101 protein-coding genes and 5 pseudogenes (1 of these 106 running past the window's edge) are annotated in these 115,343 nt (G+C 59.0%); 48 read left to right on the top strand and 58 right to left on the bottom strand.

The features are described 5' to 3' along the window. From QWE_RS00535 to QWE_RS00515, 5 genes are all read left to right on the top strand, one after another. On the top strand, positions 1–566 hold the end of the coding sequence (locus QWE_RS00535) for a methyl-accepting chemotaxis protein (RefSeq protein WP_006724097.1). The gene continues 1,237 nt to the left of window position 1, outside the view; only the last 566 of its 1,803 coding nucleotides appear in the window; the start codon falls outside the window, past its left edge; its stop codon occupies positions 564–566. Between the two features lie 137 nt (positions 567–703). Next, positions 704–1,198, top strand: coding sequence for a chemotaxis protein CheW (locus tag QWE_RS00530; RefSeq protein WP_006724096.1), 495 nt, complete (start codon positions 704–706; stop codon positions 1,196–1,198). Then, positions 1,195–2,085, top strand: coding sequence for a CheR family methyltransferase (locus tag QWE_RS00525; protein ID WP_006724095.1), 891 nt, complete (start codon positions 1,195–1,197; stop codon positions 2,083–2,085). The genes QWE_RS00530 and QWE_RS00525 overlap by 4 nt, the downstream gene beginning before the upstream one ends. A gap of 7 nt (positions 2,086–2,092) precedes the next feature. Continuing rightward, positions 2,093–3,181 carry a protein-glutamate methylesterase/protein-glutamine glutaminase gene (locus QWE_RS00520; protein ID WP_006724094.1) on the top strand — a complete coding sequence of 363 codons (1,089 nt, stop codon included), beginning with the start codon at positions 2,093–2,095 and terminating at the stop codon, positions 3,179–3,181. A gap of 60 nt (positions 3,182–3,241) precedes the next feature. Beyond that, positions 3,242–5,002, top strand: a complete 1,761-nt coding sequence (locus QWE_RS00515; protein WP_006724093.1) for a hypothetical protein — start codon at positions 3,242–3,244, stop codon at positions 5,000–5,002. Positions 5,003–5,028: 26 nt separating this feature from the next. On the opposite strand, the gene QWE_RS00510 is transcribed toward QWE_RS00515, so the two are convergent. The 3 genes from QWE_RS00510 to QWE_RS00500 all read right to left on the bottom strand — a co-directional run bounded on the left by QWE_RS00510 (position 5,029) and on the right by QWE_RS00500 (position 8,370). Further along, positions 5,029–5,757, bottom strand: a complete 729-nt coding sequence (locus QWE_RS00510) for a ParA family protein (protein ID WP_006724092.1) — start codon at positions 5,755–5,757, stop codon at positions 5,029–5,031. 680 nt (positions 5,758–6,437) lie between these two features. Beyond that, a complete protein-coding gene (locus QWE_RS00505; RefSeq protein WP_006724091.1) occupies positions 6,438–7,280 on the bottom strand; it encodes a PfkB family carbohydrate kinase in 843 nt (280 codons plus the stop codon). Positions 7,281–7,356: 76 nt separating this feature from the next. Beyond that, entirely contained in the window at positions 7,357–8,370 is a 1,014-nt protein-coding gene (locus QWE_RS00500; protein WP_006724090.1) for an SIS domain-containing protein, read from the bottom strand. Between the two features lie 212 nt (positions 8,371–8,582). On the opposite strand from QWE_RS00500, the gene QWE_RS00495 reads away from it, so the two are divergent. Next, positions 8,583–9,314, top strand: a complete 732-nt coding sequence (locus tag QWE_RS00495; RefSeq protein ID WP_006724089.1) for a GntR family transcriptional regulator — start codon at positions 8,583–8,585, stop codon at positions 9,312–9,314. Positions 9,315–9,328: 14 nt separating this feature from the next. On the opposite strand, the gene QWE_RS00490 is transcribed toward QWE_RS00495, so the two are convergent. The 5 genes from QWE_RS00490 to QWE_RS00470 form a co-directional block, all read right to left on the bottom strand. Beyond that, the gene (locus QWE_RS00490; RefSeq protein ID WP_006724088.1) at positions 9,329–10,081 is read right to left on the bottom strand and encodes an amino acid ABC transporter ATP-binding protein; all 753 of its coding nucleotides are present in this window, start codon (positions 10,079–10,081) and stop codon (positions 9,329–9,331) included. 181 nt (positions 10,082–10,262) lie between these two features. Then, a complete protein-coding gene (locus QWE_RS00485) occupies positions 10,263–10,496 on the bottom strand; it encodes a hypothetical protein (protein ID WP_157790663.1) in 234 nt (77 codons plus the stop codon). A gap of 55 nt (positions 10,497–10,551) precedes the next feature. Further along, on the bottom strand, positions 10,552–11,523 hold the full coding sequence (locus QWE_RS00480) for an amino acid ABC transporter permease (protein ID WP_006724086.1): 972 nt from the start codon (positions 11,521–11,523) through the stop codon (positions 10,552–10,554). Between the two features lie 14 nt (positions 11,524–11,537). Further along, positions 11,538–12,818, bottom strand: a complete 1,281-nt coding sequence (locus QWE_RS00475; protein WP_006724085.1) for an NAD(P)/FAD-dependent oxidoreductase — start codon at positions 12,816–12,818, stop codon at positions 11,538–11,540. A 53-nt stretch (positions 12,819–12,871) separates the two neighbouring features. Beyond that, complete coding sequence (locus tag QWE_RS00470; protein ID WP_006724084.1) at positions 12,872–13,699, bottom strand: transporter substrate-binding domain-containing protein; 828 nt, start codon at positions 13,697–13,699, stop codon at positions 12,872–12,874. 412 nt (positions 13,700–14,111) lie between these two features. On the opposite strand from QWE_RS00470, the gene QWE_RS00465 reads away from it, so the two are divergent. Continuing rightward, positions 14,112–14,348, top strand: a complete 237-nt coding sequence (locus QWE_RS00465; RefSeq protein ID WP_006724083.1) for a DUF2934 domain-containing protein — start codon at positions 14,112–14,114, stop codon at positions 14,346–14,348. A 297-nt stretch (positions 14,349–14,645) separates the two neighbouring features. After that, positions 14,646–14,882 (top strand): hypothetical protein, encoded by a 237-nt coding sequence (locus tag QWE_RS00460; RefSeq protein ID WP_240532477.1) that lies wholly within the window; start codon positions 14,646–14,648, stop codon positions 14,880–14,882. A gap of 599 nt (positions 14,883–15,481) precedes the next feature. Here the strand turns inward: QWE_RS00460 and QWE_RS00455 are convergent. Both QWE_RS00455 and QWE_RS00450 read right to left on the bottom strand, forming a co-directional pair. Then, complete coding sequence (locus QWE_RS00455; RefSeq protein ID WP_006724082.1) at positions 15,482–16,675, bottom strand: GGDEF domain-containing protein; 1,194 nt, start codon at positions 16,673–16,675, stop codon at positions 15,482–15,484. 802 nt (positions 16,676–17,477) lie between these two features. Next, positions 17,478–17,666, bottom strand: a complete 189-nt coding sequence (locus tag QWE_RS00450) for a hypothetical protein (protein WP_006724081.1) — start codon at positions 17,664–17,666, stop codon at positions 17,478–17,480. A gap of 449 nt (positions 17,667–18,115) precedes the next feature. Here QWE_RS00450 and QWE_RS00445 point away from each other — a divergent pair, with 449 nt between their 5' ends. Next, on the top strand, positions 18,116–18,424 hold the full coding sequence (locus QWE_RS00445; RefSeq protein ID WP_006724080.1) for a DUF736 domain-containing protein: 309 nt from the start codon (positions 18,116–18,118) through the stop codon (positions 18,422–18,424). A gap of 399 nt (positions 18,425–18,823) precedes the next feature. Here the strand turns inward: QWE_RS00445 and QWE_RS00440 are convergent, their stop codons facing one another. The 4 genes from QWE_RS00440 to traC all read right to left on the bottom strand — a co-directional run bounded on the left by QWE_RS00440 (position 18,824) and on the right by traC (position 21,782). Further along, a complete protein-coding gene (locus QWE_RS00440) occupies positions 18,824–19,102 on the bottom strand; it encodes a WGR domain-containing protein (protein ID WP_052018025.1) in 279 nt (92 codons plus the stop codon). Positions 19,103–19,374: 272 nt separating this feature from the next. Further along, positions 19,375–21,279: a Ti-type conjugative transfer system protein TraG gene (gene traG / locus QWE_RS00435; protein WP_040299151.1), complete on the bottom strand. Its 1,905-nt coding sequence runs from the start codon at positions 21,277–21,279 to the stop codon at positions 19,375–19,377. After that, positions 21,266–21,481 carry a type IV conjugative transfer system coupling protein TraD gene (traD, locus tag QWE_RS00430; protein ID WP_006724077.1) on the bottom strand — a complete coding sequence of 72 codons (216 nt, stop codon included), beginning with the start codon at positions 21,479–21,481 and terminating at the stop codon, positions 21,266–21,268. Before traD ends, traG begins: the two co-directional genes overlap by 14 nt. A 4-nt stretch (positions 21,482–21,485) precedes the next feature. Continuing rightward, on the bottom strand, positions 21,486–21,782 hold the full coding sequence (traC, locus tag QWE_RS00425) for a conjugal transfer protein TraC (protein WP_006724076.1): 297 nt from the start codon (positions 21,780–21,782) through the stop codon (positions 21,486–21,488). A 249-nt stretch (positions 21,783–22,031) separates the two neighbouring features. On the opposite strand from traC, the gene traA reads away from it, so the two are divergent. The 3 genes from traA (at position 22,032) to QWE_RS00410 (ending at position 27,065) form a co-directional block, all read left to right on the top strand. Beyond that, positions 22,032–25,340 carry a Ti-type conjugative transfer relaxase TraA gene (gene traA / locus QWE_RS00420; RefSeq protein ID WP_006724075.1) on the top strand — a complete coding sequence of 1,103 codons (3,309 nt, stop codon included), beginning with the start codon at positions 22,032–22,034 and terminating at the stop codon, positions 25,338–25,340. Between the two features lie 80 nt (positions 25,341–25,420). Beyond that, complete coding sequence (gene traF / locus QWE_RS00415; RefSeq protein WP_240532476.1) at positions 25,421–25,903, top strand: conjugative transfer signal peptidase TraF; 483 nt, start codon at positions 25,421–25,423, stop codon at positions 25,901–25,903. Beyond that, a complete protein-coding gene (locus tag QWE_RS00410; protein ID WP_006724073.1) occupies positions 25,893–27,065 on the top strand; it encodes a conjugal transfer protein TraB in 1,173 nt (390 codons plus the stop codon). Before traF ends, QWE_RS00410 begins: the two co-directional genes overlap by 11 nt. Positions 27,066–27,119: 54 nt before the next feature. Here QWE_RS00410 and QWE_RS00405 read toward each other — a convergent pair whose 3' ends face one another. After that, a complete protein-coding gene (locus QWE_RS00405) occupies positions 27,120–27,824 on the bottom strand; it encodes a helix-turn-helix transcriptional regulator (RefSeq protein WP_006724072.1) in 705 nt (234 codons plus the stop codon). A gap of 316 nt (positions 27,825–28,140) precedes the next feature. Here QWE_RS00405 and QWE_RS00395 point away from each other — a divergent pair, with 316 nt between their 5' ends. The 9 genes from QWE_RS00395 to QWE_RS00355 all read left to right on the top strand — a co-directional run bounded on the left by QWE_RS00395 (position 28,141) and on the right by QWE_RS00355 (position 36,328). Continuing rightward, complete coding sequence (locus QWE_RS00395) at positions 28,141–29,187, top strand: ABC transporter substrate-binding protein (RefSeq protein WP_006724071.1); 1,047 nt, start codon at positions 28,141–28,143, stop codon at positions 29,185–29,187. Between the two features lie 4 nt (positions 29,188–29,191). Next, positions 29,192–30,094 carry an ABC transporter permease gene (locus QWE_RS00390; RefSeq protein WP_006724070.1) on the top strand — a complete coding sequence of 301 codons (903 nt, stop codon included), beginning with the start codon at positions 29,192–29,194 and terminating at the stop codon, positions 30,092–30,094. Continuing rightward, entirely contained in the window at positions 30,091–30,894 is an 804-nt protein-coding gene (locus tag QWE_RS00385) for an ABC transporter permease (protein WP_006724069.1), read from the top strand. Before QWE_RS00390 ends, QWE_RS00385 begins: the two co-directional genes overlap by 4 nt. Next, positions 30,891–31,976: an ABC transporter ATP-binding protein gene (locus tag QWE_RS00380; protein ID WP_006724068.1), complete on the top strand. Its 1,086-nt coding sequence runs from the start codon at positions 30,891–30,893 to the stop codon at positions 31,974–31,976. The genes QWE_RS00385 and QWE_RS00380 overlap by 4 nt, the downstream gene beginning before the upstream one ends. A 140-nt stretch (positions 31,977–32,116) precedes the next feature. Further along, a complete protein-coding gene (locus tag QWE_RS00375; RefSeq protein WP_006724067.1) occupies positions 32,117–32,983 on the top strand; it encodes a TauD/TfdA dioxygenase family protein in 867 nt (288 codons plus the stop codon). A gap of 74 nt (positions 32,984–33,057) precedes the next feature. Beyond that, complete coding sequence (locus QWE_RS00370) at positions 33,058–33,711, top strand: RraA family protein (protein WP_006724066.1); 654 nt, start codon at positions 33,058–33,060, stop codon at positions 33,709–33,711. Then, positions 33,708–34,568, top strand: coding sequence for a carbon-nitrogen hydrolase family protein (locus QWE_RS00365; RefSeq protein WP_006724065.1), 861 nt, complete (start codon positions 33,708–33,710; stop codon positions 34,566–34,568). The genes QWE_RS00370 and QWE_RS00365 overlap by 4 nt, the downstream gene beginning before the upstream one ends. Positions 34,569–34,803: 235 nt before the next feature. After that, positions 34,804–35,160 carry a VanZ family protein gene (locus tag QWE_RS00360; protein ID WP_006724064.1) on the top strand — a complete coding sequence of 119 codons (357 nt, stop codon included), beginning with the start codon at positions 34,804–34,806 and terminating at the stop codon, positions 35,158–35,160. A 271-nt stretch (positions 35,161–35,431) separates the two neighbouring features. Further along, positions 35,432–36,328: a DMT family transporter gene (locus QWE_RS00355; RefSeq protein ID WP_006724063.1), complete on the top strand. Its 897-nt coding sequence runs from the start codon at positions 35,432–35,434 to the stop codon at positions 36,326–36,328. Between the two features lie 435 nt (positions 36,329–36,763). On the opposite strand, the pseudogene QWE_RS25655 reads toward QWE_RS00355, so the two are convergent. Beyond that, a pseudogene (locus tag QWE_RS25655) lies at positions 36,764–37,192 on the bottom strand (PIN domain-containing protein). Between the two features lie 13 nt (positions 37,193–37,205). On the opposite strand from QWE_RS25655, the gene QWE_RS00350 reads away from it, so the two are divergent. Beyond that, the gene (locus QWE_RS00350) at positions 37,206–37,466 is read left to right on the top strand and encodes a type II toxin-antitoxin system prevent-host-death family antitoxin (protein ID WP_006724062.1); all 261 of its coding nucleotides are present in this window, start codon (positions 37,206–37,208) and stop codon (positions 37,464–37,466) included. Next, a complete protein-coding gene (locus QWE_RS00345) occupies positions 37,456–37,878 on the top strand; it encodes a hypothetical protein (protein ID WP_006724061.1) in 423 nt (140 codons plus the stop codon). Before QWE_RS00350 ends, QWE_RS00345 begins: the two co-directional genes overlap by 11 nt. Before the next feature lie 192 nt (positions 37,879–38,070). On the opposite strand, the gene melA (QWE_RS00340) is transcribed toward QWE_RS00345, so the two are convergent. The 6 genes from melA (QWE_RS00340) to melA (QWE_RS00315) all read right to left on the bottom strand — a co-directional run bounded on the left by melA (QWE_RS00340) (position 38,071) and on the right by melA (QWE_RS00315) (position 47,048). Beyond that, positions 38,071–39,447 carry an alpha-glucosidase/alpha-galactosidase gene (gene melA / locus QWE_RS00340; protein ID WP_006724060.1) on the bottom strand — a complete coding sequence of 459 codons (1,377 nt, stop codon included), beginning with the start codon at positions 39,445–39,447 and terminating at the stop codon, positions 38,071–38,073. Between the two features lie 22 nt (positions 39,448–39,469). Beyond that, positions 39,470–41,137, bottom strand: a complete 1,668-nt coding sequence (locus QWE_RS00335) for an ABC transporter ATP-binding protein (protein ID WP_006724059.1) — start codon at positions 41,135–41,137, stop codon at positions 39,470–39,472. 10 nt (positions 41,138–41,147) lie between these two features. Then, positions 41,148–42,281 (bottom strand): ABC transporter permease, encoded by a 1,134-nt coding sequence (locus tag QWE_RS00330; RefSeq protein ID WP_006724058.1) that lies wholly within the window; start codon positions 42,279–42,281, stop codon positions 41,148–41,150. A 1-nt stretch (position 42,282) separates the two neighbouring features. After that, entirely contained in the window at positions 42,283–43,290 is a 1,008-nt protein-coding gene (locus QWE_RS00325) for an ABC transporter permease (RefSeq protein WP_006724057.1), read from the bottom strand. Positions 43,291–43,392: 102 nt separating this feature from the next. Next, positions 43,393–45,477, bottom strand: a complete 2,085-nt coding sequence (locus QWE_RS00320; protein WP_006724056.1) for an ABC transporter substrate-binding protein — start codon at positions 45,475–45,477, stop codon at positions 43,393–43,395. Positions 45,478–45,581: 104 nt separating this feature from the next. Then, positions 45,582–47,048, bottom strand: a complete 1,467-nt coding sequence (gene melA / locus QWE_RS00315; RefSeq protein WP_006724054.1) for an alpha-glucosidase/alpha-galactosidase — start codon at positions 47,046–47,048, stop codon at positions 45,582–45,584. 200 nt (positions 47,049–47,248) lie between these two features. On the opposite strand from melA (QWE_RS00315), the gene QWE_RS00310 reads away from it, so the two are divergent. Then, positions 47,249–48,148, top strand: a complete 900-nt coding sequence (locus QWE_RS00310; protein WP_006724053.1) for an AraC family transcriptional regulator — start codon at positions 47,249–47,251, stop codon at positions 48,146–48,148. A 214-nt stretch (positions 48,149–48,362) separates the two neighbouring features. Here the strand turns inward: QWE_RS00310 and QWE_RS00305 are convergent, their stop codons facing one another. The 5 genes from QWE_RS00305 to QWE_RS00285 all read right to left on the bottom strand — a co-directional run bounded on the left by QWE_RS00305 (position 48,363) and on the right by QWE_RS00285 (position 53,463). Next, positions 48,363–49,412 (bottom strand): ABC transporter ATP-binding protein, encoded by a 1,050-nt coding sequence (locus QWE_RS00305; RefSeq protein ID WP_006724052.1) that lies wholly within the window; start codon positions 49,410–49,412, stop codon positions 48,363–48,365. Next, positions 49,412–50,458, bottom strand: a complete 1,047-nt coding sequence (locus tag QWE_RS00300) for an NAD(P)-dependent alcohol dehydrogenase (protein ID WP_006724051.1) — start codon at positions 50,456–50,458, stop codon at positions 49,412–49,414. Before QWE_RS00300 ends, QWE_RS00305 begins: the two co-directional genes overlap by 1 nt. Positions 50,459–50,465: 7 nt before the next feature. After that, positions 50,466–51,284 carry a carbohydrate ABC transporter permease gene (locus QWE_RS00295; RefSeq protein ID WP_006724050.1) on the bottom strand — a complete coding sequence of 273 codons (819 nt, stop codon included), beginning with the start codon at positions 51,282–51,284 and terminating at the stop codon, positions 50,466–50,468. Beyond that, positions 51,281–52,144 (bottom strand): carbohydrate ABC transporter permease, encoded by an 864-nt coding sequence (locus QWE_RS00290; protein WP_006724049.1) that lies wholly within the window; start codon positions 52,142–52,144, stop codon positions 51,281–51,283. Before QWE_RS00290 ends, QWE_RS00295 begins: the two co-directional genes overlap by 4 nt. A 68-nt stretch (positions 52,145–52,212) precedes the next feature. Beyond that, positions 52,213–53,463, bottom strand: a complete 1,251-nt coding sequence (locus tag QWE_RS00285; RefSeq protein WP_006724048.1) for an ABC transporter substrate-binding protein — start codon at positions 53,461–53,463, stop codon at positions 52,213–52,215. A gap of 135 nt (positions 53,464–53,598) precedes the next feature. Between QWE_RS00285 and QWE_RS00280 the strand changes: the two genes are divergently transcribed. The 3 genes from QWE_RS00280 (at position 53,599) to QWE_RS00270 (ending at position 57,253) form a co-directional block, all read left to right on the top strand. Beyond that, complete coding sequence (locus tag QWE_RS00280) at positions 53,599–54,513, top strand: AraC family transcriptional regulator (RefSeq protein ID WP_006724047.1); 915 nt, start codon at positions 53,599–53,601, stop codon at positions 54,511–54,513. Between the two features lie 276 nt (positions 54,514–54,789). Beyond that, a complete protein-coding gene (locus tag QWE_RS00275; protein ID WP_040299195.1) occupies positions 54,790–55,815 on the top strand; it encodes a hypothetical protein in 1,026 nt (341 codons plus the stop codon). Positions 55,816–55,864: 49 nt separating this feature from the next. Then, positions 55,865–57,253, top strand: coding sequence for an MmgE/PrpD family protein (locus QWE_RS00270; protein WP_006724045.1), 1,389 nt, complete (start codon positions 55,865–55,867; stop codon positions 57,251–57,253). A gap of 122 nt (positions 57,254–57,375) precedes the next feature. On the opposite strand, the gene QWE_RS00265 is transcribed toward QWE_RS00270, so the two are convergent. Then, a complete protein-coding gene (locus QWE_RS00265; RefSeq protein WP_006724044.1) occupies positions 57,376–58,752 on the bottom strand; it encodes an amidohydrolase family protein in 1,377 nt (458 codons plus the stop codon). A gap of 5 nt (positions 58,753–58,757) precedes the next feature. After that, complete coding sequence (locus tag QWE_RS00260; RefSeq protein WP_006724043.1) at positions 58,758–59,486, bottom strand: winged helix-turn-helix transcriptional regulator; 729 nt, start codon at positions 59,484–59,486, stop codon at positions 58,758–58,760. A 265-nt stretch (positions 59,487–59,751) separates the two neighbouring features. Here QWE_RS00260 and QWE_RS00255 point away from each other — a divergent pair, with 265 nt between their 5' ends. Together QWE_RS00255 and QWE_RS00250 are read left to right on the top strand one after the other, a co-directional pair. Further along, a complete protein-coding gene (locus tag QWE_RS00255) occupies positions 59,752–60,540 on the top strand; it encodes a winged helix-turn-helix domain-containing protein (RefSeq protein ID WP_083872791.1) in 789 nt (262 codons plus the stop codon). 282 nt (positions 60,541–60,822) lie between these two features. Then, positions 60,823–61,539 carry an autoinducer binding domain-containing protein gene (locus QWE_RS00250; protein WP_167539679.1) on the top strand — a complete coding sequence of 239 codons (717 nt, stop codon included), beginning with the start codon at positions 60,823–60,825 and terminating at the stop codon, positions 61,537–61,539. 83 nt (positions 61,540–61,622) lie between these two features. Here the strand turns inward: QWE_RS00250 and trbI are convergent, their stop codons facing one another. The 11 genes from trbI to QWE_RS00195 are packed head-to-tail and all read right to left on the bottom strand — an operon-like array spanning position 61,623 to position 71,758. After that, complete coding sequence (gene trbI, locus QWE_RS00245; protein ID WP_006724040.1) at positions 61,623–62,963, bottom strand: IncP-type conjugal transfer protein TrbI; 1,341 nt, start codon at positions 62,961–62,963, stop codon at positions 61,623–61,625. Continuing rightward, positions 62,960–63,448 carry a hypothetical protein gene (locus tag QWE_RS00240; RefSeq protein ID WP_040299141.1) on the bottom strand — a complete coding sequence of 163 codons (489 nt, stop codon included), beginning with the start codon at positions 63,446–63,448 and terminating at the stop codon, positions 62,960–62,962. Before QWE_RS00240 ends, trbI begins: the two co-directional genes overlap by 4 nt. Before the next feature lies 1 nt (position 63,449). Then, complete coding sequence (gene trbG / locus QWE_RS00235; RefSeq protein WP_006724038.1) at positions 63,450–64,274, bottom strand: P-type conjugative transfer protein TrbG; 825 nt, start codon at positions 64,272–64,274, stop codon at positions 63,450–63,452. Between the two features lie 46 nt (positions 64,275–64,320). After that, on the bottom strand, positions 64,321–64,986 hold the full coding sequence (gene trbF / locus QWE_RS00230) for a conjugal transfer protein TrbF (RefSeq protein ID WP_006724037.1): 666 nt from the start codon (positions 64,984–64,986) through the stop codon (positions 64,321–64,323). Further along, positions 64,983–66,161 (bottom strand): P-type conjugative transfer protein TrbL, encoded by a 1,179-nt coding sequence (gene trbL, locus QWE_RS00225; RefSeq protein ID WP_052018019.1) that lies wholly within the window; start codon positions 66,159–66,161, stop codon positions 64,983–64,985. The genes trbF and trbL overlap by 4 nt, the downstream gene beginning before the upstream one ends. Positions 66,162–66,178: 17 nt before the next feature. Further along, a complete protein-coding gene (gene trbJ, locus QWE_RS00220; RefSeq protein WP_006724035.1) occupies positions 66,179–66,934 on the bottom strand; it encodes a P-type conjugative transfer protein TrbJ in 756 nt (251 codons plus the stop codon). Positions 66,935–66,968: 34 nt separating this feature from the next. Further along, positions 66,969–69,464 (bottom strand): VirB4 family type IV secretion/conjugal transfer ATPase, encoded by a 2,496-nt coding sequence (locus QWE_RS00215; RefSeq protein WP_006724034.1) that lies wholly within the window; start codon positions 69,462–69,464, stop codon positions 66,969–66,971. Between the two features lie 10 nt (positions 69,465–69,474). Further along, positions 69,475–69,774: a conjugal transfer protein TrbD gene (locus QWE_RS00210; RefSeq protein ID WP_006724033.1), complete on the bottom strand. Its 300-nt coding sequence runs from the start codon at positions 69,772–69,774 to the stop codon at positions 69,475–69,477. After that, positions 69,774–70,172, bottom strand: a complete 399-nt coding sequence (locus tag QWE_RS00205; protein ID WP_006724032.1) for a TrbC/VirB2 family protein — start codon at positions 70,170–70,172, stop codon at positions 69,774–69,776. Before QWE_RS00205 ends, QWE_RS00210 begins: the two co-directional genes overlap by 1 nt. Before the next feature lie 16 nt (positions 70,173–70,188). Continuing rightward, positions 70,189–71,124, bottom strand: coding sequence for a P-type conjugative transfer ATPase TrbB (gene trbB, locus QWE_RS00200; protein WP_006724031.1), 936 nt, complete (start codon positions 71,122–71,124; stop codon positions 70,189–70,191). 7 nt (positions 71,125–71,131) lie between these two features. After that, positions 71,132–71,758, bottom strand: coding sequence for an acyl-homoserine-lactone synthase (locus QWE_RS00195; protein ID WP_006724030.1), 627 nt, complete (start codon positions 71,756–71,758; stop codon positions 71,132–71,134). A 404-nt stretch (positions 71,759–72,162) separates the two neighbouring features. Between QWE_RS00195 and repA the strand changes: the two genes are divergently transcribed. From repA to repC, 3 genes are all read left to right on the top strand, one after another. Next, positions 72,163–73,350 (top strand): plasmid partitioning protein RepA, encoded by a 1,188-nt coding sequence (gene repA / locus QWE_RS00190; protein ID WP_006724029.1) that lies wholly within the window; start codon positions 72,163–72,165, stop codon positions 73,348–73,350. Between the two features lie 74 nt (positions 73,351–73,424). Next, on the top strand, positions 73,425–74,402 hold the full coding sequence (gene repB, locus QWE_RS00185) for a plasmid partitioning protein RepB (protein ID WP_006724028.1): 978 nt from the start codon (positions 73,425–73,427) through the stop codon (positions 74,400–74,402). 166 nt (positions 74,403–74,568) lie between these two features. Continuing rightward, positions 74,569–75,783 (top strand): plasmid replication protein RepC, encoded by a 1,215-nt coding sequence (gene repC / locus QWE_RS00180; protein WP_006724027.1) that lies wholly within the window; start codon positions 74,569–74,571, stop codon positions 75,781–75,783. 854 nt (positions 75,784–76,637) lie between these two features. On the opposite strand, the gene QWE_RS00175 is transcribed toward repC, so the two are convergent. Further along, positions 76,638–77,570, bottom strand: a complete 933-nt coding sequence (locus QWE_RS00175) for an AraC family transcriptional regulator (RefSeq protein ID WP_240532474.1) — start codon at positions 77,568–77,570, stop codon at positions 76,638–76,640. A gap of 484 nt (positions 77,571–78,054) precedes the next feature. Here QWE_RS00175 and QWE_RS00170 point away from each other — a divergent pair, with 484 nt between their 5' ends. The 3 genes from QWE_RS00170 (at position 78,055) to QWE_RS00160 (ending at position 83,288) form a co-directional block, all read left to right on the top strand. Beyond that, a complete protein-coding gene (locus QWE_RS00170) occupies positions 78,055–81,750 on the top strand; it encodes an autotransporter outer membrane beta-barrel domain-containing protein (protein WP_006724025.1) in 3,696 nt (1,231 codons plus the stop codon). A 347-nt stretch (positions 81,751–82,097) separates the two neighbouring features. Then, entirely contained in the window at positions 82,098–82,634 is a 537-nt protein-coding gene (locus QWE_RS00165) for an invasion associated locus B family protein (RefSeq protein WP_006724024.1), read from the top strand. Between the two features lie 423 nt (positions 82,635–83,057). Next, positions 83,058–83,288 (top strand): hypothetical protein, encoded by a 231-nt coding sequence (locus tag QWE_RS00160; protein WP_006724023.1) that lies wholly within the window; start codon positions 83,058–83,060, stop codon positions 83,286–83,288. A 502-nt stretch (positions 83,289–83,790) separates the two neighbouring features. On the opposite strand, the pseudogene QWE_RS25650 reads toward QWE_RS00160, so the two are convergent. Continuing rightward, positions 83,791–84,058, bottom strand: a pseudogene (locus tag QWE_RS25650) (cold-shock protein). 224 nt (positions 84,059–84,282) lie between these two features. On the opposite strand from QWE_RS25650, the gene QWE_RS00150 reads away from it, so the two are divergent. Then, positions 84,283–86,184, top strand: a complete 1,902-nt coding sequence (locus QWE_RS00150) for a diguanylate cyclase (protein WP_006724021.1) — start codon at positions 84,283–84,285, stop codon at positions 86,182–86,184. A 54-nt stretch (positions 86,185–86,238) separates the two neighbouring features. On the opposite strand, the gene QWE_RS00145 is transcribed toward QWE_RS00150, so the two are convergent. From QWE_RS00145 to QWE_RS00130, 4 genes are all read right to left on the bottom strand, one after another. Next, complete coding sequence (locus QWE_RS00145) at positions 86,239–87,771, bottom strand: sensor histidine kinase (protein ID WP_006724020.1); 1,533 nt, start codon at positions 87,769–87,771, stop codon at positions 86,239–86,241. Between the two features lie 420 nt (positions 87,772–88,191). Continuing rightward, positions 88,192–89,337 carry a site-specific integrase gene (locus tag QWE_RS00140; protein WP_006724019.1) on the bottom strand — a complete coding sequence of 382 codons (1,146 nt, stop codon included), beginning with the start codon at positions 89,335–89,337 and terminating at the stop codon, positions 88,192–88,194. Beyond that, positions 89,334–89,738: a type II toxin-antitoxin system VapC family toxin gene (locus QWE_RS00135; RefSeq protein ID WP_006724018.1), complete on the bottom strand. Its 405-nt coding sequence runs from the start codon at positions 89,736–89,738 to the stop codon at positions 89,334–89,336. Before QWE_RS00135 ends, QWE_RS00140 begins: the two co-directional genes overlap by 4 nt. Beyond that, positions 89,735–89,992: a type II toxin-antitoxin system VapB family antitoxin gene (locus QWE_RS00130; RefSeq protein ID WP_006724017.1), complete on the bottom strand. Its 258-nt coding sequence runs from the start codon at positions 89,990–89,992 to the stop codon at positions 89,735–89,737. Before QWE_RS00130 ends, QWE_RS00135 begins: the two co-directional genes overlap by 4 nt. Positions 89,993–90,174: 182 nt before the next feature. On the opposite strand from QWE_RS00130, the gene QWE_RS00125 reads away from it, so the two are divergent. The 3 genes and pseudogenes from QWE_RS00125 to QWE_RS00115 all read left to right on the top strand — a co-directional run bounded on the left by QWE_RS00125 (position 90,175) and on the right by QWE_RS00115 (position 93,056). After that, complete coding sequence (locus tag QWE_RS00125) at positions 90,175–91,317, top strand: RHE_PE00001 family protein (protein WP_040299137.1); 1,143 nt, start codon at positions 90,175–90,177, stop codon at positions 91,315–91,317. Positions 91,318–91,463: 146 nt separating this feature from the next. Further along, a pseudogene (locus tag QWE_RS00120) lies at positions 91,464–91,820 on the top strand (DUF4172 domain-containing protein); the annotation flags it as partial. Between the two features lie 342 nt (positions 91,821–92,162). Beyond that, positions 92,163–93,056: a LysR substrate-binding domain-containing protein gene (locus QWE_RS00115; RefSeq protein WP_006724014.1), complete on the top strand. Its 894-nt coding sequence runs from the start codon at positions 92,163–92,165 to the stop codon at positions 93,054–93,056. A 49-nt stretch (positions 93,057–93,105) separates the two neighbouring features. On the opposite strand, the gene QWE_RS00110 is transcribed toward QWE_RS00115, so the two are convergent. The 4 genes from QWE_RS00110 to argH all read right to left on the bottom strand — a co-directional run bounded on the left by QWE_RS00110 (position 93,106) and on the right by argH (position 97,045). Then, positions 93,106–93,942 carry an ABC transporter substrate-binding protein gene (locus QWE_RS00110; protein ID WP_006724013.1) on the bottom strand — a complete coding sequence of 279 codons (837 nt, stop codon included), beginning with the start codon at positions 93,940–93,942 and terminating at the stop codon, positions 93,106–93,108. A 30-nt stretch (positions 93,943–93,972) separates the two neighbouring features. Next, on the bottom strand, positions 93,973–94,761 hold the full coding sequence (locus QWE_RS00105; RefSeq protein ID WP_006724012.1) for an amino acid ABC transporter ATP-binding protein: 789 nt from the start codon (positions 94,759–94,761) through the stop codon (positions 93,973–93,975). Further along, positions 94,758–95,564, bottom strand: a complete 807-nt coding sequence (locus tag QWE_RS00100; RefSeq protein WP_240532481.1) for an amino acid ABC transporter permease — start codon at positions 95,562–95,564, stop codon at positions 94,758–94,760. The genes QWE_RS00105 and QWE_RS00100 overlap by 4 nt, the downstream gene beginning before the upstream one ends. A gap of 65 nt (positions 95,565–95,629) precedes the next feature. Further along, positions 95,630–97,045 carry an argininosuccinate lyase gene (gene argH / locus QWE_RS00095; protein ID WP_006724010.1) on the bottom strand — a complete coding sequence of 472 codons (1,416 nt, stop codon included), beginning with the start codon at positions 97,043–97,045 and terminating at the stop codon, positions 95,630–95,632. An 801-nt stretch (positions 97,046–97,846) separates the two neighbouring features. Here argH and QWE_RS00090 point away from each other — a divergent pair. Then, complete coding sequence (locus tag QWE_RS00090; protein WP_006724009.1) at positions 97,847–100,093, top strand: methyl-accepting chemotaxis protein; 2,247 nt, start codon at positions 97,847–97,849, stop codon at positions 100,091–100,093. A gap of 1,352 nt (positions 100,094–101,445) precedes the next feature. On the opposite strand, the gene QWE_RS00080 is transcribed toward QWE_RS00090, so the two are convergent. The 3 genes from QWE_RS00080 to QWE_RS00070 form a co-directional block, all read right to left on the bottom strand. Continuing rightward, entirely contained in the window at positions 101,446–102,189 is a 744-nt protein-coding gene (locus tag QWE_RS00080; protein ID WP_006724007.1) for an ankyrin repeat domain-containing protein, read from the bottom strand. Positions 102,190–102,428: 239 nt separating this feature from the next. Then, positions 102,429–104,045: a hypothetical protein gene (locus QWE_RS00075; RefSeq protein WP_006724006.1), complete on the bottom strand. Its 1,617-nt coding sequence runs from the start codon at positions 104,043–104,045 to the stop codon at positions 102,429–102,431. Then, on the bottom strand, positions 104,042–104,410 hold the full coding sequence (locus QWE_RS00070; protein ID WP_006724005.1) for a hypothetical protein: 369 nt from the start codon (positions 104,408–104,410) through the stop codon (positions 104,042–104,044). Before QWE_RS00070 ends, QWE_RS00075 begins: the two co-directional genes overlap by 4 nt. A gap of 128 nt (positions 104,411–104,538) precedes the next feature. Between QWE_RS00070 and QWE_RS00065 the strand changes: the two genes are divergently transcribed. Further along, positions 104,539–105,006 carry a hypothetical protein gene (locus tag QWE_RS00065; protein ID WP_006724004.1) on the top strand — a complete coding sequence of 156 codons (468 nt, stop codon included), beginning with the start codon at positions 104,539–104,541 and terminating at the stop codon, positions 105,004–105,006. Between the two features lie 242 nt (positions 105,007–105,248). On the opposite strand, the gene QWE_RS00060 is transcribed toward QWE_RS00065, so the two are convergent. The 3 genes from QWE_RS00060 to QWE_RS00050 form a co-directional block, all read right to left on the bottom strand. Continuing rightward, on the bottom strand, positions 105,249–105,833 hold the full coding sequence (locus QWE_RS00060) for a hypothetical protein (RefSeq protein ID WP_006724003.1): 585 nt from the start codon (positions 105,831–105,833) through the stop codon (positions 105,249–105,251). A gap of 48 nt (positions 105,834–105,881) precedes the next feature. Beyond that, on the bottom strand, positions 105,882–107,015 hold the full coding sequence (locus QWE_RS00055; protein ID WP_006724002.1) for a hypothetical protein: 1,134 nt from the start codon (positions 107,013–107,015) through the stop codon (positions 105,882–105,884). A 247-nt stretch (positions 107,016–107,262) separates the two neighbouring features. Continuing rightward, positions 107,263–107,958 carry a hypothetical protein gene (locus QWE_RS00050; protein WP_006724001.1) on the bottom strand — a complete coding sequence of 232 codons (696 nt, stop codon included), beginning with the start codon at positions 107,956–107,958 and terminating at the stop codon, positions 107,263–107,265. A gap of 715 nt (positions 107,959–108,673) precedes the next feature. Here QWE_RS00050 and QWE_RS00040 point away from each other — a divergent pair. The 5 genes from QWE_RS00040 (at position 108,674) to QWE_RS25165 (ending at position 112,579) form a co-directional block, all read left to right on the top strand. Then, the gene (locus QWE_RS00040; RefSeq protein WP_006724000.1) at positions 108,674–109,225 is read left to right on the top strand and encodes an RNA polymerase sigma factor; all 552 of its coding nucleotides are present in this window, start codon (positions 108,674–108,676) and stop codon (positions 109,223–109,225) included. Continuing rightward, positions 109,222–109,980, top strand: coding sequence for a hypothetical protein (locus QWE_RS00035; protein WP_006723999.1), 759 nt, complete (start codon positions 109,222–109,224; stop codon positions 109,978–109,980). The genes QWE_RS00040 and QWE_RS00035 overlap by 4 nt, the downstream gene beginning before the upstream one ends. An 83-nt stretch (positions 109,981–110,063) precedes the next feature. After that, positions 110,064–110,537 carry a lysozyme inhibitor LprI family protein gene (locus tag QWE_RS00030; protein ID WP_006723998.1) on the top strand — a complete coding sequence of 158 codons (474 nt, stop codon included), beginning with the start codon at positions 110,064–110,066 and terminating at the stop codon, positions 110,535–110,537. A 183-nt stretch (positions 110,538–110,720) separates the two neighbouring features. After that, positions 110,721–111,713 (top strand): WD40 repeat domain-containing protein, encoded by a 993-nt coding sequence (locus QWE_RS00025; RefSeq protein WP_006723997.1) that lies wholly within the window; start codon positions 110,721–110,723, stop codon positions 111,711–111,713. Beyond that, the gene (locus tag QWE_RS25165) at positions 111,710–112,579 is read left to right on the top strand and encodes a WD40 repeat domain-containing protein (protein WP_040299129.1); all 870 of its coding nucleotides are present in this window, start codon (positions 111,710–111,712) and stop codon (positions 112,577–112,579) included. The genes QWE_RS00025 and QWE_RS25165 overlap by 4 nt, the downstream gene beginning before the upstream one ends. 629 nt (positions 112,580–113,208) lie before the next feature. On the opposite strand, the gene QWE_RS25425 is transcribed toward QWE_RS25165, so the two are convergent. Beyond that, positions 113,209–113,382 (bottom strand): hypothetical protein, encoded by a 174-nt coding sequence (locus tag QWE_RS25425; RefSeq protein ID WP_167539678.1) that lies wholly within the window; start codon positions 113,380–113,382, stop codon positions 113,209–113,211. Positions 113,383–113,423: 41 nt separating this feature from the next. Here QWE_RS25425 and QWE_RS00015 point away from each other — a divergent pair, with 41 nt between their 5' ends. Continuing rightward, positions 113,424–113,627, top strand: coding sequence for a CrpP-related protein (locus QWE_RS00015; protein WP_006723995.1), 204 nt, complete (start codon positions 113,424–113,426; stop codon positions 113,625–113,627). Positions 113,628–114,003: 376 nt separating this feature from the next. After that, positions 114,004–115,005, top strand: a pseudogene (locus QWE_RS00010) (IS256 family transposase); the annotation flags it as partial. Between the two features lie 90 nt (positions 115,006–115,095). Here QWE_RS00010 and QWE_RS00005 read toward each other — a convergent pair. Further along, positions 115,096–115,343, bottom strand: a pseudogene (locus QWE_RS00005) (IS110 family RNA-guided transposase); the annotation flags it as partial.

The following is a 115,343-nucleotide window of genomic DNA, read 5'->3' as shown; positions in this document are numbered from 1 at the left end:
GTGCCGGCGAACATGGCCGTGGATTTGCAGTCGTCGCTTCCGAAGTGCGCAAGCTTGCCGAGCGCAGCCAGGCGGCAGCCGCCGAAATCTCCGGCCTGTCCGGTGAGACCGTCCAGGTTGCGACCCAGGCCGGCGAGATGCTGACGCGCCTCGTGCCGGATATCCGCAAGACGGCCGAACTCGTGTCTGAAATCTCGGCTGCCTGCCGTGAGCAGGACATCGGCTCGAGCCAGATCAACGAAGCGATCCAGCAGCTCGACAAGGTGACCCAGCAGAATGCCGGTGCATCTGAAGAAATGTCGGCGACCTCGGAGGAACTGGCCGCCCAGGCCGAGGAGCTGCAGGCCTCCATCGCCTTCTTCAAGGTCAATACCGGATCCCGGCAGCCGAGCGGAAACCCGGCTGCGCAGTTGAAGGCGGTTGCCGCGAAGATGGCAAGTGCTGCACCGGCAAAGCGCCCTGCCGTCCGGCCTGCTTCCGGCCCGTCGAAGGGGCAGGGCTTCGCGCTCGACATGAGCATGGGTGGGCCCGACAGCGACGATGATGCCTTTCGCCAGACGGCCTGATCAGGTCGCCTGACAGAACTCGAGTGACAGGCCCCCAACCCGGCGAAAGGGCCTGTCTTCCTTCCCCTGATTTCGGGTGCGACGCCCCGTCGCTTCGAAAGACCCGTCGGCGGTGCCGACTACCAGGAGTGTGGCCGATGGCCAGTGCAGCAGCTGAATCGCAATACGTGACCTTTAGCCTCGAAAACGAGTGCTTCGCCGTTCCCGTCGATGTCGTCCGGGAAATTCTCGACCACGAGGAACCCTTCCGGATCCCGCACGGTCCCGACTATCTCCTGGGTCTGCGCGATGTGCGCGGTCAGGGCGTGCCCGTCATTGATCTTCGACTGCGACTCGGCATGTCGCAGACCCTGAAGACACCCCACACCCGAATTCTTGTCATCGATGTGCCAATCGACGGCCGGTCCCTGTCGCTCGGCCTGGTCGCCGATCGGGTCTTCGAGGTTACCTCCTTCCGCAGCGATGCGATCGAGCCCGCCCCTGACATCGGCATCCGCTGGCAGTCCGATTATATTGCGGGCGTTGTCAGACGCGCCTCAGATTTCGTCGTGCTCGTCAATCTGACCAAGCTGTTCAGCGGGTCAGATGCACGCGCGCTGGGTACCGTCACTACTTCAATGGAACATGCATGAACGCCCTTGCTTTCAAGAGAACCGCTGGCACGCGCCCAGAACCCCGATCGGCTTTGTCCGCCGCGGGTGATGGCTTGACCGACCGGAATTTCGACCTCTTGTCGCGCTACATCTATGATTACAGCGGCATCAAGATGCCGTTTGCAAAGAAGACGATGCTGGAGGGACGGCTACGTCGTCGCCTTCGTTTTGTCGGGCTCGAGGGGCTCAACGACTATTGCGACTATCTGTTCAACCATGGCGGCCTCGACACCGAGGCGATCCACCTCATCGATGCGGTCACCACCAACAAGACCGACTTCTTTCGCGAGCCGACGCATTTTGAGCATCTGACCAACAAGGCATTGCCCGATCTCGCCGCCAAGGGCCATCGGCGGCTGCGCGTCTGGAGTTCGGCCTGCTCGATCGGTGCTGAGCCCTACACGCTTGCCATGGTGATGGAAGACTATCTCGAGATGAAGGGCGGCCCGGACTTTTCGATCCTCGCAACCGATCTCTCCACCGACGTGCTGCAGGTCGCCAAGCGCGGCATCTTCTCGAACGCCATGATCGAGCCGGTCGATCCGGAACGCCGCAAGCGCTATGTGATGGAGCCGCGCGAGCCCGCACGAGGCGAGGTGCGCATTCATCCGAAATTACGCTCCAAGGTGGGTTTTGCGCGGCTCAACCTGATGGACCGGTCCTACAGTGTCGGCGACCCGATGCATGTCATCTTCTGCCGCAACGTCCTGATTTATTTCGACAAGAAGACGCAGGAGCAGGTGCTGTCTCGCCTGTGCGACCGTCTCCTTCCGGGCGGCTATCTCTATGTCGGTCACTCCGAAACCATCACCGGCTTCGGGCTGCCCGTGCAGCAGGTCGCCAATACGGTCTTCCAGAAGGTCTGATGCCCAGATGCCCAAGAAAATCCGCGTTCTGATCGTCGACGATTCGGCCAGCGTCCGCCAGGCGCTGGCACAGGTCCTGGAGGCCGATGGCGACATCGAGGTCATGGGCGTGGCGTCCGATCCCTTTGTCGCGGCTCGTCGCATCCAGGAAGAGGTTCCCGACGTGGTAACGCTGGATGTCGAAATGCCGAAGATGGACGGCATTACCTTTCTCAGGAAGCTCATGGCCCAGCGCCCGATTCCGGTCGTCATGTGCTCGTCCTTGACCGAAGAGGGGTCGCAGACCCTCATGCAGGCGCTGGAGGCGGGTGCCGTCGACATCATCCTCAAGCCGAAGATCGGTGCCGCAGACCATCTGGCTGAAGCAGGTGCAATGATCCGGCAGACCGTCAGGGGGGCAGCGCAAGCCCGCGTGAAATCCGATCGCCGTCGCGCGCCACTGGCCGGTGCGACAGAGGCAAAACTGACCGCTGACGCAGTTCTGCCGCCGCCGACCGGGCGACCCATGGCAAAGACCACGGAAATGGTCATCTGCATCGGCGCCTCGACCGGGGGGACGGAGGCGCTGCGCGAACTGCTGGTCGCCCTTCCAGCCAACGCCCCGGGTATCATCATCGTCCAGCACATGCCGGAGAAGTTCACCTCCGCCTTTGCGTCCCGGCTCAACACATTATGCCAGGTGGAAGTCAAAGAAGCGGCCCATGGAGATCCGGTCCTGCGCGGTCACGTGCTGATCGCGCCTGGTGGCCAGCATATGCTGCTCGAACGGCAGGGCGCACGCTATCTGGTGGCCATCAAAGACGGCCCTCTCGTTTCCCGCCATCGCCCGTCGGTGGATGTCCTGTTCCGCTCGGCCGCCCGTGCGGCAGGGTCCAATGCGATGGGTGTGATCATGACCGGTATGGGGGATGACGGTGCGCGTGGCATGGATGAAATGCACAAGGCAGGGGCGTTCACGGTCGCACAGGACGAGGCGACATCGGTCGTATTCGGCATGCCGAAGGAAGCGATTGCCCGGGGAGGGGTCGACAGGGTCGTGCCGCTCGAGCAGATCGCCCGGGAAATCCTCTCCGCCGATCGCCGCCACCTGGGGTGATCGCAAATCCGGCGGGCAGGGGCCCGCAAACGAATTTCAGATAGGGAACGAGGGTTGAAGATGAACATGGTGAGATCGCGACCGGCTGAGCAGCGACCATCAACGGCGGTCGGCATCGGCGACCGGCTGAATGAAGCGCTGGTTCAGATCGAGCAGCGCTTCCTCGACGGCGGCACCATGCTGGTTGCGGTGCTCGAGGTGTTCAACAACCTCTTGGCGTCACTGGGCAGCATTTCTGACGCCCTGAGAGAAGACGAGGCGGCCGAGGCGACGGCTGAACTGGTGCGCACTGCAAATTTGATCGCAGCTTTACCCGCACAACAGCAGGAACTGATCAGGCGCCTGGTCCTCATCGACGATCATGGCCGAGCTTTGGCCGGCGAGGTGATGGAGATGGAGGACACGCTGCGCTACCTGAGAACCTTCGCCGTCACGGCGAAGATCACTGGCGCGGGGATCGTTGACTTCGCGAGCTTCGCGGAAGAAATCGTCGAGCGTATCCAGTTCGCCAGCCATGAAGTGAATTCCTTCGGTGAGCGGATTCACGCGTTGCAAGACGTGATAAGTCATGCGAGATCCGGCACTCGTTTGCAGGGCCAGGATGACCACTCCATCCCGCAGATCGTTGACGAACTCGGGCGCAATGCAGACGCGATCCGGACACAACGCGGCGCACTTGCGGATCTCGCCAGTCAGGTGACTGGCCTTGCGATGAAGGTGCAAAGCAGGCTTGCCAGCACTTTGTCGTCGTTGCAGATCGGCGACGTGACGCGCCAGCGGATTGAACACTGCCAGGCTGCCTTCGCAATTGCTGATGCGCATCTTTCGCAGTCGGACACAAAAGACCTGACGCCTGCTGATCGTCAGCTCGTCCATGCTTCGATCATGCGTCTGGTGCACGCGCAACTGATCGCCATGTCGGAGGATTTCAAGGGTGAATGCGCCACGATCGTTCGCAATATCAGCGCCTTTTCCAATGACGTCACTGCTCTGACGGATTTGCAGAACTCGATGATGCCGCCGAGCGACAACACGGCCGGGCTCTCGGCCTTGGGTCTGGTGCGCGAGAACCTCGGAGCGGCCCGCAGCATTGTCGCAGAGCTCGAACAATCGGCAGGTGAGGCCAGACGCCTGAGCTCTGCGGTTGGCGAGATGGTGAGACATCTCGTCGAAAGCGTGCGGACCATTCAGATCGTGCGCACCGACATACAATACATGGCACTGAATACAAATTTGCGCTGCAGCAAGCTGGGGGAGGAAAGCCGGGCCATCAATGTCGTCACCAATGAGTTGCGGGTCTTCTCGGCACGGCTGGACGATGTCACCGATCATACACTCGCGCATCTGAAGCTGCTGGACGAGGCCGCTGCTGGACTAAGCGGCGCTGAGGCGAGGCAGGGTGGCGATAACCCACCCGATCTCGTGGCGCGGATCGAGATCGCCCTGTCTCATGTCACGCAGGCAGGAGCGACACTGGACGAAAATCTCGACGATCTGCATCACCGCGGCCAGGAGATTGCCATCAGGGTGGCCAAGGCGACCGCCGGGCTCGATTTCCACGAGGACCTGACCGCCATCCTCAACGACTGCATCGCTCTCGCCGCCGAGGCGACGCCGGCCGATCCAAATTACGACGCGCTGGATGGCGTCTTGCAGGCGATTTCCGGTGAAATCTTCGCGACCTATACGATGAAATCGGAGCGTGACGTTCACTGCAGCGTGCTCGGTGTGGACGTAGCAACGGTCAGGGTGGAAGCTGGGTCGCCGCCCCTCGGCGAGCCGCAGTCGGATGACGCACTGTTCGATGACGCTCTGTTCTAGGGGCGTCATCCCTGGCGACGTTGATCTCAGGCGACGAGCCGGGCAGCCTGATCGTGTCCAGGCGCTGGCGTCATCCCGATCATCCGGTAGCGGATGAGACGCTCGAGCACCTCGTTTCCAAGCATCTGGGCATTTTCCTGAGCGCGGCCGAGGTTGCTGACGTTTCGTTCATCCATTGTGTAAAGCGTTTCGCCGCAGGAGAAGACATCGCGAAATGCCGCTCGTTCAACGATCGGTGTCGACAGAAGATGAACCTTCTTTTCCGACAGGAGCGCTTTCACACCTTGCAGGGCACGTGTGGTGATGATGGGGTTGATGCGGGTGAGCACGACGGAATGGGGAATGCGGATCCCGGCCTTGTCTTCGAGATAATACAAGAGATCGATGACGTTCGCCGCACCCTGTGCATCCATGGCTGATCCCTGCGCGGGAATGAGCACGTAGTCCGAATGGCCCATCGCCTGGGCGATCAGGGGGCTGCGAGCACCCGGCAGGTCAAGAAGCACGATGTCGACAGTAGGCTGCCAGCGCTTGATTTCCCGTTCGAGATTGGCGGCCGAGACGTAAGGCACGACCTGCAGCCGTTCCGGGCAGTTTTTGCCAAGTTGTTGGTGCCAGCATGAAATCCAGCGCTGGGGGTCCGCATCGAGCACAGCAACTCGTAGCCCCAACCGCGCCAATTCCGTGGCGACAAGCAGCACCGCCGTCGTCTTGCCGGCGCCGCCCTTCGTATTGGCGAATGTTAACACAGGCATTTGACGTCCGTCCTTGGCTTCGGCTGGCTTCGTTGAAGTCATGCAATGAAATCGACTGACAACAGAATGGAGGCGACATGCCTAACCGTCCGTAAATCCGGCACAAGAAAACAACCGAGTTTGCGCGATCCTCGATGATTTCGTTGGAAAGACGGACCTCTATAAAGCATCTGAACAAAACTCGATTTTGCGATGCGTCTCGCCCAGGGGAAAACCCGTCGAAAGCAGCCAGGCCCAAAGCGCCGCTGGCGGATGTCCCATGCTTCCTATCGGGGCGAAGCGAGTGGCCGAGACCAGCCGCGTTCCGACCGTCATCAATAGCGGGCCGAAACCAAACTGGGGGTTCCAACATCGCAGCGCCGTCACTTGCAAAGGCTGAGCGAATCGCAGACCAGAAAGGCAGTAGGTGGGTTAACTGCTGCAACGCTGACTGTACGTCGGGAGATTATGAACGCTGCTTCAGGTCTGTCTCTGCATCCACGCGGATCGACTTCTACGTCAGAGCGATGGTTGCGCTGAAAGTGACCGCCGATTTCTGGCTGCCACTTCAACTTGGTTTTCAAGGCAGGTTGAAACTGGCGTCAAATGGATCGTCACGATCGATGGTCCAGGCGGCTGTGCCTAAGATTCCCGCAGTTCCTCTGACCGTCGGAGAAACAGCGCGACCGAGCTAGGGCGTCTCACCGGAGAGGCAGCCCTTTGCCAGCGTCTATCAAGTTCGATGCGCTGATCTGGGGAAATCCGCCGATATGCCCACAGGTTACTGCGGCCTGTCTGCCGCCACGCTCCAGGCAACTGTCCCAATCCTCGCCTTGACGATAGGCTGCGATAAAACCCGCAATGAAACTGTCGCCAGCGCCCGTCGTATCGATCACCTTGATCGGAGCGGCAGCTGTCGTGGCCGATCGCTTCCCGTCACTGACGGAGGCTCCCTTGGCGCCGCGCGTGACGACGGCGAGACGCGCGCCTTCGTCGATCAGTCGTTGCAACATGATCTGCGCCGCGGCATCGTCTTCTCCAGCAGACGCAAATGCAATCGACAGCCCGGATACGCCGCGGTTTCGTTCCCCAGTATTGACAGAGATGTCCTGGGAGACACTCACGCCAGCGCTCAAGAGCTCTTCGCGAAGCGCTCCTCCGTCGTCCATCCAGCCGATATGGACGTGATCCATCTGCTTTAGCAGTATCAGGTCTTCGGGCCCTGGCCTGTAACCGGCGCAGGCGCCGAAATCCTCATGGGCAAAGAGCCGCTCGCCGGAGGGAAGGACATCGATTAGGGTGTAGGCCGTATGGCCTGGACGACACTCTACACCTTCTACCTCGACGCCATTCTCGGCCAGCTCGCGGATGGTTCGGCGGCCATCGTCATCGTCCCCGACAGCACCGAAATAGTGGGAAACATGTCCAAGGAGTGCAAGCTGGACCGCGACATTGACGGCATTGCCGCCGATCAACGACATGCCGGAGGGGCGGAACCGGTCGATGCAATTGTCGCCGACAGTGGCAAAGCTGAGCTTGATCATTCAATGTCGCCTCTGGTCAAGGTCGGTGCTTTTGAGCCGCGCATTGTCCAGGCGCGGCCCTGTTTGCGCAACTCTTTCAGTAGGCAACGCGCTTGTAATAGCGGCGTGTCGTCAAGGGATGATCGCGCAGGACCTCGAGATGCGCGCTGATGCGCTCAAGCAAGGTTGCAAGCAGGATCGGAGAGATGAGGGCGCGGACTTCCGGCGAAATGCCTTCCAGTTCGAATTCTGCCGTATCGAGCACGATCAGTCTGTCGGTGTATTGCGGCACGAAGGCCTCGACGCGGTTTGCAAGCGGCCGCAGTGCGTCTTCCCCCTTGAACAGGATGAGGCTGACATCCTTTTCGATGAGCTCCAGTGTTCCGTGGAAGAAGTCGGAGGCGTGGACCGGGCGGGTGCGGATCCACTGCATTTCCTCCAGGATACACATCCCGTAGTAGAAGGCTTCCGGCCAGACGTTTCCGGCACCGGTGATGATGTGATAGTCGGCCGAGGCGAGCTTGGTTGCAAATTCTGCCGCCTTCGGCTCGAAGCCACGCTTCACGCTAAGGAGCAGGTGCGGGAGCCGGTCGAGCTCCGCCGTGATCTCCGCGTGGTTCTCGAGCTCTCCCCAGTGGCGCATGATCGACAGGGCGATGAACAGCGATTGCAGGTAAAAGGATTCACAGGAGGTGTCGTCTTCAGCGAAGTTGACGAAGACATGATCACCGCCCCGGCCAAGCGGCGTATCGGCATGGCCAACCAGAGTTATGACTGTCGCGCCGATCTCCTTCATCTTTGCAAGCAGTGCCACGCTTTCCTTGGTTGTCCCCGAGAGCGATGGCATGACGATGATAGATTTGGCCGTCAGGTTCGCCGATCCCGTCAGGATCAGTTCGGCCGGCATGTCGATGAAGGTTGGGAATCGCGAGCGGCGCTGCAAGAGCTGCGCTGCCGGCTGCATCAGGATGGCCGCACCGCCTGTACCGAGGAAAAAGATGTTCTCGGCACCGGATTTTAGGCAAGTCGAAATCACGTCCTCAAGACGCGCCCGCAAAGCGACAGCACCTCCCTGGATCTTGAGGAAACGATTTTCGTCGAAATTGAGCATGTGGCGCTTCTCCAGAACATGACGGCGCAAAGCATTCGCCGGGCTAATGTTGTAAGACAACTGACATCTTTGGGCGATTGCGTCAAGCGAGGCGAGGGGAGGAAGGGCGTAGAAATTCCTCGGTGCGCTCGCGGCTGTGCGCAAATCTTCGCGTGCTTGACCTCCAGGACTTTGTCAGACAAGAACGGTCTGAGAGAAAATGCGAGGCGACCGTGGACGAACCGATCCGTGACTCCAGAACCCTGGCAATCCAGCTGAGGGACCGGATTGCAGAGCTCATCCGGGCGGACGGGCTCAAACCCGGTGACAAGCTGCCGACCGAAGCGCAGTTGACCAAACGCTTCCACATCTCGCGCCCGGCCCTGCGCGAAGCTTTGAAACTCCTCGAGCAAGACGACATCATCTACGTGGAGCATGGCCGCGGCCGGTTCATTTCTGCCATGTCGGCCGTGCAGGTGGATCGCCCGATTACCGTGTTCGAGAGCGTCACGGACATGGCGCGGCATTATGGTTACACGCCGATTAACAAGGTTCTGTCGATCAGCGAGGAGGATCCTTCTCCAGCCGTCTGCGAGAGGCTATGCCTTGACGCCAGTGCCCGCGTCATCCGCATTGAGAGGCTGCGCCTGCATGAGGATGAGCCGATCCTCTACTGCGTCGATTATGTGCCGCGCTCGATCGTACCGGCCAAGCTCTATGATATCGACTGGAGCGGTTCCCTGCTCAATCTGCTCGAGCAGTATCGTCACCGTCCCCGCATGTCGGCAGCCACCGTCTCTTCGGTCATGCTGCCGGACGATGTTGTCGAGCGTCACGACCTGCGTGATTTTGGTCCAGCCCTGCTGATTGCCGAGACCTGTTTTGATGCCGCCGGCCGGCCGGTGAATTATGCATTGGACTATCACCGGGGCAGCCACTTCACCTTCAGCCTCGTCAGGAAGTGAAAGATCGGTTCTCTTCAGTGCAGCAACTGGCTGAGGAACAGTTGAGCACGGTCGGTTTGCGGGCTTGCAAAGAACTGGGCCGGGGCAGCCTGTTCAACGACACGACCGCGATCCATGAAGATCACCCGATCCGCGACCTCTTTTGCAAATCCCATTTCATGGGTCACGCAGACCATGGTCATGCCTTCTTTTGCGAGCTCCACCATCGTGTCGAGCACCTCCTTGACCATTTCGGGGTCGAGTGCCGAGGTGGGCTCGTCGAACAGCATGATCCGCGGGGTCATGCATAGCGCCCGCGCAATGGCGACGCGCTGCTGCTGGCCGCCCGACAGCTGACCTGGATATTTGTCGGCCTGCTCAGGGATGCGCACGCGCCTGAGGAAGTGCATCGCGATCTCGCGAGCTTCGCTCTTTGCCATCTTCTTCACCCAGACCGGTGCGAGAATGCAGTTCTCCAGAATGGTCAGATGCGGAAACAGGTTGAATTGCTGGAACACCATTCCGACATCCCGGCGCACGCGGTCGGCCTTCTTCTCATCGCCGTCGAGCTCGATGCCCCCGACGATGATCCGGCCTTCCTGATGCACTTCCAGGCGGTTGACGCAGCGGATAAGCGTTGATTTCCCCGAGCCCGAGGGGCCACAGATCACCACGCGCTCGCCGCTCGAAATCTCAAGATTGATGTCATCGAGCGCATGAAATCCGCCATACCACTTGTGCACGCGTGTCAGGGCGATTTCCGGCATGGGCTCTGAAAATAGGGTCATGGATTGTCCTCGACTTATCGGTTAACCACCAGCCGGAGACGATGATGATCGCAGCTCCTGCCAGAGTGTGAATTTCAATCGGGGCCGCAAACAGCAGTGCGCCGTAGAGGCAGCCCCAGATGATCTGGCTGTACTGGAACGGGGGCCACGACCGAAGCTTCCCCGATTCTGAACGCGCGGATCAGAAGCCCGTGGCCGACGAGCAGCAAGATGCCAGCACCGCGCGCAGGACGGCAAGTCCAGGCTGGCGGGGCAAGAGCCTGGACAGGCCGCCGGTCGCAACGGCATGGGCGCATAGCAGGAGGAAGGCGGCGAACGTGACCCCCAATGTGACTTGCGGTGACGCCAGCCGCTCGGCACAGAGTTTGACCAGAGCGTCGGTGCCGGAAAAGACAGCGAATGCAACGAGGGTCAAGATGACGCCGCGCCTGTTGTTCAAGCCGGATGCGGTGCCTTGAAGAGGGACAATGTCAGCGGACATTGAAGCGCCCGAACCGTTCCTCGATCCTTGCCTGCAGGAATTCCAGCCCGATGGACAGGATCCAGTAAATCATCGAGGCGGTAATCAGCATCTCGATATGGCGGAACTCCGTCTGTCCCTGGGTTCTTGCAAGATACATGATCTCCCAGACGCCGACGACCGAGACAAGCGACGAATCCTTGAGCATGGCGATGAACTGGTTGCCGGTCGGCGGAATGATGACACGCATTGCCTGAGGCAGGATGACGAGCCCCATGGTCTGGCTCGGCGACAGGCCCAGTGCGGTGGCACCCTCGGTCTGGCCGCGCGAAATGCTCTCGATGCCGGCCCTGAATATCTCGGTCATGTAGGCGCCGTAGCACAGGGACAAGGCGAGAATCCCGGCCGGGATGGCGCCGATGACATAGCCCACCTGAGGCAGGCCCAGGTAGATGATGTAGATCTGCATGAGCAGGGGCAGGCCGCGAAAGAGCGATGTGTAAAACGTCGCCAGACCGTAGATCACACCGTTGCGCGAGAGCTTGGCAATGGCACCGGCCAAGGCAATGGCTGTGGCGATGGCGATTGAAATCGCCGAAATGAACAGTGTCGTCGTCACCCCTTGCGTGATCAGGAAGCCGATCTTCTTGGCGATGAAGGCGAAAGACAGGTCGAAGGAGTGGAAGAACACCATCAGCAGAGCAAAGAGCTCCACCCAGACCGCGATGATCTGATAGTTCCGTTTCAACAGGTGCAAAAGCTTCCAGTTGATGGCGATGATAATCGCGATGACGGCAGCAGAAAGCGCTCTTGCGCCGGATGGATTGTCGGCAAGAAAGCCCTCCGAGCCAGGGAACAGCCTGCCGATCCAGGCGGAGCTGACGCCCAGGCTGTAAAGGAGAACCGCGACCAGCGTGAGCATGACCATGCCGCCAATCAGGCGCGTGGCTGAAGGATATGTGAGGATGAGACGACCGATCATGTTTTGAAGTCCTTTCAGGCGGCCCGCTCACGCCACCAGTCTTCAGCCTGGAGCTTCCAGTAGGTGAGTTGGGCGACGGCAAGCCCGGCCATGCCTCCGGCCCAGGACAGGCCAAAGGGTGAGAACACGAGGTGACGATCGCTTTGGCCAAGGATCGCTTCTGCAACCACCTTGCCGCCGATCGCCGTGGTATTGAGGCCATGGCCGCCAAAGGCCGTGCAGTGCCACACGCCAGGCTGCATCTCGCCGATCTGAGGCATCAGGTGGCGGGCATAGGCCATCAGGCCGGACCAGGCGAGCTCCGTCTTGAGCGCGCGCAATTGCGGATAGGTGCTGGTCATCTCACGCCGAAGTTCCTGAACAAGACCGGAGGTCGAGGCGGCACGGGTCGTGATCCGCCCGCCCCAGAGCAGGCGTTTGCCGCCCGCGACGAGGCGGTAATAGTCGCCGGCCCGACGGTTGTCGCCAATGCCGTCGCGTGTCGTGATGGCAGACGCGATCAGATCCGGCGCCTCTTCGCTGACCATGACATAGGTGGCAATCGGCAAGACGGCGCGCCTCAGGCGCGGATTGACGCGACCGGTATAGCCCCCGGTCGCAAAGACGACCGTGGTGGCCGTGACCACGCCATTTTTGGTCCTCACCTGCTTTTTGTAGGGTGCAAGATCAGTGGCAGTTGCACTAGACCCTTCGAAGATCAGGCAGCCGAGCCGTTCGATCTCGTCGGCGATGCCTCTGAGATAGTTGAGAGGGTGGATGTGGAACGCTTGGCGGTCGCGAACACCATGGAAATAGCGGGGCGATTTCAGGCTCTGTCGCAAGCTCTCCGTATTGAGATAGTCAAGCTTCTGGCCGAATTTCTGCTCGGCATTCGAAGCATGGCTCTTTAGCCCGTCCGCATCGTCGTAGCGCATCACGCTGGTGATCCCCTGCACCGGATCGGCAGAGGAAATTCCAAGTCGGGCAATCGTGTCCCGAACGAAGTCGACACCTTCGATCGACATTCGATAGAGTTGATCGGCGGACTTTGCGTCGCTCATCCTTTCGATCTCTTCGATGCCTGTCGCATAGCCGGCGCTGACGAAGCCGCCATTGCGGCCGGACGCGCCAAATCCGATCGACCTTGCTTCGAGGACCACGACGTTCTGCCCGCCACGCGCCAGTTGAAGCGCCGTCGTCAGGCCAGCCAGGCCGCCGCCAATCACCAGTGTGTCACAGGCAATGCTGCCTGAAAGCGCGGGCCGCACCTTCTGGTCGGCAAGCGTGCGGGAATAATAGGTATCGGGATAATGCATGAGGCACCGGTAAGGTTGGGGCGCGGAGTTTTCGCCTCTCCGCGCCCGTCGGATCAATTGGCGCTGTAGTCCTTGCCGTACCACTTGGTCGTGAGCGCGCCCAAGGTGCCATCCTGCTTCATCTCGTCGATGATGCCGCCGACTTTTGCGGTCCAGTCCGGATCGACCTTCTCGGCAATCACGACAAGCGGTTCGCGAAACGCGTATTCGCCTTCAAGAATGCGCAGGGGATAACCATTCTTGATCGCATTGAGGGCGGTCTGTTCCGGGGCGATCACCGCGTCGAGACGCGTGCCGTCGCCAAGACGCAGGTCGTCGAACGGAAGCATGGAATCGGCGAATGTGCGCACCTCGCCCGGCTCCAGCTTGTATTCGACCGGCGGCAGGCCCGGCGCATCGATTTCGAGGCGACGGTTGATGAAGTCCTCGGATGTGGTTGCTGTCTCGACGCCGATCACCTTGCCCTTCAGGTCGTCGACCGAGCGTGCCGTGCTGTCCTTGTGCAGAACATAGACGTAAGGGCTGAAATAATAGATGCCGACGAAATCGATCACCTGTGCGCGCGCCTTGGTCGGCGTGACGGATCCGACGCCAAGATCATAGCGCCCCTGCCAACGGCCGCCGGTCAGCGTCGCCCAGTCCGGGGTCTCGAAGCGGACCTCGACACCCAGACGCTTGGCGATTTCGTTCGACACATCGATGTCAAATCCCACCATCTCATTGTTGTCGTCGAGATAGCTCTGGGGTGGCCAACCGCTGTTGGTCGCCACGACCATTGTCTTGTTCTCCATGACCCGATCAAGCGTTGCGCCAGCCTGCGCCGCCGTCGTGAATGCAAGGGCTGCTGCTCCCAGCAGCAGGCCGGCAACCAGTTTCCTCATGATATTCCTCCTTGAACATCGACAGACCTTGATCCCCATATATGTAAGATGTCTGACAAGCCCAGTTGATGTCATGTCTGCGATACTGTCAATGTTTCAGGGGCCTGAGGCCGCATGAAAAAAGCTGATCCAGCCATCTCCTTTCGTGATGGCTCAAGCTGGGCCCCGTTTGTCAGACAACATGGATTTGCGCAATCTGGCTTGCTGGCGAGTTGGGATGGTGCCGAGGTCACTCCATGAGTTCACCGCAACACAGCGGAGTGCCGAACCGCCACCATCCGGCTTCGCCTGGACGGAGCTACGATTGTTCGGGCTAGAGGCGTCCCCAAATGATCAGTGCTTCGATAGGTGCTGCCGTGGAACGAAGGAAGGTTTGGCAGGTTCTGCAAACACGAGACGGAGGACAGAGAAAATGGATCGTGAGCAACAGCAACGCGAACGCGCCTACCAGATCTGGGAGGAGGAGGGGCGTCCCTCCGACAAGCACGAAGATCACTGGGAGCGGGCAGGTCGCGCGACCCCTTCGTCGCCCGATGAAGCTGATGCAATAACAGAAGCGAACGAAGCGGCAAGTGCGCAGTTCGCTGGCGATGACGGGAAGGGCAAGGCAGCGTCCAGCGCGGCCTTGTTGAAGATGAATCCCGACTGACAGGAAAGTCACACATCGGGACGGACGAGGATGGTTGAACGGGGATTTCAGCGGGCAATACAGCCGCTCCACCGTTCCGTCGCACAGCCACCGAGAGCCCTGCATTTTCCCCATGCCCCATGCCGCTGCGCCGTCTGCGAGGCAGGCGAGGACCGAAACCTTCGACGCGAGCTGTTGTCAGACCCTGACACATCGACAAAGGAGAAGCACGCACGGTCACGATGGTAGGCAACGAAAGCAGCATCGAAGAACTGGTCAAGCATCTGCTCTATCTCGAGCATGATGCGATTGCGGCGCATGATTCCTGCATCAAGCGCCAAGACCGTCAGCGCCAAGATTTCTGAGTTCAGAGAGGATGATCTGCAGCACGTCAAGGTGCTCACCGAGAAGGCAGGCGAGCTCGGGATTGATGCGCCGACTGAAGGCGACATGAAAGAGATGCTGACGACGGGCAAGATTGCGCTCGCCAACAAGGCCCATGAGGATGAGCTTCGCCATCGCAAATGGACAGAAAGCACCGCAGACACGCTGTAAACTCGAACGCATGTTGGCCCTGACGGAAAGCTGACCAGCCTCATGTCGATCGGCCAAAGGCGCCCCGGTTGATGAGTGGCTCGCCCAACTAGGCTTGAATTCTTCAAGCGAACGTCCTGTCGCTCGCGGCGCTGGCGAAACCCGCCAATAAGCGCGTGCCGGACATGCCGATCGTGCTTGCTTTTCGCTATACAAACCTTTCGCCCGGCGTTGAAATGGACGCCGCACGGCGTTCCAAGCCCGACACTAAAGACCGACTGGGACAAATACCCGCGCGGATCCTCCCGCCCGGTGTCACGGGCGAACGACCCATGCCGTTTCGTGCTTCGGCCGAATCCGATCGAGTGCCATGGCGACAAACCAGGCTTTGGTGTGTGGACGGTCAGCGTTCGCCGCAACACCTGCCCGTCAGGGCCTTCGATCCTTCTTCGGTCAACTGACCATCGGCTCCGCCACCGTAGCAGCTCAGGTCGCCATGTCACCAGGACCGCGGCCCGTCGGTTGCTCGGCAAGCCCTGTGGCTCGCAAATGTGGCGGGCTCGATAGTCTCGTGATGCTGGCTTGCGACTGGTGACCTACAAAGGTGACGTTACCCACGATCATGACCTTATCACCGGCCTCTGCGCGCCTTGCATCGAAGCCTCGGGCGCATCGCCACTTGCCAGTTCGACCCTGTTTCGGCCGCGGGTCTTGGCCGAGTAGAGGGCCTGATCTGCCTGCCGGTAAGCCGCCGCCAGCCCGTGCAAGGACGAGACCGCCGCGACGCCAAAACTTGCCGTCACCGCAATTCCAGGCGGCAGTGCGCGCAGCGGCATGGTGCCAAACTGCAGGCGCTGGGCCAAGTGAACGGCCGCAACCGTATCGCTGTGTGGAAGAAAAATGGCGAACTCCTCGCCACCGAGGCGACCGACCGCGCAGTGGGGAGGGGTCGTCACACGCAGATGCTCTGCAAAGGCCTCGATGACCGCGTCGCCGACATCGTGGCCAAAGCTGTCATTGATGCGCTTGAAATGATCGAGATCACACAAGATGATAGAATGCACGGCCTTTGGGTCATCGCCGAACAACCTGTCGACGCGACGGTGAAACCCGCGCCTGTTCAAGAGCCCCGACAGGAGGTCGATCTCCGACTCTGTCTTGTGCACATGCATGATTTCCAGAACAAGCTTGGCAAGCAGGGTCAATCCCACGGCAACCATCAAGACTGCCGTCAGGCTCTGAGATATCAGCGCATAACTGGTCCGAATATAGTCAGTTGCAACGGCCCCGGAACCGAAGATGACGGCGAGCCCGGCCTTGGCGAAGAAATGAAGGCCTGTTGCCATCAGCAACAAGGCCAGAAAGCGGTCGATGGCTGTCTGCCGACGCGCCTGTATGACGATCATGGCGCCAGCCAAGATCACAATGGCAAAGGGCCCCTGATAGAGAAATGCCTGCAACGGTGTTCCCCGCGGCAAGTCATAAATCAGATAGGCATTCGCAAGCGCGGCTGCGACGAATACGGCGGTGAGGCGCAATTCAATTCGCCGATTGTACATCTCCGCGATCGCAAGGCTTATCATGACCATGCCAGACAGGACTGTCGCAAAGGCTCCCAATGCCCAGAGTTTGGGTGGTCCCGCATAGGCTATAAGCAGCTCGCAGATTGCCGACAGCGAGGCGATCCCAAAGCCGATCCCGAGCAAGATGGCCGCCTTGCGGGATTGGCTGCGCCCGGCAACGACCATGAAGACGGCGGCAAACGATATGGCAACCACGAAGTTGACTACCAGGAAAAATGCCGCTCCGTTCATCGTCGTCGCCGTTGTTGTGGTTTCGTCTGCGACTATCTCGCGTCTTGCCGATAGCGCGCAAGTGTGAAGGATGTCCTCGTATTTTTGGTGCGAATGCTGACCTGCATGGGCCCATTCTTTCGGATGCCGGCAGAAGCGAGAACCATGTGTGCTCGCCGCGGCGACGAATTCACGCTATGGAGCACAATCTTCGTCGTCTCATCGCGCTCAACGTCGCCGGCTTCTGCGGCATCTGCTGTGTACTGCGCCTTATCAAATGGATCGTGATCAGTATTGGCCCTCGTGCAAGACTTGATCATGTGGCCCCGAAACTTTGCCGCGTTCAGATTTAATGTTCCATAATGCATATTATGCGATTTTAGATAAGCAATTGATATAAAACAATAATTAGTATGGACCCTGGCGCCTGCTCGAGGCAGGATTCGGTTGCCGTCCATTCAAGGCGGCCTAAAAGATAAGCCTCACTTGAAGCGCTGGCTATGGAGTGTCACGGCCTTTGGGTCTTGGAAACCTGGATCCGTCGGAATAGCATTGGGCTTCCGATCATGCCGAAATGCAGCATGCGCATGGCTGCAGTGCACAATAAATGTTTTCCAAATGGTCAAAATTCGGGCATCATGCCTCCAGTTGATGCGCAAGACGGATTTCCTCCCAGTGCCGTTGCATCGACTGTTCCCCTCTGGAGGCTTTTGCCTTCACAATTCACGGGCCGCGGCTTTATGCCGGCGGCCCTTTTTTTGGGCCTGGCTGCGGCTTCTCATGCGGCGGAAATCTCGAGAATTCGATAGCTGCGACCCAGCATTCAGGCGTGATCGTCATCACCGTTGGCCGCCTCTTGACCGGCATTCCGCTGGTCCCTTTCCTGCAGAACCCGAAGACCAATTGCTATGTCAGTATCCAGTCTGCCCCAGATCGACGGCTTTTGTGAATCGGGTTTGGGCTTTCTCGTCGGTTTGCGCTCAACGATGAACGGTTTGCTTTGCTGGCGCATCTGTCCTCCATGCTGCGATTCGCATGAACAACGATACCGCACTGCACAAGCGGGGCAAGCAGGCCCCGCTTGACGGATCTCGTGACCCCCAGCTGATGATACAGTTCTGGCGTTTCAGATGGGCTGGTGTGTCGAGGCTTTCATTTGCAAGGCCGGCGCGTTGTTGATCCTTGTCATAGTCGTTACGCAGTCTCAGGCGCTCATTCGCGGGCTCGATGAGGCATGTCTGACCGGAGAGCGGCTGCGCCTTGATCGTCTCCCCGCAACGGCCGGGTCCAGATTTCTTACCCCGTCAGGCTCCGCCTGCCTCCTCACCCACCAACAAATCTGCACCTTGCCGCCCTCCACTTCATTGCGGCCCTATAGGGTGCGGTCCGATCATCACCAGTCTTCGTGACAGCCATCGAGGCCGCGATGGGCGCGGCCCGAACACGAAAAGGAATAGGACAATGGCAATCATCGGCAACTTCACTGCAAACGAAACCGGCTTCACTGGCTCCATTCGCACTCTTGCCCTCAACGTCAAGGCACGCATTGCCCGCGTCGAGAACCCCTCCGACAAGGGCCCGCAGTTCCGCGTCTATGCCGGCAGCGTGGAATTCGGTGCAGCCTGGCAGAAGACGTCCGAACAAGGCCGCGACTACCTCTCGGTCAAGCTCGACGATCCGAGCTTTCCGGCCCCGATCTACGCAACGCTTGCTGAGGTCGAGGGCGAAGATGGCCTTCGGTTGATCTGGTCCAGGCAGAACCGGGATTGATCCACGGCATGAGGCTCCGCCCATCGGCGGGGCCTCATTGCAAATCCTGCGACCGGAGTGGAGTGCGACGCCCGTTCAAACGCCTCTTGGCTCGGCCAGACACCACCGAGCTCCGGAGGGGCTGCGCCGAATGACCCGTCCCGTTTGAGAGGATTGGTTCCGGCGCTGGCAGTGCGGCGGCGACCAAGAAGTTGGAAGAGGTGGCTCGGCGTTCCGGACCCGGGCTTGGCAACCGGGCGTCTTCCCGATCAGCTGGCCGATTGGCCAGAACTTCAGAAGAGAGAAGATCACTCTTAGCACGCGGGAAGATCTGCACTGAGAATGAGCCGGTCGTCAAAGTCGCAGTCGACTGGCAAACACCACAGGCACCCCGATGCAGACAGCTCTTCCCTTATCAATTTAGACGAGTTCTCGTCGAGCCATGTCTTTTTGACGTGCAACGCTGGAATAACCGCGCCTCTTCTTCCGACGCAGGAGATCGAGAAAGAGGATCACCGCTTCTCGTTCTGTTGCGAAATGATGGCTTGTTGTTTGGCCGTTCGTTCCGATACGTCCCCAACGTCGCGTCAGGCACGCTTCGCCAAACAGATTTGGCTCGATGGACATGGCATAAAAGCGAGCCATGTTTTTCGTGCGGTCGATCTTCTCGACATAGAGGTGATAGGCTTGAATGATCATGCTGGCATGATCGCGATTGGCGCATTCCCCGTCCAACGAGAGTTTTGAATCGGTCGACCGCGACTGATTCATTTTCGTGATGTCAGATGGGCTTTGCGCAGTTCTGCCTTGGCATCAAAAAAGCGGTGGCCGAATGGGCAAGAGACGGCTCATCCGGACTGTCGTCGATCCCGGTCACGATCTCCTATTGCACTGAGAAGAACAGCCGTGGGGGCAAGCTGATGCAGCTGGATGGACAAATGCGTCGGTCGCTGCGTCGGAAGGTCATGGGGCTATATCCCTGCCCTGCCTATGCGGGCTTTCATGTCTGGCCGCCGAAACCAGATGGCGCGGCCGCATCTCAGCGGCGGATTGCCGGCGGTGAAGACAATCTGCTCGTCCGCGCGCATCAGGAGAACTTCCTGGGGCTGTATCAACGGTCTGGGCGCCAGCTGCCTCGATCGTGTCCGCGATGATCCCCGCGGTTGGACGCTGCGACTGACCTGATCGACCTCGACCGTGGTCATGCCGCAGCGGCGAGATATGTATTCGGCGGTATCGGGGTCGTTGATGGCGGCAAAGCTGACCCAGCTGGCGCTCTCGAACCATTTGCTGGACGCGTCGCGCCCCCCATAGGTTTCGCGCAGCTGGCCGATCGACTGATAGATCATCGTCAGTGTTATGCCGTATTTTCGTCCGGCGTCTCGCGCGGTCTCAAGGATGCGCATATAGCCAAGCCTTGCAATCTCATCGAGCAGGAAGAGGGCCCTGCCCTCTATTGCGCCATCGCGATTGTAGATTGCGTTCAAAAACGAGCCGATTACCACACGCGCCAAACCAGCATGGGTCTCAAGCGTCTTCAGGTCTATGTTGATGAAGATATCCGTGTTGCCCGATGCGACGTCGCCGGTGCGAAACGTCGAGCCGGAGACCAGTGCTGCATAGTTCGGATAGGAGAGCCAATGGGTTTCCTTGATGGCATTGGCATAGACGCCGGAAAAGGTTTCCGGCGTCATGTTGACGAAGGCGGCGACGTTCTCTCTCACGAAGTCCGATCCGGAATTGTCGAAAATTTCCTGCAGGCGCTTGCGCAATTGCGGCTCGGGTTCAGCCAGATTGCTGCGTACCTGGCGGAGCGTCTGCTGTTCTTGCGGCGTGTGGCCCGACAGGCAGACATCGGCTATCATGGCGGTGAGAAGCTGCAGGCCGGACGAGCGGAAAAAGTCATCGCGGACGCCGCTTTCGCGACCGCTATCGCTCATGATCCAGGACGCGACCGATGCAATGTCTTCCTCCTTCGTACCACCGTATTGGCCAACCCAGTCGAGTGCATTGAATCCAGTTGCGGGACTGCGCGGATCCAGAATTCTGACCCGTCGGCCCGCCTGCTCACGATGTTTCGACACCAGGGGCGCGACTTCACGTGATGGGTCGAGCACGATGAGCGGACCGCCCCACGTCAGGGCCGTCGGGATGGTCACGGATGTCGTCTTGAACCCGCCTGATCCGGCAAAGATGATGCCGTGGGAAGAGCCAAACGATCCGTCGAAGCACAGCAGCGGAGACGTGCCACCGGCGCCCCATGTCTCCTTGTTGTCGGCACGAAACGAGATGGCGGCCACGCTGTCACGATCAACGCGATACCGCTCGCCAATTACGATGCCGCCGGTGTCTGGCAAGAGCTTCTGAGCTTTGGAAAGCTCCATCCAGTCAGCCTCGCCGTGAAGGGCACGCTTACCGGAGACGCGCTTGGGCGAAGCATGCTTGAAGGCGGCGTTGCCGCGCAGCGCCACCCGCATGGCAAAGCACCCGGACATGAGTGCTGCAGTCACGCCGACCATCGTCGCCTGATCAAGATGCGACATCGCCGATTGTCCCGCTGGCAGCTGTGAGGAGAGCATTGAAAGACGCCCGCCTTCTCTCAGGCTTGCCATCAAGATCACCATGGCGTTTCCGATTGCCGCACCAGTTCCCAAGACGCGAATGTTTGAGACACCTGCCGCCGCAAACAACAATGCAAGGCCGGAGGTCGCCGCTGTAAGGTAAGGGGCCGCGATCCCAATGCGCTCCAGGATGCGCTGAGCCTTTTCCGTTGTCCCGAGCCCGGCAATCGAGGTCTCGATACCGGTCATCGAAAAGAACACAGCACACATGAGCGCCGCGGGCATAATGACAATAGCAATCCTATTGGCCGTCATGTCCGAACGCCTTTACGCCAATCGCGGTCAATCTTGCGCGCTCGCGCTCGTCGGCCTTCAATCGCTCGTTCAGCTCGATGAGCGCGCCGAGTAGAAGCGCACGTTTTTCGAGCCGCAGACCGGCTTTGACGATCAGGCCGCCGAGCTCGATCTTGTCGCGCGTATCTTTCTTCCGGGCCTCAGACGTTTCTCCTCTTTTCATTCGCTCAAGCCTCGTCAAGGCGGCCTGAAGCCGGGCCAGTCGCGATCGTCTCGGGCTGCCCCCTACCCGCTCCGCTCTCGTTGGTGCCTTTCCGTGCAGTGGCGCTCGGCTTGCCCGCGTGAAACCGTTTCGCCAGATCTTCAAATGCCGCCTGAAGCGCGGTTTCGTCGGTCTCAATGTCGCCGAGTCCTGCCCGAACTGCGATGCGGCCGATACGTTCGGCTTCGCGGGTCTCTGCTGTCTTCAGCTGTTCCTGGAGCTTCGCGATCTCCTGGCGGATTTTTGAAGATGGCTTTTTCATCTCGTCGTTTCCCTTTCTCGAACACTGATGTCGCGAGACAGAGATTCTCAGAGCGTCGTGCCGAACGCACTACTGTGAATCCTCCAATCGCCAGAGCTGGTGTTTTTGTGAATGATCCCGGCCGTTCGAAGGACGGCTTCAAGGGCGCAATTATACGTCGCTGTTGCGACGCACTGCTCTCGGCTTGCGGCGCGGCCGCCCGTCTCTCGCGAACAGTTGGTTCTTCCGGTCGCTGGAGTGCATTGAGCAATGGTCGTCCCGCATCTCTCCGTCAGCATCGTTGCCCGGGGCTCCGGTCGCAGTGCCGTCCTGTCAGCCGCGTATCGGCACTGCGCCAAAATGGACTATGAGCGCGAAGCCCGGACGATCGATTACACCCGCAAGCAGGGTTTGTTGCATGAGGAATTCAATATCCCGGCCGAGGCGCCGGAATGGCTTCGTCGCATGGTCGCCGATCGATCGGTCGCACAGGCGTCGGAAGCCTTCTGGAACCGCGTGGAAGACTTCGAGAAGCGCTCGGATGCACAGCTCGCCAAGGATGTAACAATCGCTCTTCCGATCGAACTATCGGCGGCGCAGAACATTGAGCTCGTCCGTGATTTTGTAGCCAAGCACATCACTGCCCGGGGCATGGTGGCTGACTGGGTCTTTCATGATGCGCCTGATAATCCCCACATCCATTTGATGACGACGCTCCGGCCTTTGACCGAGGAGGGATTCGGCTCGAAGAAGGTGCCGGTCACGGGACCTGACGGCAAGGTTCAGCGCAACGATTGCGGCAAGATCGTCTATGCGCTTTGGGCCGGGGGTATCGCGGATTTCAACGCATTCCGAGATGGCTGGTTCGCATGCCAGAACCGGCATCTGGCGCTTGCCGGACTCGACATCAGGGTCGATGGTCGCGCCTTCCAGAAGCAGGGGGTCGAGCTTGCGCCGACGATTCATCTCGGCGTTGGCGCGAAGGCAATCGAGCGCAAAGCGGGAATAGATGGAGAGGCAGCCGCATTGGAGCGTCTGCAGTGGCAGGAAGAGCGTCGTATTGAAAACGCGCGGCGGATCGAGCGCAATCCTGCCCTCGTGCTTGATCTGGTCACTCGAGAAAAGAGTGTCTTTGAAGAACGCGATATTGCCAGGATCCTCAATCGTTATATCGACGATGCCAGCCTCTTCCAGAACCTGATGGTGCGCATCCTCGAACACCCAAAAACCTTGCGGCTGGACCGGGAGCGGATCGATTTTGCAACGGGTGTACGATCGCCGACGAAATACACGACACGGACCTTGATCCGTCTGGAAGCGGAGATGGCCAACAAGGCGATCTGGCTTTCTCAACAGTCTTCGCATGGCGTGCGCAGGCCCCTGCTCGAGGCGACATTTGCGCGCCACGAACAGCTCTCGGATGAGCAGAAAGCTGCCATCGAAGATGTTGCTGGAGCCAAGCGCATTGCTGCCGTGATCGGTCGTGCAGGGGCTGGTAAGACAACGATGATGAAGGCCGCGCGTGAGGTGTGGGAAGCCGCCGGGTATCGGGTTGTCGGTGCGGCCCTCGCCGGCAAGGCGGCGGAGGGTTTGGAGAGGGAAGCGGGCATTTCCTCCCGCACTCTGTCCTCTTGGGAGCTGCAATGGAGCAAGGGCCGCGGCCAGCTCGACAACAAGACCATCCTTGTCTTGGACGAGGCCGGTATGGTGTCGTCGCGACAGATGGCACGGTTTGTGGACGTTGTCTTGAGGTCAGGTGCCAAGCTCGTCCTCGTCGGCGATCCTGAACAGCTTCAGCCCATCGAGGCGGGCGCCGCCTTTCGTTCTATTACTGATCGAATTGGGTACACAGAACTCGAAACCATCTATCGCCAGCGTCAGCCATGGATGCGCGAGGCTTCACTCGATCTCGCGCGCGGCAATATTGGCAAGGCCGTCGAAGCCTATGAGGCCCGCGGCAAGATGATCGGGGCCGAGTTGAAGGCTGATGCGATCACCGATCTCATTTCCGATTGGGACCGTGACTACGATCAAGCCAAGTCGACCTTGATCCTGGCGCATCTTCGTCGCGATGTCAGGATGCTGAACGAACTGGCGCGCAATAGGCTCGTCGAGCGCGGCGTCATCCAGGCTGGTTTTCAGTTCAAGACGGCCGATGGTGTCAGGCGCTTTGCAGCCGGTGAGCAGATCGTCCTTCTCAAAAATGAGGGGTCGCTTGGCGTCAAGAATGGCATGCTGGCAAAAGTGGTGGAAGCGGGTCCCGGGCGGCTTGTGGCAGAGATCGGCAAGGGTGAGCACCGCGCCCAAGTCTTGGTCGAACAGCGCTTCTATAACAATGTCGACCACGGCTATGCGACGACCATTCACAAAGCCCAGGGCGCGACAGTCGACCGGGTCAAGGTGCTGGCATCTCTCTCGCTTGATCGCCACCTGACCTATGTCGCCATGACACGTCACCGCGAGGATCTTGACGTCTATTACGGCCGTCGATCCTTCGCCAAGGCGGGCGGCTTGGTCGAAACTCTTTCGCGCAAGAATTCGAAGGAAACGACGCTCGATTATGCCGGCGGCAGCATCTACCGTCAGGCGCTGCGTTTCGCTGAAATTCGTGGGCTTCATATCGCCAAGGTCGCCAGGACCATCGCGCGTGATCGTCTGACATGGACGGTACGGCAGAAAGATAGGCTCGTCGCGCTCACCGGCCGGCTTGCGGTCATCGCAACGCGGCTTGGTTTTTCGCCCCCGATCGGCAAGACGGCTTACCCTGCAGCTGAGAAGGTGAGGCCGATGGTGGCCGGGATTTCCATTTTTCCAAAGTCGATCGATGAGGCTGTCGAGGAAAAGCTTGGCGCTGATCCGGCTCTCAAGAGGCAATGGGAAGAGGTCTCGATGCGCTTCACCTATGTCTATGCGCAACCCGAAGCGGCATTCAATGCGGTGAATGTCGATGCGATGCTAAACGACCGGGCAATGGCGGCAAAGACGATTTCAAGACTCGCAGCTGAACCTGAGGCGTTCGGCGCGCTCAAGGGCAAGACCGGGTTCTTCGCCAGCCGGGCCAGTAAATCGGACCGGGCTCGAGCGCTCAAGAACGTGACACCGCTGGCCGACAGCCTGAGGGACTATCTGCGTCAGCGTGGCGCCGCCGAAAGGAGACAGCAGGCCGAGGAACTGGCAGTTCGCAGACAGGTCGCAACTGAAATACCTGCCCTATCGGCCCGAGCGGCAAGCGTGCTGGAGCGCATCCGTGACGCCATCGACCAAAACGATCTGCCGGCGGCTCTCAAGCATGCGTCGGGCGATGGAAACGTAAAAGCCGAACTCGAGGCATTTGTCGAGGCAATCTCCAAGCGCTTCGGGGAGCGAACATTCCTGCCGATTTCCGCAAAAGACGCCAGCGGTGCGGTGTATCGGCGCATAACGTCGGACATGAACGCAGTGCAAAGGAGCGAGGTCGCGCAAGCCTGGAACAGCATGCGGACGGCTCAGCAGCTGTGGACCCATCAGAGAGCGGTGACGGCGCTGAACAAGGCCGAGGCCATGCATCGGACGAAATCGCAAGGGCTCGGGCTCAAATGACGGAGGTGAGGAAGAAGGCGACACCGGTTGGGTGCAACCGCCGCCGCGCGTTGGTCTTGCTGTGCGCCGTGGTGGCGACGATGTTTGCTGGGATGATTGGTCTTGGCGTCGCAGGGTTCAGGATCAATCTCACACCGAGTGAAGCCCTTGGCGTCTGGCGCATCCTGCCGCTCGATCGCAAGGTCGAGATCGATGACCTTGTCTTCGTGTGTGTACCAGCTACTGACGCCATGCGCGCGGCGCTCGAGCGTGGCTATCTTCGCCGGGGTCTGTGTGCCGGCGGCTTCGCGCCGCTGATCAAGACGGTCGTTGCGAGATCGGGTCAGCGCATCAAGATCGAGGATCAGGTTCGCATTGACGGCCAGGTTCTCCCGCACTCAAGGCTTCAACCAAGAGACGCTCGAGGCCGGCAACTGATGCCGTTTGCTGGCGGTACAATCCCGCCGGGATCCGTCTATCTGCACTCGGATTTCCCCGCATCCTTCGATTCCCGCTATTTCGGGCCCCTTCCGGCCAACAATATTCTCGGCCTGGCGAAGAAGGTGTGGACCTATGCACCATGATCATCTGCGTGCATCTTCGCTTTTGCTGGGCTCGGTTGCAGCAGGGTGGCTCGGCTGGAGCGGCGACCTCCTTTCACTTTCGCTTGCAGCTGGTTTCCCGCTCCTCTGGTCGCATGCGAGAACGAGGGCGCAAGCGTTGACCGTTTCTGCCACCTATTTCATGAGTGCGTCGCGGGGTCTGCCGCAGGGCGTGGCCAATTATTATGCGTCAGACATCTGGCCTGGTCTGCTCCTCTGGCTGATTGCTTCTACCGGCTTCGTCCTGGTGCACACGGCGCTCTGGACCGATCGTTCTGGTTGGCGAAAACCACTTCGCTTCCTGATCGCCTGTGTGATTATGGCCGTTCCTCCCCTGGGAATACTGGGTTGGGCTCATCCGATCACGGCAGCGGGTGTTCTGTTTCCAGCCTGGGGTTGGTGGGGATTGCTGGCGATGACGCTCATTCTCTTGCTCATGACCATGCGGCATTGGCTCATAGCCGTGATTGTCTCTGCAGGATTTTGGCTCTCATCATCCGCTATCGCGACCGAGAGTGCGCAGCCAGCTTTGTGGCACGGAATTGATCTGAAAATGGGTGTCTCGCTTGGTCGGGATCAAAGTCTGGAGCGACAAGGCGCCTTGATGGCAATCATTCACCGCTCTGTCTCGCACCATGCCTCTCGAACCGTTGTCGTCCTCCCGGAAAGTGCGCTTGGCTTCTGGACGCCGGCCATTGCTCGTCTGTGGCAAAGAGAGCTGTCAGGGACGGCGATCACTGTGATCGCTGGCACGGTGGTCGTTGACGCCGACGGCTACGACAATGTGCTGGTTTCGTTGAATGCGTCCGGCAGCGCCATTGTGTATCGTCAACGGATGCCGGTCCCTGGCTCGATGTGGCAGCCCTGGCTTAAGGCCCTTGGCGATCGCGGGGGCGCTCGGGCGCATTTCTTTGCCAACCCGGTCGTTGATGTCGACCAAACAAGGATCGCCCCCTTGATGTGCTATGAACAACTCATCGTCTGGCCTGTCATTCAGTCCATGCTGCATGATCCAGATTTGATTGTTGCGCCTGGCAATGTCTGGTGGACCCGTGGCACCTCGATGATGGATATCCAACGTGCGAGTGCCAAGGCATGGGCGCGCCTCTTTGGCAAACCCCTCATCATGGCGTTCAACCAGTAGCCAAGATGAACTTCCGATATCATTGGCGAAGTCGGCGAGAGTTCACCTGGATCGTCAGATGAGCTTCATGTCTTTTGCGTTTGCCACCAGTTGCGCGACCGTGGCTGCCCCGAGTTTAGAGCGTGCGGTGTCCAGATAGGACTGAACGGTCCGGTGCGACAGCTGTGTGAGTGTCCCCGTTTCGATGGCGGTTTTCCCCTTGGCTGCCCAGATCAGGCAGAGGCGTTCACGTGAAGACAGCGGCCTGGCAGGGACTTGGGGCACGGTTTGTCGGAGCTCCTTCAGGCGGTGATGAAGCTCCATCAGAAGGGGGACACCATCGCTCAAATCTAGGGTCCCAGGTCTCCAGTAATCGCCTTGAGAACTTGCAAAGCTCAAGATGAGCTGGCGGTCAAAACTCGTCCTGGCTGAGATCGCCAGGCCGTGGGTGATGCCGTGCGCAATGGCATCGCTCGCGAAATTGCGCAACTTGGTGTCCCTGGAATGAAGCCAGCCGGTGGCCGACCATATGAAGGTGCCACTGCTGCGTTTCGCCTGACGGACGACGGGGTCGAGGCAAGCAAGATCGTTTTTAAGGTAATAGTTGTGCCAGTCTGTCGGAAAGGTGCCGAAATAGTCTCGGCTGAACCCTTCAAGACCAAGATAGGCGTGATAGTCGAAACCATTACAGTTCGCAAAAGACGTCAGAGCTTGCGAGAGGGCGCTGTCACAGACTGCTGCGTCCAGGCAGTCAAGAAGCATCCGAAACTGCATGACCATGGTGGACCCTTTCCTATGCAGCCCACCGAGCCAGTCGGCTCAGCGATGTTTGTTGGCCGGCAGAGTCTTCCACGAATTCATCCGTGATGCGACGTGGGCTTGGGGTACAAATCTGCGCAATTGGGTAGCAGCCTTCGCCAGCTTGTCGACGTCTCCACTTCTTGGCACGGTTGCCAGAGTGGAGCATGACATGGCGGATATGGACGTGATCATTTGTTCTTTCACGACGATGAATCTGCCGCCTTCGATATTAGACCCCCTGTGCTCGCCGCTGCATCTTTTGGTTGGGAACAACCAGAAGAGAGCGAGAACTGCCATGGATATGCGACGTGTGATCGTCGGTCTTTTTCCGTTGATTGGTTTTGTGGGTGGTGCCGGTTCGGTTGCTGCGGATCAGCTCGTGCTGAACAGCTATGGCGGACCCTATGAGGAGATCATCCGTTCACGGATTATCGAGCCGTTTGAAGCCGAGACGGGTATTCGTGTTGTGTATGATGCTGTCGGCTCATCCTCGCAGGATTATGCAAAAATCAAGGCAACGGGTGGCAAGCCAGGCTTCGACGTCGTCGTGATGACGGCCACCCAGGCTTTGCAGGGATGCAAGGACGGTCTGCTGGAAGAACTGCCGAGTGACGTGATCAAAGAACTGGCTCATCTGTCTTCACGTCTTGCGGACGCGGCCGGGCCTTGTGGCGCTGTGCATGAAGTCCAGTACATGTCGCTGCTCTATCGGACCGATCACATCGAGGGCGTACCGTCGTCATGGAGCCTGCTCCTCGATCCTGCCCTGTCGCGTCGGGTGATCCTGCCGACCTTTCAGAACGTCATGGCGGTCAATCTCCTTCAGGTGATGTCCGTCATGAATGGCGGCGGACTGGTCGACAATCTCGATCCAGGTTTTGCCGCCATGGCTGCTATTGCGCGCCAGTCGATCGGCTTCGAGCAGTCCTCGGCACTGCTTGAAAGCTACATCAAGGACGGCTCGGTCTGGGCCATGCCGTTCTGGAACGGACGGGCGCAGCTGCTGGTGGATTCCGGTGCACCCGTCGAATATGTCCGGCCCTCGGAAGGCACGATCCCGTTGATTGCGACGCTCAGCGTGCCCGTCGGTGCTGAAAACAAGGAAGCGGCCTATCGCTTCATCGACTTCTTCCTTCGAAAATCCAGCCAGGAGGCCTGGGTCGCAGGCTATCGTGTCGGCAGCGCTCGCACGGATATCGATGTCCCTGACGAGCTTCGTGATCGCCAGATCACTGAGGCAGAGCTCGATCAACTGCATCTGCCCGACCTTTCCGTGATGGCCGAGCGCATGCCCGAATGGTCTCAGCGCTGGGACCGCGACGTCGTTCCGGCGGCGAGGTAATCCCATGGCCAACACTGTTTCTCTTGTCCTGCCGGCGAGGCATTCGCCGGCAGTCGGGCCAGCGCATATCTATCTTGCGCTCTCCCCTTCTGTTTTCATGCTGCTGATCTTCTTTGCGCTTCCCATGGGCATGATGATCGGGCTCAGTTTTACCGATCCGGTATCCGGTCTGCCGTCACTGGCGAGCTATCAGCGCTTCTTGACCGATGGGCTGTCGCTTCCTGGCATTCTTCGGACAGTGAGTATGTCGCTGTGCGTGGCGGTCTGCGTCACGGTGCTTGGCTATCCCGTTGCCTATTATCTGGCGCGGGCCAGGGGGCGGACGCGTGCGCTGGTCTTCGCCTTGGCGCTGGCACCCGAGCTTGCGGGTGTCGTTCTTCGCACCTATGGCTGGCTGATCATTCTGGAAGATCGCGGCTTCATCAATGACGCGCTTTTGCATCTTGGGCTGATTGCCTCTCCCCTGCCCTTGTCGAAGAACATGTTCGCGGTCGTCGTCGGCCTCACCCATGTGGTCCTGCCCTTCGGCATCCTGTCCCTGATGACCAGCATTCAGGGCATCGATCCCAATCTGGAACGGGCAGCGCAAGTGCTGGGTGCTTCGCGTGCAAGCGTCATGCGCCATGTCGTGCTGCCGCTTTCCTTACCCGGCATCATCAGTTCACTTTTGATCGCCTTCACCATGGCAGCCAGTGCCTATGCCACCCCTGCCCTGCTGGGCGGTGCAGGCTTCAAGGTCATCGCGACGATGATCGCCGAGCAGGTGCTGTTTTATGTCAACTGGCCGTTTGCGGCCGTCATGGCCAACGTACTTTTCCTGATGATGCTCGGGGTGTCCTATCTCGGGATCCGCTTTGAGGCACGTCGACGCATCAGGCTGAGTGGCCGGGGAGGAGTGACGTCATGAACCGGGTTTCCAGTTTCCTGTTTTGGGTCGCGCTTGTGGCGGTGCTTGTCTTCATCACCTTGCCGATCATCGTTGTTCTTGCTGCCTCGTTCAGCCCGACCTCCGAGGTGACACTCGATCCGCGCGCCTGGACGTTTCGCTGGTATGGGGATCTCCTCCATCCACGTTGGCTTGAACCTTTCTGGCTGAGCGTCAAGATTGCCGTCATCGTCAGTGCGATCAGTGGATTGGCGGGACTTATGGCGGCCTACGCCATCGTTTTCGAGCGCTTCCCGAAGAGCGATGTCGTCATGTCCTTCCTCCTGTCTCCGCTTTCGGTACCGCAGATCGTCAAGGGTGTGGCGGTTGTCCTGTTCATCTCGCAGCTTGGGCTGCAGCAGTTTCTCGGGACGGAAGCCCTGATTGCCGCTCATGTGGTCCTGACATTGCCCTTCGTCACCCGCATGGTGGCCGGATCGATCGCCAATTTCGACCGGGGGCTCGATCAGGCGGCCCAGATCTTAGGCGCAGGTCGCTTTGATCGGTTGCGCTTTATCCTGCTGCCTCTGATCAAGCCGGGGCTTTTGTCGGGCGTCACCTTCGCCTTCATCATTTCCTTCAACAACATTCCACTGTCCGTCTTCCTGGTCCGGCCGGGAGACACCACGCTGCCGATCAAGGTGATCAATCACCTGGAATACAGCCTCGATCCGGTCATGGCGGCCGTCAATGTCGCCTCGATGATCTTCATCCTGGCGGCCATCTTCATTTTTGAGAAAATCGGCGGCTTTTCCGCCCAACTGCATGGGGGAAGCAAATGACTGCTCTCGACATCGAACTGCAATCCGTCACGAAATCCTACGGCGCCGTACCTGTTGTCCGGGATCTCAGCCTTTCTGTCCCGCGGGGGGAATTCGTCAGCATTCTGGGCCCATCCGGCTGCGGCAAGACCACGACCCTCAACATGATCGCTGGCTTTGCGTCGCCGTCTTCCGGGGACATCAGGATCCGCGGCAAGAGCCAGGTGCGCGTCTCGCCCGAGCACCGCAATATCGGCCTCGTCTTCCAGAATTATGCGCTTTTCCCGCATATGACCGTGGCCGAAAATGTTGGTTTCGGTCTCAAGATGCGCAAGGTGCCAAAGATAGAGGTGGCGGGCCGCATCGCCGAGGCTTTGGAAAGCGTGCATCTCTTAGGTTATGCCGAGCGCTATCCCCGCGAGCTCTCCGGAGGCCAGCAGCAGCGCGTAGCTCTTGCCCGGGCGATTGCACCACGTCCCTCTGTTCTTCTTCTCGATGAGCCTTTGTCCAATCTCGACCTGAAGCTTCGCGAAGCCATGCGCATCGAATTGAAAGAGATCCAGGCCGCACTGGGCATGACCTTCGTCTATGTCACCCATGACCAGGAAGAGGCCATGGCCATGTCCGACCGAATTGTCGTGATGTGGGGCGGAGAAATCGCGCAAGAAGGCAGACCGGGCGAGATTTATCGCAATCCGAAGTCCCGTTTCGTCGCGGATTTCATTGGGCGGTCGAACCTGATCCCCTTTTCCTCCTGGAAGGCGTCCCTGCACGGAACCGAGGTGATGCTCGATCACAGTGGGCTGACGTTGATTTCGGCGAAGAAGAAGGTGACGCCTGAGACCGGCTTCATCTGTATTCGTCCCGAAAATCTCCATCTGATGACAGAGGCCGACGCGCTCTCCGCTTCCGTAAACCGGCTTTCGGGGCGCTTGCGACGAATTGTCGATCTCGGCGCCCAGCTGGAGCTTACGGTCGAACTGGCGCCCGGGCTTTCTGTCGCGCATGTTCTGACTTCCTCTCAGGCCGACGATCTGCCCGAGCTTGGCGCAGTGCTGCACATGGTGGTGGCGCCTGAGGATGTGCAGCTGCTTTCCCATTGAAATTGCAAATGATCGGCCGCGCCAATCAATCGTGGCCGATCACTATTGGAGCGCCGGGCAAGCTCCGGCCTAGGGTTTGACAACGGCTGATTGCCGTATCGGTTGAGGGCCTCCTCACCGCATCTCAAGGAGACAGGACCATGATGCTCAAGGAAAAGATCCACGCGACGCAAAACTCCACCAATGTCTGCGCCGAAGTCGAGGGATTTGATTTTCAGAATTATGATGACCGGGACATCGCGGAGCTGCGCAGGCTTTGGCTCGAATATGGTGTGCTGCGATTCAAGCGCACGCACATCTCCGACGCCGATCAGGTGCGTTTTTCCCGGCATTTCGGGGACTTCGTCATCCATCCCAAGCAGTTGCAGGAGGGCGGGCATCCGACCCACCCCGAGATCCTCGTCATCTCGAACCAGATGAAGGACGGCAAGCCGAGCGGTGCACTCGGCAATAGCGAGGCCACCTGGCATACCGACACCTGGTTCTACGAGCGTCCGCCGGCAGGGGCGATCCTGAGGGCTATCCAGGTCCCGCCTTCAGGTGGAGACACCTACTTCCTGTCCACCTATCTCGCCTATGAGAGCCTGCCAGAGGCGCTGAAGATGGCCATCACGGGCCGGCAGATCTTCTTCCAGAATGTCTATGACAAGACCGGCAAGCTCCGCCTCAACAAGCAGGAGCCGACCAGCAAGGATTTTCGGGAATGGGATGGGGTGGTGCATCCGCTGGTCCGCACCCATGGCGAGACCGGACGCAAGGCGCTTTATCTCGGGGGCACGATCGAGGGCGCCTGGATCGTCGGCATGCCGCAGGACGAGAGCTTCAGCTTGCTCGAGGAGCTTTGGGCGCACACCACCGGCCAAGGCGACATCTTCGTCCAGACCTGGGAGGAAGGCGACATCATGATGTGGGACAATCGCTGCACCATGCATCGGCGTGATGGCTTCGACCCCAATACGATCCGGATCATGCATCGCACAACCACCTCGGGCGAGCGCCCGGTCTGAGTGGGCAAGTGTGAGTGGGCAAGTCTGAGTTGCCCAATCCGGGTAGCGGGGAAATGCGAGAGCAGGAGATGACGATGCTGACAGACTACCAGGTGGAACCCAACCAGCCTCCTTTGTCGAAGGCGCTCATTGACCTGCTCTCGCAGACCGAGACGGCCACGATCGGACATGTCGAACATCTCGGCTTCGTCGGTGATGCCATAGTGCCGCTCATGCCTGCGCGCGTGTCAGGCCAGGCGCTCACCGTTGCTGCACCCGGCCGAGACGGCGCTGTGATCTACAAAGCCATCGACCTTGTACAACCCGGCGACATCCTGGTCATCTCTCGGGTCGACCGGGACGATATCGCCTGTGTCGGTGGTGGCGTTGCCCTTGCTGCGAAAGCGCGTGGGGCCGCAGCCATCATCATCGACGGGCCGGCAACCGATCTCGAGGAGATCGTATCGGTGGGCCTGCCTGTCTGGTGCCGTGGTCGCTCGTCGCGCACCACCAATCGCAAGATCGCAATCGGCGGCTCGATCAACGTGCCAATCGCCTGCGGGGCCGCCGCCGTGCTTCCAGGCTATGCCGTGCTCGCCGATCACGAAGGGGTCTTCGTCGCCGAGCGGCAACGCATGGAGGCACTCGCCCGCTTCGCCATCGAGCGCCAGAAGCGTTCGCTACGTTTGCGGGCTCATCTGGCCGACGGCCTTTCCATCTTTGATTTTGAAAGTGAGCCAGTTGCATGAACATCGCACTCATCCAGATGAACTCGCAGCCGGATCGATCGGCCAATCTCGCCCAGGCTCTGCGTTTGATGCGCGACGCCTGTGCTGGGGCAAAGCCCGATCTCCTGGTCTTGCCGGAGCATTTCGACTGGACCGGTGGGACGCCGGAGGAGAAGCGGCAGGCTGCTGATCTGGCGCCCGGCGGTGAGGCCTATGAAATGGTTCGGACCTTTGCCCGCGAGGCCGGTGTCGCCATTCATGCCGGCAGCCTGTTGGAGCGTCGTTCGGATGCGAGCACGATTTTCAACACTTCTGTGGTCTTTGATGCGTCAGGGACGGAGATTGGCCGCTATCGCAAGATCCATCTCTTCGACATCACGGCACCAGACGGCAAAGTCTATGCTGAGTCAGCCGTGGTCGCAGCGGGAGATGGGCTGCTTGTCTATGCGATAGGTGGGTTCAGGGTCGGTTGTGCGATCTGTTATGATCTGCGCTTTTCTCGGCTGTTTGATCAGCTGGCAGGGTTGGATGTCGATCTGATCATCCTCCCAGCCGCCTTCACGCAGCAGACGGGTAAAGATCACTGGGAGGTCTTGTGCCGAGCCAGGGCGATCGAATTTCAGTGTTACTTCGTGGCTTGTGGCCAGTGTGGCAGTTACCGTGCTCCCAATGGTGAGGAGCGGGTGATGTTCGGGCATTCCACGGTGGTCGATCCCTGGGGACGTGTGATTGCAACGGCGGATCGGGAGATCGGCGTCATCAATGCTGTGCTCGACCGGACAGTGGTCGACAGGGTGCGTGAGATGATCCCGATGGCCGAGCATCGGCGCGATCTCAGGTCGATGTCGGTCGTGTCTACTTCGATGGATCGATCGTAGGCCGTCGGGTTGAGGCGGCCAGGGGCAGATTCGATCTACAAATCAAGCTGGTCGTTGCGCCTCGAGCGGGGCCACGCCGGATGCGCAATACTGCCCGGCATCGGCAGAGGGTGATCGAGCCCGAATGCCGTCCGAGCGTAGGTCAGCCTTATCCATAGCCGTACTGTCTGGGTGGCTTTCATCGCCGCCTGTTCCCTTTCCTTGCGGCCGGCACCCTTGTTGCTATCATGGATTGATGACCATTCGCAGAATCGTTCGTTTTGCCGCCTGGACGGGGTTGGCCCTCATCGTCTTCGTCACGGTGGTACCGATTGAGGCGAGACCACCCACCATCACCTCGAACAATCTCGATCGTGCGCTCGCTTTTCTCGGGATGTCGGCGTTGTTTGTCATCGCCTATCCGCGCCGGGTCCTTTCCATCACCGTCGTGCTTTTCTTCGCCGCGTTCGTGATCGAGCTGGTTCAGTTCGCCTCCAAGACGCGACACCCTCAGTTTCAAGATGCCGTGGTCAAGGCGCTCGGTGTGCTTGTCGGGGTCGCTGCCGGCTGGTTCACCAACTTCCTGTCGCGCAATGCTGCGAAGTCGCTTTAGACTGTCGGCGTGAAACGGGCCGGACAATTGTCACCCTTGAGCCCAGCATGATGTTCTGGGACCAACTCAACCGGATCAGGGCAGAGATTGGCTCGATATCGGCACGATCACCCTCCGAACACGTTTGGTTGGCGCCTTGCTTGTGGATGCGCGTTTTTCGTTGTCGCACTCTCTCGTTACCGCTCCTATCCACCTCCTGCACCCTTTGATGCTGATACCAACGCCCCGATTCCAGTTTGGGCACAGCAACCATCGACGCGAAGGATAAAGAGTGAGCGCAGTTTCTGAGAATCCTCCTTTTGGCATTGCCTTGCGGATCTTGTCCGGTTGTCTCTTTGCCGGCATGTCAATCTGCATAAAGGCGATATCGACCGAGGTACCCGTCGGAGAAATCGTCTTCTTTCGCTCTGCATTTGCACTGATCCCGCTTGTGATCTTTCTCTGGATCCGCGGTGAGTTCCCGCATGGTCTCTCGACAAGGCGACCTTTGGGACATCTTCTTCGCTCAAGCCTGGGTGCCGCCGCGATGTTTGCGTCATTCGCTTCAATTGCGAGACTGCCCCTCGCGGAAGCAACGCTGCTCAGCTACCTGTCGCCGACATTCACCAGCATCGCGGGCGTTCTCCTGTTGTCGGAACGGGTGACGGTCTGGCGCGTCGGCGGTGTCGTTTTAGGGCTCGCAGGCGTTCTCATCCTGGTCTGGCCTGAAATGGGCAGTACGGATTTCAGCGGCGATCGGATATGGGGCTATGTCTTTGGACTGCTGATGGGTGTGCTTACTGCCTTTGCGCTAATCATGGTGCGCAGCCTCAGCCGGACAGAGAATCCGGGCGCCATCGCCTTCTACTTCGTCATCGCCTCCATGCTCGGCGGCATTGCATCCATTCCTTTTGGCTGGATGGCGCCGGACATGTATCAGCTCATCATGCTTGTTCTTGCGGGGCTGTTCGGAGGTTTTGCGCATATCGCCATGACATTGGCGTTCCGGCACGCTGAGGCTTCGTTGCTCGCGCCTTTCGAGTATCTTGCAATCACGTGGCCGATACTCGCCGACCTGCTCTTGTTCGATGTGCCTTTGTCCCACGCCTTCCTGAGCGCGCTTCCACTTGTTCTCGGCGGTGCGGCGATGGCCGCAGTCGATGGCCGGCGTCGACGTGTTGAAAGCTAAGTCGAGCGAAGGGGTTTTCGGTTCGAAAAAGCCTGGCTCATTATGAGACGTAGCTGCCCCATTCGGGCGAAGGTCGTGCAGAGTTAGTGAACCGCACAAGGTGCAGCCCGGTAAAGAGCGCCCATTGCGTTGAAGGGGAATGCGCGGCGGCGTCGAGTCGCGGGTGACCTAATGGATGTCGGCCAAGGCGGGGTAATGCTGAAGTTCCACGAAGCTTCGATGAAGGACGGAGCGATCCTCCGCTACTCACAGTTCTTGTGAAGGGTTGATACTTTCCCGCCGACCGGATTGCCGATTTCGAGAGGCCCTATACCGAACGCGGTCGGTGACCGGACGCCTCTAGGGCTAGTCGCGACCTTCAGCTGCTCAGGGACACGACGGCGTTGTCCTGCCGAGTTCGCAGAGACAATTTTCAGGCACTCGGCTTGCGGTTCCTCAGGCGCGCCACGGGTCCACGAGGACAACGCCGGTTCCCTGGAAGTCTTTAATGTTGCGTGTAACGACCACGAGCCCGTGCACGACTGCAGTGGCCGCGATGAGGGCATCAGCTTCATTTCGGCGATCCGGAACATGCAAGTGCGCACATCGCGTCGCAACTGCTCCATCGGTGGCAATGATGCGCTGGGCGAACTCCGGGCAAACTCGGCTATCTATCCAGGTCCGTAAGCGAGCGCCCTAGTCAATATCACGTCTCTGAACGGAGAGTATCACGCGCTCAAGCTCCAGAATCGTTATGACAGATATTGAGTGAGATGCTTGATCTCCCGGTCGTATCACCTCAAAGGGAGATGACACCCATTCGACGCGACGACTGGCGAATTTCTTGCGAATCCAGAAAATATGGATAATATGGAAGTCACCAATCGGAGTCTTAGCTATGCGCCAGTTCACGACAGGTGATCTTAACAAACAAGTGGGCGACGTCACCGACGCTGCCAGCCGTGAGCCGGTGGTCCTAACTAAGCACAGGAAACCGCGCTTTGTCCTGATGAGCTACGATCATTATGAGCGTTTACGCACCGGCGGCGATACCCGCACTGCTCATCAAACAGCTGAAATGCCAAAGCAACATATAGACCTGTTTGAGGCGGAGATCGATCGGCTGTCGCGTGGCGAAGGCTATGGCGATGAGTCGTGATTTTCTTCCCGGTCAAGTCATTGCTTACCCATATCTCTGGGCCTGGCAGAACGAGCGTGGAGAGACGGAAGGCCGCAAGTCGCGCCCGACCTGCGTGGTCGTTGCGGTCCGCGGGGCGACAGACGGTCTCACGCATCTTGCGCTGCTTGCGGTCACGACCCAGCCTCCGCAGCCAGATCGCGCCGCGATCGAAGTTCCTGAAACAGAAGCGCGTCGAGCCGGATTGAGCGACTTGAAGCGCTGCTGGGTGATAGTCGATGAGTATAACTACGACGTTGCAGAACGATCCTGGTACATCGAGCCGGATCAGAATGTTCTCGGCCGATTTAGCAAGGCATTCATGATGAAGATCGCGTCGTCATTCGGTGCAGCATCTGGAAAATCGGGACGCCGGGTCAATCGACTAGACTAAGTTTTACGGTGCTGAAGGCTGACGTGACCAAACGCAGAGGATTATACCCTTGATGCTACCGCAGACCAAGGGATAAGGCGCTCCGGGTTGGTTGAAGGCGAGAATTATCCGGAGCCTCTAGACGGTGCAGACCCTACCAAGAACCCGCCGCAACTCCGGCGCTGCGGCGAATGGCTCGATCGATCTGATTGATCAGCTTGCCTTTGCCCGTCGGTAAGCGCTTCCCTGCGTCCATTCGGGAAGCCAGGGGCTGTGCGCTGTCAAAAGGTCCTCGGTCAGCGACCAGATCTGGTCGAGATCGAGTTCGGCGGCCGTATGCGGATCCATCATCGCGGCGTGGAAGATGTGCTCTCGGTTTTCCGTCATCAGTGCCTGGACCGTCAGTTCCTGGACATTGATATTGGTGCGCATCAAAGCCGTCAGCTGTGGAGGAAGATCACCAACATAGGTGGGCTGGATGCCGTTGTGATCGACCAGGCACGGCACTTCAGCGGCACAATTGGCCGGCAGAGACGTGATGCAGCCGTTGTTGCGGAGGTTCCCGTAGATCACCGAGGGCTCGCCGGTCCAGACCGAGTTGATGATGGATGACGCATATTCCTTCGACTGCTTGACCTCGATCTTGTCGGCCAACCGATAGGCTTCCGCCTGGCCTTGCCACCGTTCGATCTGCTCGATGCAGCGTTTCGGATATTCATCCAGCGGAATGCCGAACTTCTCGATCAGGTCCTCACGGCCTTCCTTGATGAAGTAAGGCGTGTATTCAGCAAAGTGCTCCGAGCTCTCGGTGACAAAATAGCCAAGCCGCGTCAGCATCTCGTAGCGCACCTTGTTGGGGCAACGGGGGTTCCAGCCCGGCTTGGGCGCCCTGCCCTCCCGGTAGGCCCGGATGAGATCTGGATAGAGATTGCGGTAGCTGCCATCCTTCTGCCGATGCTCGAATTCGAGGAAGAAGGCCATGTGATTGATGCCGGCGGAGCGGTAGCGGATCTCCTCGTAAGGGATCTCCAGATCCTCGGCGAGTTCCATTGCGGTCCCCTGGACGGAGTGGCAAAGTCCGACCTGTCGAATGCTTGGATACTTCTCCGCAATCGCCCAGGTGTTGATCGCCATCGGGTTCACATATTGCAGCAGGATGGCGTTCGGGCAGACAGACAACATATCCTCGCAGATCTTCCACAGATGCGGGACAGTGCGCAGGCCGCGCATGATGCCGCCAACACCCAGGGTATCGGCAATTGTATGGCGAAGGCCGTATTTCTTGGGTACCTCAAAATCAGTAACGGTGCAGGGCTCATAGCCACCAATCTGGAAGGCAACGACGACGAAGTCGGCATCTTCTAGAGCTTGGCGCTGATCGGTGTAGGTCTTTGCCCTTGCAGAGACGCCGAGCGAGGCGATCAGCTTGTTGACGACGATCGCGCTTTCCTCGAGCCTCTGCGGATTGATGTCCATCAGCGCGATACTCGCATCGGCAAGGGCCGGACGCTGCAACACGTCACCGATGATGTTTTTCATGAATACGGTTGAACCGGCACCGATAAAGGTGATCTTGGGATGTTTTGCCATGTGGTTTCTCCGAAATGGGCAATCAGGCGATGTCGAACGCGGCCCGCACAAGCCGCTTGGTGTAGTCGGTTCGTGGGGAGGTCAGCACGTCCTCGACCTTGCCTTCCTCCACGATCTGTCCGCTCTGCATGACGATCACGCGGTGGCACAGCGCGCGCACCACCTTCAGGTCGTGGGAAATGAAGAGATAACTGAGCCCTCGTTCATCCTGCAGCTTGCGCAAAAGTTCGATGATCTGCGCCTGGACCGACAGATCGAGAGCCGATGTCGGCTCATCGAGCAGGATGAATTCCGGTTCCAGCGCCACGGCGCGGGCGATCGCAATGCGTTGACGCTGGCCACCAGAAAACTCGTGTGGAAAACGCGACAGGATATTCATCGGCATGCCTGAGGCAGAAAGTGCGTCCTGCACACGCGCGAGGCGGTCGGCGCGGGAATGGCCAATGCCGTTGACGACGAGGCCCTCCTCGATGATCTGGCCAACCGTCATGCGCGGATTGAGAGACGCAAAAGGGTCCTGAAACACGATCTGCATGCGTGACCGCAGCGGCCGCATCCGTGCGCGCGAGCGTCCGTCAATCCGTTCTCCGTCGAACTGGATGTCTCCGGCGAGCGGCTGGTTCAGTCGCAGCAAAGCCTGTCCGAACGTGGTCTTTCCAGATCCGGATTCACCGACGATGCCAAGGGTTTCGTGGCGGCGGAGCGTGAGGCCCAGTCCATCGACCGCCACAAGTTCGCGCAGGTCCGGTTTGAACAACCCGCCATGCCGCATCATGAAACTGACCCGCACACCCTTGGCCGTCAAAATCGTCCCGGCGCCTTCGGGCAGCGGTGCAGCCTTGCCCTGCGGCTCGGACGCCAGGAGCTTTCGCGTGTAGGGATGGCGTGGATTGGCAAAGATTTCAGCCGTCGTATTGTGCTCCCGCATCTCGCCATATTGCATCACGTAGACGTAATCGGAGAATTTGCGAACGATGGTCAGGTCATGGGTGATCAGCACCACAGCCATGCCCCGCTCCTGTTGGAGCGCGCGTATCAGGTTGAGGATTTGTGCCTGCACCGTCACATCGAGTGCCGTTGTCGGCTCATCCGCGATCAGCACGTCCGGATCATTGGAAAGCGCCATGGCGATCATGACACGCTGGCGCTGCCCGCCTGAAAGCTGGTGCGGATATTGCTTCAGCCGCGCCTCGGGTTCGGGGATCTGCACCTGTTTCAAGAGCTCGAGCGCCCGCGCCTCGGCCTTTGATTTCGAGATCTTGGAGTGAACCCGGATCGCCTCCACGATCTGGCTGCCGATGGTATAGAGCGGATTGAGCGAACTCATCGGCTCTTGAAAGATCATCGAGATGCGGTTGCCGCGAAGAGCCCTGCGCGCGCCTGGAGAAAACTTGAGAATATTGTCGCCGTTGAAATTCACACTTGCGGCAGGCGCAACCTTGGCCCGCTTGGACAAGAGGCCCATCACGGTGCGGGCCGTGACGGATTTTCCCGAACCGGATTCCCCGACGATCGCGATGGTCTCTCCGCGATAGAGCTGAAACGAGATATCCTTCACAGCCTCGACGGTCCCGTGCTCGACCTTGAAGGTGACACCGATATTGCGGGCGTCGATGATCGGGGCTTTGTCGCGGCCCTCATGGTCGAAGCGGACCGGTGGTGCATAGGCATTGTTGAGTGGTGCAGCCATGATCGGCTCCTCAATAAGGGTCGACGGCATCGCGCAGACCGTCGCCCAGCGCATTGAAGGCAAAGACGGTCACAAACACAAAGCCGACGGGTGCCAGGATCCAGGGATAGGATCCGATCACCGAATAGGTGGCGGTATCCTGCAGCATCAGACCCCAGGAGATGAGAGGTGGCTTCACGGCAAAGCCGAGGAAGCCGAGGAAGGATTCCAGAAGCACGACCGTCGGGATATGCAACGTGACGGCTACAATCACATGGCTCATGACATTCGGCAGGATATGCTGGAAAATGATCCGCGTATCGGTGGCACCCACGGCCATGGCGGCCCGGACATATTCGATACGGGCAAGAGCAAGCGTCTTGCCACGTACTTCGCGTGACATCTGTGCCCAACCAAGCGCGGACATGACCACGACGACGAAGCCTAAGAATATATGGGTCGGTGCGGTGACCGGAATGAGCGAGGTCAAAGCCAGGTAGAGTGGCAGCTGCGGAAAGGCGAGCACCACTTCGACGAAACGCTGGATCCAGGCGTCGGCGGTGCCACCGTAATAGCCGGAGACAAGGCCGACACTGGTCCCGACCACGGTGATGATGAAGACCACCGAAAGCGCAATGGCAAGCGAAATGCGCGAGCCGTGAATGGCTCTCGAAAGCACGTCTCGCCCGAATTTATCGGTGCCTAAGAAATGCACCGGCGTGCCGTCCGTAGTGGCGAAGAAGCGGCGCTCCATGGGGATGAGACCAAAGAGCCGGTATTCGCTGCCGCGCACAAAGAAACCGAGGTAATGCGGATTGGCATAGTCAGGGCCGACGATGGGCTGGAACGTGATCGGGTCAAGCTCATCCGTCTCCGCCATGCCGTAGACGCGTGGAAAGATCGAGTAATTGCCATCCTGATCGCTGAAGCTGATCGTCTGCGGCGGAGAAAAGCTCTGGTAGGTTTCGCGCGGCCCAAGCGGCGACAGGAACTCCGCAAAGATCGCCATCAGCACCAGAAGGATCACCAGGATGAAGCCGATCATACCCGTGAAGGAACGGCGAAAGCGGCGCCAGACCAGGGCGGCATAGCTTTCGTTTCTGTGGCCTCGCTCATTGTGTGCAGCGGCGATGGCATCGGTATCTGTTTCGTTCAGCGTCAACATCTCAAGCCCTCCCCAATTCACGAACACGCGGGTCGAGCATCGCCAACAGGATGTCGGCAATGATGTTGCCGATGATCAAGGTTGCTGCGAGCACCATCATGAAGGTGGCGGTGACATAGACGTCACCCACGGCCATCGAGCCGACGATGGCCGGTCCAACCGTCGGCAGCGAAAAGATGATCGCAGTCTCGATCTCGCCGCTCAGCATGTAAGGCAGGACCACGCCCTGATACATGACAAGCGGATGGACAGCATTGGGAACGGCATGGCGCATGATGACCGCGCCCTCACCGAGCCCCTTGGCTCGGGCCGTCTCGATATACTGGGCGTTCAGCGTGTCGAGCAGGTTTCCCCGCATCACGCGCATGTTGTAAGCCAACCCCCCGAAGACGGCGATGGCAACGACAGGCCAGACATGGCTGACGAGATCGACGAACTTGCCCCAGGACCATGGCGCGCCACCATATTGCGGTGAGAAAAAGCTGCCGATCTCCGATACGTTGTAGTGGAACACCATGAGGTAGACGAGCACCAGCGCCATCAGGAAGCGCGGTATGGTCATGCCGAGGAATGAAATTGCCGACAGGAGATTGTCGATCCAGGAATACTGGCGCGTTGCAGCCCAGATGCCGAAGCCGATGCCGAGGAGCGACGCGAGAATGTGGCAGACGAGCGCAAGTGCAAGCGTGCGCGGCAGGCGTTCTGCAACAACATCGGCAACCGGCTTGTTGTAGTAGAAGCTGTAGCCGAAATCACCCCTCGTCACGATGCCGCCGATCCAGTTGAAATACTGAACCACCATCGGCTGATCGAGACCGTGCTCCACGCGGTAGGCCTGGGCCTGGGCTTCCGCCTGCTCGAACGAGGCGCCCCCCTGATTCATCAGCTGCGAGCGGATATAGTCGGCATAATCGCCCGGTGGTGCCTGGATGATCGCGAATGTGACAATGCTCAAGATCAGAAGCACTGGCACGGCAGACGCGATGCGTGTCAGGAGGAACCTCACCATCTCATACTCACTCCGTTGCGAAGGACGCAAGCCTTTGGCCGTCTGGTCGTTCGGTCCGGCCGCGCTGCCCGCGCGGCCGGTATGGTTCTTTTGGGAGGAAACCTAGTTGATCGGACCACCATCACCCGGCTTTCCGGGCAGCTGTTCGGAAAAGAGTTCATAATTGCCCTGCTTGTCAGCCGAGACATACATGCGCTCGCGAATGATGGAATCTTCCGCCCAGTTGAACATGTAGATCGGGGTTCCGGCCGGCACATTGGAGAACCGCTTGTTGATGATCAGGGCGCCCGGATACTCTGTGAGACCGATCGTATAGAGGTTCTCGGTATAGAGCTTCTGGTAGTCCTTCATCAGCGCTGCCTTCTCGGCATTGTCCTGGGAGCCGATGAAGCGATTGACGACCTCTGCCATCTCCTTCTCGAAGGGCATGATGTCGAGCTCCTTGCCCTCCGGCGCACGGTGGTTCCAGCTGGTGCGCGGACCAACCGGTGCCAATTGCTCCGTATTCTGTACAACGGAGGACAATTCGGTCGAGTTGCGGCGCACAGCCCAGTCGAAGCGGCCCGAATAATGCGCTGAATCGCGCTGGTTGGAATCAAGCGCATTGATCACCAGGCGAATGCCGAGCTTCGCCATCTGCCCGACCAGACCTTCGGCAAGGCTCTTGTCCGTGGTGTAGCCGTTGTTGACCAGAACAACGATCTCGACATTCTTTCCGCCAGCAGTGCCGGCTGGGAAATTGACGAAGCCGTCATTGTCGGTGTCTTCGAGGCCAATCTCTTTCAAAGCCGCCTTCGCGGCCTCTAGGTCAAATGGGTAATAGACGGTGGAAGCGCGATCGTAAAAGCTCGTGCCCGACGAAAGTCCGCCTGGATAGATCGCCGTAAAGGGGCCCTTTACCAGACTGTCGCCGATCGCCTTGCGATCGAGTGCCGAGGTCACCGCCTGGCGGAATTTGTGGTTGCGATTGAGCTCACGCACCGCTTGCTCGCGTTCGTCCGGATTGCCCCAGCCATTACCGGAGAAGTTCATGAGCAGGTTGTAGCCGATCAGGCGTGGCCCGAAGGCAAGACGCGCCGGTGCGTCTGGATCGGCAGCGCGCTTCAGGGATGCGACGAAGTTCTCCGGCTGCTCGAGATTGGAAAGATCGCCAGATCCGGCCACGGCCTGCACATCGCGATCGGCCCATGTCGAAAGCTTGTAGTGCAGCTCGTTGATATAGGGCAGCTGATGCCCTTCCTCGTCGACCTTCCAGTAGAAAGGATTGCGACGCAGCACGATGATGTCATCAGGACGATATTCAACCGGCACCCAGGCTCCCATGACCGGCATGTTCATGTATTCCGGCGGGAAGGCATTCTTGAACTGGTTATAGGTGTTGTCGGAATATTTCGGATGTACCGGTTTCAGCATGTGGGACGGGCCCGGGCAGAAATTCGGATAGGCCATCGAATAGAGATACTGCTTGGGAAAGGCCGTCTTGAAGGTCCATTCGACCGTGTAATCATCGATCTTGGCGAGCGTCGTGCCCTCGCCGAAGGCTTCAGGTGACGCGCCGCCGCCAAGCGGCGAGACCTGGGGGTCAAGAACGGCATCTTCCCAGTAGAACATGACGTCATCGGCGTTGAAGGCTTCGCCATCCGACCACTTGGCGCCCTTGACCAGATGCATGGTCAGCTTGTGACCATCCTCTGACCATTCCCAGCTCTTGGCGAGATTGGGGAGTGGTTCGGTCTCATCTGCCTCGACCTGGAAGAGCGGCGCGGTGCGCGTCAGGCATTCTGAAAGCGCGATATCAATGCCGCCCCAGCCCTGGCTCTGGCCGGCGATGTAATTCCAGCCCTCCGGCCGCCCGCCAACCACATGGCGAAGAGTGTCGCCATAGACACCAATGCCATCCGGCATGTTGCCGGTCTTGTAGACCAGCGGTTCTTCAGGCAGGCGTTCTTTCAGTGGCGGCAATTTGCCGGCCTCTTCGAACTTGGCCACCCAGTCGGGCTGGCTGTAGCTGTCCAGCGCCTTGAATTCCAGGATGGAATCGCGCGGCACATAGGTAACCTTGGCTTCGGCCGGAAATTCCGGCGGCACCGGCGGTGTCGTCGTCTCGAATGCATTTGCGCTGAGCGCGAGTGCAGACACGCCCATGCTCAATAGCGTGATACTGGTCAATCGGCGGGTATATGGCATCGTCTCATTCCTCCCTCTGGCCGCGCGCATGGCGCGTGCTGTTCCTCGATGATGACGAAAGCGACGACGGAACTCCCACTCCGCCGCCACCTCATTCAGTGGTATCAACCGGCCTTCTTCATGCCTGCCTTCTCGGCTCTCAATTCCTCGATGGAGCGCACGTCGCGGCGGGCAGCACCCGCCCATTCGCGTGTCTTGACCGCCGATGTCTTCAATCGCTCGCGGGCGGCAGGAACTGCATCAGCGTATTGTGGAAGCCAGCGAGCCTGCGCGACCACCATCTCGTCGACCATCTGCCAAACCTCTTCCGGCGTTGCGACTGCACCGACGAGCGGATCATGCAGTACCGCGAGCTTCAGAAGATCGATGTCGCCGGTCACCGCGGCATGAACCGACATGCGCTGTACATTGATTGAAGCCATGCAGGTTGCGGCACAGGCTTCCGGGATCGTGATGCCTGAGACCATGTTGATGCCGAAGCGATCAACGAAGCCGGGCGACTCGATGATCGCATCCGCCGGAAGATTGGAAATCACGCCGTTGTTCTTGACGTTGAAGTGTCCACGATAGACGCGCCCTGTTTCGAGCGCCTCCAGGATGTGGCTTGCATGTTCGTTCGAACGACGCGCCGGATCGATCGGCTTTGCGGCTGTCTCCAGGAAATGCGGGAATTCTGTCTCGAACCAGTTGCGGGTCTCGGTCGAATGGCGCAGATAGCCGCCCGTTTCGCCATGAATCCAGTCTGACATGTCGATCCAGCGGCTGATTTCCTCCGGACGCTTCCGGTACCACGGCAGATACTCCGACAGGTGGCCATTGCTCTCGGTCGAATACACCCCGAACCGCTTCAAGACGTCGATGCGAAGCTTTTCCTGTTGGGAATAGACCGGGTGAGCCTCGAAGGCGGCAACCAATTCGTCCTTGCCGATCTTCCGGCCATTGAGCCGTAGATCAACGAACCAAGTCTGATGGTTGATGCCGGAGCAGATATAGTCGAGCTCATCGACCGAATTTGCCCCCAGAACTTCCGCGATCTGTTCGGCGCCGTGCTGCACGCCGTGGCAAAGTCCGATCGTATCGACCTTGCCATATTCGATGGCGGCCCAGGTGTTCATCGCCATCGGGTTGGCGTAATTGAGGAACTTCACGTCCGGGGCGCAGACCTCGCGGATGTCCTTGCAGAAATCAAGGATCACCGGGATATTGCGTTGACCATAGAGAATGCCGCCGGCACAGATGGTGTCACCCACGCATTGGTCGATCCCGTATTTGAGCGGTATGGCGATGTCGTCTGCATAGGCTTCCAGACCACCCACACGAACGCAGCTGATGACATATCGAGCGCCCTCGAGTGCCCGTCGGCGATCCGTGGTTGCGGTGACTTTGGTCGGCAGATTGTTGGCTTCGACGACGGTCTCGAGGATCTCGCGGATCATGCCGAGATTGTGCTCGCTGACATCCGTCAGGGCGACCTCGATATTGCGAAACTCCGGCACACACAGAATGTCGGTGAACAATTTTTTGGTGAAGCCGACGCTTCCTGCACCGATGATAGTGATTTTGAAACTCATATCCTGCACCCTCCTGGCGGCAGCCGACCTCGATCCTGCCGTGTCGTCCAAGACACGGCGACGGCAACGGTCACAACCGCAAAATCCATAAATAAGAACGATTTAGCTGGGGCTTTTCCTCTTGGTCTGCCAGCAAGCTTCTCCTCGAATTCGGATTATGCGTATAATCGAACCGCGAGCCAGAGAAGGATTATGCTTTTATGGGTAATTTTGTGCTGCAAGATCTGATCGATCAGGGCCCTGTGGCAAGAAGCGTGTCGCTGCCGCGTGGACGCATGACCCTACATGCGATGCCGACCAGCAGCGGCTATGAAGTACGACGTGGCACGGATTATGACTGGGATGGCCGCAAGCGCGGCGCAGCTCCCTTCACCGTGCTACAGCACTCGATCAGCGGGCGCGGCAATCTGCGCTACGAAAACCGGACGATGCAGGTCAGGCCGGGTGAAACCCTGCTATTGCTCATCCCCCATAACCACCGCTACTGGCTGGACAAGGACGATCACTGGGAGTTCTTCTGGATCTCGATGAACGGTGAAGAAGCGCTTCGCATCCATCGGCTGATCCTCGGCATTACCGGTCCCGTCTTTCGGCTCGAGAAGGAGACCATCGACCAGCTCGCCCACTGCTGCCACCGGCTGGTGGTTGCCGGCAAGACGCCGGGGGCCGCCTCTGCGATTGCCTATGAGGCCGCCATGACGCTTTACGACGATGTCTTCGGGTCCCACCCAACCATCAGCCAGGAGTATCGCGCCTTGCAGCATGTGCTGAGCCACATCGAGGCGCATCTCGATCAGCGGCTGTCGGTCGATGACCTTGCAGATGTTGCCGGCCTCAGCCGGGCGCATTTCTCGCGCATCTTTGCCGCAAGCGAAGGCCAGCCGCCGGCCGAGTTCGTGCTACACAAACGCCTGCGCCGGGCGGCAAAGCTCCTGACGAAGACAGCCGACATGCCGATCAAGGAGGTGGCAGCGCTCTGCGGTTTTTCCGATGCCAACTACTTTTCAAAGGTCTTTCGCCGAGTTTACGGGACCAATCCAAGCGATTTCCGCACGAGTGGTATGTATGCCAGTGTGACTGGTCCATTGCTGTCACATTAAGGCGGATCCGACCGCAATCGTCAGGTGCTGTGACGTGAGCAAGGGAAGGCTTCCAGTTTGACCTCTGCACCGGCCTCTTTGATGACTGGCTGACCGCGGCCTTAAGATGGACGTCGTCTGTCGCTCACCAGAACAATGGCGAAGGGTGGGGCACGAGCAAGCGACAGCCCTCTCCCGCTCTGCTCGTTTGCCGGCCACCGGGTGCGCGCCTACCCTAGCCGAGGCGGCTCTGGGTCTTGGGATCGAAGAGATGCAGATCCTCAGGGGCCACATCGAAGCCAAGCAACTCCCCTTCGGCAACGCGGAGCGAGGCTGGAACGGAAACGCAGATTTCGTTCTGACCCATTCGCAGCGTCAAGAGCCGCGTTTCGCCGTGAAACTCATTGCGCTCGATCCGACCCCGGATCGCACCCTGGTCCGTGCTCAGACGAAGTGCCCCGGGTCTGATGCCGACGGTGACCGGGCCCGTCTTGATCGGAAAAGGTGTTGGCAGGGCGATATGGCTGTCCACGAGATCCTCGCCCGCCATGTCGAGCGTCAGGAAGTTCATGTTCGGCGTGCCGATGAAACCGGCCGCAAACACAGTGGCCGGCTTCTGGTAGATTTCTTCCGGCGTTCCCATCTGTTCGATCCTGCCGTCCTTCATCAGGACGATCCGGTCGGCAAGCGTCATCGCCTCAAGCTGATCATGGGTGACATAGATGCTGGTCGTCTTCAGATCGCGGTGCAGCCTGGCAATCTCGACGCGCAGGCTGCCGCGCAGTTTCGCATCGAGATTGGAGAGAGGCTCGTCGAACAGAAAGACCTCAGGTGTCTTGATCATGGCACGCGCGATCGCCACCCGCTGTTGCTGGCCGCCCGACAGTTCCGTCGGCTTGCGGGTGAGGTAAATGCCAAGACCGAGTGCCTCGACCACCGGTGCCAAGCGCTCCTCGATGGCAGCCTTGGGCGTGCCTGCCCGCTCGAGCCCAAAGGTGATGTTCTCACGCACGGTCATGTGGGGATAAAGCGCATAGTTCTGGAAGACCATGGCAATACCGCGGTCGCCCGGATCGCGGTCATTCATCCGCTCGCCACCGATGAAGAGATCACCGCCGGAGATGTCTTCGAGGCCGGCAATCATGCGCAGCATGGTGGACTTTCCGCAGCCGGATGGGCCGAGGAAGACGACGAATTCATGATCATCAATCTTCAGATCGAAGTCGCGCATGACTTCCAGCGCGCCATAGACCTTGCGGATAGCCCGGCATTCGACAGTAGCCATCACTTGCCCTCCCCGTCCACGATGATCTGCAACTTCACATCTTCTGGCCGACCTTCTGCTGCGCGCTCAAAGGCTTCAATCGACTGCTCGAACCCGTAGGTGCCGGATACCAGAGGCTTGAGATCAACCTTGCCGGCGGCGATCAAGGCCAGCGCCCGGTCGAAGACATTGGCGTAGCGGAAGACGGTCTCGATGCGGCATTCGCGAAAGCATGCGGCCGCAAGATCAACGGCCACGGGTTCGGGCGGCAGGCCGACAAGCACCACCGTGCCGCCCGGTCGAACCAGTTTGAACAGGTCTTTTATGGCGCCAGCCGCCCCCGAGCATTCAAAGACGATATCCGCACCCCAGCCGTCCGTTTCCTTGTTGACCGTTTCGACGAGGTCCACCTGCCTGAGGTTGACCCCGGTGATGCCGTCATAGCTTTCGGCAAGCTTCAGCTTGGTTTCGGAGAGATCCGAAATGAGCACGCGCGAGCAGCCACCTGCAAGAGCCGCAAGCGCCACCATGATGCCGATTGTGCCGCAGCCGGTCACCACGGCTGTGTCGCCCGGCGTGATTTTCGCCCGGGCTGCGGCCTGCATGCCAACCGCGAAGGGCTCGACCATCGCGCCTTCCGCGAAGGAGACGTTGTCCGGCAGCTTGTAGGTGAAGCTTGCCGGATGCACCGTCTCAGGTGTCAGCACCCCATGCACCGGGGGCGTTGCCCAGAACGTCACGGCCGGATCGACATTGTAGAGGCCAAGCCGCGAGGCGCGTGATTTTGGGTCGGGAATGCCCGGCTCCATGCAGACACGGTCACCGGGTTTCAGATGGGTGACATTGGTGCCGACTTCTGTGACCGTTCCAGCCGCCTCATGGCCGAGCACCATGGGCTCGTTGACGATGAAATCACCAATGCGGCCGTGAGTGTAGTAATGGACGTCGCTGCCGCAGACACCAACGGTGTGGATGCGAATGCGGACGTCGTCCGGGCCCATCTCCTGGGGTAGATCGATGTCGCGCAGTGAGAGTTCGCCGACACGCTCGAGGACAAGTGCTTTCATAGGATTATCAACCTTGATCGGATTTCTTGGAAAATGCGGCATTGAGACCACCGGCCAGGACCCCGAGCAGGATCAGGGGTGGCAGGGACAATAGGACGACGGCGGCGTTCAAGATGCCCCAGGGCACGTTCATGCCGAGCTGCGACATCTCCGAGGCAATGATCGGCAAGGTCTTGGCCTTTGAGGTCGTGAGCATCATCGCGAGCAGGAACTCATTCCAGACGAGCACGAATGAAAAGGCGATGGCGCCGAAGACCTGGAAGCGCGCAATGGGAAGCGCGATCCGGAAGAAGGTGGCGTAAGGACCCAGGCCATCGACGCGGGCGGCCTCTTCCACATGCAGGCTGACCCGTTCAAACGCCGGCACCGACAGCCAGATGGTGATCGAGGCCGTCACGATCAGATAGGTCACGATCAGCGACAGGCGGGTATCGTAGAGATCGAGCCCAAGCCAGATGACCAGCATGGGAATGGCAATCGCAACCGGCGGCAGGAAGCGCAGCGACAGGACGAAGAACTGCGCTTCGGCGGTGATCCGGTTCTTGAAGCGGGCGATGACATAGGCGGCGGGAACACCGATCACGGCGCCGAGCACAACCGCACTCGAGCAGATGATCAGCGAATTGACGAGAGCACGGGCGACTGATCGGCGGTTCAGCACGTAAGCCATATTGTCCCACACCGGCTGAAAGAACAGCTTCGGCGTCGAGACCAGGAGGTCGGCATTGGTCTTGAAGGCGTTGAGCAAGGTCCACAGGAGCGGCAGCACGACGAGCGATGCGGCCAGAACCAGAAGCAGCCTGAGCAGAAGGGTCGAGAACTTCATCGGTTCAGCCTCTTCCAGGTAAAGGTGAAGGTGACGATGGTCAGCACCATCATAATGACCGCCATGGAGGACGCGTAGGAGATCTTGCCAGCTTCGATGAAGCCCTGCGAATAGGCATACATGTCGAGCGTCTCCGTGGAGATGCCGGGGCCGCCGCGGGTCATCACATAGACGAGATCGAAGGAGCGCAGGCTCTCGATCGCCTTGACGAGAAGCAGGCTGATCAATGGCGCTTTCAGCATGGGTAGCGTGACGAAGCGATGGATCTCGAAACGGGTCGCCCGATCGATGCGCGCCGCTTCCAAAGGCTGCGGCGGCAGGGATTCCAGGAGCTTGAGGATGATCACGGCAAAGAACAGGCCCCACTGCCAGACATCGACAAAGGCAACGGCGAGAAGCGCACCGAGCGGCGTCGACAGGATATCCGGCGTGACGCCGGTGATCTCGCGCACCGGCCATGTCAGCGCGCCGTAAAGCGGGTGGAAGGCAAACTTCCAGACGAAGGCTGCACAAACACGCGGCAGGAGAACGGGAATGATGAAGAGCACGCAAAGCAGGTTGCGCGCCCTAGGGCTTGCCGCCTCGAACATGGCAATACCGAGAGCGAGCCCTGTCACCATGGTCGCGGTGACGCTGATGATCTCCCATTTGAATGACACCCAGAGTGCATTCAAGAAGCGGGCATCGGAAAAGAGAGCCAGATAATTGGTGAACCAGACATAGTCTGCCTCGGGTGCCGAAAGGGTCCGGTTCTGAAGCGATATGTTGATCGCGTAGATCGTCGGCACGAGGGCGAGCACGATCAGGATGAACAAGGGTGGGCCGAGAAAGACGTAAGGCAGCGAGCGTCCGCGGCGCATGGCAGATCCTTTGATTAAGAAAAAGGGGCGCGCCAGAAGACGCGCCCGAGTTGGCTGCTTGGGGGGTCTTAAAGTTTGGCGGCGAAGGCTTCCAGTTCGTCAAGCGTCGCCTTGACATCGGTGCGGCTGCCGGTGATCAGCTCTTCGAGCATGATGCCCCACTGATTGCCCAGCTCCTGCCAGCGCGGATCCTGCCAGAATGTAACGGTGGTCTTTTCACCGGTCGCAGCCATTGCGTCGGCGAGGTTCTGACCAAAGGTCGTCGCATATTCCGGGCTCTGATAGGTGCTGGTCCGCGTCAACTCGCCCGGCTGGCCGGCGGCAAGGCGACGGGCCTCCTGCTCCTTGGAGGTTGCCCAGGCAACGAAAAGACCGGCGCAGGCCTTTTCCTCATCCGTGGCATTGGCCTTGGAGGCGATCGCAAAGCCATGGGCGTAACCGCCACCCGGCAGCGGCGACGGCGGAACCGAGAAGGCGACCTTGTCTGCGACCTGGCTTTGCGCCTTGTCGACCGACATGCCGCCAAGCGGTGCGGATTCGATGATGATCGCGACCTTGCCGGAGCGGAAGGCGCCGGTCGATTCATCCCAGGAGCCGGTCTGCGTGCCTGGAGCCGAATATTTGAAGAGTTCCAGATAGGTTTCGGTCGCCTTCACGGCTGCATCCGAGTTGAAGGCTGGCTTGCCGTCCTTGAACCACTCGCCACCATTGGCCTTGAAGAAGGGCATCCAGCGCCAGACATTGGCGCCCGAGCCGCGCTGGCCGCGAAGTGCTGTGCCATAGACACCATTTGCCGGATCATGCAGCTTCTGAACGGCTGCGAAATATTCGTCCCAGGTCTTGGGAGGCTCGATGCCTGCCTTTTCGAGAAGATCGGTGCGATAGACCATCAGATCGCCGCCGCCCTGAACCGGCGCAAACCACTGTTTGCCGTCATAGGTGGCTGCCGCCCGCATGCCGGCGTCGAAGTCGTTGTAGTCGTATTCGGCGGGGTAGAAGCCATCAAGCGGCACGATCCAGCCCGAAGAGGCAAACAGCGCCAGATTGGCTTCGTCGACATAATAGACGTCGAAGCTGCCAACGGTTGATGCGTCGGCCTGCGACTTGGCGCGGCGATCGTTTTCGTTGAGATAGCTGATCTCGAAGCCGGCACCGGAAAGCTCCTCGAACTCGTCGACATAGTCTTCGAGAAGCGTCAGACCGTCGCGCGGCTGCGCCAGGATGCGGACGTCATCCGTGCATTGTGCGGCGGCAAAAGCGTTCGAGGCGGCAAGTAGAGCGATGACCGCGCAGCCTGCGCGGAGAGCATTCAGTGTCATGATTTCCTCCCTTGATGGCAACTCCCTTGCCATCGACGGGGGCACTTTTGCCGAAGACGTGAGCCCGAACTAGTTGGACTTCGACGCAGAACTGATATTATTTTGACATTTGTGCAGCACAACATGGACGCTTGCATGCCTATTGCACCAGATTTTCCGCAGTCTCCCTTAGAGACCTTCACTGCCACGCGTGAGCAGATCGTGCTCCCCGGTGGCGCGTCCTACCTGATCCGCCGTGACGACTATCCCAATCCGATCTGCATCTGGAACTACCATCCCGAATGGGAGATCCACTTCATCCCGGACGCCAGTGGCTTTGCTTATGTCGGAGACTATATCGGCCCCTTTCGGCCTGGACATCTGATGCTGACCGGCACCAATCTGCCGCATAACTGGATTACCCCCGGTGCTCCGCCGCTCCCCGGTCGCGACATGGTCCTGCAGTTTGATGCCGATGCCTTGATTGGCGTACGGGCTGTCTGTCCTGAATTCGAAGTCCTCCACCGGCTCAAGCCATTGGCTGAGCGTGGGATAGAAATTCTGGGCAAGGAAGCCAGTTTGATTGGCCACATGATCCTTGAGCTCCATGCGATCGGCCATCGGGGCGGACTTGGCCTCTTCCTTGAGATCCTGGAGGCAATCGATGCCGCACCTGAAAAGCGTCTGCTGGCCAGTGAACATTTCATTTCGATCTACAATCAGGTGTCGGATCGAAGACATCGGCGCATCGACCAGGCCATTCAGATTCTCCAATCGGATCCTGGCGCGCAAATGCACGAGGTGGCGCAAAAAGTCGGTTTTGAGCCTTCCGCTTTCTCGCGCGCCTTTCGCCGTCTGACCGGCATGAATTTTTCCGACTACAGTCGCTCTGTGCGGGTCTGGCGGGCACGAACCCTTTTGAGTGAAACCCAGACCTCGATAACCGATATCTGCTTCGAGGCCGGCTTCAACAATCTGTCGAATTTCAACCGCACCTTCCGTTTTGAAACGGGTCTTACGCCGCGCGCCTATCGAAAGGCGGCCAGGATTAGGGCAAAGTCGCTTCTTTGATCCTGGATCAATGACCTCGGATCTTGGATCTTGGATGTTGGATCTGGCAATGGGCGAGGTCGTCAGATGTGTCGACCGACGTTAGACGCTGAGGCTTCACCGATCTTGTCCAAGTCTTTGCCAAGACTTCGCCTTTGAAACCTGCGGGGTCCGCTATCATTCGCTCCTGTCGCGGTCAAAACGCATTCGGGAGGAACAGGTCACATGCTTGCCAATCAGGTCGTTTCACATCTCGCCTTGAATTTGCGGTTCAGCCCGCATCGGACAGAGCCCGTTGTGCTTGACGAAACTCTGATCGTCACCAGTGGCTCAGCCTTGTCGGTGGCGGAAGTCCATGACGTGCTGGATCAAGCCTGGATAGATATCCGCAATGGTCGGGCACTCGGCCACAAGTCCGTATTGTCGCTCCCCGAGGACGCATTCTGGCGAGAAGCCGGTTTTGACACCCGGCCCGGCGAGTTTGCCGGTGAGAGGCTCGGTTGGAAACTCTCGTGCCTTTATGGGGCAAATCCCGATTTTGCCGGGGTCAAGGTCATCGGCGCCAATGCCTTCAACCGGCTCTTGGGCCTTCGGCGCTCCAGATCAACCTATATTCTCATGGAAAAACTCACCATGCAGCCACTTGCGATCGTCGATGCGACGGCGCTTTCGGCCGCCCGCACCGGTGCCTATGCCTCCCAGGTGCTCGGTCTTTGTCCGATCAAAACAGACGCGATCACTGTGTTCCTGTTCGGTGCGGGGCCAATTGCGGAGGCAATTCTTGCCTCGCTTTCTGATCGCGCAGCGCGACCCATTGCCCGCGTCTATCTCAAGGCTTTACGGCTTGAAAGCGCAAGAGCGCTGGTGGCGTCGCTGTCCACCTCCCTGCCCTTCGAACTTATCGCTGTTGAAGACAACCGCTTTCTGGTCGAAGCCGATTTTGTGATCACAGCCACCAATTCCGATAAGCCCGTATTCGCAGATGATGAGCTCAGGCGGGACGCCTGTCTTCTTCATCTGGGAGGCGATGAGGTGCCGGTGGAGACCTTGCGACGGGTCCTGCGGCAAGGCCAGGTCGGCTGTGACGATCTGGCGACTGTCTCGAGGCGAAACTCGCAAAGCCTTGCCTTGCAGTTCTCAACGACTGGCTCCTCGCTCGAGGCGCTCGGTCCTCATCTTGGCATTCTGGAGCTGGGGAAGACATCCAACTGGCGCCTTCAACCAGGTGCGCCACTTTCAGTTACCTGTGTGGGTCTGCCGGTGCTCGATCTCTATGTGGTGGCTGCTCTCTTCCAGAAGTACCTGGTGCAGACGGCGGTCTGAACGCAGGCAACCGGCCTGGTAAGCTTGGACTGACGAGGAGGAAGTCATCATGCCTTTTCTAACGCATCGTCTGGCTCGTCATGCACTGGAAATCGATGCAAGGCGGCTACCCGACGAGGTGAGGGAGGTGGCGCTAGGTTGCGTACTCGATCTTTTGACCGCAGCACTTGCAGGTGTGCGATCGCCAGCTCCGGCGGCTGCCCTTGGTGTATCTGAATGGCTTTACGGTTGCGGTCCGGCCCCGGCCTGGTTCACCGGACAGAAATTGTCGCTGCTGTCTGCCCTGCTTCACAATGCGCTCTGTGCGTCTGCCCTTGATCTTGATGATGGCAATCGGGCGGCCCGCGGTCATCCCGGTGCAAGCGTCATTCCGACGGTGCTTACCCTCGCCTCGACCATGCCGCAGAGCCGTGGCGATGAGATCCTCTCGGCCATCATTGCGGGTTATGATGTCGGCGTCAGGATTGCTGCAGCCCAGAAAACAGAGGCAATCCTGACACGTCAGACCGGACGATGGGCGGCCTTTGCTTCTGCCGCTGCGGCTGGACGGCTCTTGAAAGCAATGCCGGAGCATCTGGCGCAGGCTTTGGCGATTGCCGGTGTGACCGCGCCCAACCAGCGGGCAAACGGCAGTTCCGGCTATTCGCGCATGACCGGCAATCTGGTGAAAGAAGGTATCGCCTTCAGCGCGCAGCTTGGTCTGCAGGCCGTGTTCCTGGCGGGAGCCGGGTTCACCGGCCCGGTCGACCTGCTTGATCACCAGCACTTCTATGATCGAGCCCGTATTCTCGATCGACTGGGGAGCCGGTTTGAGATCCTCGACACATACTTCAAGCCCTATGCCTGTTGTCGCTACATCCATCCGGCCCTGGACGCCTATGGCGCATTGTGCCGTGATCATGGTTTCACGGTGGCTGATATCGACCACATCGAGGTGGAAACCTTCGGCTTTGCCTTGAAGCTTGCCAATAGTCCGGATCCGGAAAACCTGACGGCCCTGCAATACAGCCTGCCCTATTGTCTGGCAGTGCTCGCAATCCTCGGAGAAGAGGCGCTCACACCAATTGGGCCCGACCTCTTGGCCCGGTCGGAACTGTCGGACTTTGCCTCTAAGGTCAAGCTGAGCGTGAACGCAGAAGCGGAAGCGCAGTTTCCGATGAAGACCACTGCGATGCTCACGGTTGCCCTGAGGTCCGGGGCGCTGCTTGTTTCCAAACTGACAGCTGCGCGTGGCGACCCATCCGAGCCCATGGATTATAAGGCGCTTGCTGCAAAATTCCGGCGGGTGTCGCGCGGGGTGATCTCGCAGGTCGAACAGGACAGAATAATCAACTCGGTCGTTTCGCTGAGCGAGGGCGATGCTGACGAGCTCATGCAACGGCTGGGTCAGAAAATCACGGCGAGCCTCGATGCTGGTATGGGCTCGTCTGAGACCTGACGCGCCAATCGAACAGCAGAACCCAGCCGTTTCGGCCAAACTGGTTCAAGACCCGCGTCGAAAGCAGCGCCTATACGGTTTCGGCGGATCGAGTATCGCAGCGACAGTTGGCCCTGCGCTTCTTATGCAGACAGAAGCGCGCCGTTCCAGACACGTGCCTGGCCGGCGATGAAGACATGCCTGACCCTGGAGATGTTGTGGGCTTCGGTCATGACGAGATCAGCCCTTTTGCCGAGCGCCAGAAGGCCACGATCGCCGAAGATCTCCGGAAAGACCCGCGCGACATTGCCGGTTGCCAGCGCTACCGCTTCTGTCAGGCTCTTCCTGTTGACGCGTGTCATCCTGTGCAGAGCGGAAGGGATTGTGTCCCAGTCTCCGCCGGCAAAGTCGGTTGAGATCGTGTCCACCAGTCCAGCCTCGACGAGCGCATCAAAAGACTCCGGACCGTTTCGGAAGCGTGTCTCGACCACGTCAAGCGTCGATATGTCGACTTTCGCACCAAGATCTTTCAGACGAGCGGCGTAGTCGACGGCTTCATCGGTAAGAAAGGAAGGATGATTGGCATGGGCTGCAATCATGCGCAGTGCGGGGTACTGTTGCTGGAGGAGAAGAAGCGTTTCCGCCGTCGGTGGCGCGTGGTGGAAGATCGCAGGAAGATTGTGCCTGACGGCGGCGTCTGCAACTTCCTTAAGCCCAACAAGCGCGTGTTCGACGGGTGCCAGAACGTGCCGTTCAAGCAGGCCTCTCAGTTCCAGCGTCGAGATCTTGTCTGCAATTGCCGCCTCGACTAGAAGCTCTTTGACGGTGCGTTCGCTTGCCGTTGCACGACCGTCCAGCCTGCGCCCGAGCACCGCTTCCTTCAGGCGTCGAGCCATCTGAACGCTGATCCGCAGACCGGTATATTCCTCGATCGCATCGGGAATGAAGCGGTAGTCCTGCGCACCGCCTCCCAATGTCTGGCCACCACCGGCCTCTCCCAGCACTCGACAGCCGCTCAGAACGAGATCATCGATGCTCGAATGTCGATGTCGTGGTGTAAGCCCGCGCCCATCAATCTCGTCTGCCGCCAGGATCGAATGGGGCGTATGGGCGCTTGTCATGTGGATGTCCATCGGATGGGCACCCAGTTCTCCGTCACGTTCATCCGCCATGGCGAGGCCGCAAACATTGATGAGAGAGGTCGTGCCGGAGAGAAGATGCCGATTGCGCTGCCAGCTGACCTGTGCCGGGGATAGCGGTGGCGAGCCGCTCGGCATGGACGGGCCGGCAATGGTCGCATGCGCGTGCCCGTTGATGAAGCCGGGCAGCATCATCAGGCCTTCGGTCGAAATGACCGTCTCGCTCTCGGCGGCATCGGCCATGCCTGGAGAGAGTTCTACGATGACGCCTGCACGAACCCGGATAGACGCAGGCTCAAGCATGGTTCGCCCGTCGCCGGTGATGAGGCTGCCGCCGCGAAACAAAATCCGGTCGTTGGCCGCCCTGTTGCCGTCCATCATGAGATTCACTCCTTTGGGCCTTCGGGCTCGCCTGCATCGAGTGCATAGCCGCTTCCCCTGACGGTGCGGATCAGATCCTTGGCACCACCTGTCATCAGACGCCGTCGCAAGCGGCCGATATGGATGGTCACCGTGCGAGGTTCGACATAGATGCCCCTCGGCCAGGCCCCAGCAATCAGAGCCTGGCGGGAGTGAACAGACATCGGATCTTTGGCGAGGGTCACCAGCAGTTCGAATTCGATGCGTGTCAGAGAGACTTCCCTGCCCCCACGCCACACACGCCGTGCCCGCAGATCAATCTCGACATCGCGGTGGACGATGACCGGTTCATTCCCGAGGTTCGATTGCCTCGTCTGCCGCCTGACGGCATCCAGGATTGCTCTCGGTTCGGCCGGGCGCATCAGCGCATCATCCATGCCGGCGGACAGGAAGTCGGGATAGCTGGAGCTTAAGTCCTGACCGATGAGCCCGACAATGCGACAGTCCGGGGAGGCCCTGGTTTCCCGCACCGACCGGCAAAGTGACAGTGCACCCTCGAGGTCGCAATCGATCAATGCAAGCACCGCCTGTTGCTCGACAATCTTGCTCAACGCACTGTCTTTCGTCGTGGCAAGCTCGACCGTCAGACCATCGCTTTCCAACAGATGCCGGAGAAAGACAGCAAGCTCCCCTGCGGCCGAGCCGATGACAACTAGAGGTGCGTCATGGAGCGCTGCACCATTTCGCTCTTGCATGAACAGGCCTCTACTCCTGTTGATTTGCGCCATCAGCATGGCACTGCATGCGCGCTTGTTCAAACGCTAAGTGCACGCAATTTATGTAGAATTGTTGCGGATTTGGGCGAGATCCAGCCTAGCAGATTTGTCACTTGGCAAGCCTCGTCAAAAAAGCCCCAATAAGGACTGCGCGCCGAAGTTGAAGGCGCTCGATCGATAATCTGCATCTGCGCGTCATTCATTCGATTGCCGAACGCGCGGTGAAAGCAGAAGGGGCGACCATATGGGAAAACCCAGATCCTCGATGCCGTCCGGCGTCGAAACCGGTCTTGCGGATCGGCGGGCCGAGCTTCTCGTGTTGTTGCGCAGGAGCGAGAGGAGCAAGCGGATCATCAACGCTCTGCAAGGTGATTATCTCGTCAAACGCGTCTCGAGCACGTCAGCACTGCGTGCGACGCTTTTCGTCCAAGGGAGCGATCTCCTGCTTGTCGACAGCCTTGCACAGGGACAGGAGGACATGGCGCAATTCTGTCGCAACATTCGTCTCACCAGCTCCGTTGCCATCATTGCCTTGATCGACACGGAAGATCCCGAGGCGCATATTGAAGTGCTGGAAGCAGGTGCCGACGAATGCTTCCCAAAAACCTTGTCGATCCGCGAGATCAAGGTGCGCATCTCAGGTCTTATGCGGCGGATGCGCTTGAGCCACGCGGCAGGTTCGCTCAGTGGTGTCTTGCGATTTTCTGGCTGGTCGATCGACCCGCATCGTAGACTTGTCACAGATCCTAGTGGTCAGACTGTTGATCTGACGACCGCTGAATTCGACCTGTTATGGGCCTTTTGCCGCAATAGCGGCAAGCCACTGTCAAGGCATCAGCTCTTGGGCTTCACCCGTGCCGGCGCAGCAGGCCCGCTGGAACGCAGCATTGATGTTCATGTCAGTCGACTGCGGCGCAAGATCGAGTTCAACCCGCGCCGCCCGATCATGCTTCGGACCGTCCGGCTTGGCGGCTATATCTTCACACCGCGTGTTGAGGGCTTGACCGATCAATCCGACAGGTCCGACGGTTGAGCCTTGTCGCGCCTGCCCTCACCGAGCCAAACGGACAGGAACCTGGCCGCCCGGTCGGGCTGCAATTGTGGCCAATGTTAATTTTTGTTTCTTTTATCTCGCCAAAGTTGCGCGGCGGGATCGGCCATTTATAACTCACCATTATAATTGTTTTGTGTAACACATTAATTGCCGGTCCGTTTTCTGCCGGACGCCATCATCTAGGTCCAGTTCGATCCGCATTGCGTCAGACGTCGAGGTGACGTCTGGCATCCCATGTTCATTGCCAACGAGGATCCAAGCATGAGCAAGAGACATCATTTTGATCCCCTGATCGAGGCCATTACCACCGCGCGCGATCCAAATGCGCTGGGCGAGGCTCTGGAAAGCTTCGCCCAGGCTCAAGGGTTTCAGCATTTTGCCTATCTACGCCTCGACGGCAGTCGCTGGAGGGCCGTGTCAAACTACTCGGAAGAGTGGCAAGACCGCTACTATGTGCAGGATTTCAGCCGGATCGATCCGATCGTCAAAGCCGCCAAACAGGGGGCCCATCCCTTCTGCTGGTCGCTTCACGACGCAATACTCAACCGGGAAAGCAAAGACGTGATCGCCTTTCGCGACGAGGCGATCGCCCATGGAATTGTTGCAGGACTTTCAATCCCGATCCGTGTCGGCTTTGGCCATAAGGCCGTGTTGACCTTCGCATCCTCCGATACTGCATGCCTGAAGGATGCCGTGCGGATGGACATCATCGAGGCTGCTGCGGCAGCGGCCATGCTGCATTTTGCATTCTCGTTGCGCAGAAAGCGGTGGTCCAGCGGTTCGGCCTCCAAGCTGACGCCTTTCGAGACCACGTGTCTCAGCTGGGTCGCCGAAGGCAAGACCATGCAGGATGTGGCTGACCTCTTGGAAGAGAAATACTCACGGGTTCGGGGATCGGTCGACAAGGCAAGAGGCAAACTTGATGCCGTGACGCTGCAGCAGGCGACTGCGGTTGCGGCCCGGCTGATGCTGATCTGAAGGGCTGCCGGTTCTGACTTGCTGTTGGATGTCGGCAAACTTCCTCATCCAGCTTGACGGGCAGATCCAAATTCGCAAGGCCGTCAGCCTCTGACGCGTTCAAGGCTTTGCCCGCCAAACAGCAGATCGCGATCAACCAGGATGTTGAACCGATAGCCGGGCCTGATCGTCAGCGTGGGCTGAACACCGATGTTCTTCGAGATGGTCCGCTCCGCCAGGCGGCCGAAGGTCTCGCTGAAGCTTCGCCTTGCCGCATCCGACGGATCGCTCGATCCCATGCCTTGCCCGTCTGGGAGTGCAAGATCCATCCCCGTTCCGATGATCGCAATCAATGCTGCAGAGCCGAAGCTTTGCCACAGATGCCGGTCCACCTTGTCCTTGAAACCCGCCTGCCCCGCCTGGTCGACCCCGGCCATGGCGCCGATGGAAAGGCTTTGGCCATTGGCAAGGACAATATCCGTCCAGACCACCAGGACGCGCGACTGGCCAAATGAGACCTTTGAGTCATATCGACCGACCAGTCTCGATCCCTGTGGAATGAGCAAATGCTGGCCGGTCGCACTGTCGAACACATTCTGGCTCACCTGGGCAAGGATCCGCCCTGGGAGATCGGCATTGATACCGGTGAGCAGTACCGCAGGAATGACAGAGCCACGGCTCAATGTCAGCGGTGAGACCGGATCGGCCATCACCCCCCCATTTGGCAGCGTGTCGACGCCTGCATTGAGAAAGGCTTGTTTTTCCCGCTGGCCGTTCTGGTCACTTTGACCGGAGCCCGACATTCCAAGCGCCTCGGCGGCTGCGATCAGTCGGGCGTTCAGCCCTTCGTTGCCTGCGCTCGCGCCTCGACCATTCGCGGTCAAGTCTTGCGAAGACACGGCTGCGACAGCGGCCGTATCGATCCGCATTGGGGAAGCGCGTGCACCATCTGCACGCTGCAGTCGCGCCATTGTCTGACGGTGGCGCTCATTGAGGATCTGTTCCTCATGCTCACGTTGAAGTCTCTCTCGCCATTGGTCCGGCTCAGGCCGCGGCCTTGACACCGTTGGCGCCGTGGGCGCTTTCGGTTCGGCTTGAAGCGGTCGATTAAGCGTGGGTGCTGCCATCACACGAGGCGCCTCCATGGGCGGCTGTGCTGCTAGGGGCTGGGGATTTTCGCCGATGACGCCATCGCCGACCCCGCGTTTGAGGTTTTCTGGGAAAGTCGATGCCGGTCCCCGATCATCGATCGTTACCTCTCCGGAACCTTTCCGCCACAATCCGCGGGATGACAGGCCGAATATGACGGTCGCCAGAACCAGGACCACAAGGACAAGCGCGAAAACGAGCGGAAGACGATTGAGCCGCCTGATGCGGCCCTGCTGGCTCCCCTGCCCCCCGCTCACGATATGGGGGGCCCCGAGGATCTGATGTCCGCTCGTCATGATGAGGTTCCTCCCGTACCGATCGTCTCCACCAGAAGCGGGCCTGCAGGCGTGACTTGAGCGTTTGCAGGGGAGCTGCTTGCAAAGCTTGGGTCAGAAGCTTTTGTCTTTCGGTAGATCTTGGAGAGACGGTGGCTTGGAGTTGAAAGTCGAACCAGGAGGTCACCATCCACCTCCATACTCCAGATCTGAAGCTCGATCGCGTCGGCCTTCGCTTCGCGGTCGCTTTTGATCGTGTAACCATGTCCAATCAGAGACTGCGCGAGGGCATCCGATAAGGGTGCCGTCTGGTCGGGATTGAACGCCAGAACGGAACCTTTCGCGAGGAAGGGGCTGACATCCGTCGACAGGTCAGCGGCAATCGAGGTTGCGATCACGGAGTCCTGCAGCGCTGTGTTTTGACCTTCACCGCCGGGCGCCCCACTGGTGGACTGGCAGCCGCTCAAGAGCTGGGCGATCAGGGCGAGTGTTGCTGGCTTGTTCATCTCATCCACCCCGCGTGATCGTGATTTTTTTCTGACGCCAGCCGACACCGGAGATCAGAACGGCCTTTTCAACGTCATGATCGATGATCATCAGGTCCTTGTTCACCCGGTAGTTCACCAGCTGTCTCTGGCCGTCGGACAGGAGGAAAAGAACCGGCATTTCCTGGCCGGAAACACGGGTGGGAAACTGGATATAGGTCTTCTGACCATCGAAATAGACCCGCTTTGGACGCCAGCTTGCATGGCCTGAGATCTGGTAGCCGAAATCGAGACGTGACGGTGAAGGGCTGCGCCCGGTATTCTCAATTCGGGCATTGACCGCCGACAGATTGGCCGAAAGCGGGTTTGGATAGGAAAAGCCGACGCGTGCCATATACTGGCTTTCATGCGATCTCAGCCGGATGTGATAGGTTCGTCTCGACGTCGTCACGATCATCGAGGTCTGCAGTCCAGCTTCGGTCGGACGGACGATCAGATGGATCGTCTCACCTCGCCCGCCACCTGAGCTTGCGGCCTCGACGCTCCATCGCACACTGTCACCGAGAAGCACGTCCTTCACGCTCTCTTGCGGCTCGAGCTCTATGTCACAGACCTGCAAGGGAGCGCAGATGACTGACGGCTGTGCCTCGCCATAGAGAAAGACCACCTTGCCGTCTGCGCCGCGCGTGACGATGCCCGTGCCCTTTTGCCATTCCGCCGACTGCCGGCTTGCTTTGAGCTCGGTTGCGGTCATCTCCTCGGAAAGGCTGGGCTTTGTGAGGCCCATGGTCAATATCAGAACGCCTGGAAGGACGCTTTTGGCATACCACATGATCCTGCAGGTCATGGTCTTTCTCCTTTTTGCAGTGGGGAGCGTGGCGAAAGCCTTGGGGTCAGAGTTGCGCGGTCCAGTCGAAGTCGCGCACATAAAGGCCGATCGGGTTCAGCCGGATCACCGCCTCATCCTGAGGCTCGGTCAGGGTGACAGTCGCAATACCGCGATAACGGCGACTGCCTGTTTCTCGACCCCGGCGATCCCGCTCGAACTCCGTCCAGTCGATCTGCCAGCTGCGCTCTGACAAGGAGACGATGTTGGACACTTCGACCGAAACGGTCACTCGTTTGGCGGCCTCGAAGGGTGAGTTGGAGCGGAACCAGGCATTGATCTTTTCGGTCGAGGGATCTGACGCGCGAAGCAGCGCATAGGTGCGGTCGATATACTTCTTCTGGACCACCGCATCGGGCGTCACGGAGCGAAAACTTGCAACAAAATTGGCAAGGATGGCCCGCACTACCCGCTGGTCGGCATATTCGATCCGTTCCGGAACGCCGACCGCAACCGGGCTGCCCAAGCGGTCGACTTCGACGATATAGGGAATGATGCGGCTTTCGCGGCTGAGATAGAGCGCATAACCGAAGCCGATACTCGCAAGAGCAAGGCTTAAGACCGCCACCGCGCGCCAGGCTCTAGCCTCCCGGACAAAACCTCCATATCGCTCGTTCCATTCGAGCCGGCCTGCCAGATAAGGGTTGAGTGCCTTTTGATCTTGATCTCTCATGGTGACGTCCCCTTGCCGCGTTTTTCATGAGCCCCTGTGCGAAGCTTCTCATTGGCCAGTCCAAGGAAAGAGGCGTGACTTGCACCCGGTGCCCCAATCAACTTGTCGCGGGCAGATGCGCCAAGGGCGCGAGCCGTCTGACCGGCACCGGCCGACACTCCGGTGAGCGCGGCACGGGCAAGCGATGCGCCGCCGGCTCTCGCCGAAGTCGCGGCCTGGAAGGATTGGCCTGTGGCGGTTGCCGTCAGGAAGGCTCCCCCCGCGGCAAAGGACGTAGCCTGCATCCCGTGCCGGATGGCTTCCCCGCCCTGGGTGACCGACACGCCCTGCACCACCCCTTGCACGATTGACGGCACATAGAGCGAAATGATGAAGACAACGACGGAGATGCCGGCAATCGAGAGTGTGGAAACGAGCGGCTCGGTGTCACTGATCGGAGCTGATGCCAGGCCCAGAAGGACTTCCGAGCCGATCTTGGCGATCATGACGAGCGCCATGAGCTTCATGCCGACCGAGAATGCATAGATCAGATAGCGCAGGGCAAAGTCCTTGGTGAAGGACGAACCGCCCAGTCCAAGCATGATCATGCCGGCGAGAAGGCCGACATACATTTCCACCATCACCGAGACAAAGATGGCTGCGACGAGGGAAAAGCAGATGACCACCACGCCCATGGCAATCACGGAGGCAATCGCCAGGGCATTGTCTTCAAACAACCCGAAGCTTGCATGCTCCGACAAGGCAGACGCGACCCTTATTCCGGCATCGAAGACTTCGGCGGGTGAGGCCGATCCCTGGCCGGCGCCGATGGCAAACAGGCTGTCGACCACGGCATGCGCAAATCCCGGCCCCTGATCGAGGACAAAGGCGAAAAAGCCGACAAACAGGATCCGGCGCACGAGTTCGGCAAACCAGCTGTCGAGGGACGCTGCAGCCAGCGCCAGCCAAATGGCAGCAAGTCCGATCTCGATCGCTGCCAGGATCCAGAACAGCGAGCGGGCCGCATCCATGATGGTGGACTGCCAGTCGCGTGTTGCGGCAACGACCTGGTTTTCCAGTTCGCTCAAGACTGCGCCCTGTTGGGCAAGTGACGGCTCGCTGGTCGAGACAATGATCACGACGCTAAGACCGGCAGATAAAAGCAGGGATCGGTGTCCAGCATTTGCGGATCGGATTCTGCTCGGTTGGGTGCTCACCAGCGTGGCTCCATTTTCTGGCCAGCCGGTATCTCGCGAACCGTGGCCTTGAAGAACGCCTCTCTGCGGGCCTGGGCGAGATCGCGAAGCCCCTGCTCTGATTGCAGCCAGGCCGCTGACATCGTCATTTGCTGGGAAAAGAGGGTGCGCAGTTTCTGCAGCTGGCTGACCTGCTCGACGGCAATGTCATGCCCCACCTGCAGAGCTTTCATCTGCCCGTCTGCGGTCTCTGACAGACGCCTGAGCGACCTCATCGTCGCTTCCTCGTCCTCGAATTGCTCTGCGGTCAGCCCGGCAACCCTGAGCGAAGTGGAGACGGTTTGGCGATTGGTGTTCGACCAGCTCTCGTAAGTCTCGGCGAAAGCCTGGCCGCGGGGAAGCTCCTGGCGCAGCTTCGCATAGTCTGGAAACCGCTGAGCCAGGATTGCATCGGCATTGCCCATGGTGAAGGCCATGCCTTCGCCCTGGAGTGTGATCTCTCTCAACCGCTGAAGTTCGGCCTCGACATTGCCCCAGACATGCACGGGCAGGGAGGCCGTGTTTTGCAACATGGTACGATAGATCTCCAGCTGGTTCTGGATCTGTTGCGCAAGCTGACTGATCTGGGTCAGCTGATTGTCGACCTGGATGCCGGAGCTCTCCAGGATCGCGACGAGCTCGGCATTATTGGCAAGCTGCGTCCATTCGGTTGCCGCCCCCGTCACCGAGCCGCCCTTTGCAGGGAGGGCAACCGACACTGCAAGCACACACATCAGAGGCAGCAATCTGCGCCTTTGCGGGGGAGTATCAGGTGTCGAGGTAGGAAAGCACATCCTCATATCCTTTCAGCATCAGCCATTGGCGGGGCCAATCGGCACCAAACCGTTCGTGGAGATCCTCGATCTGTCTGATCTGGCCGCGGTCCGACACCCCGGCAAACGCAAGCGTCAGGGGCCCAAGCGACATCTCGAACAGGCGTCGGCCCTGCGGTGTGACGCAGTAGTAATCGCGCTTGGGACGGGCATTGGCGACGAGCTCAATCTGTCTCTCATTGAAGCCGAGCCTTTGGTAAAAGGAGCGCATCGCTGGCGTTTGAGCGCCCGGATTGGCAAGGCAGATCTTTGTCGGGCAGCTTTCCAGGAGCACGTCGATGATCCCGGAACGTTCGACGTCAGAAATTGATTGGGTCGCCAGGACGACAGCACAATTGGCTTTTCTGAGCACCTTCAGCCATTCGCGGATCTTCTCCCGAAACACAGGGTGGCCCAAAAGCAGCCAGGCCTCGTCCAGGATGATCAGGCTGGGCGCTCCGGTGAGGCGCTTCTCAATACGGCGAAATAGATAGGTGAGGACCGGAACAAGGTTACGCTCGCCCATAGTCATCAATTCCTCGACCTCCACGCATTGAAACGCCTGCAGATCGAGCGTATCGGCTTCCGCATCCATGAGATGCCCCATCGGCCCTTCGATGGTATAGTGCCTCAGCGCCTCCTTGATCTCGCGCAGTTGCACGCCACTGACGAAATCCGAAAGTGAATGACCGGAAGCGGTGGCCATCAGCCCGATCTGCCGAGCAATGGCATTGCGATGCTCCGGCTTCACCTCCAGCCCCTGAAGCGCTATGAGCATTTCCACGAACTCACAGGCCCAGGCACGATCGACGTCCGTGGTCAGGTCGGCAAGCGGGCAAAAGGCGAGCTTGCCAGTCTCTTCGATCTCCTCTTCTCTTCCCTCCTCCCTTCCCTCTCGCTCGCCGCCAATCCGGTAATGGTCTCCGCCCACAGCCAGGGTCAAAGGCAGGAGCGACAGACCCTTGTCGAAGGCAAAGACCTGTGCGCCGCTATAGCGCCGGAACTGGGCTGCGATGAGTGCGAGAAGCGTTGATTTGCCCGATCCCGTCGGACCGAAGATGAGGGTGTGTCCAACATCCTCGACATGCAGGTTGAAGCTGAAGGGGGTTGAGCCTGAGGCGACTTGCATCAAGGAGGGAGCGTCAGCTGGATAAAACGGACACGGCGCGGTTCTTTCCCCTGACCAGACCGAGTTCAAAGGCAAGAGGTCGGATAGATTGCGTGTGCTGAGCAGAGGGTCACGGACATTGCAGTACCAATTTCCCGGAAGACTGCCGAGATAGGCTTCGGTCGCATTGAAGGTCTCGATCCGGGCGCCGAAACCCTCTTTCTGGACGGTTCGCCTGATGTATTCGGCGTTTTCAAGCAAAGTTTTCGGATCTTCATCAAACAGGACGATCACCGGAGTGTAGTGGCCAAAGGCCACCAGTCCGGAATTTGCCTCGGCGATGGCCCCCTCTGTCTCGATGACCATGGATGCTGCATCCTGGTCGACGGAACGGCTTCTCGTCTGGAATAGCTGGTCGAGGAACGGCCTGACTTTCTGCTGCCAGCGCCGCCTGGTACGCTCCAGCCTTGCCCTTGCCTCTTCAGGATCGAGAAAGATGAAGCGAGACGACCAGCGATAGGAAAGCGGCATCTGGTCAAGCGCGTTCAGAATGCCCGGCCAGCTCTCGGCAGGAAAACCGTCAATGGCAACGGTCGCGACATAACGGTGATCTATCCTCGGTGATATCCCGTGTTCCATCTGCCCGGTGACCAGGCAATCGAGATACATGGCAACCTCCGGCAAGCGTACCGGCAGGTTTTCCCCGCAGATGCAAAATCTGATGAGCTGCAGCAGGCTGTCGAACCGCGCCGGCCGCAGGCTGGAGGGGTCATTGACCTTTCTTGCGCGCATTCTCTCAATCGACATCGTCCCGGCCAGATATTGTTCAAGCTCGCGGATCGCGTCGGAAAAGACCTTGAGCGCCTTGTCGGCTGCATTTTCTGCTGCGGCCCTCCCCTGCCCGGCTTCTTCAGAATAGGAGAAGCCTGCGACGGTCTCACCGGAAAGCATAGGTGACCTGTAGGTCAAAATGAGCGCATGTTTGCTGACGAAATGGCTGTTGTGGCGCTCGAAATGATCCCGCCGCTCCCTGTCGATTGCCAGAGTAACCGGGTCTGGAAAATGGGACTGTTCGGCATTGGGATAGGAAGCGCTGGCAAGGCGAAGGCTTTCCACCTGCAGCATCCATCCGGATCCCAGCCGGCAGATTATTTTATTGATTTCATTGGATATTCGGTTTCGTTCGAGATCTGTTGCGCTTTCAGTGTCGGGCCCTGCGAAGTACCAGCCGGCCATGAGGCTGCCGTCCTTGAGGAGCATGATCCCGTCATCGACCATGGCAGCATAGGGCATCAGATCCGAAAAAGACGGACCGCTGTTGTGAAAGGTGGAAAGAGCGACCATCTGACTCTCCTTACCGGCGGTAGAAAGGCGTGGCGGTCGGCCGATAAAGGGGGCGGTATCGGATATGCCGCAGATAGACGCGGCGCATCAAAGGGTCCGATTTTGCCATCCGGCGAAGCAGGGCAATGGTGATGAACCAGGCGAGACAGCCAAGTGTCAGCGCATAGACGGTGATCACCACGAAGATGAGGATCGCCGAGATCAGCCCGGTCACCAGCACGAGCTCCCGGTCCGCCCCGAACATCAGGTTTGGACGCGACAGGGCACGGTGGATGGGGTGGAGATCAAGGAGGTGCTCGCGCTCGCTCATCAGACCCCCCTCCCCTCAACCCTCAAGGCAGCGGAGGCGATGATCTTGTCTGTCTGACCGTGCACTGCCTCTGGAATGGTAGAGGCGATTGTTGACCCGGTTGCGCCAAACAGGGAGACGATTTGGCTTGCGCCCAGCAAGATCCCGGCGACCAGCACGACATACATGAGGCGGCGGGCGAAATCGTTGAGTTCGCCGCCAAAGATCAGCATGCCGCCGGCAACCGCGACCGCTGCAAGGGCAATGAAGCCTGCAACCGGCCCAGTTATCGACTGCTGGATCTGTTCAAGCGGCGCTTCCCAGGGCAATCCGCCGCCCGAGCTTGCCATGACTGGATGCGCCAAGGCGCAGAGGCCAAGAAAACCAAGTGTTGCGCATGCTGTGTTGGAACGCTTCATGATCTTTTCCTCTCGGCTAGCTCAGTTGGTATCGGCCGTCGGCAAAGCCCGTGACAGACAGCACCTCTTCGATCCTGCGGCCGGTTTCGGTTCGCCGGATCGACACGACGAGACCGACGGCGTCTGCGATGACCTGGCTCATGGGTGTCCGGCTGACTTCGGCGACCAATTGCTCAAGCCGGACAAGTGCAGCACGAGCATCATTCGCATGCAGGGTCGTGAAGCCGCCGGGGTGACCGGTATTCCAGGCTTTAAGAAGTGTGAGCGCTGCTCCATCCCGGACTTCGCCGACCATGATCCGGTCAGGACGCAGTCTCAGTGTGCTTTTCAGAAGTCGTGAGACCGGGAGCTCGTCGCTGCTTCGCAGCATGACTGCGTTTTCGTTGCCGCAGTCGATCTCGATCGTGTCTTCGATCAGCACGATGCGATCATTCGGAAACAGCCGCTGGATTTCGAGCATGACGGCATTGGCAAGTGTCGTCTTTCCCGATCCTGTGCCACCGCAGACGAGAATATTCTGCCGCTCCCGGATGGCATGAAGGATCCGTTGGCATTGCAAGGAGGTCATGATCCCCGTGTCGACATAGTCGCGCAGGAGAAGGTGGCCGGTGGTTCGACGCCGGATCGAAAAGGTCGGGCCCTTCACGGCCGGAGGCAAAAGCCCTTCGAAGCGATGCCCGCCCAATGGAAGTTCGCCAGACACGATCGGCTTGGTCTCGTTGACATCCTGGCCAAGCCCATGGGCAACAATCCCAATCAGGATTTCAGCACGCTGGATGTCAAGCCGGCCGGCCGGCGCCATGCCAGCACCTTGGGTTTCGATATAGAGTTTGCCATCGGGATTGAGCATGATCTCGACCACCTCGGGATCGCCAAGCGCTTCGCACAACGAGGCACCGAACGCTTCCCTGAGCTTGCGGATCAGACGGTCATCGCTTCTTGCCATCGCCATGATTGCCTCATCCCGCTCTTTCTAGTTGCCCATGTAAGGGACGGTATCCTGGTGGCTTGAGGCGCTTGAGCACGTCGTCGGAAATGCCGAGCGATCCAGCCACGCTGAGGGTTTCATTGATCAGTGTCGGAGCGCCAAGACGTTTCAGCGGCCAGCCGACCATCTTGAGAAGGCGCTCGAATTTCACATCCGTGGCCGTTACCAGCTCGTCATACCCGCGAGCCAAGCTCCATTCGACGATCCCGGCAAGCAGAATGCGGGTTCTCGAATGAATGATGGAAGCGCTGGCGCCCCCTGCCCTTCCCGACCGGTCGATGCAAAACCGCGAGCTTTCGATCATGCGCTCATGCAAGGCCAGGCTTCTTCCATCGAGAAGCTCGGGAAAGACCTCCCGCAGCATGCTGGAGCGCAGCGGCGGCAGAAGTCGGACACAGCCGACGACATGGACGTCGTCTTCGATGCCCAGGATGTAGGTCGGGCTGTGGTCGTCGAACTGATCGTGTTCCAGCCCGTCTTCGCTATTCACCTGCCAGTTCAAGCGCCCGGCAAAGACGCGGGCCCGCAGGCGCCACATCTCCTCAAGAAGATGCCGGTGCTCAGGCGTTTGAACTTCGTCCACGACAATCAGTTGCATGAGAGAACCCTCGGGTTGAGGTCTCCAGCAGAACGGACGGACCAAGATCGGTCTAGCTACAAATCTGTTGAATCGTGGATGGAGTGGAACTTGAGGTGAGTCGGGCTTGTGTTGCCGAGAGAATCGCTTTGACCGCACCAAGTGGGATAAATTTGCGCCCTTCAGCCGAGGCCTGGGCTGGTATGCAACCACAAATCTGTGGTCGTGGCTTCTCGACGGCTGTTGGCCAAGTCACTGGAATCGCAACGTCATTCGCCAACGGCGCTGAAAATTCCAGTCCTCGCTGAGTGGGACTTGGCCTCAATCGGGCAGGCATATTGCTTGCCAAGCCTTAGGAATCGGATAACAGTCACGATAATTTCCGTGTTTTCGCGAAAATATCGTGACAAAGGGTTTCTGGGCAAATGAATGTGAAACGAGCGTCGCTGGATCCAGTGCCGAGTTTTGCCGATATCATCCTCGAACAGGGCGGTGAGATCTCGAGCAAGCTCGACATGCTGCGGATGGAGAAGTTTCCTCCAAACGCACAAAAGACGCTGCGCTTGTTTCCGCTGGCCGAAGTGGCGCAGTTCGTCGGCGTGTCGCCAAGCTATCTGAAAAAGCTGCATCTGCAAGGCAAGGGTGGTGAACCCTATACGACGTCGACAGGACGCAGATATTACACGGCCGCGCAAATGGACGAACTGCGCGCCCTTCTCGACCGCGTGCCGCACAGGCGTGCCGGCGAAAAGCTGCAGGTCATCGCGGTCGTCAACTTCAAGGGTGGTTCGGGCAAGACGACCACGTCTGCCCACCTGGCTCAGTTTCTCGCTTTGAGCGGTTATCGTGTGCTGGCAGTCGACCTCGACCCGCAGGCATCTTTGACTGCCCTTTACGGCATTCAGCCAGAGCTCGATGAGAAGCCCTCGTTCTACGAGGCCATTCGCTACGACGAAGGCCGTCGTTCGATCACAGAGATTATCCAGCCGACAAACTTTCCCAACCTGCATGTCATTCCGGCAAACCTGGAACTGCAGGAATACGAATATGAGACGCCGCTCGCCATGCAGCGGAAGGACTCGATGGAGGGCAAGCTCTTCTATACCCGCATCGGTACCGCACTTGCCGAAGTCGATGATCAATATGACGTGGTCGTCATCGATTGCCCACCGCAGCTCGGCTACCTGACATTGACGGCGCTGACGGCGGCGACGTCCGTCTTGATCACCGTGCATCCGCAGATGCTCGATATAATGTCCATGTCGCAGTTCCTTCTGATGCTCGGTGACATTCTCAAGAGCGTCGAAGGCGCTGGCGTCAATGTCAGCCTTGACTGGTTCCGCTACCTGATCACGCGTTTCGAGCCGATGGACGTGCCGCAACAGCAGATGGTCGGCTTCATGCAGTCGATGTTCGCGCAGCAAATGATGAAGAATCACATGGTGAAAACCACAGCGGTGTCTGACGCAGGCCTGACGAAACAGACACTTTATGAAGTCGAGCGATCGCAGTTCACATCCGCCACCTACGACCGGGCAAGAGAAGCCATGGACCTCGTCAACGGGGAGGTCATCGACCTTTTGGAAACAGCCTGGGGGCGGCGCCGTGCTTGATCCGTTGTCAGCCGTACAGATTGGCCTTTTGTTGAGGCTTTTCAGGAGATTGGATACCGTGAGGAACGCAGATTATGGCGCGTAAGGATATCTTTGCCAATATCACGGCCACCGACGGACCGCGTTCCGAGCGCAAGGCAACGCCCGGCTATGCCAATCGCGGCGCTTCAAGGTCGATGATCAGCTCGCTCAGCGAACTGGCCGAAAAGGCAGCCATTGTGGACCAGGCTTTGGTCGGTGAAACTGTCGCCGAGCTCGATCCATCATTGATCGATAAGTCCTTCATCTCAGACCGAATGGGTGAGGATGAAGAGGCATTCCAGGAACTGATCGAGGCAATTCGAGAGCGCGGACAGGATACGCCTGTTCTGGTCAGGCCACACCCGACCGACAAGGGGCGATACCAGATCGTCTTTGGTCACAGACGTGTCCGAGCAGCGCGCATTCTTGGGCGCCCCGTCAAGGCGGTGGTGAAACATGTCTCGGATGTCGATCACGTGATTGCCCAGGGGCAGGAAAACTCTGCCCGTGAGAATCTGTCCTTCATCGAACGAGCAGCCTTTGCCCACCATCTCCAGGCAATCGGACACGACCGCCGGACGATTCAGCTGGCTCTGTCCATCGATGGCGCCCTTCTGACGCGAATGCTGTCTGTCACGGCACGTGTACCCGAAACGATCATCCAGGCGATTGGAGCAGCAAAGACGATTGGTCGCGATCGCTGGCTCGATCTGGCCTCGGCAGTCGAACATCCCGATGCACTCGGTCAAGCCGAGACAGCCGTCAAGGCGGAAGGCTTCAACGGCTTGGCATCGGAGGAACGTTTTGAGCGCGTGGCAATGGCTGCGCGCAACGCAAACAAGCCCCGTCGCCAGATGCGCCCATCAGGTCATTGGCAGTCGGACGATGCCGCGGTCACAGCGGAGTTCAAGGGGGCCGGCAAGAGCTTTTCGATTTCCTTGAAGTCCAAGGAGGCGGCCAGTTTCGGTCGTTTCATTGCTGACAATCTGGAGCGGCTGCACGCCGAGTACCGCAAACAGTCGAAGTCTTAAGAGGAGTAGAAACGCAAAAGAAAAAGGCCCCCCAAGCGTCGCCGCCCTGGAAGCCTTCCTCATATCCTAGCAGATTGAGAATCGCATCTCCGGGAATTCTAGTCAAGAGTCTTTGGCACCGTTTTTGGTGAGCAGTTTTCTGTTGCCTTCAAGAAGGTGAAGAAAAATGCACAGGCATCCTATAACCACGCCCTTCGGGCGGGGAGCGATTAAGCTCGCCCATGTTTCTCGGCAGATCGAAACTGCCAAGGCCAGGCCTGGCCTTTCCGTTGATAAATGGAAGGTGTTTCGCGACGTTTGCGAAGCGCGGCTGCTTATCGGCATTCCCGACCGGGCTCTGACAGTCCTTGATGCTCTGCTGAGCTTTTACCCGCAAGGTGAGCTCTCGGAAGATGCTGGGCTCGTGGTGTTCCCCTCCAATGCTCAACTGAGCCTTCGCGCGCATGGGATGGCCGATGCCACGCTTCGCCGTCATCTCGCAGCTCTCATCGAGGTCGGCCTCATTGTGCGTAAGGACAGTCCGAACGGCAAGCGCTATGCCCATAAGGGGCGGGACGGCAGTGTCGAAGACGCCTTTGGCTTCAGTCTGGCTCCGCTCTTGGCGCGTCGCGATGAGCTTGCAATGCTTGCGCAGCAAGTTGTCGCTGATCGCCGACGGTTCCTGCGTGCAAAGGAGACACTGACAATCTGCCGTCGGGATATTCGCAAACTGATCTCTGCTGCCCTGGAGGAGGGCGCTGGCGGCGACTGGCTGGCTCTCGAGGACCGCTATATCCAGATCGTCGCCCGCCTTCCGCGTACACTGACGATCGAGATCATCGAGAGAAGCCTCTCGGAGTTGAATGATCTGCGTGTGGATGTCTCCAACTTGTTGGAAACTACGCTGGTTTCTGAAAATATGAGCGGCAATGCCGCCGAAAATGAGCGTCATATACAGAATTCAAATACCGAATCCTTCAATGAACTTGAACCTAGCTCTAGAAAAGAGCAGGGGGAAAAGCCGAGACAGGAACGGAAAGCCCAAAGCGAGCCGTTGAAGGCATTCCCATTGGGGATGGTGCTGAAGGCCTGCCCGCAGATCGGTGATTATGGCCCCGGGGGATCAATCGCGGCCTGGCGCGACTTGATGCAGGCCGCCGTGGTGGTCAGGTCAATGCTGGGTATCAGTGCCTCGGCATATCAGGAGGCCTGCGAGGTGATGGGGGCGGAAAATGCCGCTGTCGCGGTTGCCGCGATCCTGGAACGGGCAGGGCACATCAATTCGGCGGGCGGTTATCTGCGTGATCTGACGCGGCGGACAAGCCGGGGCGAGTTTTCGCTGGGGCCAATGATCATGGCTTTGCTGCGTGCCAACGGGGAAGCGCGCCTGGCGACCGGGTAGGGGGAGACGATGGCGGCGGAGCATCCTGCTGACCTGAGGGCCTATTCTGCGGATGAAAAAGGGGTGCCGTCTGCTGGAACACGAGACTGTTTCACGGTTGGGGCACGAAAACGCATGAAAACGGGGCTCTGAGGTGACATTCCGTTGTCAGCCGTACAGAATGGCATTTTATTCATATAAATCATCTGCTTACGGGTCGCTCCGAATCAGCGAATAGCAGGCGACTGACGGGCCGGGCCATAGAAGCGCGAGGCGCTTCACGCAAACGATCAGCGGGCCCGCGGCACACATGAGGGGATGTTTTGCGGGTGGCAAGAAGCGGATTTAAGGGAGCCTGCCGCTGAAGCTTAGCAATTGCTTCGATAGTGTCAGGAGATCGGTCCGAGGGGTCAGCACCGACGACATGTTCTGTCTGATCTGTTTCGGGGAAAGATGGGCCGAACGCCGACAAAGTGCTTTGCCAGGCGTAGGAGCCGTTGGCGCTGTTCACGTCGGGTTCTAGGATGTGAGGAGGAAATGAAAGCCACGGCTCGAGGCAACGCAGTGCTCTTTCGTCCGGAGAACCATCATCGCGGTGTTGGGGTCTGGATTTCCTGGTCGTTCGGCTCAGGCCGACTTCATCGCCTTGGATCCAGAATTTGGCGATCGGTTCGCGACCAAGACGCCTTTTGGGCCGTTGCAAGAACTGTCCGGGTTTACCGCGATGAAGAGACCGGGAATTACCAGAAGCCAGTGGCGTCGCTGGCGAGCCGTGAGGTTGAGAAACGGCCAGAAGGTGGAGGGCGGCGACCTGTAGCCGAGGCCCCTGCATCGCCAGATACTGGTGGAGCGGGTGCTGTCCTTGACCGCAGCAGCTAGAAGTCCAGCGGCAAAACGATATCGAGATCCCGGATGCTGCCGGCGGGAGCCCAGGGGGCCGTGTGGTGGAATTCGTAGCCGCCGTTGCTGTCGGGTGAGAAGGCTTCGCCGGTCTGATTGATCCAGTCGATGCTGACCCAGGCGTAGGTCCCCAAAACGCGGTCATAATTCCCGGTATGGCGGATGTTGACGTATCGACCTTCCGGAAAATCATGCGGATAGAGGCCCGTGCCAGACCAGTCTTGCCCCGTGTCAATCACGGCGCAGTCGTGTCGGTACAGGCCCGGCGGTGTGATCATCGGAGTGTCAAAGAAGATGCTGACTGCCTGGAGATCAGCGCGGAACAGCCCTTTGTCCTCCAGGTAGGCTTTGAACTGCCGCCAGTGCTCCTGAAACTGCGGCATTGGCCCATGAAACCGCATGGCTAGCAGTCTGACAGGCAGACGCTGCTGTGTCACGACAGGTATTGCGGGAGGAGCAGCTATTCCGGAGGCCGTTGGCAGGAGCTCGCGTGCCTTCTGGCGGAACTCCGAGGGGACCTCACCAAATTGACTGAAAAAGCCGCGCACAAAAGCTTCGGGGCTGGAGTAGCCGGCATTGAGGGCGATACTGGTGATGGAAAGCTGGCTCATCTGCAGGTTCATTGCCGCGCGATCGAGCCGGGTACGACGCAAATAGGCAGACGGGCTTTCGCCCATGACCTCCAGGAACACACGCTGAAAGTGAAACGGACTGAGGCCGACTTCAGCGGCCACATCCTCCAGCACAATCCGTCCGGCAGGGGTGCGCTCCAGAAAGCGGACGGCGCGGGTAAGGCGCGGATCATCCAGCATCACAGGTGGAAAAGCAGTGCGCCTTTTTCCCTTCTCAGTGGGCCAGCCAGCCACGAGAGCTCGCTCTTCGACGATTTGCTCGTCTAGTGCTTTCAAGGTGCGCTCCCCGTCGTTCAGTCCTTGGATGCGGATCTGTCTACGACAAAATCGCAAGCTTTATCAAGAGACTACTGTTCGATGGTCCCTTGAGTGAAGTGCACTGTCTGAAATTTTTCGCAAATGACAGCTTTGACCGTTCCGCCGGCGGGTCGCTGGCTCTAGCCGATCTTCTCTTCGTTCAATGCCGTCATCTAGCGGACGCGCGGAGCTGAAGTACCCCCTTGTGATGGGGCGTCTGTCCTTTAGGGCTCCCCATCTCATAGGCTGTCATTAACGACTGTCTCCGGCTTGTGGCAGGGCACTGAAATGAGGCCCAGGACCAACTGTGCGTTGATACCGCAAGAATTATCAAGCAATGCCTGCCGCATGAAGTTATGGGGGAGGGGACGTTATCTGGAACAGGTGCACCATGCGGAATCGATTGCCGGTCTTGAGTTCGAAGCAGGCATGGTACGCAGTATCTCTGACGATGATATCGGGCATGGTTCCGGCCCAGGCGCAGAACCTTGAAGGCACTGGCACAATCGATGTTCTCACCGGACAGACGTTCGTCAGCAATGCTGACAACAGCAGTACCGTCTGGAGCGGCACCCTTCAGGGGGGCGGAAACCTTGAAAAGGCCGGAACAGGCACGCTGACGTTTGATGGCGAAAATTATTACACGGGCACCACAACCGTCAGCGCCGGGACCCTCGTGATCTCCGGTGGCGTTGCCATTTATGATTTTGGGCATGTGATCGTGAATGCCGGAGCGACATTTCAGGTCGACAGTCCCGAGAGGATGGGGACTCTTTCGGGAAGCGGCAACGTTTTGCTCAACGGTGGTGCGTTGTCGATCAGCACCGATGTCAATTCGCCTGCCTTTTCCGGTAACTTGTCCGGATCAGGGACTCTGCAAAAGCGTGGAACGGGCACGTTTACGTTTTCCGGCACAGGCACCAATGGTGGCGGCATCTCGGTCATTGACGGCCACCTCGTCCTCTCCGGGGGTAATACGGTTGCCGACACCGCGGAACTGTCTCTTGACGGCGGAACGGCCGAGCTGCAAAGCAGCGAAACGGTTGGGGGGCTGTCTGGCGCCGGCGGCCTCAATATCAATGGCAATACGCTGACGGTCGCCGGAAGCGGAAACTCGACCTATTCCGGCACGATTTCGGGCACTGGAGCATTGGTCAAGAGCGGCAGCGGCACGCAGATCCTGTCTGGTAGCAACACCTACAGCGGAATGACGACGGTCGCCGGTGGTACCCTGTCCATCGCCTCGGACGGCAACCTTGGGAGCGGAGCCTTGACGCTGAACGGCGGCACGCTGGCGGTCACCGGCTCCACGACGATTGATAACTCCGTTACCCTCGGGGCCGGTACCATTGAGACCGGCAGCAATCCGGTGACATTCAGCGGCACTGTTGGCGGCAGCGGCTCGCTCACCAAGACAGGCGAAGGGACGCTGACCCTGTCTGGAACCAGCAGCTACACCGGCACGACAAATATCGACGCGGGCACGCTGCTTGTCTCGACAAGCGATGCACTGGCGAAGGAGTCGACCTATGTGGTTGCCTCTGGCGCAACGTTTCAGACCTCGGATGGTGTTACCAACGAGGTCGGGGGCCTCTCCGGTGCGGGTGACGTGGTTCTCGGTGATGGTACACTGACGGTCTCTGTCGAGGACGGCGTCACCAACCTATTCTCTGGCACCATCTCTGGCGCGGGAACCCTTGAGAAGGGCGATCTTGGCACCCTCATCCTGACCGGGGCGAGCAACACGGTGGATGCCGGCCTGAGGATGTCAGGCGGCATCCTGGAGATTGATGGCGGCGCCCTCTCAACGGGCGGCGATCTGAACATGACAGGTGGCCGCTTCGACATTAAGAATGGCGGCAGCCTCACCTCTGAGATGTTCGTTGTTGAAGGTGTTATGGAAGTCTCCGGCGGCTCCACCGTGACTGCCAATGACTACACGCAGATTGGTGTGCTCGGAAACTCAACGCTGACGATTGCCAGTTCGCGGATGGAGAGCACCGGTCAGGCCCAGATCCTCGGACTGACTGGCAGCTCGGTCGCCGTGTCAGGCAGCACAGGCGTTTGGACCATTGCCGACAGCTTGTCCATCGGCATCGGGCAGGGCGGTGCGCACCAGCTCACCCTGACGGATGGCGGCACGCTCGAGGTGACCAACGGCATTTCCGTGGATCAATACAGCAGCCTCCGGCTTGGGACGGGCGGGCAGGCCGGCACGCTGACAGCAGCCTTCATCAACAATGCAGGCTCCATTCAAGCTGACTTTGCCGGCAATCTCAGCCTCGACATGCAGATCAGTGGCGCCGGTACTCTGACAAAGAGCGGGACCGGCACGCTTGTTATCACCGGCTTGGTGGACATTTCTGGGGCCACCTCCGTTTCGTCAGGCACGTTGCAGATCGGTGATGGTGGCACGAGCGGCGAAGTCTTAGGCACGATCATCAACAACGGCACGCTGATCTTCAACAGGTCGGATCAGTACACGGTATCGAGCCAGATCACGGGCACTGGCAGCATCACCTTCATGGGCGGCGGCAGCGCCGAGCTAACGGGCGCATATTCCGGTTCCACCGTTGTGACCGATGGCAGGCTGGCATTGACCGGCAGCGGGCTGAGTGCATCGCAGGTATCCCTTGGCGGGGTGGCCGGGAAAACAGGCACCCTCGCAGGCAATGGCACCATTGCCAGCCTGAGCGTCCTATCCTCGGGCATAGTTGCGCCCGGCAACTCCATTGGCACGATCAATGTTGGCGGGCCTGTGTCCTTTGCGGCTGGGTCCGTCTATGAGGTGGAGGTGAATGCTAATGGCACGTCTGACCGGATTATTGCGACGGGACCGGTGACCATTGATGGCGGTGCATCCGTCCGCGTGCTGGCCGAGGCCGGGATCTATTCCGCCTCTACGACCTACACCATCCTAAGCGGTTCCAGCCTTTCTGGCAGCTTCAATCCGCTGGTCAGCACCAATTTCGCATTCCTAAATGCTGCGCTCAGCTATTCGGCCGCGGATGTGTTGCTGACTTTGACGCGCAACGACATCAGCTTTGTGGAGATCGGCGTTACCCCCAATGAGATCGCTGTGGCCACGGGCATCGAAAGCCTGCCCAGCGCGTCGGAATTGAAGACGTCTGTAACCGGCCTTTCAGCTGGCGGTGCCCGATATGCCTTCAATCAGGTTTCAGGTGAGGCGCATGCCTCAGCTGCCGGCCAGGCGCTGGAAGACAGCGCTATCCTGCGCGGTGTTGCTCTTCGCCGCCTGTCCCAGGAAGCCTTTGACCGGCGGTTCCAAGGCGGGGAGATTGACTTCGAGGGCACGCGAGTGTGGAGCGAGGCGCTTGGCAGCTTTAGACGTGTTCATGCAGCGAACACGACCTTCGGCTTCAACCGCAATCTGGGTGGTCTGGCCGGAGGCATCGAGACGCTGCTCACAGAGCAATCGCTTTTGGGCATCATGGCCGGCTACACGGGCAGCCATCTGGACAGCAATGGGCTTGGTTCCACTGTCTCCCTGTCGGCTTATCACGCAGCGGTCTATGGAAGCTATGAATTTGCCGTTTCGGATGCGGATGTTGTGTCGCTGCGCGGTGGTATTGCCTATAGCTGGCAGGACTTCTCAAGCAAACGCGACATTGAATTTGCCAGTATCTCCCAGAGGGTGGAGGCGGACTATGGTACCGGACAGGTGCAGGGCTTTGGCGAACTGGCCTATGGCCATATGCTCAACGGCCCTATGCAAGGCGCTTACCTTGAAGGCTTTGCCGGTCTTGCCTTGGTGCATCAGGATGGTGCAACGTTCACGGAGACGGGCGGGAGCGTCGCGTTGAGCGGCAGCGGCAATGCTTTAGAGACGGGCTACTCAACCCTTGGTCTGCGTGGTGCGGTGCAGACCGGGATGCAGGGTATGCCGGTCAGATTGACGGGCGAGCTCGCATGGCGCCATACCTTCGGCGACGTCACCCCCTTGCAAACCATGACCATCGCAGGCAGCAACCCCTTTGGCATCCGGGGCCAAGCACTGGACCGGGATGTATTGCTTATCGGCACCGGTCTCGCCATGACGATGACAGATCGACTGGATCTCTCGCTGGCCTATCAGGGCGAGCTGGCCGGTAGGGCAACGGATCACAGCATCAGGGGGAGCTTGCGCCTTCGGTTCTGAGTGAAAGACCCTCGCATGCGCCGACGTCTAACTCGACGGCCCAATTCGGTGGCGCCAGTGCGACCTGGCGCGATGGCATTTTTGAAGAATTTCGTAATTCGATGAGTGAGCAAACCTTGAACGATCAAGCTCTAGGCCTGACTTGCCAGGCTAAACATCACGTTCAAGAGCGTCAAGTCCTCGAGAATTTTGGCAAAGCTGCACCGCCACTCTTGCAGATGCGCTGCGATCACCAATTGCATGCTCGCGCTGAACTGAGGCGTGGATCACGAATGCCTTGGGTTCGGGCCGCAGTCATATTGGCGACTGCACCTTCAATCCCGCGGTTTCATATCAAGGACTGTTCCATGGCATTTTCCCGACACGCCGCCATCGCATTCTTGGCGATCTCCACACACCTGACGTTCATGCTCGGCATCGCGGTTGCGGCACCTCTGCCTGGTGGAGCGAGCTCTCTGGTCGAAACCCATGAGGACTGGAGCGTCGCATGTCAGGCGAGCGGTGAGGTTACATCCTGTGTGGTTCGTCAAGTGCAAAGCAACAATCAAACCCAGCAGGTCGTCCTGACGGCGGAGATCGCCAAAACGCCGGACGGAAAATTTGCAGGTGCGCTGATGCTCCCGCTCGGATTGTCACTGGCTCCGGGTGTGCAGCTGAAGATCGGTGACGTCCCTCTGGGGGCTACGCGCCCCTTTTCTCTATGCGTTCAGCAAGGATGCCTTGTCCCACTCGATGTCACGGAAGATGTGATTGCAAAGTTACGCGCCGGAAGCGCCCTGAACATAACGGTTACTGCTGGGGCGTCAGCTCAGCCGGTCCACTTCGCGGTGTCCCTGAAAGGCTTTTCGAAGGCGCTTAATCGCATAACCGAACTGACACAGTAGCGTTCTGACACGAACCCGGGATACCGAAACTGAATTTGAACAGAAAGAATAGGTGGAAGTATCTCTATCGCTTCGTTCAAACATAAGACTGCTCTCAAGCCGAAACGGACTTCAGATTTAATGTAGAATCGGTTGCGTGATTCTCGAAAAATTGAAAACGGGTGTTTCAAATTTTCAGTTGTGCTATTCTGAAACTGAATATCGCGGTAAACGTATTCCAACTGATCCGACAGTCAGGCCCTGCGACTTCCCAGTACAGCCCCTCTGGCTATGAGAGCATCCAACCAGTCGTGAGCTGCCAGGAAAGTCTCGATGGAAAAGAAGCGGGATATAGGTCGAGCCCTATAGAGAATGTGTTGCAAAGCTTATGGACGTGATGTCATGTCGCTATGTGATGAGGCATGGCTTGGGCGAGGACGACTGATGGGGGAAACCTATTTCGACGATGAACAGGAGATAGGCCCGCAAGGGTTGGCATTGTTGCGCAATGTGCTCACGGACCTGTTTCGAGATCAATCTGGCGAGTCAAATAGGGATGATGAGCTTGGCCTGGCAAAGGAGCTGGTTGCCCTGTTTAAGTCTGGCTTTCGAAGCGAGGAAGAGCTGAAAGCAATGGCCAGGAGCAGCAGCTTTCTCAGCCACCACATTTCCTAGGAAACTTCGTGCTTTGCGCTTCACCATGTCAGTGTCGTTCCAATCGAGGGCCATGAGCATGATCAAAAAACAAGGGGCTTGAAAGGAGCGCAGGAGCTACTAATTCGCGCGCATGATCCACGACGTTGCCAAAAAATTGAATTCAGTTCTGACAGCTGACGATCTGGCACTGCTGGAGAAAGCCTTTGCGCGTGTGTGCGAACTCCGCGACATCTCTCAAACATCGCCGCCGGCGCAGGAAAGCGCCAAAGTGCTGATAAACCTATATAAGAGCGGAATTCGAAACAGGTTCCAACTGGTGGCGATGCTGACGGGGCAAAGGTTTCCATAGGGAACTGTTGGCCCAGCATTGAGCTGGTTAACCCTGCCGATTGATAAGCCGTAAATCGGAATGGCACAGTCATGCCAACACCGACAACATTGTTAGCCTTGCTCACAAATGAAGCATGCGCGACCACTCATGTATCACCGAATGGTCGCGCATAAAGTCCTATCTGGCGGCTCAATTCACCGAGACGTTTTCGGCCTTGGATTTTCCCGGCTTTTGGTCCTGACCCATTTCGTAGCGAACCTTCTGACCGTCCTTCGACGCCTCGCCGAAGCCTACCGCGTGGATATGCCCGAAGACGTCCGGACGCCATCAGCCGGGGAGGGATGAAGCCGAAGCCCTTGTCCTGAGCAAAGAATTCTGCTGTTCCGGTCGCTTTGGCTACCTCGTTGGTGATTGAGACGCTAACCCAAACCGCCACGCGTCCGAGCAGCAACGGCATCCAGTCAGGGCACCGGGACAGGCGGACGAATCCGACAATCGGACGGACTGAGACTTTAGGCGAGGATCGCTGTTCATAAACCGCTGCTTTAGGTTTTTGGCAGATATTGGGAATGAACTGTGTTGGCGGTTTGGGCCTTGTCACTGCGCCCCCATGGGCGAACGAAAGCGCAGCGTCGTCTCTTCCGGTTGAGTGTTCGAGGCGTGGCGTGACGGTGATTGAGTATGGATGACGTCTGGAAAGTTCTTGCTGGCAATCTCGCCGCAGTGGCATTGATCGTCTCGATCTGGACACATCTTTCCTATCGCTTTTACCAATTGCCCCCCAAGCTTCGCTGCGCCGGCCTCGGGGTCACAATGGGCCTGGCGGCGATGGCCTCAATGCTACTTTCGGTGCGCTTCGGTGTCGGGGTCATCTTCGACCTTCGGCTTGCGATTATCGAATCGGCCGCGGTATTCGGTGGCCCTGGAGCTGCATTGATCACAGCCATAATGGCTGCGAGCTTCCGCTTTTATCTTGGCGGGGCAGGGGTCGTGCCCGGCTTGATTGCTATCGGTATTGTGTTCCTTCTAGGAAGCTCACTCTGGTTCTTCGGCGGACGCAAGCCGCTGAGCCATGCGCCGTCGATCCTGAGTGCCGCTGTGCTTGCAGGCTGTCTGTCGATCGCAGTACTTGCGCTGCTTCCCCAAGCAGATTTCCAGCGAGCGGTTGAGCAGGTGGGCCTGCCGATCGTCGTTCTGAATTTTGCGACGACCGCCGCTATTGGCTTTTTCCTGGCATATTTCCGCCGGTTCACGCTCGAGCGCGACATTCTATACGCAGCTCTCACCCAGGCTCCCGACTACCACTACGTCAAAGACCTGAACCATCGTTTCGTCGTCGCGAACCTCAACGTTGCTCGCCACAATGGGCGCTCGCGGTCGTCCGAGATGGTCGGGCTGACGGATCGGGACCTCGCTCCAAGAGAGAGAGCCGAGCAATTGATGGCAGTAGAGGCCGGTGTCATGCGAACCGGCCAGCCCCTGGACCATTTCGAGGAGTTCTTGATCGAAGACGGAAAGCCGCCCCGATGGTACTCGACCTCGAAAGTCCCCTTGAGAAACCGCCAAGGCGACATGGTCGGTCTGGCCGGTGTGACGGTCGACATCACTGAGAAAAAGCTGCTTGAGCATGAACTCCGCTCCAGCAGAAACATCATGGCGCAAGCCATGACCGAAATGTCCGATGGGCTCGCGATGTTCGGCCCGGATGGGAGAGTGGTGTTCTGCAACGAGCAGTACCGCGCGCTGTTCCCGAAATCGGCTTACGCCCGCAAGGAAGGCGCACACATCACCGAAATCGTCAGGGCGACAGTGCGCAACGGTGAGCGCCAGGATATGCCCATCGATCTCGATGAAGACAGCATTCAGGCTGCTGGCCAAACGCTCTTCATCAATAAGGACGAAGTGATCCCCCTCACGGACGGCCGCTGGTTGTCCTTGAGAACGCGGGTGACTGAAGACCAACACGTACTGGCACTTGTGTCCGACATCACCGCGATGAAGCAATCTGAGCTTTCGCTCAAGAATCTTGCCGAGCGGATGAAAGGCCTTGCCGAAACAGACGCATTGACTGGTCTTGCCAATCGGCGATCCTTCGATGAAGGGCTGGAGCGCGAATTTGAGGCAGCCAGGCAGATTGACCGACCTTTGTCTGTGCTTCTGATCGATGTCGACAGATTCAAGGCTTATAACGACTGTTACGGTCATCTTGAAGGTGACAGCTGCCTCAAATCAGTTGCTCGGACCATCGCTGCTGCGGCCTGCCGCTCTGGCGATCTAGCAGCTCGGTTCGGTGGCGAGGAGTTTGCCGTTCTTTTGCCCGATACCGACAGCGACACGGCGATCAAGATTGCTGAGAAGGTCAGATCGTCCATCCGGGACCTCGGCATGGTTCACGAAGGCAGCGAGTATGGGATTGTTACCGTCAGCTTGGGTGCCACCGTCTTCACCCTGGATTCAAGAGTCGCTAACCCGGCCGAACTCGTGGCACGGGCCGACCTGGCACTCTACCAAGCAAAGGATGCAGGGCGGGATCGCGTCGGGTTTCAGAGACTGGCTGAAGAGCGCGTGAAGAAGCCGGTTTAAAACCTTGTTGAGCACGAATACGGGCTGCAACACACCCATCTTTTGAATTGCCTCTTAAACCAGTGTCACGGTCGCCGAGAACTGCGTACCGGCCTGAGACTGAATTTCATAGGTCCCATCCAGTTGGCGAACTGATCCGTCTATCAGACGCGTGCCCGTTCCAGACGAAACCGCGCTGGCATCGAAGCCCACACCCTCATCACTGATGGTCAGGAGACTTTTTCCAGGTTCCTCTGATGGGGTTAGAGCAACCAACAAGCGACCCTCATCACGGTCAGGGTAGGCGTACTTGATCGCATTCGTTACAACTTCATTCACCAGCAAGGCCAGTGCTGTCGCCTTGTCTGCTGAAACTGGCGCAGATTGCAGTTCAAACTCGACATGAAACTTTGCATCGTGGGCCGAAATCGCGCTGCAGACCACAGCGCGGATGAGCCCTGCGGCATCGATCTCAGCATATGCGTCGTGCTTGTAGATCTGCTCGTGAACCGCGATCATCGACTTGATCCGGCTGCTGAGCGCTTCAAACCCTTCTGATCCCCGCATCTGGAGTCGGACCAGTGACATTACGGATTGCAGGTTGTTCTTCACCCGGTGATGGATTTCGCGCAGAAGCATCTCGTTGGTTTCGAGCGCTTTGGCGAGTTGCGCCGATTGCTGTTCTTGAGCCCTCAGGAGGTGTAGGATCCACCATCCAGCAATGGCAGCACCGCCGATGATTATGAACGCCACTAAACCGAGCATCACCAGCGTCTGCCGAAACGGTTGAATGAGAAACTCGTAGTCTGCTGCGGCCACAGCTATGAAAGGTGTCCCTTCCACACGACGATATGCAACTACGCGCCTCACTCCGTCCATTGGCGACGTCTCTGCACGATACGTACCTGCCGGCGCTTCCTTCAGATACTTTGTGAAGAGGATGTAGCCGGACATGTCCAAAGTCGTCTCGGGCAACGGGTAGCGCGCGACCAGCATGCCGTCATCTCGAACAAAACTGATGGCATAGTCGCCACCGAGATCCACTGTTTCCCAGATCGGCCGCGTGATGTCCGCAGGAACGGACACCATGATGGCGCCCATGAATCTACCTTCTCGCACGATGCGTCGACTGAAAACAAAAATCTGCTCGCCGTTGAGACGGCTGATGAGGAGGGAGGAAACATACTCTATCTGTCCATCCCTTACGGCTGTGAAGTAGTCGCGATCCGTGATGTTGACGGGCTTGATCTCGGGGTCCGTTGAATAAAGGGTTCGGCCTTCAGCATCGACAACATAGGCCTGAACACCGCTCGGCAATCCTTGGGTCGCCACGTCCATATCACGGATATTGCCGTCGAACCTCAGATCCGTGAGGCGAAGTGCATCGTCAATCCGGCGAGCCGTCTGGGTACCCATCTGATGGATCCAAGACACATGACTTGCGACGATTTTTACAGACGCAACGGCGCGCTCTTCGGCACGGTTGATCGTCGCGAAGTAGGATTGTGCGGCCCATGTACCGAGTATGGACAAAAGCGCGACCAGAGCCGCCGCTGTCGCAGCCGCTGCGACCTTCGACACAGATCGGGTAGACTCGCCTATTGTCACCGCCCATCCTCCCGATGATGTCCGGTTGCTGAGTTACGACGATAGCTAAAGAGAGGGAGCTCAAAGATCAACGGGAATCCAAACAGCTCAGTCGGAGAGCGAGACCGGTGTGTTGTCGATCCAGTTATAGGCCGCTTGGACCAGGTCGAGGTCGGATGCGTGACTGACCGCAGCAGTTGCGACGACCATTTGGGCTACCGCATCTGCTATGTCCCGGCGGTTGCGATCATCGGCCTTGAGAACAATTTCCTTTAGCTCAGCTGCATCTCCTCCTGCGGCGTAGAACAGGCGATTGCTGCCGTCATAAGCCTCTCGCGCTTGTCCGGGGTGAGGGCCACCTGCCGTAAAGGGTCCAGCGCTCCCAACCGTTCTACGATGCGGTTTTGCAATTCACTCATCTATGCTCCCTCATCCATATGGCTAGTCCATCAACCGAGCAGCGCGGCCGCTGCGCCGCTGGGCACTGTTGTAGTAGCTGGACGCCTGCTGAACGGATCGATGCCGCGACTGCTCCATCGCTTCGGGAAGAGGAATGCCACGATTGGCGGCTTCTGTCAGGTAGCCGGAGCGCAGGCCATGCGCTGAAAACTCCGCCGGATCGAGGCCAGCCAGTTCAGCCCGATGCTTGACGATGTCATTGATGGCTTTCGGGTCAAGCGGTCGCCGCGAGACATTGCCCCAGCGATCGATGGCTCTGAAGACACTGCCCTTGTCGATCTTGGCTGCGTTGAGCCATGCGTTGAGGGTCTCGACCGGGCGGCCGGTGAGATACACCACTTCGTCGTTCTCTGCGCCACTGGTCTTGGTGCGGCCCAGATGAACAGAAACAGAGGGCAGGGGAGGACCGCTCTCGACCTCGATGGGCTCCTCCGGCTGCAACTGTTCTAGTCTGAGGGCCGCGATCTCGCTGCGCCGTCTACCCCCAGAAGCAAAGGCTACCATCAGGATGGCCCGATCTCTCACATCGCGCAGACTACCGTTGGCACAGGTCGCTAGGAGCTTTTCGAGTGTGTCTCCGGTGACCGCCTTCGCGCTCTTTCGCTTTCTCGGTCGCGGCGTAGCTCGGATAGAAAGTCTGATGGCGGATCGGAGGGCAGGAGAGCCGAAGAAACCCTGAAGCCCGCGCCATTTCGTCAGCGTCGACCAGGTGGCGAGCCGCCGGCGCACGGTGTCAGGTGCGTGCGGTCCGATAGTACGGAGAAATCCCTGTAACCGAAGTTTATCCTCGATATCTTTTGGCATCCCGTGTTCAGGATCCGTCAGACGCTTCTCCGCGTCCCAAAGGTGGTGAGCAACGAATTTAAGGAGGAGCGCTTCAGGGGCAGGCCAGGGAAGCGAACGGCCAGTCGCGGCCAGCGACCAAGCCTGTATATAGGCGAGGTCGGAAGCGAGCGCGCGCAGAGTGTTGGCGCCCATACCCTCGTTTACCAGATGACGCAGTGTCTCGACATCCTGGTCGGTTAGAAGTTCCGCGAGTTCGTCACGACGCTCCATAGGCAGGACAGCCGCGATGGTGTCGAGCGTATCGAGGCGATGGGCAAGGGCTGTTTTGCGTGGAGCAGTCATTCAGTAGAAGATGCCGGATGGAGCTTCAGATCCGTCTGGCTGAAATCGCGACCCTTGAAGAGCAGGGGTGCCTTGGCAACCGCAGATACGGCATAAGAGAAGCAGTCACCCATGTTCAGACTTGCGGGATGTTGCCCCTTGCCAAATCGCTCGAACGCCTTTTCGGCCGCGAGATAATGCCGCTCTCCGAAGGCGACTGCGGTCACATTGGGCAAATCAACAAGCTGTTTGACGATGTCGCCGGCGTTCGAAAATTTCCGGCCAGCAAGCACCATGCGCGCCTCAACGAGGGTCGGCCAGCCAACAAGGATCTCCTCTTGAGATACAAGCGAATGGAAGAGGGTTGCTTCCGGCTCGTTCAGCGAAGTCGCAAGGATCACCGAGGTGTCGATGACGATCATATAGGCAGGCCGTTTTCGTCATAGAAGTCGTCATGGGCAGACGTCGTGCCTGCAGGCACAGATTGCCGGCCCTCGGCCATCAATCGCCACAAAGCATCAGCCGGCGTCTCGTCGGCCTTCTCGCGCAGTTCCTGTTCGTATCGCTCAAGTGCAAGCTCGACGAGGCGGTTGATTGGCTGGCCGGTGCGACGGGAAAGCGCGTGCGCCAGATCGCGTGCCTTGCTACTGCGAATGGAAAGCTGGGGTTCGGACATGGCGGTTCTCGCTGTTCTGATGCGCAGAATATAGGCGCTGAGCCTTGAGATGGCAACGATGGAGCGCCAGATGTCTAACCTCCGATAAGGGTTACTTATCGGAGGTTAGAAACCTTCGGATCATCTATAGAATGTAGGGAACCGTAATGTGACCGTAGCTTTCTGTTAACGAATCATTTACCATAATTTCAATGTCTTACGATCTCGCAAAATTGCCCATCCAGAGCCTGCTGCGGCCGATCTCCGAGGCAGGGGTTGCTCTTGCCCGTCTCGATGAGAGCATCGCCCGCTCTCCGGTCGGCGAGGGCTTTCTTGAGCGCTCGCATTTCCTGGAAGCGCATGCCTCGCTCTGGGTCGACGGTGAACTCGTTCATCTCGAGGACCTCGTCCTGCATGATGCCCTTCGCGACATCCGTGCCCCCACCCACGAGCTCACCATTGCCCGCGACATCCTGAAAACCCGACGCCGCATCGCCGCCAATCCCGCCACCTGGGCACTCTCTGCTCAAGGCCTCACCTCCCTCCGCGGCCAGCCGTGGGCCGGAGCATCATTGGGTGGAGGCGGGGAGGGTGTGCCGGATGGGAGTGGTGAGGTGAGCGAAGCTCCGGTTGGGGTAGGGGAGGCGGAGGATCCCGACATTGATGGCCTGGGTGATGCGCTTGCCGCGATTGATGCAGTGCTTGCGCGCTCCGAGGCCGCGATCGAAGGGGCGAAGAAGTCGGGTCGCGCCAAAAACGTTCCGGACAAGGATCCCTTCGTCTACGATCTCGACTGGGATGAGGACGAGCGGCTGGAGGAGTGGCAGGCTGTGTTGGCTCGTACCCAGGATCTGCCGCCGGTCCTGCAGGCCATCGTCGCGCTCGATGCCTGGAATGAAATCGCCGTGCTCCAGCATGCGCCCTGGCTTGGTCGGCTGCTGGCCGCCTCCATCTTGCGTGAGGGTGGCGTTACCAGTGGCGTCCACCTCGTCGCTATCAATCTCGGGCTCAAGGCCATTCCCGTCGATCGGCGCCGGCATCGTGATCGGGAGACGCGGTTGCTGGCGATATCAAGGGCGCTGATCATTGCCGCCGAGACGGGGTTGAAGGAGCATGATCGCCTGGTGCTGGCGCGGCAGATGATGATGCGCAAACTTGAGGGACGCCGGACGTCATCCAGGCTGCCGGAGCTGGTCGAACTCGTCATGGCGCGGCCGCTGATCTCCGCCGGCATGGTGGCAAAGACGCTTGAGGTGACGCCGCAGGGAGCGCGGCGGATCGTTCAGGAGCTGGGGTTGAGGGAGATGACCGGGAGAGGGAGGTTTCGGGCCTGGGGGATTATCTAGGTGATCCGACCGTCGCTGGGGGTCCCCAACATTTGATCGCTGATGCTTCAGTCATGAGCAATAACTTGTGGCGATGAGCGACAGACAAGCTTGCATTAGCTGATATACGGCGCGTTTGTGAGTTATAGAGTGGTTGGCTATCACTCATGGAATGGAACTGGCAAGAGACTGATTGGCTAGATTTCCGGCATGACGCCGCAAGCCTGATGTCGTTGGCGCGGAAATTCCTCCAGGCCGCCGGCGAGGCCATCGGTGCAGTTCGACATTTCAACGATGACGACAGCTACCAACTTCGCATTGAGCTGCTCAGCGACGAAGCAGTCAAGACATCAGAGATCGAGGGGGAATCTCTTGACCGGGTAAGTGTCCAGTCATCATTACGCCGGCAGTTTGGGCTCGACGCCGATGATAGACAGGTACGCGTCCAAGAGCGTTGAATCGCCGAGATGATGGCGGTTGTTTATCGAACCTGGCATAGGCCATTCGGTCACGAGGGACTGTTCCGCTGTATTAGGACGTTCTTGTCAAAGGGCGTCCTGGGTTGCGCAACAATCTGGCTGCATTGCGGCAATTATTTCCGCTCGAGATCGGCAGGCCGGAGGTGCGGCGAGCATTCCCAGGTGGCAGCTGAGCGCCGTCCACTCGGCCATAACGGCGGTCATAGCACCTGCCTGGAAGCAGACATCGCCCCGCCGCCTCACGTCGCCTGTGCGCCAAAAGCAGCCACTGGCGCGCATTGGGAATATTGCCTATGGTGCCATGCGTTCATTTCGTTGCTTGTCCTGACGACTGTCCACGACAAGACACGGCTGCGCATCAATGTCGCCAATTGAAAGCAAGCAGGCGTGAATTCGCGAATACCTTCGACAGCAGGCCTTAGGGTCCTCATCGCACTGGCTGAACGAGGGTCGACGGTCGCAGCGGCCGATGCGGTGAACCTCTCCCAGAGCGCGGTCAGCAAGCAGTTGTCGAAGCTCGAGGCCTCGGTGGGCCAGAGCCTCTTCATCCGGCACACGTCAGGTCTACAGTTGAGCGAAGCTGGGCATATCTACCTGGAACAGGCCAAGATCGCCTTGCAGGCGCTGGAGGACGCCGCGCTTCGGGTGGCGCGTCTCTCGAGCGATCCAGACGTCCTGCGCCTCCATCTGCTGCCGATCCTGGGTGATCGCTGGCTACTGCCGCGATTTTCACGATTTACCGAGCGATATCCGACGATCGACGTCCAGTTCACGAGTTTTGAGACGCCCGGTCAGGCCGAACCCGATGCGGCCTTTCGTTATGGTGTGCCGCCGTGGCGCGGGCAGACGGCCGATTATCTGTTTGGCGCCGATGTCGCTTTGGTGGGGGCGCCCGAGTATATCTGCAGGGTGGGTGGGCTGGAGGTTCTTGATGACATCGGGCGCTTCACGCTTCTGGAGCATCCGCAGACGCCGAACTGCTGGCAGAACCTGCGCGCCGCGCTGGCTTTGCCGGCGGAGGCGCCCGAGCCTCGCCACTATGTGCGCTTCGGTTTCTATACGCTGGTCATCCGCGCTGCGATTGCGGGTCAGGGATTGGCGCTCATCCCACGCGAACTGATCGTCCGGGAACTTGCTTCGGGTGATCTGGTCAATCCGGGCGGGCTCGGTTTCGAAAGCCCCAACTGCTACTGGTTCACCCGACCTGCGGACCGGACGTCCCGCCGCGCGCTCAACCTATTCCATGACTGGTTGATGGAAGAGATCACACGGCGGGACTAGCGGCTGGACCGGGATGACGGGGCGTCACGCTGGTCTGGAACGCTTTGGCCTATTCGCCCTGGTTGAGGGCGATCGCGTCGATCTCGTTGGCGGCGAGACCGTATTCGGCGAAGATTTCGGCATAGCGGCCGCTTTCCTTCAGTCTTTCGAGAGCGCCCTGTACAGCCTCGCGGATCTGGACGCCTTCCTCGGTCTTGAGGAAGGGAATACCGGCGAGCGAACGTGTAAAAGGCTCTCCGAGCAGCACATAGGTGTCGGGCTCCAGGTTCTGGAAGTAGGGAAGGGTTTCATTGCCCTGCACGGCCGCGTCGAGACGCTGGCTCTTCAACTGGGTGCGTGCATCGACCGAACCTTCGGTACCGATGACTTCGATCGGCGTCAGGCCCTTCGCCTCGCAGTTTTCCTGGCTCCATTCGGCGATGTCTTTCGGCCAGTTCGTGTTGCGTGAGGCGCCGACGCGCTTGCCGCACAGGTCAGCGGTGCCGGTGATGTTTTCCGACACCGCCTTCAGGGTGTAGAACTGGGCACCGGAGACCATGTAGTCGACGAAGTCGACGGTTTCCCGGCGGGACGGAAGGTCGGACATACCGGCCATGGCCATGTCGACGCGACCCGTCTGCAGCGAGGGCAGCATCTGAACGAATTCAGTTTCCTGCCACTCGATCTTGACGCCGAGCTCTTCGGCAATGGCTTCGCCAAGCGCGATGTCGAGGCCCTGGAGCGTGTTCGTCGCCGGATCCTTGTAGACGATCGGCGCGTAGTTCGGATTCGTCGCCGCAACAATGGTGCCCGCGTCGCGGATACGCTGTGGCAATTCCTGGGCGCCTGCGAAGGTGGCCGTGGCCACCAGGGCGGTACCGGCGATCAGAAGTGTTTTCAATGACATGTTCAGTTCCTCTCTTGTTATAGGCCGGCCTTACGACAGCACGGCCGCTATGAAGTCTCTTGTCCGCTGTTGCGAAGGTTCCCCCAGGACCTGGTCCGGAGCGCCGGTCTCGACGATCCGGCCGGCGTCCATGAAGATGACGCGATCGGCCACCTCGCGCGCAAAGCCGAGCTCGTGGGTCACGACGATCATCGTCATGCCACTGGCGGCAAGGTCGCGCATGACAGTCAGCACTTCGCCGACCAGTTCGGGATCGAGCGCGGATGTCGGCTCGTCGAACAGCATCAGCTTCGGCTTCATGGCCAGCGCACGGGCGATCGCCACACGCTGCTGCTGGCCACCCGACAGCTGTGCGGGATAGGCGTCATGCTTGTCCGACAGACCGACCCTTTGCAGCAATGCGATGGCCTCCTGGCGCACCTCCTGACGTGGTCGCTTGAGGACCGTGACGGGGCCTTCCATGATATTCTGCAAGGCCGTCATGTGATTGAACAGATTGAAACGCTGGAAGACCATGCCGCAGGCGAGGCGCTGACGCGCGATGGCGCGATCGTCCAGTTCGTGAAGCGTGTCTCCGTCCTGACGGTAGCCGATCAGCTCGTCGTCGATCCAGACCGCGCCGCGATCGAAGCGTTCGATCTGGTTCAGGCAACGGAGCAAGGTCGACTTGCCCGAACCCGAGGGGCCGATGATGCACAGGACTTCACCGCGCATGACGTCGAGATCAACCGCATCGAGGGCCGTCAGGCTTCCGAAGGTCTTGGTGACCTTTCGCGCGGACAGCAGCGTCTGCGTCGATTGTTTTGGGTCCAAGCTCATTCTCCGCGCCCCCGGTTGGCCTGTCCGCGCGAAAAGCGGCGCTCCAGAAAATGTTGTCCGAAGGACATCACCGAGACCACGGCGATGTACCAGATGGCGGCCACGATCAGGAGCTCGATGACGCGGCCGTTGGCGAAGTAGATCGTCTGCGCATTGCGCAAGATCTCGGAGAACTGGATGACCGAGGCCAGCGAGGTCAGCTTGACCATGCTGATGAATTCGTTGCCGACCGGCGGGATGATCACACGCATGGCCTGGGGCAAGACGATGCGACGCATGATCGTCGGGCGCGCCATGCCGATCGACTGGGCGGCTTCCGTCTGGCCCTGATCCACCGACAGGATGCCAGCCCGCACGACTTCGGCCGTGTAGGCGCCCTGGTTGATCCCCAGTCCAAGGAGTGTTGCCATGAAGGGAGTGATGACATCGACCGTCCGGAATTCGAAGAGGCCAGGGATCCCGAGCGTCGGAAACACCAGCGCCAGGTTGAACCAGAGCAGGAGTTGCAGGATCAGCGGCGTGCCGCGGAAGAACCAGATGTAGCCCTTGGCGGAGTAATGCAGCACAGGGTTCGGCGACATGACCATCACGGCGAAGAGGACGCCGAGGGTGATGCCGAGTGCCATGGCGGCGATGGCCATGATGATGGTGTTGACGAGGCCAAAGAGGATGGCCGGCGCGGTCAGGAACTGGGCGACCACGGACCATTCGATCTGGCCGAGCGCAAACGCCCTGACGATGCTGCCAATGGCGAGAAGAATGAGCGCCGTCGCCAGCCATCGTCCGTAGTGACGGCGTGGCATGATGGTAAAGGCAGTCGGATCCGGTCTTACCGGGGTGCGATAGGCTTCAGAGCCGGCGGCAGTGGTCATTGCGCACGCTCCTCTGCCCAGGTCCTGAACGGCGCCAAGGTCAGACCGAGGCGATCGATCTGGCGCTGGACAGCTTCAGGGGCCGTTCCGCCCTGCGCCGAGCGTGCTTTAAGCGCGGCCTCCACCGTGATATGCTCCATGATCGCAGGCTCCAGCGCCGGATCGATTTCCGCCAGCATCTGAGGTGTGAGGTCTTCGAGCGTGATGCCCTGATCCTCGCAGTAGCGTACGGCCCGGCCGGTGATTTCATGGGCATGCGAGAAGGGCACGCCGCGCAGCGCCAGCCAATCGGCCATCTCGGTTGCAAGTGTGAAGCCCTGGGTCGCCGCTTCCCGCATGCGGGCCGTGTCGAACTGCAGTGTTCGAACGAGGCCGCTCATGGCAGGCAACGCCATGTGCAGGGTGTCGACAGCCTCGAAGGCAGCCTTCTTATCCTCGATCAGGTCCCGGTTGTAGGCGAAGGGCAGACCCTTGAGGGTGGCCATGATGCTCGACAGGCAGCCGATCAGCCGGGCGCTTCGCCCTCGGGTCAGTTCGGCAATGTCCGGGTTCTTCTTCTGCGGCATGATCGAAGAGCCGGTCGAGAAGGCATCGTCCAGCTTCGCCCAGGAGAAGGACTGGGAGCACCAGAGGATGATCTCCTCGGACAGCCGGGAGAGGTCGATGCCGATCATCGCCGTGACGAAGATGAATTCGGCAACGTGGTCGCGACTGCCGACCGCATCGATAGAGTTCTCGAAGGAGCCTTCATAGCCGAGTTCCAGTGCGGTTTCATGCGGATCACGGGCGATCGCGCTGCCGGCAAGGGCCGCTGCTCCCAACGGTGAGCGGTTGCTGCGCCGATGCCAGTCGCGCAGCCGGTCGAGATTGCGTGACAGCGCCTGGGCGTGAGCCATCAGCTGGTGGCCGAAGACGATCGGCTGGGCAGCCTGAAGATGTGTGAACCCCGGCGCCGGGCTGTCCAGATGGGCGGTTGCCTGGTTAATCAGGGCGTCGATCAGCGCTAGTAGCTCGACCGAGACGGCCTTGGCTTCTTCCCGAAGATAGAGCTTGAGGTCGTTTGCGGCCTGGTCGTTGCGCGAGCGACCCGCGCGCAACTTGCCGCCCAGGTCACCAAGGCGCTCCATCAGATGACGCTCGATGAAGGTGTGAATATCCTCATCTGTGACGACGGGCGTGATCTCTCCGCTTGCGGCTTGCGCTGCAATCGCGTCGAGTGTCGCCACAATGCTCCGGCATTCGTCATCGTCGAGGATGCCGGCACGCACGAGTTCGCGGGCGTGGGCGCGCGACCCGGCAACGTCGAAGCCGACGAGGCGGATGTGGCTTGCATCGGAGCGTGAGTAGCGGGTCAGCGTGGGGTCGGGCGCTGACCGGAAACGACCGCCCCAAAGGGTCTTGGTTGAGCTCATGACTTTTCTCCGCATTCGATGAGCCATAGTCGCTTTGGTCTTCAACCCAGCAAAATGAAAAGATTTCCGGTTGGTATTCCATTTGGGAATTGGATGCGGTTGGGATATCGTGCCGAGGTATGTTCGGGAGGAAGCGCTGCGCGCATATTTGGTCCAGATCGGGGCCGGGGGCAGACGCTTGGATGCCGATGAGAAGAGGACGTCAATTCAGAATTGCCGAGCGCTCTTTGACCATCGCATCGATATGAGAGGTGTGCGCCAACAGTGAAGATGTGCTTTTCCTAACGCACTCCTCGACTAGGGGCAGGTAGGGGGCAATCCAATCTTAGGGTACCGGATGGCGCGAACGGTGCCCCTGCGTCGCCACCGCCTGCCTTCACTGTTTGCTTTGCCAGGAGGGCTGCTTCTGTGGCTCAAACGGCAGTAGCGGACAGTGAAGGCGGGCCCCCTTCCGGACAATCCAATTGGACCAGATGTATGATCTGCCTCGTTGATCTGCCTCGTTGATCTGCTTGCGTGCATCGGAAGTTAGGGCGGGCCGAAATTTGAACCTGTTCCAGAGCGCAAGTTTGTGTCGGCATACCATGCGTGAGCGGCGCGGCACGTGACATTCTAGTCATTACGCCTTCCTGGATCGGGATCAATTGGAACGATGCGGCCGAGATTGATCGACTCTGCAACAACGGCGGAGACGCCAGGCAGCTCTCAGTGGAAGCAAGCTTGAGTCATTATCTGACACTTTAGTAAAAGTTTACTTCTGGTTGCTATTCATCAAAATCTCAATTTGATGGGTGGGGGAATATGAGCGAAATTCAGATCAAGCGTCCTTTGTGGATGACCTTAACCGTATGCGGTTTTGCAGCCGTTCTTTTCTCCAGTGTCGCCATCGGTGGTACGGCTTGGTACCGCCAGTCCGTTGCGACCGAGGATGCCGTGAACCGAGAAGTGGCGGGCGACCTTGCACTGATTGAGACGGACATGGCGGCCCAGAAGAAGGCTGCCTCGGCACTTGCCCTGGCGCTGGCCGGTCAGCCGGAGATTGCGCAGCTCATCGAATCCAATGCACGCGACGAGATACTCGGCCGCTTCGCGGGCTCGCTGCCCGCGATCATCAGCGAAGGTGGACTGCAGCTGATCACCTTCGCCAACGCCAGCGGCGAAGTGGTTGCGCGGATCCATAATCCCGAAAAGTTCGGTGACGACATGAAGGGCCGTCGCAAGACGGTGGTGGAAGCCTTGTCCTCTGGCAAGCTCGTGGCCGGCACCGAGCCGGGCCTTGCGGCCGTAAGCATGTTCGCCTCCGCGCCTGTCGTTCGGGATGGAAACACCGTCGGCATCGTGGACGTCGGCACTGGCCTGACCAATGCCTACTTCACGCCGCTCTCCGAGCGCATCGGCGGCGAAATCGCCGTGCATATTCTGGTCGACGGGAAGCTGATGAAGCAGGCCTCTACCTCCGAAAGCACATTTCTGTCGCCCGAAACACTGCAGGCAGCCTTTGATGGCACACCGGTCCGCGAGCAGGTCACGACCGCCACCGGGACCATGATCGTGAAGACCGTTCCCTTCAACAATTTCTCAGGCACCAAGATCGGCGTACTGGAAATTGCTTCCGACGTTACTGCGGTGGTGGAGGATGCGCAGGCTGCGCTCTGGTCCACCATCGCCGGAACGCTGATCGTCTCGCTCCTGTCGCTGATCGGCTTCTTCGCCTTCGCGCGCTCACTCGCCGGTGTCCTTGGGCGCCTGACGGCGACCATGTCGCAGCTGGCCGGCGGCAACCTCGACGCTCTCATCGAAGGAGAGACCCGTCCGGACGAAATCGGCGCCATGGCGCGCGCGGTCAAGGTCTTCAAGGACAACGCTATCCACGCGAAGCAGCTGGAGCGGGAGAGCGAAAGCCAGCGCAGCCAGACCGAGGAAGAGCGCCGCCGGACAGCCGAGAAGGATCGCATCCGGACAGAAGCGATGGCCCAGGCGACGAGCGGCCTGGCCGATGGCCTGAAGCAGCTCGCTGCAGGCAATCTCGGTTTCCAGCTGTCGCAATCCTTCGCGGACGAGTTCGAAAGCCTGCGTGCAGACTTCAACCAGGCGGTCCTGCAGTTAAAAGACACTTTGACGTCGATATCCAAGGCGACCGGTGCGATCGACAGCGGCGCTCGTGAAGTCAGCCACAGCGCCGACGATCTCTCCAAGCGTACGGAACAGCAGGCGGCTTCGCTCGAAGAAACCGCTGCTGCTCTGGACCAGATCACGACCAATGTCTCCAACTCCTCCAAGCGTGCCGAGGAGGCCCGTGCTGTTGCCATCCAGGCAAACCAGAACGCCACGGCGTCGGGCCAGGTTGTTGCTAATGCGGTCGATGCCATGGGCAAGATTGAGCAGTCGTCGAACCAGATTTCCAACATCATCGGCGTCATTGATGATATCGCATTCCAGACCAATCTCCTGGCGCTAAATGCGGGGGTCGAAGCGGCCCGCGCCGGTGACGCCGGCAAGGGGTTCGCCGTCGTTGCACAGGAAGTCCGTGAGCTGGCGCAGCGGTCGGCCACGGCCGCCAAGGAGATCAAGGCGCTGATTCGGAACTCCTCCGTCGAGGTGGCCAACGGTGTCCAGCTCGTCAGCCAGACGGGCGAGGCGTTGAAAACGATCGAAGCCTACATCGTCACGATCAACCAGCACATGGATTCCATCGCCACGTCTTCCAAGGAGCAGTCGCTTGGCCTCAATGAGGTCAATACGGCTGTCAACCAGATGGACCAAGTGACCCAGCAAAACGCCGCTATGGTGGAGGAAACCAATGCCGCCGGGGCGACTCTGGCGAGCGAAGCAAGCCGTCTGCGCGAGCTGATCGGGCAGTTCGATCTCGATGGAGACAAGGCGCCGGCTGGGGTACTTCGCTCGACTGCCACGGTCATGGCTGCCCACCCTAATGCTACTCCGGCACCGTCACCGGCTCGTGGCATGGTCGGCAAGATCGCCAAGGCGTTCGGTGCCAAAGGCTCAGCTGCCATTGCAGCCAGCACCGAAAGCTGGGAAGAATTCTGATGAGTTCCCATATGAAGAATAGGATCTGAGGTTGTGGAGGGGCGCGGCGTGCCGGGCAGTTGCTTCGGGTCCGCGCACCAACGCTCCTTTGTGCTGCTTCCGGTTACCCAAGGTTCTCCCTCAGCTGAGCGATACCCTCCGCCAATTTAGGGGCGCGGCAACGTCGTAGATCACGGAAATGCCGAAGCGCTGCTCCAGAATACGTTCGTTGAACTCGGAGTCGTGTTGAGGATTCTTCTTGGCTGCCGGATCCTGTTTCCATCGCTCCGACTATTGATACGGTCGGAGGCAATTTGATCCGGGCTTTCAGTGATGATCTGCGTAGCCGCGTGCTGGCTGCAACAACGGGATGGCATGTCGGCGCACACAGCCGCAGCGCGATTGTGGATTGGCATTTCAACAGCCTGTAGTCTGATTTCTATGACATGACATCAGTCCCTAGTCTGATCCGTGATCTGGAGAAAGCCGGTCGTGGGGCGCTCCACGACTTCCGCGTCAGCGCGCTTTTTGTTCCGGCTAAACAGCCGACGGGGTGTGGCACAAAGAAACAGGGCGGAGCTGCAGCGTTGGCTCAGGTGGGAGACCTGCGCCGGAAGACCTCTCGGTCCTCCGAAGGTAACCAATCCCGCCCTTCATCAATGGCGTCCTGGTACCCAAGTCCGGATCTCCGTCGATCAACCCTCTCTCGGGGTCCGCTAGCAAGCTCCGCTCGCTTTGGACTTCGCCTCAAGCGGTGATCGCGACCGTCCCTGGTCCTTTGAGCCATCGATCGGGATCGACCCGCTCCGGACGGACGTTTCTCAATTGGCACAGGATTTTTGCGCTCGCTCAACGTCATGCTTTCGCACTCGTCCGCACCTTGATGGTTCCGGTCCCGCTTTTCAGGTCCGGAAACGAGTTCGGCGTCCTGTCGAGCGACGAGCTTGATGACGACGAGGTCGAGACGATCGCCGAACTTGATCCCTTCGAAAACTGGCCGGCTCGCCAAGGAGCGGAGGAGGAGGAGCGACGCGATCGACTTAGCAGGGACAAATGTATTGTTTGGCCACACGAACACCAGCGTTAAGGGTCGGACCCCAGCGATTGCAAAGGGCAGGGCTGACATCAGTGCCGCCTCGATTATGTGCAAAGCGACAACGAGACCATCTTGATGCTCGTCACTATAAGTTGTCCAAAAGGGACCTGTGCCAATGACGCCCCATGGACCGGGACCCGTAGCAACAGGTCCCAGCCAATCCGTATAACAGCGCGGCTTCGAGGCAGGCCAGCATTGCGCCCAAGGCTACTCGCCGTCGTAAGAGTTGATAGACTCGTCCGAACAAGACCTGACCACCTCGCGGATCTGATTTCGCTTACGGTCTCGCCCTGGGATCGAGGGGGATCCCGCGTGACTGCAAAAAGCCGATAATGCGATTACGATCGGAAAGAGCAGCAGCGTTGAGCATCTTCGGATCACTGCTAAAAATGTAGGATTGAAACGTGCTGCCACTTGCGTCGGTCGCCAGCGGATCTGCGCCGCGCTGCAGAAAATCCCACACATGGTAAAAGTCATTGATCCTGGCGGCAAGTTGCAGCGGCGTGACCCCCTCCCGGTCTTTGAATTCGAGCGAAGCGCCATGATCGAGCAGAACGCGGACATTGTCGTCTCTACGCGCCATCAAGGCCGCAAAGAGTGGGCTGCGTTTAACTCGGCTATCTGCGATGTCAACGTCACCTCCGCCTTCGATCAGAAGCTCCAGGTAGTAGGTACTTTGGTCCTGAGCGGCAGCATGCATGGCGGTTCCCCCGTGCCACCCCGGCGCGTTGGGGTCGGCCCCCAATCGCAGGAGATCGCGAAACACCAATTTTCCTCCGCGCCGCATTTCCCATTCGATCAGGGACATGCCATCCTTGCCACGCGCATTCGGATCTGCGCCATTTGCGACTTCCCGGGACATCTGTTCCGTGTCGCCCTCCAGCATAGCCTTGGCAAGAGCCACGGTGGACGCGTCGGTGAAGAATTCCCGTGGGTCTGCGTCACTGCCGCCTGCAAATAGGAAGCCGACAAACATGGCTGTGGCAAACGCGACACCAATTCCAACGATCCACTTCAGCATTTTTTCTCACTTCCATGTATGGGGGGTGACCGCAGCCGTCGGCGCAACGAGGTCTATGTGGCCGCCAGCCAGCCAGGGCGAGTAGCCCGACGCTTCTAGATTGCGCTGCGGTGACTGAAACGCCCGTCGCCACCCGGTGCCATCGCCTGCCGATCCGAATAGATCAGATGACTAGTGTCTACTTCCTACTGCATTGTTCAACCTCTGCCTTAAACTGGCTCGCGTGAGTGGCGCTTTCGCTAAGGTGACTCTGCATTTGTCCGGTCGGCATCGAGCCAATAAGCCGCGCCGCCAATGATGAGGGTATCTGGATGTGTCTTGTCAGCACCTTCTGGAACAGCAAGTAACCGCCGTTCGGTTCGGTCATCCGTTTCGAGGATCAGTGCGAAATCCTCGATCCGATAGCGTGCATTTGTGTCGGGGTCCTTTGGCCCACTGCTGATGATGTAGCTCGTGCCGACATTGCCGGCGACAAAGCTGCTACGGCTGTAGGTTACTGTCCCATCGGCGGAGAAGGCAAAGCGCCGATCCTGGCGAACTCCTCCCATGCCGACCTGCAGATAATAGTAGTCGGCGTCGATTGGTCGTGGGGCAAAAGCTACCAGATGCTGCGGGTTTTCGATCGTTACGGTCTCGCCGCCGCGCTTGTTGTCCAAAGGCGTCAAAACGACCTGAGCGGCACGTTCACGCCAGGTGAACCAGCGCTTCGGCTCGCGTTGCTCTGATAACTCCACGTCGAGATCGGTAAACGGAAAGCTCCATTGATGCTGATAGGCGCGTCCGTCTCGCAGCAGAACATAGACGTCTTCACGGCGGTCGACATAGCCATTTCCGAAGCCATCAAGGCGGTTGCCGAAGCTTGAATCGTAAAGCACGCGGTCGATCTGACTGACCGCGATGCCTGCATTTGGTCCACCATAGGCCTCGTCGAATTCCAGTGGCCGCAGCATGAGGCCGGCCGTGTCATCTTCATCGACAAACGGACGGCCAACCTCCGATACTGTAAACAGGCTGCAGCGGCTCAGTCGCACGATCCCGTCTTCTGTACCATCTGTCACGCTGACTGGTGTGCCAACCAGGACCATGTCCCGGCCGAACGAGGCAGCCATACGCTCTTCGTGCCGGTCCTCGACAAAGGATCTGCAGACGGCCTTGAAGGTCGACTGCAATCCGCCGCGCCATTCGCGGAGTTCATCCTGACTGGTGACCCGGCCAAACAGCACTTGTTGCCCGTCTCCCTTGAGCCAAGTCTCCGCGTGCTTCTCGCGAGCCGCTCGCAAGCCGCGCAGTTCGTGAGCCCCGGCTTTGCTGCCAATCTCCGCCATTTTCGTTTCGATCCTGGCTGAGAGAGCAGCCAGGCGAAGGATGTAGGTGTTTTCCACCGTTCGCGTCACCGGCACGATCTCGGGCGCGGTCGGTACCTCGATATCCAAACGCCTCGTCAAAGACGACAGTTGCCGGACACTGAATTTTACGTCGAACTGCTCGTCTTTCAGAAGCATTGCAAAGTCTTGGCATTGCTCAGGCAGCTTATCGAGATCCGCGGAGATCGTCTTGGCAAGCTGTGCTTTATGCGCTTCGACCTGTGGGCCAAGTTCTTGAACTCTGGTCTTCAAACCTGCCAGAAGTCGCAGATAGTCAGGGAAATCGTTTCTGTAGCGCCAGTCCGCAATGAGGTCGCGACGGGTGGCGGCACCATCGAGATCACGGGTGTCACATTGCGCCTGGTACTGCTCTGCTGCCTCAAAAGCGCCCACCGCCTTGCCGATATGGATCCGTAAATCCTCGACGTCGTCGGCAAATGCTGCCCCGGACAGCAATGCCAGAAGGACCGTTGCAATGACGGAGGCCCTCATGTGCAGGCACCCAGGACCCGGTCCACGCGCAGCACAGGCGGCGCGGTTCTGGTTGCCGCAGTTATGATCTGCCCTTCAATTTCCAGACATTCCAGCGCTTCCCAGGCGGTGACTATCCGCTCTTTGTCTGCTGCGGTAGCAATGAGGTCAGGGATATGTTGACCGCTCCAAAGAGGTCGCAGTCGATCTGCCAACGGAACCGTAAGATCAATCACCCCGCGCCATGGGCATGGCAGTTGATAGCAGAACACACCGGTGCCCCCGATGCCAAGCCTGGAGCTTTTCTGCTCATCGCTACCAGCCGTTGCAAAATTGGCAGTGACGAGGGTGAAGAGAAAAGCGGTCGGAAGTCCAAGGATCTTCATGATGCTGCTCCTTCTAACTATCATGTGACGCATTCAGACATGTTGACCTTGGTCCGAAGGGCATCTCTGACACCAAGCTTTGAGGGAAACCCCGCGTCTCATCTGCAGGTCAGGAAGGAGAGCAGCCAATGTTTGAACGCTTCAAGGGGTTTCTGCGCCGCGACAGAAATCCAGACATCGTGGAACTGCAGGAGAGCGCCGTGAAATCGGTGGCCGGTGATATCGTCGATCTTCAGGACGGCGAGTGGCACGATCGGGAATGGGTCTATATCGCTGTCAACCACGAAGTCCTGGCGGAAGAGGGGGAGCGTTCCAGTACGCAGGCGAGAGTTCTGGCTCAGAAGCCAGGTGGCGAACTGGAGAATCTCGGTTTTCGTCTCAGCCAATCGACCAAGCTCAAGCTGCTCGTGTTGCGTGATGCCATGGCCAACCGGGGAGCAAATCGTTGGACTGTGTTGGATCTGACAATCGAGCGCAGCGGGCACTACGACTTCAGTTTCAGCTACACGCCACCACCGCGACTGAACGGCGACCTGTTGCATGCCCCGCTGTCAAACCTGCTTGAGCGCTACATAAACCAGCGCGGCGAACGTTGATGGGCAATCGAGTTCTGGGCCAGGTTTCCAGCGAAGCCAAGGTCGCAACGCCGTCCGGGTGATCTTCGTACTACCATTGGATGCCGCTTGAACAGCCGGGCTCTGGCGGCCAACTCGGAACGTCTTCGATCAAAATGGCAAAGGGCAGGCAATTTGATCGACTTCTCGCCGCAATTTACAAATCCAAGCGATCGGGCCAAGTCCTTGCCAGGATCGAAGAGTCCAAGCCGCGGTTTTCTGGTTCACGGCGCGATACTGACTGCCGGCGCTGGGTAAGGTGCAAATTCCTTGAGGATTTGGCTGCGCATCGTACCAAGCCCTCCGAGAAATGCACGGGCGCCTTCCTCGCCATAGCCGCGACGACTGACGGCGAATAGGGCGACGCCGTCACCTTTTGCCATCGGTGTATAGCGATACGCGTTCCATTCGACGACAATGGGATCCGCCTTTAGGTCGCTCACAACGAAGTCCAGGATGACCTCTCCACGAGCCTTGTTCTCGATAACTTCAAAGTTCACCACAGGATCACCCGGTTTACGCTCTTCGATCGACTGGATTTGCGCAGCTGCCGCCTGCATCGGGGTCAAGTTGCCAGCCATTGCTTCAACGAGGATCATATCGGTGAAGCTTTCCACCTTTTGCTCTGCTGGTATGTAGGCCTGTTTGACGTACTCCTCGGTCGGCTTCGACGTCCAGACGAGGTTGTAGTCCTGCCCCATGAAGGACAGGGGACCGGGAACGCCCAGCATGTCGGATTGAGCCGAAACGGGCGTTATTGCGATGGCGGCAATGAAACTCGCGACAGCAGCAAGGTACAAGCGGATCATGGAAAGCCTCAAGGTTTAAAAAAGTAGGCAATGCCTTAGGAATAAGGGTTACTCTTGAGCCGCTCCGATCTGAAGCACGTCGAACTGGCGGCGCATAATCTTGGCAAAGACGGCCTTGGCATGCGGATTGGTGATCGTCGCGTGGTCGCTGTTTGCGGCGACCGATACGACTGCGGCGCACAAACCATCAGCACCTTCGAAGGTTGAGGTTTGGAGCGTAGCTGGACCACTGTCGGCCATCGTGTCCGTCCAGCGTTGGTCAACAGTCTCTGCTGCTGCTTCTGCAATGTCACAACCGGGATAGGCGAGGGCAATGACCAACTCAGGCTGATCCGTCTGCAGGTCGGCGATGATCCCGCCGAAATAGGGCGGTATGCCTTTGCCTACCTGTTCCATGACCGATGCCAGCTGGCTGCGTAATTCGTCCATGTTGACGGTGCCAGACAGCGTGAGAGAGCGCGGATCGCCGTTTTGCAGGCCAAAAGTCGGCGAAATCAGTATCGCTTGTACAACGCCCCCTGTGTCGCTCACAGCATCGAGAGAGCCAAGCAAGGTGGATACGACCGGATGGTCACGGACCGTTTCATCGTTTTTGAGAAAACCCGCTACGGCGTCAGGAGTAGCCGCTTGCACAATCGCATTGCCTGTTTGGCTTAAGAATGTTGCTCTCCCCATTTCATCACGCCAGGGATTGCCGATGTCACGCGCCTGGATATTGACTTTCATCGGCTCGCCGTTTCCGATCACCCCATCCGCGCCGACGGGTTCGAACTCGCCCGCCGACAGACCGCTGAGCACGCTTGTGGCCGTTGCCTCGCTGTCTAAACCCCATACGCTCACCGTCTGGGGTGGCACGCCCATTCCTGCGAAATAATGGACCTGGCCAAGATCAATTCCGGAATTCTGCTTCCAGGTTTCCACCCCGCCCATCATCAGCGGCTTGAGTGCCTCAATCATGGCGAAGTCCAAGCGGTCTTGAGCAAAGCCTTGCTCAGACCCGGCTTCCTTGCCCAGCACCTGTAGGAGTGTCATGTCGACAAAATATGCCTGCATTGGCTCGGAACTCGTGAGGACAGATTGCGGAAACTTGCTCAAGGCATCGCCGAGCTTGTCGGTGCCGGCCGCGAGTGCGGTTGGGCTGGTTGCCAGAAGAAGTGCCGAAGCGAAATAAATGGAGCGCATGCTACATCCTTTAAACATGTCGGTCAGAGCTATGACGGTCACGAGCCGCTAAAGCTTGGTCCTGAAGCGCGTTTTTAGTCGAGTGTTGATGGAATACTCGTCTGGCAGCGCATCCGCCGCATGCAGCGACTGGTGTAAGTCCATCGATTTCGCGCCCGATCTTTTTCCATCACCGCCATCCGGCCGGGCTGATAAAGCACCGCGCCAGATGGCGGGTCTGTCTGCGGCGGCTCAGGCAAAATGGCACTTAGCCGGCCAGTTCAAGATATTCGGCTTCCAGCCTATCGAAGAGATCCATCTGACGGTTGAGTTCATCCACGGCCGGACCCATCAGCCGGTTGGACATTGTGCGAGAACATTCAGTCGGAGCATTCTCAGCCGCGATTGAAGCCAAGCGTTCGATTTCAGCACGCTCAGTGGCATCGAAGTAGTCGGGCAACTGTTCGGCCCGCACAAGGTCGGCCCGATAGCGTCCGCCATGACAAAGGTCGGCATAGACGCGATGCTGCATGGCTTGCCCGAGGATTTTGCCCTTCTCGCGCGTCAAGGTTCGACGATAGAAGTCTGGACTTTTGTTTGAAAGGTAGATGTAGTCGTTTTCTGCCAGCCCCGAATATTGAAGCTCGGGCAGATGCCGATCCGGCATGACCCAATCCAGCGGTTCTATGCGGATCAAGTCGATCGAATTGGCAATCTGCACAAGGCATAGCAGACCCGCAGCGGCAGCAATCGACTTGCGAGCGGGATCTCTTGGCGCTGACGGGCGCAAGACCCCGAAGACAATGGCAAGCCCGATCAAGGCCATAATCAACCCGCCAATGTTGAATCTGCTGTCCGATGCAATTTGGCCATTCACCGTGACCGTACTCGTCGTGCCCACCAACACAAAGAAGGGGATGGTCGCGAGGGCAAGGGCAATAAGGGGCTTGGAAAAACGAGACATAGAGCACTCTTCATTTGTATTGATATGAGGATCGCCTGCGGCTGTGCCTTGTTCAGTTCGCAGGATGAAAAGGTTGTTCGCTGATGAGACGAACAATCAGTCCCTCGCTTTGGCCTTGAGGCTGAAAAAACTACGGCTGGAAGCGTGTTTCCGTCTGCAGTGCCGCGCCGAGACCACCACAGGCGAGCAGCTCTTTCCCAAATCTCTGCGAGAGAAGGCCAGCAATGCCGTCAATCTGATACTTGCTTGAGCGACGGCGCGACAGCGATATCGGCGGCCATCATGGTCGCGGAACGGATGCCCGCGAAATTATTCGTGTGGGGCACCAAGCAAACGGTGCGCGCATTCGTCTTATCTGCACCGAAACCGACCTTCGGAATAACAAATAACTGCTGCCATGCCTGATGCGGGACAGAGCAGGCGGAGAAGGATGATCATGACATTCACGATCTTTATGATCCGAAAGGTGGAAGTATCCATCACCTGTCCTAAGCTCCGCGCCATCCAACGATACCCAAGGATTTCACGCTCCTGTCCGGCCAGTCCACAACCTCCTGAACGCGGCCAAGCGATAGGTTTGTAATTCCGTTGTGGCCTGCTTCCTCCTTGACAACATGTTGGGCTTTTCGCCCCTCGGACAGAAAATTTGTTACAACCAGAACTATATTGCAACTTCTACGTTACCGCTTCGGGTAAGTCGGGAGTATGTGACAAAGTGCAATTTGTTGACCTAGACATTTCCAAACCGGTCGATGAGGCCGCTGATCTTCTCGCACGGGTGAGGGCGGGCGACGCGAGAGCTTTTGAACAACTGATCTCAGAGCATTACCGCTTCATTTACAAGACGGCATTCCGTTGGTTGGGTAACAAAAGCGATGCCGAAGATGTTACGCAGGCCGTATGTATGAGGCTGGCCGATGCGATTGCACGCTTCGATGGACGGTCAAAATTCACGAGCTGGCTCTATCGTGTAACCCTCAACGCTGTGCGTGACCTCCAGCGGAGGAACAGAAGGCATGCCGAGCGAATTGAGGCCGTATCGGCAGTGGTGAGCGAGGACCTTGCCCCAGATCAGGAAGACCAGTTGCGCGTCAACGACATCTGGCGCGTCGTGCGCCAGCTGCCGGAAAAGCAGCGTAACGCCGTGCTTCTCGTTTTTGGAGAGCAACTTTCCCAGGCAGAAGCAGCTGAGATCATGGGGTGTAAGGAAGTCACTGTTTCCTGGCACATCCACAATGCGCGCAAGTCGCTGAGGGACCTGCTATGAGCAAGGACCGTGACCATCTCGAGCTCTTGCAGTATTTAGTCGCTCCGGAACCGGATCCCGTTGTCATGCAAGCCGTGATCTCCCAGAGCCGGGAAAACTTCGTCAATCGCCGCCCCTCCTTGGCGGGCGAGGTAAGCTCGCCATCTCTGTTGATGCGACGGTTTGCGGTCTGGTTGCTGCCCGTGGGCGTCGCCACCTTTGCCGGTGCGTTGATGGTGACGGCCTACCTGCTGCAGCCCGGTCCCGGAACGGACAGAAGTCGCGATGTGATTGCCGAGGTCCCAGCTCCTGCGTCACCTGACCCAACCGAACTGTCTCGGGGCAACGATGTTCCGCGCGGCCAGACGCCTGCCGATACGAGCAGACGTTTGGGAGCGCAATCCTTGCCAAGTGCCGGACAAAGGCCGATCGGTGCTTTGCCCCAGATCGTCTCGCGGTTTGAGGGCGACGGGGTCGTTATCGGCACCCGCCGCGACGCCACTGGCCTTGAAATCTATTTGCCCGAGCTCTCTGGCGAGGAAACCATCGACGTCCAGGGCTTGATGCCCGGCGAGGACGCAGAAATCCTAGGTGCATTCGCGCTACCGGCATCCAATCTGGTGGCCATCCGTTTCGGGGCAGGGGACGTCCGCTTCTGGCGCATTTATCATCGGGTAGACGGAAAATATGGACGCGATCCTGAGCGTTCGAAACTGGTCTCTGACGCGCAAGACAGGGCAGAGGTCGAGCGACGGTTGGGTAATGTCGGCCGTTGAGTTTGTCTTCTGATGGCTCTCTCAGATCCTTAGCTCTGATCTGTGATTTTCGCGCAATGCTTCGACACTTCACCAAGAATGCGATGACTGCGATCGTCTTTCCCATGAGTGCGGCACAATGCGAGGATCAAATGCACAGAAATGGTCTCAATCCCTACATGGCCTGCTGGCGCCCGGTGCTAATGCTCGTCGCCTTTTTGTCTCTCCCAGCCTATGCGGGAGACGCCGGGAGCCCGGAAGGCTCCCGATACGAGGCCTGCATGGAGAGCAGTCGGGGGGTGACGGCTGACATGCTGAATTGCACCTTGTCTGCGACCGATGACGTGGAAGCCGAGATTGAGCTTGCCTTGAAGGAACTGGACCTCGCCGAGGAGCAAGGAACGGCTCTGGGCGAGGCCCAATCGGATTGGAAACGGTTCCGCAAATCAACCTGTGAGTTTGAGGCTGGTCTCGCCGGTGATGGCAGTTTCACCTCCGTCGCCCTTGCAGATTGCTGGCTTCGTCTCACGCAGGACCGGTTGCAGTGGATCCGCTCCCAGAGCGCAAGAGAGCAATAGCTATCGGCTGCCCTTTCGAGTGCTGTCATTATGGCGACAGGCAATTGCGGCTCTAGCCAGGAAGGTGCGGTGAACAGAGGAGGGGCGACCGCAATCTAAAGCGCCCGGTTGCGACCAAGGTTCTAGCCGCGATGGCCGTCTCATGGCGGAGAGTTTTATGCGACCACGAGCATGGAGCAGACAATGAAGCGGCGGTTGATGGTCCTGTCGACCGGTCTGGCAGCCTTTGCAGCCCTTGCAGCCTTGACCTATTGGGGCACCCGAGAATGCGGCTTTTTCGATACGGCATTGGGATTGAGTGGTTGCACCGGCAGTCGCACGATAGCGGGTGTTTCGACGCTCGCAAGCACGCTGGCACGCGATACCGACGGATATCTGGTTGTGCTCGGCAACAAATATGAAGACGTGCCTGGATCGCGGAACTATCGGGTGACGACGCAAGTCGTGCGGATCGACTGGGCCCAAGGCCGCGAGGTCGAGCGGGTGTCATTCCCCGCCTTTGGCCGGATCGACCAGATGCAAATCTCTCCGGATGGCGAAACGATCGCAGTGACCTGCAACACCATCTATGTCTGTGATCTGCTTTCGTCGGCCGACCAACGGGACGCCCTCTACTCCACGCAGCTCGCTTTGTTAAACAGGGACGGTTCCATCGTCTGGCATGCCAGCGTTCCCATGGAAGACGCCAGGCCCAATTCTGAAGGTCGGTCCTTTGACCTTGCTTTCGCCGAGGACGGACAGGCGGTGGTCGCCGGTGCCGTGGCTTTTGCCATCAGCGATGGTGCGCCCTTGCGTGGAGCTTTGCCGCCGGCCGTCTCTTCCAATGCAACCATCAATGCCACCGATCAGATTGAACTCGCTGGCGCCCCGCGCATGCTCGATCTGCCGGACCACTACATTCCCTTTAACCAGCTACAGTCGGCCCTTTCGCCCGATGGTGCTCGCCTTGCCACCCTGTCACGCCGCTTTTCCGGCAAGGGCATGCCGCGCGCCATCCTTCAGGTCTGGGATGTCGAGACCGGGGGCGTCTTAGCTCGGCACGAGATCGATACCGATCTGTCGCCGGCGCTCGCCTGGCAAAGCGATGGCCAGGCTGTCTTTGTGGCAACGGCAGTCGGCGTCGAGCCTGGCGCTGCGACAGATCTGAGACGCTATGGCGTGGAGGCTGGTCGATGAGGAAATCTTTGATCGCAGCCGCTGTCGTCGGCGTCGCTGTCCTGGCTGGACTTGGCTGGATGATCTGGTGGTCACTCGGCACCTGTCGGCCGCTTGACCGGCTGCTCGGTCTGTCCGGCTGTACCCATAACCTGGAACTGATCGACTTTACGCCCCTGACCCACACGACCATGACGCCGACACAGGTCGACGGCATGGCAAGTCTGTTCGGCCAGGTCAGGACAGCTGATGGCTATCGGCCGGGTCTGATCCGGCTTGATCCAATGACGGGACGCGAGGAGGGGCGCTATCCTCTGGCAATCCAGAACGGCTTTACCAGTGTGGTTCTTTCCTCTGACGGAAAGCGCGCTGCAATCGGCTGTTCACAGAGGCGCAACTGCCTTGAAAACGATGATTCTCACGCCGTCATAGAGGTTGCAAACGGCCGGCTGATCGAGACGATCGACCTAGGCCTCGACGTCTATCCGAGGACCTTTCCAGGGGAACCCGCACCCGGGGCGCCGTTCAACTACAATGCGCAGTTCGTCGACAACGGGCAAAAGGTTGTGACCGCGGATGAGGAGCGCCGCCTGGTCCTGCAGGATCTGGCTGGAAATGACGTTGCCGTGCTTGAGAGCCGTTACACGCCCATGGACAATTGGCTGACAGTCTCGCCTAGCTCACGCTACGTTGCCATGCTCCAGCGCTCCGACCGATCGGGCGCATCCGTCAAGATCTGGGACAGTGGGAATGGCGTTCTGGTTGGCGCATTCCAGATCGGAGGGGATAGCCGTATCGGTGTCGCCTGGGCACATGACGAGACCGCTGTGTTCGCGGTCGTGAACAGCGACCGACAGCGACGACATCTGCGGCGCTTCGCCTTCTGACGCCGCGCTTTGACCCAGGTCCGCCATCGGCACCACTTTGGTGTCTGACAGACTGAGCGGCCTCCAGGCCTGATTGAGGATCCGTGCTGCCAATGCTGCTTTGCTCCGTGGGAGAAAGCGCTGATCTACTGCTGAACGTTACACCATAGGCGAGTAGGTTTCTCGCGGGAGGGTCCTTCAGGCTCCAGGTGACGATCACGGTGGCCTACCCTGCGATAGTCGGCGGGAACATGTCGATCGTCAGGATCCGGTATTGTGAGATCTTTGATTAGCGGGCCATAGTCTGGCCTGCCGACGGTTTTTCAACTGTTACCAAGCGAGTTGACGCGTGCTCCTGCTGTTCGGCGCTGCTCAATTCCTTTTTTTAATCGGCGGCCCGAGGAGACTTCGGCGAAAATCTTGGTGTATGAACTCGGTAGGGCGGGACTGTCAGGAAAGCCTAGGGGATGTGCATCACTGTTCTCCCTACGCCGGGACAGAACCCGCGATACGACATCCCGAGAGACAGACTGACGAGCCACCGGTTCGATTCTGTTCAAAAGCGGAGCCTACAGGCAGTGTCCGTGCAGACGTGGACATTGCCTTGCAACGACACGGCGTTTTAACTCTGATGCATTAGAGGTCTCCGGTCAAACGAGGCGGCTCACCGAGACTTTTTGGAAAAAAGGACGAACACCCCAAAATTGGTATGCCTCGTAGGCTCGAATTCGTCGGCCATCGTGCCCGAAATCTAAGCATTTGACGAGAATCGGTTCTGATGCAAGATTCATGTAAGCTTCCCAATCAAAGGTGAGTTGCGTCATGTTGACGTCCCAACATTCACTGGGAGATCATGAGGATCGCGATGGCTTCAGAAATCGATACGGTGCTGGAATGGCAATGTCTTGGGATGCGCGCGCGGAGGGCCGGTATATCGGAAGATGCGAATCCTCTGCTGCTGAACAAGCCAGCAGCAAGCGGATTCTGCTTCGAGCAGTGGCGTTTGAATTTTGAAGCATGGCTTTTCGGGTGGTCTATCGAGGACTCCGTCGATTTAATCAGCGCTTGATACCGGGAAACTGTTCTCCAGCAGGAAATCCACATCAGGCGTTCCAGCGCTCGTCGTGTTCGGAAGTCCGGGGAGCCGCGGCCAGAAGGCATGGTTAGACTTTTGCGTCCGTCCCAGTTTTAGGGTAGCAGACCGTTCGGCCGTCACTGAGGCTCTGCGCGCATCCGGAACGCGTCTAAATGGCGAACGGGTGGGCCTACGAGGCAGAAGATGCCGCCAAACGATCGTGTCCCGGCGCGTGGTGTAGCTGGTTGGTAGCGATGCCGCTCGCGAGCGCGCCCTCCAATGTGCTGTAGGGAGCGGGCGGCGTAGCGGTGGTCACCAGTGTTTTCCGGTAGGGTCGGGTTGCTTAGAGCCAACCTGAGGGACACCACCGATGACCGACGACATGATGAACCTGCGCTCACTCGTTGAGAAGAGCGCTGATGCAGATTTGCTGCGCGAGATGATCGGCTTTGCTGCCGAGAAGCTGATGGCGCTGGAGGTCGGGACGAAGACCGGCGCGGGCTATGGCGAGAAGAACGGCTTCCGACTTGCCCAACGCAACGGCTATCGCGACCGGGACTGGGAGACGCGGGCGGGCACCGTCGAGCTGCGAATTCCGAAGCTTCGCACAGGCAGCTACTTCCCGAGTTTCCTGGAGCCGCGCCGAATGGCCGAGAAGGCCCTGACTGCTGTGATCCAGGAGGCTTATATCCAGGGCGTCTCGACCCGATCCGTCGATGACCTCGTCAAGGCGATGGGCATGAGCGGCATCTCCAAGAGCCAGATATCCCGGCTCTGCGAGGAGATCGACGAGAAGGTGAAGGCCTTCCTCGACCGGCCCATTGAGGGGGAATGGCCATACCTCTGGATCGATGCCACCTATCTGAAGGTTCGCCGCGGCGGACGCATCGTCTCTGTCGCTGTCATCATTGCCGTCGGAGTCAACACCGATGGTCGACGCGAGGTGCTCGGCATGGAGATCGGCACATCCGAGGCCGAGGCGATCTGGACGGAATTCCTGCGCAAGCTGACAAGGCGAGGCCTACGCGGCGTGAAGCTTGCTGTCTCCGATGCGCATGAGGGCATCAAGGCCGCCGTTTCAAAGGTGCTTTCCGCCACCTGGCAGAGATGCAGGGTTCACTTCATGCGCAATGCGCTTGCCCATGCCGGGAAGAGCGGACGGCGCGTCGTCTCCGCCTTCATCGCCACGGCTTTTGCGCAGGACACACCGGAGGCCGCAAGCACCCAATGGCGCAATGTCGCTGACCAGATCAGGCCGAAGGTGCCGAAACTCGCCACGCTGATGGATAGTGCCGAACAGGATGTGCTCGCCTACATGACCTTTCCCAGGCAGCACTGGGCAAAGCTTCATTCAACGGATCAGATCGACAAGAGTTTTGCTCAAAAATATGGTATTTTTCTCCTGCGCGGATGACCTCGTGGTGAAGTGCGGTGCATCGGCTGAAGGCACCGTCAGGCCACCTCACTCGAGCCTTGCCGGATTGAGGCGTCCGCGCGCCTTTTCATCAGGCGGGCGCGGACGCCACGTCTCGACGAAGCGTTCATAGCTCTTTTGCGCTTGCTCAGCGACGCGCATCTCCTGGTCGCGGAGCTTCTTGACGTTATAGGCATAGGCAGGGCCAGGCTTGTTGCCCTTCTTCTGTGGTTTCCCGGCCAGTAATTCCAGTGCCCGAAGCTTGTGTGCAACGAGACTCGGGCGAGCCCAGAGAT

It is taken from the genome of Agrobacterium albertimagni AOL15, from assembly GCF_000300855.1.
Classification (GTDB): Bacteria; Pseudomonadota; Alphaproteobacteria; order Rhizobiales; family Rhizobiaceae; genus Allorhizobium; species Allorhizobium albertimagni.
Note: the sequence above shows the minus strand (reverse complement) of the source record. Positions and strands in the feature narration are given on the sequence as shown.

Excerpts from the sequence above, each read along its gene's own strand:
- QWE_RS00530 (WP_006724096.1), top strand. The coding sequence starts at position 704 with ATGGCCAGTGCAGCAGCTGAATCGCAATACGTGACCTTTAGCCTCGAA.
- QWE_RS00525 (WP_006724095.1), top strand. The coding sequence starts at position 1,195 with ATGAACGCCCTTGCTTTCAAGAGAACCGCTGGCACGCGCCCAGAACCC.
- QWE_RS00520 (WP_006724094.1), top strand. The coding sequence starts at position 2,093 with ATGCCCAAGAAAATCCGCGTTCTGATCGTCGACGATTCGGCCAGCGTC.
- QWE_RS00515 (WP_006724093.1), top strand. The coding sequence starts at position 3,242 with ATGAACATGGTGAGATCGCGACCGGCTGAGCAGCGACCATCAACGGCG.
- QWE_RS00510 (WP_006724092.1), bottom strand. The coding sequence starts at position 5,757 with ATGCCTGTGTTAACATTCGCCAATACGAAGGGCGGCGCCGGCAAGACG.
- QWE_RS00505 (WP_006724091.1), bottom strand. The coding sequence starts at position 7,280 with ATGATCAAGCTCAGCTTTGCCACTGTCGGCGACAATTGCATCGACCGG.
- QWE_RS00500 (WP_006724090.1), bottom strand. The coding sequence starts at position 8,370 with ATGCTCAATTTCGACGAAAATCGTTTCCTCAAGATCCAGGGAGGTGCT.
- QWE_RS00490 (WP_006724088.1), bottom strand. The coding sequence starts at position 10,081 with ATGACCCTATTTTCAGAGCCCATGCCGGAAATCGCCCTGACACGCGTG.
- QWE_RS00480 (WP_006724086.1), bottom strand. The coding sequence starts at position 11,523 with ATGATCGGTCGTCTCATCCTCACATATCCTTCAGCCACGCGCCTGATT.
- QWE_RS00475 (WP_006724085.1), bottom strand. The coding sequence starts at position 12,818 with ATGCATTATCCCGATACCTATTATTCCCGCACGCTTGCCGACCAGAAG.
- QWE_RS00470 (WP_006724084.1), bottom strand. The coding sequence starts at position 13,699 with ATGAGGAAACTGGTTGCCGGCCTGCTGCTGGGAGCAGCAGCCCTTGCA.
- QWE_RS00465 (WP_006724083.1), top strand. The coding sequence starts at position 14,112 with ATGGATCGTGAGCAACAGCAACGCGAACGCGCCTACCAGATCTGGGAG.
- QWE_RS00460 (WP_240532477.1), top strand. The coding sequence starts at position 14,646 with ATGATTCCTGCATCAAGCGCCAAGACCGTCAGCGCCAAGATTTCTGAG.
- QWE_RS00455 (WP_006724082.1), bottom strand. The coding sequence starts at position 16,675 with ATGAACGGAGCGGCATTTTTCCTGGTAGTCAACTTCGTGGTTGCCATA.
- QWE_RS00450 (WP_006724081.1), bottom strand. The coding sequence starts at position 17,666 with ATGCGCCAGCAAAGCAAACCGTTCATCGTTGAGCGCAAACCGACGAGA.
- QWE_RS00445 (WP_006724080.1), top strand. The coding sequence starts at position 18,116 with ATGGCAATCATCGGCAACTTCACTGCAAACGAAACCGGCTTCACTGGC.
- QWE_RS00440 (WP_052018025.1), bottom strand. The coding sequence starts at position 19,102 with ATGATCATTCAAGCCTATCACCTCTATGTCGAGAAGATCGACCGCACG.
- traG (WP_040299151.1), bottom strand. The coding sequence starts at position 21,279 with ATGACGGCCAATAGGATTGCTATTGTCATTATGCCCGCGGCGCTCATG.
- traD (WP_006724077.1), bottom strand. The coding sequence starts at position 21,481 with ATGAAAAGAGGAGAAACGTCTGAGGCCCGGAAGAAAGATACGCGCGAC.
- traC (WP_006724076.1), bottom strand. The coding sequence starts at position 21,782 with ATGAAAAAGCCATCTTCAAAAATCCGCCAGGAGATCGCGAAGCTCCAG.
- traA (WP_006724075.1), top strand. The coding sequence starts at position 22,032 with ATGGTCGTCCCGCATCTCTCCGTCAGCATCGTTGCCCGGGGCTCCGGT.
- traF (WP_240532476.1), top strand. The coding sequence starts at position 25,421 with ATGTTTGCTGGGATGATTGGTCTTGGCGTCGCAGGGTTCAGGATCAAT.
- QWE_RS00410 (WP_006724073.1), top strand. The coding sequence starts at position 25,893 with ATGCACCATGATCATCTGCGTGCATCTTCGCTTTTGCTGGGCTCGGTT.
- QWE_RS00405 (WP_006724072.1), bottom strand. The coding sequence starts at position 27,824 with ATGGTCATGCAGTTTCGGATGCTTCTTGACTGCCTGGACGCAGCAGTC.
- QWE_RS00395 (WP_006724071.1), top strand. The coding sequence starts at position 28,141 with ATGGATATGCGACGTGTGATCGTCGGTCTTTTTCCGTTGATTGGTTTT.
- QWE_RS00390 (WP_006724070.1), top strand. The coding sequence starts at position 29,192 with ATGGCCAACACTGTTTCTCTTGTCCTGCCGGCGAGGCATTCGCCGGCA.
- QWE_RS00385 (WP_006724069.1), top strand. The coding sequence starts at position 30,091 with ATGAACCGGGTTTCCAGTTTCCTGTTTTGGGTCGCGCTTGTGGCGGTG.
- QWE_RS00380 (WP_006724068.1), top strand. The coding sequence starts at position 30,891 with ATGACTGCTCTCGACATCGAACTGCAATCCGTCACGAAATCCTACGGC.
- QWE_RS00375 (WP_006724067.1), top strand. The coding sequence starts at position 32,117 with ATGATGCTCAAGGAAAAGATCCACGCGACGCAAAACTCCACCAATGTC.
- QWE_RS00370 (WP_006724066.1), top strand. The coding sequence starts at position 33,058 with ATGCTGACAGACTACCAGGTGGAACCCAACCAGCCTCCTTTGTCGAAG.
- QWE_RS00365 (WP_006724065.1), top strand. The coding sequence starts at position 33,708 with ATGAACATCGCACTCATCCAGATGAACTCGCAGCCGGATCGATCGGCC.
- QWE_RS00360 (WP_006724064.1), top strand. The coding sequence starts at position 34,804 with ATGACCATTCGCAGAATCGTTCGTTTTGCCGCCTGGACGGGGTTGGCC.
- QWE_RS00350 (WP_006724062.1), top strand. The coding sequence starts at position 37,206 with ATGCGCCAGTTCACGACAGGTGATCTTAACAAACAAGTGGGCGACGTC.
- QWE_RS00345 (WP_006724061.1), top strand. The coding sequence starts at position 37,456 with ATGAGTCGTGATTTTCTTCCCGGTCAAGTCATTGCTTACCCATATCTC.
- melA (WP_006724060.1), bottom strand. The coding sequence starts at position 39,447 with ATGGCAAAACATCCCAAGATCACCTTTATCGGTGCCGGTTCAACCGTA.
- QWE_RS00335 (WP_006724059.1), bottom strand. The coding sequence starts at position 41,137 with ATGGCTGCACCACTCAACAATGCCTATGCACCACCGGTCCGCTTCGAC.
- QWE_RS00330 (WP_006724058.1), bottom strand. The coding sequence starts at position 42,281 with ATGTTGACGCTGAACGAAACAGATACCGATGCCATCGCCGCTGCACAC.
- QWE_RS00325 (WP_006724057.1), bottom strand. The coding sequence starts at position 43,290 with ATGGTGAGGTTCCTCCTGACACGCATCGCGTCTGCCGTGCCAGTGCTT.
- QWE_RS00320 (WP_006724056.1), bottom strand. The coding sequence starts at position 45,477 with ATGCCATATACCCGCCGATTGACCAGTATCACGCTATTGAGCATGGGC.
- melA (WP_006724054.1), bottom strand. The coding sequence starts at position 47,048 with ATGAGTTTCAAAATCACTATCATCGGTGCAGGAAGCGTCGGCTTCACC.
- QWE_RS00310 (WP_006724053.1), top strand. The coding sequence starts at position 47,249 with ATGGGTAATTTTGTGCTGCAAGATCTGATCGATCAGGGCCCTGTGGCA.
- QWE_RS00305 (WP_006724052.1), bottom strand. The coding sequence starts at position 49,412 with ATGGCTACTGTCGAATGCCGGGCTATCCGCAAGGTCTATGGCGCGCTG.
- QWE_RS00300 (WP_006724051.1), bottom strand. The coding sequence starts at position 50,458 with ATGAAAGCACTTGTCCTCGAGCGTGTCGGCGAACTCTCACTGCGCGAC.
- QWE_RS00295 (WP_006724050.1), bottom strand. The coding sequence starts at position 51,284 with ATGAAGTTCTCGACCCTTCTGCTCAGGCTGCTTCTGGTTCTGGCCGCA.
- QWE_RS00290 (WP_006724049.1), bottom strand. The coding sequence starts at position 52,144 with ATGCGCCGCGGACGCTCGCTGCCTTACGTCTTTCTCGGCCCACCCTTG.
- QWE_RS00285 (WP_006724048.1), bottom strand. The coding sequence starts at position 53,463 with ATGACACTGAATGCTCTCCGCGCAGGCTGCGCGGTCATCGCTCTACTT.
- QWE_RS00280 (WP_006724047.1), top strand. The coding sequence starts at position 53,599 with ATGCCTATTGCACCAGATTTTCCGCAGTCTCCCTTAGAGACCTTCACT.
- QWE_RS00270 (WP_006724045.1), top strand. The coding sequence starts at position 55,865 with ATGCCTTTTCTAACGCATCGTCTGGCTCGTCATGCACTGGAAATCGAT.
- QWE_RS00265 (WP_006724044.1), bottom strand. The coding sequence starts at position 58,752 with ATGATGGACGGCAACAGGGCGGCCAACGACCGGATTTTGTTTCGCGGC.
- QWE_RS00260 (WP_006724043.1), bottom strand. The coding sequence starts at position 59,486 with ATGCAAGAGCGAAATGGTGCAGCGCTCCATGACGCACCTCTAGTTGTC.
- QWE_RS00255 (WP_083872791.1), top strand. The coding sequence starts at position 59,752 with ATGGGAAAACCCAGATCCTCGATGCCGTCCGGCGTCGAAACCGGTCTT.
- QWE_RS00250 (WP_167539679.1), top strand. The coding sequence starts at position 60,823 with ATGAGCAAGAGACATCATTTTGATCCCCTGATCGAGGCCATTACCACC.
- trbI (WP_006724040.1), bottom strand. The coding sequence starts at position 62,963 with ATGACGAGCGGACATCAGATCCTCGGGGCCCCCCATATCGTGAGCGGG.
- QWE_RS00240 (WP_040299141.1), bottom strand. The coding sequence starts at position 63,448 with ATGAACAAGCCAGCAACACTCGCCCTGATCGCCCAGCTCTTGAGCGGC.
- trbG (WP_006724038.1), bottom strand. The coding sequence starts at position 64,274 with ATGACCTGCAGGATCATGTGGTATGCCAAAAGCGTCCTTCCAGGCGTT.
- trbF (WP_006724037.1), bottom strand. The coding sequence starts at position 64,986 with ATGAGAGATCAAGATCAAAAGGCACTCAACCCTTATCTGGCAGGCCGG.
- trbJ (WP_006724035.1), bottom strand. The coding sequence starts at position 66,934 with ATGTGTGTGCTTGCAGTGTCGGTTGCCCTCCCTGCAAAGGGCGGCTCG.
- QWE_RS00215 (WP_006724034.1), bottom strand. The coding sequence starts at position 69,464 with ATGGTCGCTCTTTCCACCTTTCACAACAGCGGTCCGTCTTTTTCGGAT.
- QWE_RS00210 (WP_006724033.1), bottom strand. The coding sequence starts at position 69,774 with ATGAGCGAGCGCGAGCACCTCCTTGATCTCCACCCCATCCACCGTGCC.
- QWE_RS00205 (WP_006724032.1), bottom strand. The coding sequence starts at position 70,172 with ATGAAGCGTTCCAACACAGCATGCGCAACACTTGGTTTTCTTGGCCTC.
- trbB (WP_006724031.1), bottom strand. The coding sequence starts at position 71,124 with ATGGCGATGGCAAGAAGCGATGACCGTCTGATCCGCAAGCTCAGGGAA.
- QWE_RS00195 (WP_006724030.1), bottom strand. The coding sequence starts at position 71,758 with ATGCAACTGATTGTCGTGGACGAAGTTCAAACGCCTGAGCACCGGCAT.
- repA (WP_006724029.1), top strand. The coding sequence starts at position 72,163 with ATGAATGTGAAACGAGCGTCGCTGGATCCAGTGCCGAGTTTTGCCGAT.
- repB (WP_006724028.1), top strand. The coding sequence starts at position 73,425 with ATGGCGCGTAAGGATATCTTTGCCAATATCACGGCCACCGACGGACCG.
- repC (WP_006724027.1), top strand. The coding sequence starts at position 74,569 with ATGCACAGGCATCCTATAACCACGCCCTTCGGGCGGGGAGCGATTAAG.
- QWE_RS00170 (WP_006724025.1), top strand. The coding sequence starts at position 78,055 with ATGGTTCCGGCCCAGGCGCAGAACCTTGAAGGCACTGGCACAATCGAT.
- QWE_RS00165 (WP_006724024.1), top strand. The coding sequence starts at position 82,098 with ATGGCATTTTCCCGACACGCCGCCATCGCATTCTTGGCGATCTCCACA.
- QWE_RS00160 (WP_006724023.1), top strand. The coding sequence starts at position 83,058 with ATGGGGGAAACCTATTTCGACGATGAACAGGAGATAGGCCCGCAAGGG.
- QWE_RS00150 (WP_006724021.1), top strand. The coding sequence starts at position 84,283 with ATGGATGACGTCTGGAAAGTTCTTGCTGGCAATCTCGCCGCAGTGGCA.
- QWE_RS00140 (WP_006724019.1), bottom strand. The coding sequence starts at position 89,337 with ATGACTGCTCCACGCAAAACAGCCCTTGCCCATCGCCTCGATACGCTC.
- QWE_RS00135 (WP_006724018.1), bottom strand. The coding sequence starts at position 89,738 with ATGATCGTCATCGACACCTCGGTGATCCTTGCGACTTCGCTGAACGAG.
- QWE_RS00130 (WP_006724017.1), bottom strand. The coding sequence starts at position 89,992 with ATGTCCGAACCCCAGCTTTCCATTCGCAGTAGCAAGGCACGCGATCTG.
- QWE_RS00110 (WP_006724013.1), bottom strand. The coding sequence starts at position 93,942 with ATGTCATTGAAAACACTTCTGATCGCCGGTACCGCCCTGGTGGCCACG.
- QWE_RS00105 (WP_006724012.1), bottom strand. The coding sequence starts at position 94,761 with ATGAGCTTGGACCCAAAACAATCGACGCAGACGCTGCTGTCCGCGCGA.
- QWE_RS00100 (WP_240532481.1), bottom strand. The coding sequence starts at position 95,564 with ATGCCACGCCGTCACTACGGACGATGGCTGGCGACGGCGCTCATTCTT.
- argH (WP_006724010.1), bottom strand. The coding sequence starts at position 97,045 with ATGAGCTCAACCAAGACCCTTTGGGGCGGTCGTTTCCGGTCAGCGCCC.
- QWE_RS00090 (WP_006724009.1), top strand. The coding sequence starts at position 97,847 with ATGAGCGAAATTCAGATCAAGCGTCCTTTGTGGATGACCTTAACCGTA.
- QWE_RS00080 (WP_006724007.1), bottom strand. The coding sequence starts at position 102,189 with ATGCTGAAGTGGATCGTTGGAATTGGTGTCGCGTTTGCCACAGCCATG.
- QWE_RS00075 (WP_006724006.1), bottom strand. The coding sequence starts at position 104,045 with ATGAGGGCCTCCGTCATTGCAACGGTCCTTCTGGCATTGCTGTCCGGG.
- QWE_RS00070 (WP_006724005.1), bottom strand. The coding sequence starts at position 104,410 with ATGAAGATCCTTGGACTTCCGACCGCTTTTCTCTTCACCCTCGTCACT.
- QWE_RS00065 (WP_006724004.1), top strand. The coding sequence starts at position 104,539 with ATGTTTGAACGCTTCAAGGGGTTTCTGCGCCGCGACAGAAATCCAGAC.
- QWE_RS00060 (WP_006724003.1), bottom strand. The coding sequence starts at position 105,833 with ATGATCCGCTTGTACCTTGCTGCTGTCGCGAGTTTCATTGCCGCCATC.
- QWE_RS00055 (WP_006724002.1), bottom strand. The coding sequence starts at position 107,015 with ATGCGCTCCATTTATTTCGCTTCGGCACTTCTTCTGGCAACCAGCCCA.
- QWE_RS00050 (WP_006724001.1), bottom strand. The coding sequence starts at position 107,958 with ATGTCTCGTTTTTCCAAGCCCCTTATTGCCCTTGCCCTCGCGACCATC.
- QWE_RS00035 (WP_006723999.1), top strand. The coding sequence starts at position 109,222 with ATGAGCAAGGACCGTGACCATCTCGAGCTCTTGCAGTATTTAGTCGCT.
- QWE_RS00030 (WP_006723998.1), top strand. The coding sequence starts at position 110,064 with ATGACTGCGATCGTCTTTCCCATGAGTGCGGCACAATGCGAGGATCAA.
- QWE_RS00025 (WP_006723997.1), top strand. The coding sequence starts at position 110,721 with ATGAAGCGGCGGTTGATGGTCCTGTCGACCGGTCTGGCAGCCTTTGCA.
- QWE_RS25165 (WP_040299129.1), top strand. The coding sequence starts at position 111,710 with ATGAGGAAATCTTTGATCGCAGCCGCTGTCGTCGGCGTCGCTGTCCTG.
- QWE_RS25425 (WP_167539678.1), bottom strand. The coding sequence starts at position 113,382 with ATGACGCAACTCACCTTTGATTGGGAAGCTTACATGAATCTTGCATCA.
- QWE_RS00015 (WP_006723995.1), top strand. The coding sequence starts at position 113,424 with ATGGCTTCAGAAATCGATACGGTGCTGGAATGGCAATGTCTTGGGATG.